General features: G+C 57.6%; 83 protein-coding genes, 5 tRNA genes and 1 pseudogene (1 of these 89 running past the window's edge). 41 read left to right on the top strand and 48 right to left on the bottom strand.

Annotation, left to right across the window (positions count from 1 at the left end; genetic code table 11):
* The 7 genes from XX99_RS18660 to XX99_RS18630 all read left to right on the top strand — a co-directional run.
* Positions 1-646, top strand: the 3' portion of a protein-coding gene (locus tag XX99_RS18660) for an HlyD family secretion protein (protein WP_184085071.1). It extends 629 nt beyond the left edge of the window; only the last 646 of its 1,275 coding nucleotides appear in the window; its start codon lies beyond the left edge, outside the window; the stop codon is at positions 644-646.
* Positions 643-2,244, top strand: coding sequence for a DHA2 family efflux MFS transporter permease subunit (locus XX99_RS18655; protein ID WP_050060882.1), 1,602 nt, complete (start codon positions 643-645; stop codon positions 2,242-2,244). Before XX99_RS18660 ends, XX99_RS18655 begins: the two co-directional genes overlap by 4 nt.
* 11 nt (positions 2,245-2,255) lie before the next feature.
* On the top strand, positions 2,256-2,885 hold the full coding sequence (locus XX99_RS18650; protein WP_050060881.1) for a cytidylate kinase-like family protein: 630 nt from the start codon (positions 2,256-2,258) through the stop codon (positions 2,883-2,885).
* Between the two features lie 236 nt (positions 2,886-3,121).
* Positions 3,122-3,496 carry a response regulator transcription factor gene (locus XX99_RS18645; protein ID WP_050060880.1) on the top strand — a complete coding sequence of 125 codons (375 nt, stop codon included), beginning with the start codon at positions 3,122-3,124 and terminating at the stop codon, positions 3,494-3,496.
* Positions 3,497-3,534: 38 nt separating this feature from the next.
* Positions 3,535-4,224 carry a response regulator transcription factor gene (locus XX99_RS18640; RefSeq protein ID WP_082125701.1) on the top strand — a complete coding sequence of 230 codons (690 nt, stop codon included), beginning with the start codon at positions 3,535-3,537 and terminating at the stop codon, positions 4,222-4,224.
* A gap of 209 nt (positions 4,225-4,433) precedes the next feature.
* Positions 4,434-7,553 carry a TonB-dependent receptor gene (locus XX99_RS18635; protein WP_050060878.1) on the top strand — a complete coding sequence of 1,040 codons (3,120 nt, stop codon included), beginning with the start codon at positions 4,434-4,436 and terminating at the stop codon, positions 7,551-7,553.
* 141 nt (positions 7,554-7,694) lie between these two features.
* A complete protein-coding gene (locus tag XX99_RS18630) occupies positions 7,695-8,276 on the top strand; it encodes a carboxymuconolactone decarboxylase family protein (RefSeq protein WP_050060877.1) in 582 nt (193 codons plus the stop codon).
* Positions 8,277-8,301: 25 nt separating this feature from the next.
* On the opposite strand, the gene XX99_RS18625 is transcribed toward XX99_RS18630, so the two are convergent.
* Positions 8,302-9,360 carry a cobalamin-independent methionine synthase II family protein gene (locus tag XX99_RS18625; protein ID WP_050060876.1) on the bottom strand — a complete coding sequence of 353 codons (1,059 nt, stop codon included), beginning with the start codon at positions 9,358-9,360 and terminating at the stop codon, positions 8,302-8,304.
* 173 nt (positions 9,361-9,533) lie between these two features.
* Between XX99_RS18625 and XX99_RS18620 the strand changes: the two genes are divergently transcribed.
* Positions 9,534-10,148, top strand: a complete 615-nt coding sequence (locus XX99_RS18620) for a carboxymuconolactone decarboxylase family protein (protein WP_050060875.1) — start codon at positions 9,534-9,536, stop codon at positions 10,146-10,148.
* A 36-nt stretch (positions 10,149-10,184) separates the two neighbouring features.
* Here the strand turns inward: XX99_RS18620 and XX99_RS18615 are convergent, their stop codons facing one another.
* On the bottom strand, positions 10,185-12,089 hold the full coding sequence (locus XX99_RS18615; protein ID WP_050060874.1) for a CRTAC1 family protein: 1,905 nt from the start codon (positions 12,087-12,089) through the stop codon (positions 10,185-10,187).
* Positions 12,090-12,578: 489 nt separating this feature from the next.
* On the opposite strand from XX99_RS18615, the gene XX99_RS27365 reads away from it, so the two are divergent.
* The 6 genes from XX99_RS27365 to XX99_RS18585 all read left to right on the top strand — a co-directional run bounded on the left by XX99_RS27365 (position 12,579) and on the right by XX99_RS18585 (position 20,368).
* Positions 12,579-12,992 carry a hypothetical protein gene (locus XX99_RS27365; protein WP_156186070.1) on the top strand — a complete coding sequence of 138 codons (414 nt, stop codon included), beginning with the start codon at positions 12,579-12,581 and terminating at the stop codon, positions 12,990-12,992.
* A gap of 249 nt (positions 12,993-13,241) precedes the next feature.
* Positions 13,242-15,080: a CRTAC1 family protein gene (locus XX99_RS18605; protein WP_231581484.1), complete on the top strand. Its 1,839-nt coding sequence runs from the start codon at positions 13,242-13,244 to the stop codon at positions 15,078-15,080.
* Positions 15,081-15,103: 23 nt separating this feature from the next.
* Positions 15,104-17,347 carry a tetratricopeptide repeat protein gene (locus XX99_RS18600; RefSeq protein ID WP_231581483.1) on the top strand — a complete coding sequence of 748 codons (2,244 nt, stop codon included), beginning with the start codon at positions 15,104-15,106 and terminating at the stop codon, positions 17,345-17,347.
* Positions 17,348-17,445: 98 nt separating this feature from the next.
* Complete coding sequence (locus XX99_RS27785) at positions 17,446-17,853, top strand: hypothetical protein (protein ID WP_050060870.1); 408 nt, start codon at positions 17,446-17,448, stop codon at positions 17,851-17,853.
* A 20-nt stretch (positions 17,854-17,873) separates the two neighbouring features.
* A complete protein-coding gene (locus tag XX99_RS18590) occupies positions 17,874-18,263 on the top strand; it encodes a cupredoxin domain-containing protein (protein WP_050060869.1) in 390 nt (129 codons plus the stop codon).
* 14 nt (positions 18,264-18,277) lie between these two features.
* The gene (locus tag XX99_RS18585) at positions 18,278-20,368 is read left to right on the top strand and encodes a tetratricopeptide repeat protein (protein ID WP_156186069.1); all 2,091 of its coding nucleotides are present in this window, start codon (positions 18,278-18,280) and stop codon (positions 20,366-20,368) included.
* 48 nt (positions 20,369-20,416) lie between these two features.
* Here XX99_RS18585 and XX99_RS18580 read toward each other — a convergent pair whose 3' ends face one another.
* Positions 20,417-21,562, bottom strand: coding sequence for an acyltransferase family protein (locus XX99_RS18580; protein WP_082125698.1), 1,146 nt, complete (start codon positions 21,560-21,562; stop codon positions 20,417-20,419).
* 366 nt (positions 21,563-21,928) lie between these two features.
* Between XX99_RS18580 and XX99_RS18575 the strand changes: the two genes are divergently transcribed.
* Together XX99_RS18575 and XX99_RS18570 are read left to right on the top strand one after the other, a co-directional pair.
* Entirely contained in the window at positions 21,929-22,372 is a 444-nt protein-coding gene (locus tag XX99_RS18575; RefSeq protein WP_050060867.1) for a hypothetical protein, read from the top strand.
* Positions 22,373-22,528: 156 nt separating this feature from the next.
* Complete coding sequence (locus XX99_RS18570) at positions 22,529-24,205, top strand: hypothetical protein (RefSeq protein ID WP_050060866.1); 1,677 nt, start codon at positions 22,529-22,531, stop codon at positions 24,203-24,205.
* A 438-nt stretch (positions 24,206-24,643) separates the two neighbouring features.
* Here the strand turns inward: XX99_RS18570 and XX99_RS18565 are convergent, their stop codons facing one another.
* A complete protein-coding gene (locus XX99_RS18565) occupies positions 24,644-25,618 on the bottom strand; it encodes an aldo/keto reductase (protein WP_156186068.1) in 975 nt (324 codons plus the stop codon).
* 220 nt (positions 25,619-25,838) lie between these two features.
* On the opposite strand from XX99_RS18565, the gene XX99_RS18560 reads away from it, so the two are divergent.
* A complete protein-coding gene (locus tag XX99_RS18560; protein WP_050060865.1) occupies positions 25,839-26,849 on the top strand; it encodes a zinc-binding alcohol dehydrogenase family protein in 1,011 nt (336 codons plus the stop codon).
* Between the two features lie 116 nt (positions 26,850-26,965).
* On the opposite strand, the pseudogene XX99_RS28150 reads toward XX99_RS18560, so the two are convergent.
* The 7 genes and pseudogenes from XX99_RS28150 to XX99_RS18530 all read right to left on the bottom strand — a co-directional run.
* Positions 26,966-27,094 (bottom strand): annotated as a pseudogene (locus XX99_RS28150) (IS3 family transposase); the annotation flags it as partial.
* 147 nt (positions 27,095-27,241) lie between these two features.
* Positions 27,242-28,291: a LacI family DNA-binding transcriptional regulator gene (locus XX99_RS18555; protein WP_082125696.1), complete on the bottom strand. Its 1,050-nt coding sequence runs from the start codon at positions 28,289-28,291 to the stop codon at positions 27,242-27,244.
* Between the two features lie 298 nt (positions 28,292-28,589).
* Positions 28,590-32,027 carry a TonB-dependent receptor gene (locus tag XX99_RS18550; protein ID WP_260315418.1) on the bottom strand — a complete coding sequence of 1,146 codons (3,438 nt, stop codon included), beginning with the start codon at positions 32,025-32,027 and terminating at the stop codon, positions 28,590-28,592.
* An 835-nt stretch (positions 32,028-32,862) separates the two neighbouring features.
* Entirely contained in the window at positions 32,863-34,437 is a 1,575-nt protein-coding gene (locus tag XX99_RS18545; protein WP_082125694.1) for a TolB family protein, read from the bottom strand.
* Positions 34,395-34,610, bottom strand: a complete 216-nt coding sequence (locus tag XX99_RS27360) for a hypothetical protein (protein ID WP_050060862.1) — start codon at positions 34,608-34,610, stop codon at positions 34,395-34,397. The genes XX99_RS18545 and XX99_RS27360 overlap by 43 nt, the downstream gene beginning before the upstream one ends.
* Positions 34,611-34,674: 64 nt before the next feature.
* Positions 34,675-36,411, bottom strand: coding sequence for a glycosyl hydrolase (locus tag XX99_RS18535; protein ID WP_050060861.1), 1,737 nt, complete (start codon positions 36,409-36,411; stop codon positions 34,675-34,677).
* Between the two features lie 9 nt (positions 36,412-36,420).
* Positions 36,421-39,519, bottom strand: coding sequence for a beta-galactosidase (locus XX99_RS18530; RefSeq protein ID WP_050060860.1), 3,099 nt, complete (start codon positions 39,517-39,519; stop codon positions 36,421-36,423).
* A 338-nt stretch (positions 39,520-39,857) separates the two neighbouring features.
* Between XX99_RS18530 and XX99_RS18525 the strand changes: the two genes are divergently transcribed.
* Both XX99_RS18525 and XX99_RS18520 read left to right on the top strand, forming a co-directional pair.
* Positions 39,858-43,487: a glycosyl hydrolase 2 galactose-binding domain-containing protein gene (locus tag XX99_RS18525; RefSeq protein WP_231581481.1), complete on the top strand. Its 3,630-nt coding sequence runs from the start codon at positions 39,858-39,860 to the stop codon at positions 43,485-43,487.
* A gap of 387 nt (positions 43,488-43,874) precedes the next feature.
* On the top strand, positions 43,875-47,087 hold the full coding sequence (locus XX99_RS18520; RefSeq protein ID WP_050060859.1) for a TonB-dependent receptor: 3,213 nt from the start codon (positions 43,875-43,877) through the stop codon (positions 47,085-47,087).
* 208 nt (positions 47,088-47,295) lie between these two features.
* Here XX99_RS18520 and XX99_RS18515 read toward each other — a convergent pair whose 3' ends face one another.
* Positions 47,296-50,664, bottom strand: coding sequence for a vitamin B12-dependent ribonucleotide reductase (locus XX99_RS18515; protein WP_050060858.1), 3,369 nt, complete (start codon positions 50,662-50,664; stop codon positions 47,296-47,298).
* A gap of 633 nt (positions 50,665-51,297) precedes the next feature.
* Here XX99_RS18515 and XX99_RS18510 point away from each other — a divergent pair.
* Both XX99_RS18510 and XX99_RS18505 read left to right on the top strand, forming a co-directional pair.
* On the top strand, positions 51,298-51,915 hold the full coding sequence (locus XX99_RS18510; protein WP_050061152.1) for a nitroreductase family protein: 618 nt from the start codon (positions 51,298-51,300) through the stop codon (positions 51,913-51,915).
* A 163-nt stretch (positions 51,916-52,078) separates the two neighbouring features.
* Positions 52,079-53,035, top strand: a complete 957-nt coding sequence (locus XX99_RS18505) for a diacylglycerol/lipid kinase family protein (RefSeq protein WP_050060857.1) — start codon at positions 52,079-52,081, stop codon at positions 53,033-53,035.
* A gap of 131 nt (positions 53,036-53,166) precedes the next feature.
* Here XX99_RS18505 and XX99_RS18500 read toward each other — a convergent pair whose 3' ends face one another.
* Together XX99_RS18500 and XX99_RS18495 are read right to left on the bottom strand one after the other, a co-directional pair.
* On the bottom strand, positions 53,167-54,672 hold the full coding sequence (locus tag XX99_RS18500; RefSeq protein WP_231581479.1) for a hypothetical protein: 1,506 nt from the start codon (positions 54,670-54,672) through the stop codon (positions 53,167-53,169).
* 167 nt (positions 54,673-54,839) lie between these two features.
* Positions 54,840-56,012 (bottom strand): hypothetical protein, encoded by a 1,173-nt coding sequence (locus XX99_RS18495; protein ID WP_050060856.1) that lies wholly within the window; start codon positions 56,010-56,012, stop codon positions 54,840-54,842.
* Positions 56,013-56,214: 202 nt separating this feature from the next.
* Here XX99_RS18495 and XX99_RS18490 point away from each other — a divergent pair, with 202 nt between their 5' ends.
* Positions 56,215-57,087 (top strand): creatininase family protein, encoded by an 873-nt coding sequence (locus XX99_RS18490; protein WP_231581478.1) that lies wholly within the window; start codon positions 56,215-56,217, stop codon positions 57,085-57,087.
* Positions 57,088-57,156: 69 nt separating this feature from the next.
* Here XX99_RS18490 and XX99_RS27780 read toward each other — a convergent pair whose 3' ends face one another.
* The gene (locus tag XX99_RS27780) at positions 57,157-57,804 is read right to left on the bottom strand and encodes a sunset domain-containing protein (RefSeq protein ID WP_197081906.1); all 648 of its coding nucleotides are present in this window, start codon (positions 57,802-57,804) and stop codon (positions 57,157-57,159) included.
* Between the two features lie 319 nt (positions 57,805-58,123).
* A complete protein-coding gene (locus XX99_RS18475) occupies positions 58,124-59,431 on the bottom strand; it encodes a glycosyltransferase (RefSeq protein ID WP_050060852.1) in 1,308 nt (435 codons plus the stop codon).
* Between the two features lie 297 nt (positions 59,432-59,728).
* Here XX99_RS18475 and XX99_RS18470 point away from each other — a divergent pair, with 297 nt between their 5' ends.
* Positions 59,729-60,586, top strand: a complete 858-nt coding sequence (locus XX99_RS18470; protein ID WP_197081905.1) for an alpha/beta fold hydrolase — start codon at positions 59,729-59,731, stop codon at positions 60,584-60,586.
* A gap of 133 nt (positions 60,587-60,719) precedes the next feature.
* Here the strand turns inward: XX99_RS18470 and rpoC are convergent, their stop codons facing one another.
* The 18 genes from rpoC to XX99_RS18380 form a co-directional block, all read right to left on the bottom strand.
* Positions 60,720-64,913 carry a DNA-directed RNA polymerase subunit beta' gene (gene rpoC, locus XX99_RS18465; RefSeq protein ID WP_050060851.1) on the bottom strand — a complete coding sequence of 1,398 codons (4,194 nt, stop codon included), beginning with the start codon at positions 64,911-64,913 and terminating at the stop codon, positions 60,720-60,722.
* A gap of 165 nt (positions 64,914-65,078) precedes the next feature.
* Positions 65,079-69,563, bottom strand: a complete 4,485-nt coding sequence (gene rpoB / locus XX99_RS18460) for a DNA-directed RNA polymerase subunit beta (RefSeq protein WP_050060850.1) — start codon at positions 69,561-69,563, stop codon at positions 65,079-65,081.
* A gap of 834 nt (positions 69,564-70,397) precedes the next feature.
* Positions 70,398-70,775 (bottom strand): 50S ribosomal protein L7/L12, encoded by a 378-nt coding sequence (gene rplL, locus XX99_RS18455; protein WP_050060849.1) that lies wholly within the window; start codon positions 70,773-70,775, stop codon positions 70,398-70,400.
* 148 nt (positions 70,776-70,923) lie between these two features.
* Positions 70,924-71,460, bottom strand: coding sequence for a 50S ribosomal protein L10 (gene rplJ / locus XX99_RS18450; RefSeq protein ID WP_050060848.1), 537 nt, complete (start codon positions 71,458-71,460; stop codon positions 70,924-70,926).
* A 134-nt stretch (positions 71,461-71,594) separates the two neighbouring features.
* Complete coding sequence (gene rplA / locus XX99_RS18445) at positions 71,595-72,305, bottom strand: 50S ribosomal protein L1 (RefSeq protein ID WP_050060847.1); 711 nt, start codon at positions 72,303-72,305, stop codon at positions 71,595-71,597.
* Positions 72,306-72,498: 193 nt separating this feature from the next.
* Positions 72,499-73,194 carry a Uma2 family endonuclease gene (locus tag XX99_RS18440; protein WP_050060846.1) on the bottom strand — a complete coding sequence of 232 codons (696 nt, stop codon included), beginning with the start codon at positions 73,192-73,194 and terminating at the stop codon, positions 72,499-72,501.
* Positions 73,195-73,215: 21 nt separating this feature from the next.
* Positions 73,216-73,656: a 50S ribosomal protein L11 gene (rplK, locus tag XX99_RS18435; protein WP_050060845.1), complete on the bottom strand. Its 441-nt coding sequence runs from the start codon at positions 73,654-73,656 to the stop codon at positions 73,216-73,218.
* A gap of 216 nt (positions 73,657-73,872) precedes the next feature.
* Positions 73,873-74,469 (bottom strand): transcription termination/antitermination protein NusG, encoded by a 597-nt coding sequence (nusG, locus tag XX99_RS18430; RefSeq protein WP_050060844.1) that lies wholly within the window; start codon positions 74,467-74,469, stop codon positions 73,873-73,875.
* A gap of 18 nt (positions 74,470-74,487) precedes the next feature.
* Positions 74,488-74,766: a preprotein translocase subunit SecE gene (gene secE / locus XX99_RS18425; protein WP_050060843.1), complete on the bottom strand. Its 279-nt coding sequence runs from the start codon at positions 74,764-74,766 to the stop codon at positions 74,488-74,490.
* A 109-nt stretch (positions 74,767-74,875) separates the two neighbouring features.
* Positions 74,876-74,951: transfer RNA gene (locus tag XX99_RS18420), tRNA-Trp, on the bottom strand.
* A 78-nt stretch (positions 74,952-75,029) separates the two neighbouring features.
* Positions 75,030-75,179 carry a 50S ribosomal protein L33 gene (rpmG, locus tag XX99_RS18415; protein WP_050060842.1) on the bottom strand — a complete coding sequence of 50 codons (150 nt, stop codon included), beginning with the start codon at positions 75,177-75,179 and terminating at the stop codon, positions 75,030-75,032.
* A gap of 300 nt (positions 75,180-75,479) precedes the next feature.
* The gene (gene tuf, locus XX99_RS18410) at positions 75,480-76,667 is read right to left on the bottom strand and encodes an elongation factor Tu (RefSeq protein ID WP_050059839.1); all 1,188 of its coding nucleotides are present in this window, start codon (positions 76,665-76,667) and stop codon (positions 75,480-75,482) included.
* Positions 76,668-76,714: 47 nt separating this feature from the next.
* Positions 76,715-77,023: a hypothetical protein gene (locus tag XX99_RS18405; RefSeq protein ID WP_050060841.1), complete on the bottom strand. Its 309-nt coding sequence runs from the start codon at positions 77,021-77,023 to the stop codon at positions 76,715-76,717.
* Positions 77,024-77,091: 68 nt separating this feature from the next.
* Positions 77,092-77,166 (bottom strand) — tRNA-Gly (locus XX99_RS18400).
* 98 nt (positions 77,167-77,264) lie between these two features.
* Positions 77,265-77,340 (bottom strand) — tRNA-Thr (locus XX99_RS18395).
* 279 nt (positions 77,341-77,619) lie between these two features.
* Positions 77,620-77,913 (bottom strand): hypothetical protein, encoded by a 294-nt coding sequence (locus XX99_RS18390; protein WP_231581476.1) that lies wholly within the window; start codon positions 77,911-77,913, stop codon positions 77,620-77,622.
* A 67-nt stretch (positions 77,914-77,980) separates the two neighbouring features.
* Positions 77,981-78,068: transfer RNA gene (locus XX99_RS18385), tRNA-Tyr, on the bottom strand.
* A 240-nt stretch (positions 78,069-78,308) separates the two neighbouring features.
* Positions 78,309-78,384: transfer RNA gene (locus XX99_RS18380), tRNA-Thr, on the bottom strand.
* Positions 78,385-78,778: 394 nt separating this feature from the next.
* Here XX99_RS18380 and XX99_RS18375 point away from each other — a divergent pair.
* Complete coding sequence (locus tag XX99_RS18375; RefSeq protein ID WP_050060840.1) at positions 78,779-79,654, top strand: c-type heme family protein; 876 nt, start codon at positions 78,779-78,781, stop codon at positions 79,652-79,654.
* A gap of 123 nt (positions 79,655-79,777) precedes the next feature.
* Here XX99_RS18375 and XX99_RS18370 read toward each other — a convergent pair whose 3' ends face one another.
* The 3 genes from XX99_RS18370 to XX99_RS18360 all read right to left on the bottom strand — a co-directional run bounded on the left by XX99_RS18370 (position 79,778) and on the right by XX99_RS18360 (position 82,410).
* Positions 79,778-80,899, bottom strand: a complete 1,122-nt coding sequence (locus tag XX99_RS18370) for a serine/threonine-protein kinase (protein ID WP_050060839.1) — start codon at positions 80,897-80,899, stop codon at positions 79,778-79,780.
* 357 nt (positions 80,900-81,256) lie between these two features.
* On the bottom strand, positions 81,257-82,006 hold the full coding sequence (locus XX99_RS18365; protein ID WP_050060838.1) for an SDR family NAD(P)-dependent oxidoreductase: 750 nt from the start codon (positions 82,004-82,006) through the stop codon (positions 81,257-81,259).
* A 104-nt stretch (positions 82,007-82,110) separates the two neighbouring features.
* Positions 82,111-82,410: an ArsR/SmtB family transcription factor gene (locus tag XX99_RS18360; protein WP_050061148.1), complete on the bottom strand. Its 300-nt coding sequence runs from the start codon at positions 82,408-82,410 to the stop codon at positions 82,111-82,113.
* A gap of 216 nt (positions 82,411-82,626) precedes the next feature.
* On the opposite strand from XX99_RS18360, the gene XX99_RS18355 reads away from it, so the two are divergent.
* From XX99_RS18355 to XX99_RS18340, 4 genes are all read left to right on the top strand, one after another.
* Entirely contained in the window at positions 82,627-83,082 is a 456-nt protein-coding gene (locus XX99_RS18355) for a helix-turn-helix domain-containing protein (protein ID WP_050060837.1), read from the top strand.
* Positions 83,079-83,576, top strand: a complete 498-nt coding sequence (locus tag XX99_RS18350) for a PIN domain-containing protein (RefSeq protein WP_050060836.1) — start codon at positions 83,079-83,081, stop codon at positions 83,574-83,576. The genes XX99_RS18355 and XX99_RS18350 overlap by 4 nt, the downstream gene beginning before the upstream one ends.
* Before the next feature lie 183 nt (positions 83,577-83,759).
* Positions 83,760-84,776, top strand: coding sequence for a hypothetical protein (locus XX99_RS18345; RefSeq protein ID WP_050060835.1), 1,017 nt, complete (start codon positions 83,760-83,762; stop codon positions 84,774-84,776).
* A 147-nt stretch (positions 84,777-84,923) separates the two neighbouring features.
* Positions 84,924-86,252 (top strand): PQQ-dependent sugar dehydrogenase, encoded by a 1,329-nt coding sequence (locus XX99_RS18340; protein WP_050060834.1) that lies wholly within the window; start codon positions 84,924-84,926, stop codon positions 86,250-86,252.
* 194 nt (positions 86,253-86,446) lie between these two features.
* On the opposite strand, the gene XX99_RS18335 is transcribed toward XX99_RS18340, so the two are convergent.
* The gene (locus XX99_RS18335) at positions 86,447-87,403 is read right to left on the bottom strand and encodes a M23 family metallopeptidase (RefSeq protein WP_050060833.1); all 957 of its coding nucleotides are present in this window, start codon (positions 87,401-87,403) and stop codon (positions 86,447-86,449) included.
* Between the two features lie 315 nt (positions 87,404-87,718).
* On the opposite strand from XX99_RS18335, the gene thiL reads away from it, so the two are divergent.
* Positions 87,719-88,822, top strand: coding sequence for a thiamine-phosphate kinase (gene thiL / locus XX99_RS18330; RefSeq protein WP_050060832.1), 1,104 nt, complete (start codon positions 87,719-87,721; stop codon positions 88,820-88,822).
* Complete coding sequence (locus XX99_RS18325; RefSeq protein ID WP_050060831.1) at positions 88,819-89,391, top strand: hypothetical protein; 573 nt, start codon at positions 88,819-88,821, stop codon at positions 89,389-89,391. Before thiL ends, XX99_RS18325 begins: the two co-directional genes overlap by 4 nt.
* 81 nt (positions 89,392-89,472) lie before the next feature.
* On the opposite strand, the gene XX99_RS18320 is transcribed toward XX99_RS18325, so the two are convergent.
* Genes XX99_RS18320 through rsmD form a run of 3 tightly spaced genes read right to left on the bottom strand, consistent with a single transcriptional unit; the run spans position 89,473 to position 90,660 of the window.
* The gene (locus XX99_RS18320) at positions 89,473-89,793 is read right to left on the bottom strand and encodes a BrnA antitoxin family protein (RefSeq protein ID WP_050060830.1); all 321 of its coding nucleotides are present in this window, start codon (positions 89,791-89,793) and stop codon (positions 89,473-89,475) included.
* On the bottom strand, positions 89,768-90,046 hold the full coding sequence (locus tag XX99_RS18315; RefSeq protein WP_050060829.1) for a BrnT family toxin: 279 nt from the start codon (positions 90,044-90,046) through the stop codon (positions 89,768-89,770). The genes XX99_RS18320 and XX99_RS18315 overlap by 26 nt, the downstream gene beginning before the upstream one ends.
* 23 nt (positions 90,047-90,069) lie before the next feature.
* A complete protein-coding gene (gene rsmD / locus XX99_RS18310; protein ID WP_050060828.1) occupies positions 90,070-90,660 on the bottom strand; it encodes a 16S rRNA (guanine(966)-N(2))-methyltransferase RsmD in 591 nt (196 codons plus the stop codon).
* A 203-nt stretch (positions 90,661-90,863) separates the two neighbouring features.
* On the opposite strand from rsmD, the gene XX99_RS18305 reads away from it, so the two are divergent.
* Positions 90,864-92,000: a site-2 protease family protein gene (locus tag XX99_RS18305; RefSeq protein ID WP_050060827.1), complete on the top strand. Its 1,137-nt coding sequence runs from the start codon at positions 90,864-90,866 to the stop codon at positions 91,998-92,000.
* Between the two features lie 130 nt (positions 92,001-92,130).
* Positions 92,131-93,051: a 16S rRNA (cytidine(1402)-2'-O)-methyltransferase gene (rsmI, locus tag XX99_RS18300; protein ID WP_050061147.1), complete on the top strand. Its 921-nt coding sequence runs from the start codon at positions 92,131-92,133 to the stop codon at positions 93,049-93,051.
* An 84-nt stretch (positions 93,052-93,135) separates the two neighbouring features.
* Here the strand turns inward: rsmI and prmC are convergent, their stop codons facing one another.
* Positions 93,136-93,975: a peptide chain release factor N(5)-glutamine methyltransferase gene (gene prmC, locus XX99_RS18295; protein ID WP_156186066.1), complete on the bottom strand. Its 840-nt coding sequence runs from the start codon at positions 93,973-93,975 to the stop codon at positions 93,136-93,138.
* Positions 93,976-94,212: 237 nt separating this feature from the next.
* On the bottom strand, positions 94,213-95,289 hold the full coding sequence (gene prfA, locus XX99_RS18290) for a peptide chain release factor 1 (protein ID WP_050060826.1): 1,077 nt from the start codon (positions 95,287-95,289) through the stop codon (positions 94,213-94,215).
* Positions 95,290-95,591: 302 nt separating this feature from the next.
* On the opposite strand from prfA, the gene XX99_RS18285 reads away from it, so the two are divergent.
* Complete coding sequence (locus tag XX99_RS18285; RefSeq protein ID WP_050060825.1) at positions 95,592-97,454, top strand: ATP-dependent DNA ligase; 1,863 nt, start codon at positions 95,592-95,594, stop codon at positions 97,452-97,454.
* 399 nt (positions 97,455-97,853) lie between these two features.
* Here XX99_RS18285 and XX99_RS18280 read toward each other — a convergent pair whose 3' ends face one another.
* The gene (locus XX99_RS18280; RefSeq protein ID WP_050060824.1) at positions 97,854-98,798 is read right to left on the bottom strand and encodes a cation diffusion facilitator family transporter; all 945 of its coding nucleotides are present in this window, start codon (positions 98,796-98,798) and stop codon (positions 97,854-97,856) included.
* Between the two features lie 89 nt (positions 98,799-98,887).
* Entirely contained in the window at positions 98,888-99,367 is a 480-nt protein-coding gene (locus tag XX99_RS18275) for a DUF3592 domain-containing protein (protein WP_050060823.1), read from the bottom strand.
* Between the two features lie 237 nt (positions 99,368-99,604).
* Here XX99_RS18275 and hslV point away from each other — a divergent pair, with 237 nt between their 5' ends.
* Both hslV and hslU read left to right on the top strand, forming a co-directional pair.
* Entirely contained in the window at positions 99,605-100,219 is a 615-nt protein-coding gene (hslV, locus tag XX99_RS18270; protein WP_082125692.1) for an ATP-dependent protease subunit HslV, read from the top strand.
* Between the two features lie 182 nt (positions 100,220-100,401).
* Positions 100,402-101,976 (top strand): ATP-dependent protease ATPase subunit HslU, encoded by a 1,575-nt coding sequence (gene hslU, locus XX99_RS18265; protein WP_050060822.1) that lies wholly within the window; start codon positions 100,402-100,404, stop codon positions 101,974-101,976.
* A gap of 313 nt (positions 101,977-102,289) precedes the next feature.
* On the opposite strand, the gene XX99_RS18260 is transcribed toward hslU, so the two are convergent.
* The gene (locus tag XX99_RS18260) at positions 102,290-102,817 is read right to left on the bottom strand and encodes a hypothetical protein (protein WP_050060821.1); all 528 of its coding nucleotides are present in this window, start codon (positions 102,815-102,817) and stop codon (positions 102,290-102,292) included.
* A gap of 259 nt (positions 102,818-103,076) precedes the next feature.
* Between XX99_RS18260 and XX99_RS18255 the strand changes: the two genes are divergently transcribed.
* Positions 103,077-104,324, top strand: coding sequence for a metallophosphoesterase family protein (locus tag XX99_RS18255; protein ID WP_156186065.1), 1,248 nt, complete (start codon positions 103,077-103,079; stop codon positions 104,322-104,324).
* A gap of 577 nt (positions 104,325-104,901) precedes the next feature.
* Positions 104,902-106,164: a flagellin lysine-N-methylase gene (fliB, locus tag XX99_RS18250; protein WP_050060819.1), complete on the top strand. Its 1,263-nt coding sequence runs from the start codon at positions 104,902-104,904 to the stop codon at positions 106,162-106,164.
* A gap of 126 nt (positions 106,165-106,290) precedes the next feature.
* Here the strand turns inward: fliB and XX99_RS18245 are convergent, their stop codons facing one another.
* Positions 106,291-108,084 (bottom strand): glycoside hydrolase family 13 protein, encoded by a 1,794-nt coding sequence (locus tag XX99_RS18245; protein WP_050060818.1) that lies wholly within the window; start codon positions 108,082-108,084, stop codon positions 106,291-106,293.
* Positions 108,085-108,337: 253 nt separating this feature from the next.
* On the bottom strand, positions 108,338-109,981 hold the full coding sequence (locus XX99_RS18240; protein WP_050060817.1) for an AsmA family protein: 1,644 nt from the start codon (positions 109,979-109,981) through the stop codon (positions 108,338-108,340).
* 204 nt (positions 109,982-110,185) lie between these two features.
* Between XX99_RS18240 and XX99_RS18235 the strand changes: the two genes are divergently transcribed.
* The 4 genes from XX99_RS18235 to abc-f all read left to right on the top strand — a co-directional run bounded on the left by XX99_RS18235 (position 110,186) and on the right by abc-f (position 115,130).
* Positions 110,186-111,109, top strand: coding sequence for a PfkB family carbohydrate kinase (locus XX99_RS18235; protein WP_050060816.1), 924 nt, complete (start codon positions 110,186-110,188; stop codon positions 111,107-111,109).
* A gap of 205 nt (positions 111,110-111,314) precedes the next feature.
* The gene (locus XX99_RS18230; RefSeq protein ID WP_231581474.1) at positions 111,315-112,481 is read left to right on the top strand and encodes a DUF2252 domain-containing protein; all 1,167 of its coding nucleotides are present in this window, start codon (positions 111,315-111,317) and stop codon (positions 112,479-112,481) included.
* A 210-nt stretch (positions 112,482-112,691) separates the two neighbouring features.
* A complete protein-coding gene (locus XX99_RS18225; RefSeq protein WP_082125751.1) occupies positions 112,692-112,997 on the top strand; it encodes an RcnB family protein in 306 nt (101 codons plus the stop codon).
* A 183-nt stretch (positions 112,998-113,180) separates the two neighbouring features.
* Positions 113,181-115,130, top strand: coding sequence for a ribosomal protection-like ABC-F family protein (gene abc-f / locus XX99_RS18220; protein ID WP_050060813.1), 1,950 nt, complete (start codon positions 113,181-113,183; stop codon positions 115,128-115,130).
* Positions 115,131-115,343 lie beyond the last annotated feature (213 nt).

Here is a 115,343-nt window from a genome sequence, read left to right as displayed (position 1 = left end):
AGTCTACGATCACGCTTATGCTACCGCGGCAGCCGATGTCGCCGCCGTAGCCGCGGCAGAAGCGGACGAGGCCGCGGCCGAACAAGCGGTTCTCGAAGCGCACAGCCGCCTTACTGAAGCTGAGGCACACTACGAAGATGCCCAGGCCGGCCCGCAGCGCGTTGCTTCAACGCGCGCCAAGGCACTTTCAGCCATCGCAGACGCGCACCAGAAAAGAGCAGCTGTCGAACAGGCGCAGTTGAATCTGGGATACACCAAGATATTTGCGCCCGTAGCCGGAGAGGTCACCAAAAAAGTCGTCGTTGGATTGAACGTCGACCCCGGGGAGCAGATGCTCACGGTGGTTCCCTTGGATCAGGTGTGGGTCACCGCGAACTTCAAAGAGACTCAGCTTAAGCACATGCGTGTTGGCCAGAAGGCCAGGATCGAACTCGACTCGAATGGCCGCACATATGACGGCCATGTCGACAGCATTGCCGGAGGAACGGGCCCAATCTTCAGTTTGCTGCCGCCCGAAAATGCAACCGGCAATTACGTGAAGATTGTCCAGAGAGTTCCGGTCAAGATTGTTCTCGAGCCAGGCGAAAATAGTGACCGCCAGCTTCGACCGGGTATGAATATCGAAGCAAAAGTGTATCTGCGATGAGCGCCGCAACATTGGCTCTTCCGTCGAGGCAAGTCGTCTGGCGCCCCAAGGTCAATCCCTGGGCGATTGCCGCTGTCGTCTCGATGGCGGCGTTTATCGAAGTCCTTGACACGAGCGTTGCCAACGTTGCATTGCCCTACATTGCCGGAGGCTTGGGGGCCAGCTACGACGACAGCACCTGGGTGCTCACCTCGTACCTTGCTGCGAACGCTATCGTCTTACCCATCAGCGGATGGCTCGCGGAGTTGATCGGCCGCAAGCGATACTTCATGATGTCGCTTGCCATTTTTACATTGAGTTCTCTGCTTTGCGGCTTAGCGCCCAGTCTGCCGCTATTGCTGTTGTTTCGAGCGGTGCAGGGCATCGGTGGAGGCGGACTGCAGCCCATGGCACAGGCCATTCTCAACGATACCTTCCCCCCAGAGCAGCGCGGTTCCGCGTTTGCCGTCTACGGCATTACTGCCGTTCTCGCTCCTACAGTCGGTCCCATGCTGGGAGGATGGATTACTGACAACTACTCGTGGCGCTGGATATTTTTCATCACGCTGCCCATAGTCCTCCTGGCTCTTTATTTGACGCACACCCTGATCGAGGATCCGCCGTTCCTCCGTCGCTTAAAGAGAGGTGGTATCCGGGTCGACTACATCGGCATATCCTTGTTGGCGCTGGGAGTGGGGTCTCTGCAGGTGCTTCTGGACAAGGGTCAGGAAGACGATTGGTTCGGCTCGCATTTCATCACGACGCTGGTGATAACCGCAACCGTTTGTCTTGTCTCGCTGGTCATCTGGGAATGGTTCCGCAAAGAGCCGATCATCGATGTCCGCATGTTCAAGAGCTTCAACTTCGCGGCAGCGAACTTGATGATGTTCATGATGGGCTTCATGCTCTTCAGTACGCTCGTCTTGATCCCGGAATTTCTGCAGACACTCATGGGCTACACAGCAGAGCTTGCAGGCCTCGTCTTGTCCGGCGGGGGAGTTATCTTGCTGGTGATGATGCCCATCGTCGGCCGGCTTACATCCAAGGTTCAAGCCAGATGGCTGATCGCAACCGGATGGCTATGCCTTGCCATCGGACTGTTCTACTGCGCGAACCAGATTGACTTGTCCGTCAGCTTCAAATTCGCCATGTGGCTGCGTGCCGCTCAGGTGATTGGAATCGGATTCCTATTTGTCCCCATCACGGCGGCTGGCTACATTGGAGTTCCCCCGGAGAAAGGCAATAGCGTCTCCGGCATGATCAATTTCATGCGGAATATTGGCGGCAGTATTGGAACTTCCGTCGTGACCACGATGATTGCCCGGCGCGCTCAATATCATCAGCAGATTCTTGTCGGCCACATCACTCCCGATTCTCCTGCCTATCGTTCGGCATTCCACGCATTGAGTTCGAAGATCGCGCACTCGGGGCTAAGAGCCACGGACGCCCAGGACCAGGCAATTGCGAGGCTGTACGAACAGGTGCATCAACAAGGTGGCGCACTGTCCTATATGGACATCTTTTGGGTCTTGGGCGCGCTCTGCTCCATCATGTTTGTTCTTGCATTTTTTCTGAAGAAGAATGATCCAGGAGCAGGCGGCGATGTCGCGGTGGGCTGAGGATAAACGCAATGATTCAGGCTATAACCATTGAGCGCGAATTCGGCTGCGGGGCATCGGAAATTGCAGGCTTGGTTGCCAGTCTCCTTGGGTGGAGTCTGTGGGACGAGCGGTTGACGCAGGAAATTGCACAATTGACCGAGAGTACTCCAGAGGCGGTCGAGCGCAGAGAATGGCGAACCGATCCCGTTGTGTACAGGGTTTTTCAGGACTTCCTACGGGGTGCGTTCGAGGGAGGCTTGCCGCCCACCAACCGGCTGCATTCACTCGATGCGCGCCGGATCGCGGCTGTTTCAGAGATAGCGGTCCGGACAGCGCTTTCCAGCGGTCCCTCAGTGATTGTCGGGCGAGGATCGCAATTTTTTCTGCATGATCGCAAGGATGTGTTCCATGTGTTTCTCTACGCGTCTCGCGATCATAAGATCCGCAGACTGATCTCTGGCGGCGAAAGCCAGGATAAGGCAATCAAGCTGATCGACACAACGGATGATGCGCGAGCGGCGTTCGTCCGGCAGCATCTCGGACTAAAATGGCCAGAACGACACATGTATCACGCAATGTTTAATACCGAGATGGGGGAGTCCTGTACTGCCACAATGCTCGTTGAGTGTCTCCGGCAGCTTGAGCGCAATCGTAAATAGCCTCAATAGGCCACCTAACCTCGAACTAATACCTAAGTACAATAGAGATTTTCGCTCTGATGGCGCATGATGATCGCTAGACTTTCGCCACAAACGGAGCTCCACAAGAAACTCGGCCGCGCGGTCGATCTGCTTCCGAGATCAGTTTCTGCCGCATTCTTGGGACGCACTGGCCTCTTAGATATGCCGATGGATAACACGTTCTGAGTTTTGATCAGGCAGGGTATGGGACCCCTATGACGGATACACGTTTGCTGGTATCGGTGGTTGACGATGATGAATCCGTACGCGAGTCTCTACCTGATTTGCTGAAGGAATTCGGGTTTACGGCGCTTACCTTTTCTTCGGCAGAGGAGTTTCTGGAATCCGATATCGTCTTACGGACCGGATGTCTGATCCTCGACATTGCAATGCCAGGCATGAGTGGCCCGGAACTCCATCGCGAGTTGAAGCGTCGCGGAGTACAGACGCCGATCATCTTCATTACTGCGCATCAGGATGAGGCTGTGCGGAGAGACACCATCGAACAAGGAGCAGTGGACTGCCTACTTAAGCCGTTTACCGATACGGCTCTGCTCAATGCGCTGAATGCCGCGCTTCGAGCCAATTGACATACAACTGGCCATTCGACTGGTTACGCAGAGGTACAATGGTTTCCGCAAGTGTATATGGTCCTCCAATGACTGCGTGCCTCAGTTCACAAAATGCAGCGACGGTGTTCGTCGTCGATGACGATATTTCCGTTCGAGAATCGCTTGAGGCACTGATTCGTCTCGAAGGCCTGGAGGTCCAGACGTTCAGCTCCGCACAGGAGTTCCTTGCGCATCCTCGAACATCTACGCCAAGCTGTATGATCCTGGACATTTCTCTCCCCGGCCTGAATGGTCTAGAACTGCAAAAGCGCATTGCGGTTGAACAGCGAGATATGCCGATCATCTTTGTCACCGGCCACGGCGACATACCGATGACCGTGCAGGCAATGAAGGCGGGCGCAGTCGAATTTCTGACGAAGCCTTTTGCAGACCATGTTCTGTTGAATGCCATCCGGAATGCTATTGATCGCAGCACGGCTTTCCTTGCTCGCGACGCAGAACTTCGCTCGTTAAAAGATCGGCATGCCCGGCTCACTCCTCGCGAGCGCGAAGTATTGGCCCTGGTGGTCGTCGGCATGTTGAACAAGCAAATTGCAGGCGAGCTGCAAATCAGCGAGATTACAGTAAAGGCTCATCGCGGCTCCATGATGCGGAAAATGAACGCCGCATCTCTAGCGGAACTGGTGAATATGGCCGCGCTCCTTCGACTTCCGCAGTCTGCTCCAAGAACCTTCGCGTCCAAGTAGGACCAACGTTACCGTCTTTTCGCCGAGTAATCTGACGAGCTTCATCAATTGAAGATTGAAAGAGCCAGCCACCTCCATCCACCGAACGATGGAGATACTAACCCTCCTCTAGTTGGTTTCGCGCTTCCTGGTAATCCGGCAGAATCCGGGCTGCACCTCAATGTCCCCTATTGTTGTCGCGAATCCAGATCGATCCGAGGATTTTCAGGATGACACACCTACATCGCACATCCGCATGCGAGCGGCTGCTCTATTCATGCCGGCGTCTACCGGTTTTCCTGCTGCTGTTTTTTGTGGCGGTGATTCCGAGTTTTTGCCAGCAATTCGCGAGCCTCAGCCTCAACATCAACGCGCCCGACGGCACCGCCATCACCCAGGCCAACGTGTCGATCCGCAACGTTGACACCGGAATTGTGAGAGCAGCCCTTTCAGACAAACTTGGCGTGGCAGTTCTTCCCGGACTTGCCGCGGGCTCTTACAAACTGACGGTGAATGCCAGCGGCTTTAGCGCATATGAAACGCCGCTTACGCTGACGCTCGGACAAGATGTTGTTCTCAACATCGCGATGCGTGTTCATGGTGCGACTGAGAGTGTTGAAGTCCACGATACCGTGCGAGGCGCGGACAGCGAGCGAACCGAAGCCAGCCAGGTGATTGAACCTTCGCAAATTTCCAATCTACCCATACCGGAACGAGACTTCATCGACTTTGTTCTCCTCACTCCGACGGCCACGATTGGCCGTAGCACCACGACCGCGGCCCAATCGGCCTTCCAGGAAACTGTGCTCATGATCAGCCTGGGCGGACTGCGTGAAACACACAGTGTCTTCTATGGCCTCGATGGTGTCGACTACAACACCAGCGTCTCCGGCGTGCAGCGAGTGAGCCCATCGCTTGACTGGGTGCAGGAATTTCGCGTGACCAATACGCCTGATCCCGCTGATGCCGGCATGAATCTCGGCGGAGCCGTGAATACCATCACCAAATCCGGAACCAACGATCTGCATGGTTCCGCCTATGAATACTTCCGCAACAATCAGCTCGACGCGAACAATCTGCTCTCTGCGCCCGGCTTCGACACGTTACGCTTCAATCAGTATGGAGCCACTGTGGGTGGCCCGGTGCGGCGCGACAAGGCGTTTTATTTTCTGGGCTACCAGGGACAGCGCCGCGCGGAGTCTCCCATCTATTCCCACTTCATTCTCACGTGCATCGATACTCCCGGCTGTCTCGGGCCCGGAACGCCGAGCATTAATCAGGTCAAAAGCAGCCTGGGGCTGTCTCCCGAAAATCTTGGATCGATCCTTCTGATTCAGAACTACGACAACGCCTTTGGCAAATTTACTGACGCGCTGAGCGATCGCAGCTCTCTTACGGTTGGCTATCTTTTCGCCGATGTAGGGAATCACAACACTCCGGCGGCGTCTCCCGGACAAGGATTGCCATCGAGCTACCGCGATAACCGCGTCCATGACCAGACAGTTTATGGAAATCTATTCCATCTCTTAAACGACCGATGGGCTTCGGAAAGTGCAGTCAATTTTGGCCGCCGCATCTTCTATATGAACCCCGTCGGCGCCGGATATGAGCCCACCATCCAGGTGGCGGATGAGCTCTACAGCGGCGGCTTCCTTGGCGGAGTGGATTACTATAGCGAGCATCATTTTCAGTCGAAGGAAGCGCTCACTTATACCCATGACAAGAACACAATCAAAATAGGTGGCGAGTTTCAACCGATATGGTTTTCCGCTCAAACGCCATACTTCACTCCGGGTGTCGGTATTTTCAGTCCACAGAGCTTCTTTGGAGCCGGCCCCTTCGGCGGACCTCCATTCGGCCCCGGGACCGCGGTTGAATTCATCTTCCAGCAGCCGAGGACCGCATTCGGGCAGCAGATTCCGGCGCGTACTTTGCCATTCGAGACCGGCTTCTACGCTGGACCGGGTGGACCGGCGCGCCAAGCCGCTGACGCGGTGCAGTTCTGGCACAAGATCGTGGGCCTTTATGCCCAGGACCAGTGGCGCGCCAGCAAAAACCTTCTGCTGTCGTTCGGCGTGCGCTATGACTTCGACGTGCTTCCGTCGGCAGTGGATCTCGGCATCATCGGCAAAATGAATCCGACAGATTTTTCCAGAGTCCAGCCGCGATTGGGTTTTGCCTATGCGCTGCGAAACGGAAAGACCGTCGTGCGTTCGAACTTCAGCATCTTTAGCGGAAGCTTCGAATACAGCAGCTTCGTTAACGACTGGCACGGCGCGTCGGCATTCACCCACATGGACCAGCCGCTGCTGCCGGACTTTTCCGATCCTACGAATGACCTGGTTGGTTTTGGGCCGGCCGGAATGGTAGGAGCCCAGGGGCCAGTTCTGGCTGGAGCGGCCTTCTCCAACTTCACGCATACTGGCGCCTATCCGAGCCCGACGACTCTGCAACAGTTTCCCCTGGGGTTCGCAAAGCGGGACTTCCCCAGGAGCTACTCCGAACAGGCCAACGTCGAAATTGCAAATGACTTCGGCAAAGACTGGCATCTGACCCTTGGCTACCATTACTTGCACGCCATCCACTTGAACAGCTCAAACACCGTCAACGGCCTTCCTGACGGATTTCTTTCCGATGGCAGGCAGAAGTTCGCTCCGGCAGATAAAAACTTCGGCTTCGTCCTGTTCGCTACGCCCACCGCATGGGCTATCTACAACGCTGGAACGATCGGGCTCCGCAGGGATCTGGCGAATCACTTCAGCCTGATGGCGAATTATACTTACTCGAAATCCATTGATGTCGCGACAGAAAACCAGCTGCAGGACGAGCCGCAGGACTATCTTCAACCTCAATTAGATAAAGCAGTCGGCGACAACGATGTTCGCCATCGTCTGACGCTCACTGCTTTGGGAACTTCCCCAGAGACATGGGTGGCTCCCCTACGGAACTTCGAGTTATCCATGGTCAACACTCTGCAGAGTCCACAGTTCTACAGCATTCTCGCGGGCTCCGATATCAACGGAGATGGCTTTCCCTTCAACGATCGCGTGGGAGATATCGGCCGCAACTCGTACCGCGGCGATTCGTATTACGATACCGACGTGCGGCTGCAGCGCACCTTCGCTGTGACCGAGCGGGTTAAGGCGAATGCAAGAGTTGAGGCGCTTAATCTGCTGAACCGCGTCAACGTACAGGATGTCGATCAGGTTTACGGTTCGGGAGAATTCGGCGGTCCTGTTCCCAAGAAGTTCGGGGATGGCGTTACCAGCCCTTTCAACCCCACGTTTGGATCGCCAACATTTGCCGGGGCGGCGCGGCAATTCCAGTTTTCACTCAAACTGGAGTTCTAACCGCCGACATGATTCGCTTCGCATCGAGAGCGCGTATCGAAGCGCTCTCACTGCCGCGATTTTTATTCCGGCGCTGCAGAAACTTAAGCAATAGCCGCGAAGCAGCAACCGAGATCACATTCACAAAGGAGTTCTCATTCAATGGCCCATATCAATCTACCGATCTCCGACGAACTTGGCCGCGAGTTTCCAGGCATTGTCGGTCCCATGACCTTTCGTCCGGAGACAGCGGCGCCCATCAATGAACTTGTCAATATTCTCCTGCGCGGAGAAAGCACTCTCTCTCGCGGAGAGCGCGAGCTGATTGCGACTCATGTCTCGGCGCAAAACGATTGTTTTTTCTGCCAAACCATCCACGGCGCTGTGGCCGCCGTTCACCTCGACGACGAGGCACTGGTCCACTCCATAAAGACAGATTGGGTGAACGCGAGAGTGCCGGCGAAACTGAAGGCGCTTTTGAATATTGCCGGCAAGGTTCAGCTTGGAGGCAAGAACGTGCTCGCGCAGGACGTAGAAGATGCTCGGGCGCATGGCGCGACGGACCGCGAGATTCACGACACAGTTCTGATTGCCGCAGTCTTCTGCATGTGCAACCGTTACGTCGATGGCCTGGGCACATGGGCTCCAGAAAATCCAGATATCTATCGCAGCAATGCGCGTGAGATTGTCGCGCGCGGATATGAATCGGTGACCGAGACAGCAATTGCTCACGTCACGCGGTAGCTGCGGACGATGTTCAGCGCCGGTATCAGAGCCCGAGTTCCCGAGCAGCCAGGGCGGTGCCCTCAACCCGGGCTCGAATCTTGGCGAAGGCCACGTCGCGTGCGGTCGAGGTGTCGTCGGCAAACGGAGCGAAGCCGCAATCGTCCGTTGTTCCTAATTGATCGAGCGGAATGAAAGACGCGGCTTCGAGCACCCGATCTTTTACCTGAGTAGCCGTCTCTATTGCCGGATTGATGGGATCGATCACGCCTAGGAAGATGAGGTGATTTGGCGCGACAAGCTCCTGAAGTATGCGTAAAACCCGCGCGCGATCCGGTTCGCTGGACATCTGTAAATAGAACCGGCCGGCTTTCATCTGGAAGAGGTCCGGAAGAAGGCCCGCATAGTCGATGTCCGCGCTGTGCGTGGAATCCCTATCGCCGCCTGGGCAGACATGCACGCCTATGCGCTGACGCTCTGCCGGAGTGAAGCGATCGAGCACCTGATTGTTCAACGCGATAAAGCTGCGGAGCAAACCACCGGAGGGATCCAGCTTGAGAGACAGCCGCGCTTCCGTGAAATCGATCTGCACGGAATCTGCACCTGCCTTAAGTGCACCGCGAATATCTGCTTCAGCTTCATCAATAAGGTCCGAGAGAAAAGCCTCGCGCGGATAATTCGGAATCTCTTGAGAAGGGTAAATCAGGCTTAGTGCAGACGCGGCAATCACGGCCTGCTTGAGAGGACGTTGTGTGTAAGAACGGGCGGCTCGTATGAACTCCGCCGCGTGCACCGCATAGCGAAAAGGACCGGCGGTCAACCGAGGTAACTGACGGGTGTGCCCGTCTGCGAAGGGAATGACCACTCCGTCCGCAGCAAGATTTCCGAGCCTGGAAAGAGGATAAGTCGCGAAACTCGGCTTGGTTTGCTCACCGTCCGTGAGGACCGGAGATCCAGTTTGCTCGAGCCGCCGAATGGTATCGCCAAGGGCAGACGCATACGCCTCGTCGAGTTGGACACGGCTCTTCGTTCCCGACTCGAACTCCGCGATGGTTTCTATCAACGACAATGGACGGGGGATACTGCCGATAGGCTCAGTCCTCATCGCGTCATTCTATTCCGGCGCCGCAATTGACTCATCCATCTTTTGATGGATGCGTGCGTTCGAGCTGCATCCTACGATTTCGTCAAGGTTAATTCCGAAAAATTGATAAGACGTACACTTCGTCAATCGCCGGCGAACTCTATAATCTGCCATCCTCCGATAAGGATCTCATCATGAGCGGCTCCAAATCTGACATCCTCGCGCCGCAGAGCGCGGCAAAGACAAATACCAGGATTCGCATCATCGAAGAAGACGAGGCCGAGGGCGCAACCGCAGAGGCCTATCAATACTGTCGCAGCATCTTGGCACGCCAGAATGTGCCCGGCATCCTCAAGTGCTTTGGAACAAATCCCGCCGCCGCTCGCATGCTGGTCGATATGGGGTCGTCTCTTCTCTTTGCAGAAGGCTCAATCACCCGCCGCCAGAAAGAGATGATCGCAACCTATGTCTCCGGGCTCAATGCCTGCCCCTATTGCCTCGACAGCCACGGATTTTTCCTGACTACGCAGGGCGCAACCTTCGAGACTATGCGAGCTATCGCGACGGATAAGCTCGACGACGCCGAAATTTCCGAGCCCGAGAGGGAGCTCCTTCGCTTCACGAGAAAGGTGGATTCGGAATCGTTCAAAATTAGCGATGACGACGTGCAGCGCTTACGCGACCTTCACTGGCAGGAGGAGCAGATAGCGGAGGCCATTCACGTCGCTGCGGCAATGGGACTATGCAATCGCGTCGCAAACGCCTTCGGGCTGGCCTCTCAAGAGCTATTGGGCTTGAGAGGCAGTTGATCGGGATTGGCTTCGGGCACGACTGACTTCGCTGGATCAGTGCTTTGCAGCCGCTGCGCTGTGCGTGGTAGCACTGGCGGCCATATCGTCATACAAGCTGGGTACAAGTCCCTTACCCTCTTCGATGACAAAGTAGCGATCGACAGCGGGCAAATTCACATGCTGCGAAACACCGCTTGGCCAGTGAATGTCGACGCCTTCTATGGTCGTGGCATCTCCGAGGCCAAAATGAAGCCTCTGATCGTTTGACGACTCGAAGCTGCCTCCGCTCATTACGTCTTCGCGGTGGCGCATTCCTCCGGCAGAAAGATACACGGTAGCTCCTACAGCATCGCGTGGACTTTTGGGGCCGCCGATAAGCTTGATGCCGACCCAATGGTTGGTGTCGGCGTTGACGTTGCGAAGTAATACCGGCGTGTGGTCGATGCAGTTGATGACAACATCGATCTTGCCATCGTTGAAGAGATCGCCGAAGGCCGCTCCGCGTGCGGGAATAACGTCAGCGAGGCCAGTTCCAATAACGGGCGGCATGAGAGTAAATTTCTTGCCCTTGTTTATGTTGTGGAACAGCAATGGTCGTTCGGCAAAGCTCGTTCCCCAATTGTATTTATCCACCTGGGGATAGACATGGCCGCCTACAGCCAGAAGATCTTTCCATCCGTCATTGTCGTAATCAATGAATTCGGTTCCCCAGTCCAGGAACGGATAGGTGACTTCGGCGATGCCTGCAGAATCCGTCATCTCTACAAAATTGCCATCGCCTTCATTGCGAAAGAGCGTGTTGTAGTCATCCGAAAAGGTAGTCGTGTAGAGATCGACCGTTCCGCTATTGCGGTAATCGCCTACCGCCAGCCCCATGGAAGCCGTTTCTCGAGCGTCCTGATTCAAAGCAAAGCCCGAGTAAAAACTCATATCCTTGAAGGTTCCGTCGCCCTTGTTGATATAGAGATAGTTATAGGTAGAGTCGTCCGTAACGAGAAGGTCGACCTTTCCATCGTTATTTATATCCACAAATGTCGAAGAAAACCCGTAGTTATGCGCTTCATCGCTGACGCCGGCATGTACGCTCACGTCAGTGAATGTTCCATCGCCATTGTTATGAAACAAATGATCAGGCTCTCCCGGCAAGCCACGTGGACCGCACATTACATGGACTCCGCGGAACTGGCAGAAGCCGTTCGCACCCATCTCTGAGCCGGGTGGATGTTCGATATCCCAGTGAATGTAGCCGGGAACAAAGATATCCAGGTTGCCGTCTCCATCGTAGTCGCCGAAGCTCGGACCTGTGGACCAGTTTCCAAGCGTCACTCCAGCGGATTCCGCAATGTCAGTAAATGTGCCGTCGTGGTTATTGCGGTAGAGGCGATTCTTTCCATAGTTTCCGACGTATAGATCTGGCCAGCCGTCATTGTTGAAGTCGCCGACGGCGACCCCAAAACCCCAGCGATCGTTGGTGACCCCGGCCTGCGCCGCCACGTTGGTAAATGTTCCATCGTGATTGTTGTGAAAGAGAGCGGCGTGCGGCGATTCGGCTTTTCCGGAGAGAGCGTCGTAGGTCGAACCGTTCACCAGATAAATATCGAGCCAGCCATCGTTGTCGTAATCCAGAAGAGCGACACCGGAGCCAATGGTCTCAAGGATGTAAGGCTTTTCCGGAGTGCCCATCTTGTGCGTCCATCTGGTCAAGCCTGCCGCTTCGGAATCATCTTTAAAAATGACAGGTCCGGTTTTTACAAAGCCACCCGCAGTAATGGGCCGCTTTTCCGAATCCAGGACCGGAGCAAATTCACCCGCAGTGGCCGAGCCGTGGGCAGATCCCGCACTTTGACTATAGGGTGCATTCGTTGGTTTCGGTGTCTGCGCTTCCATGAGGAGAGAAAGAGAAAGAGTCGACGCGACGGCGTAGACATAGAAAGCGCTTCGAAAAATGCCACGAACCATATCAGAGTTCCTTCGGCGAATCATTTGCCAGTAGCAGTAGGTAGTTGAGAGGCAAAGCAGGACACCGGATCGACCGCGGGCAGCGGATAAGTTCAAAGCCTTCTGCACATAGTGTCCGATCACAGCACTTCCGGCTTTACCCTCTCCGCCACATGGTGGTGTAATGAGCGCTCTATCAGCCGGTCGACACATTATTCAGAATTTCCATGAAGGGCGTCTTCGTCCGAAAGGTTGATATATGCCGATATCATCGAGCACCGGCACGGCATGTGAGATAGGCAATCAGGAGAGATAACAACCTTGAGTCTTCATTTATATATTGGGGATCTCTTTCGATCCGTATAACGCCTCGTGCGGGTCAAACTTTAGGACCATGCGGACGTCAGGCTTAACCCGTATATTCCCGATTGTGATCGCAATTCTTGAAAGCGAAAATGATGACGAGAGTGACCTAAGCACGGCGTCATTTTGCGACTTGTGGACGAGGTCATGCCAACAAAAGCCATACGTAAAAGCGGACTCGATGATCCCAGCCTTCGGTCGCCACTCCCCATCCATGGCTGGCTGGAAGATCATGCAGAACCTGATCATCGGCTCCCCGCAGACAGGGATGCGGACCTCGCATTCAGCATCCATCTGTTTCGACTCACCGTGCCTCAGCAACGGAGGCCGATCCGTATTCTAATCGTTGCCGCCATCGACATCTATGGAATCTATGAAGGCCTGGGATCCCGGTCGCAATGCAGCAAGTGGCTGAACAGGTTATCCGGAGGAACCATTTCCAAGCGGCACCGGGAGAACCTGTTGAGAATCCTGGACATGCATAGTTACGCCGCACTTCCAGAATTGTGGATCCCGCCGGACCGTCTTGACTTCCTCGGATTCCAGCGCGTCGACGGATAGTCGGATGAAAATCGATTTATGCGGCCTTATACGGCTGCAATCCATAAGATATCAATCTATCGGACGAGAAAAGGTTCACCACCTTGGGCGAAGACATTCCTCCCCCAGCACTGCGATACTCATCCTCGTTCCGCGATCAGCTGAATAAGGTTTGGAACTCCTATATATATGACGATGTGTCGGGATTTCGGTTGTGCGTGCGCCTTTGCAATCCTGGCGATCATAGTTTCCCCAGTAAGCCTGGCCCAAATGAGCGAGCAAGCGCTACAAAGCGCAGCGCAAAGCAGCGCAACCGGGCATGCACCGCACGGCGGCTCATCAACGGCAGGTGAGTTTGCCCCGGTACTCGATTCGGACAAGCGTCCGATTACCCGTGGCGGCTTCGTCAAGACAGGGCCCGTCATCTTTCAGGACGTCTCTGCGAAGTCCGGTTTGACATCCTGGCACCATACGATGGGAACCCTCCAGAAGAACTACATCATCGAGACCACCGGGTCGGGTGTTGCTCTTTTGGACTATGATAACGACGGCTGGTTGGACATCTACCTCGTAAATGGTTCGACCTACGAAGCCCTAGAAGGAAAGACGGAGGCCCCTCACGCGGCGCTCTTTCACAACAATCACGATGGAACCTTCACCGATGTGGCTGCGCAGGCCGGCGTGACCAACGATCGTTGGGGGTACGGAGTTGCAGTCGCAGACTACGACAACGACGGCTGGCCTGACATATTCGTGTCCAACTTCGGCAAGAACCGGCTCTACCGCAACAACCACGACGGCACATTCACCGATACCGCGGAAAAGGCCGGAGTAACGCTCGGCAACTGGTCGAACGGCCCCACCTTCGGCGACTATGACGGCGACGGACGACTCGACCTGTTCGTTCCTGGGTATGTCCACTACGACGTTGCGCATCCTCCGAGATCGGGGTCAGATGCTGTCGCGTTTCAGTTTTGCGAATATCGGGGAGCGGCTGTGAGCTGCGGGCCGCGCGGCCTCGAGGGCGAGCCGGACCACCTCTTCCACAACAACGGTGACGGTACATTCACCGATGTCAGCGAAAAAGCCGGCGTCAGCGATCCGCACCACTACTACGGCTTCAGCTCTACCTTCGTCGATGTCAATAATGACGGCAAGGTCGATCTGGTTGTCGCGAACGATTCCTCATCGAATTTTCTTTACCTGAACAATGGTGATGGAACCTTCGAGGATGCGAGTTATTATTCAGGGTTCGCTCTTAATCAGACCGGACGCGAGACCGCTTCGATGGGCCTGGCCGTCGGGGACTACAAGAACACCGGCATGGTGGACATGTACACCACCACCTTCTCGGATGACTACAAGACCCTCTACGAGAACAAGGGAAACGGCAACTTCTCCGAGATCACATCGCGTGCCGGCATCGCCGAAGTCACCTATCCGTTCCTGAGCTGGGGCGCGGAGTTCATCGACTACGACAATGACGGCTGGAAAGACATCATGGTAGTGAGCGGCCATATCTTTCCGCAGGTGGAGCAGCACAACTGGGGCACAAGTTATGCGGAGCGTCCTTTGCTGTTTCACAATGTCGATCACGGAAGTAAATTCGAGACGATGCCGGCTGTCGAAGGCACGGGGTTGGCAGTCGTGATGCCCGCGCGCGGAGCCGCGTTCGGGGACCTCTTCAATGACGGCAAGATCGACGCCGTAGTCAACTGCATGGATCACACACCCGTGCTCTTGCGCAACGTCAATGCCGATACAAACCACTGGGTTGGCATCAAGCTGATAGGCGGAACAAAAAGCCCGCGCGATGCGGTAGGAACGGCTGTATACCTCACTGCCGATGGAATGAGGCAGCGCAATGACGTGATGAGCGGCGGCAGCTATGAGTCTTCGAACGATCAGCGTTTACACTTCGGGCTCGGGCAGTCCACTAAGGTCGATTCCGTCGAAGTTCATTGGCCGAGTGGCACAGTTGAAACTGTAAATCTTCCCTCGGTCGATCGTTTTTTTGTGATTGAAGAAGGGAAAGGGCTCGTGCCGAGCGTCTATGACGCGATCGCGAAGCACAAGTCCGCTAATGTTACCTCGCAGGCTGGTCATTAATGCTGCATCTCGGAGGAAGTGCCGTGAAATTTAGAACGAGGCGAATTATCCTTTGTAGTCTTGCATCGCTGGCTGGAGCGTGGCTTTTTGGAGGCGTGACTTATGCCGGAGCTGGTCAGGAAAGTACATCGTACGGCCCTGCTCCGCAAAGCACACTGACAGAAACGCGCAAAGACTACTCCGACAAAGTCGCGGCCGAATACAACTATCGATTTGGTAAGGACAAGCCGTTCATCCCTGGCAACGCCAAGATTGAAGGAGAGGGCTTCGTTCAGCCAGGTGCTTTCCCCAATGCGACGTATTGCGCCCACTGTCACCAGGAGGCTTACCACCAATGGAGGCAGGCGCTGCACTCGAATTCCTTCCGCACCCCGTTTTACCGGACCAGCGTGAATATCCTCATCAAGACCCGGGGAATCGAATTCTCGCGCCACTGCGATAGCTGCCACAATCCCATCGCCGTGCTGTCGGGTGGCCTGACACAAAAGTCTCTGGTTGATCGCAAGTTCGATCAGGATGGCCTGACCTGTGCCACCTGCCACTCGATTCAGAGCCTGCAATCCACCAACGGCAACGGTGGATTTGTGATGGGTATTCCCTCCGTCATGGTGGATGAAAAAGGGAATCGGATTCCCGGCGAGGTTCCTTACGACGAGATCATGAAGCATACCGACCGGCATTCGAAAGCGGTAATGAAGGATTTCTATCGCACGCCGGAGTTCTGCTCAGCCTGCCACAAAGCTAACCTTCCCGCGCCGCTGAATGACTACAAGTTCCTGCGCGCGTTCACGGCGTATGACGAGTGGCAGAACTCGAAGTTCTCACAGCGCAATCCGCTCACATTTTACCAGGGCGACTTCACCACGTGTCAGGGCTGCCACATGACCCGCTCTCCGAACGCGCTTCCTGACTACGGCGCAAAGAACGGTACTTTTGCTTCGCATCGTTGGTTGGCGGGCAATACCGCGGTGCCGTTCTATTACGGATTCGATGAGCAATTGCAGAAGACAATCGACTTCCTGCGGTCGGGCAAGTATCTGAATGTCGATATCTTCGCCATCAAGAAGAGCGGCGACGACAAGATGATCGCGCCGCTGGGCTCGGTGCCATTCCAGCTCGAGCCGAACAATGTAATCGAAGCGTTTGTGGTCATCCAGAACAAAAATATCGGCCACTCTTTGATTCCTGAAGTGCGCGATTTGTACGAAGGCTGGGTCGAATTCGAAGTTAAGGATTCGAATGGAAGGAAGCTTTACCACAGCGGCTTCATCAAACCGGATGGAATGCTGGATGAGCGGGCTCACAGCTTCACCAATCGCCCCGTAGATGCGGACGGCGAGTTCGTGGATAACCACAGGGTCTTCGCAATCCACTCCGTGGCTTACGACAACACAGTCCAGGCTGGCCGGTCTACGCTGGTGCGTTACCAGTTCCGCCTGCCCGCTGACGTCAAGGGACCGATCGAGATCACGGCGCGCGTCAACTATCGGCACCTGCGGCAGAGCTATCTGAATAATGTATTCGGCAAGGATCATCCGCTCTATCCGCTGGTGGAGCTTGCATCGCGCACCCGCGTACTGAATATCGGGGACAATCAGCCGGTCCAGGCAGACTCGCATGATAATCCCGACTGGATGCGCTGGAACAATCTCGGCATCGGATTCCTCGACCAATTGCAGTACGTCGACGCGGTGGACGCCTTCAACGAGGTTGTGAAGCTGCGCCCGGATTACGCCGACGGCTACACGAATATCGCCTTGACCGAGATTCAATGGGAGAAATACGACTCGGCCCGTCTCAGCATTCAGAAGGCTCTGGCATTGAGTCCGACCAGTGCCCGCACGCTTTATTATTCTGCGCTGCTGGAGCGCAGAGCCGGTCACTCCGATGCTGAATTGGCCGACCTTCTTGAGGTCGTGAGGCAATATCCGCAGTCGCGAGATGCGCGGCGCGAGCTGGGCATCACCTACTATCAGCGAGATGAGAATCAACATGCGATGGAGCAGTTTGAAGCACTTCAGGCAATCGATCCCGATGACGTGGCAGCTCATTACAACCTGGCCATCCTCTATCGCCGTGCCGGCATGAAAGATAAGGCTGCTGAACAGCAGGCTATGTTTACGACCAAGAAGTTTGATCCGGGATCTCCGACATATTCGCTGAGCTTCCTGCGCCGTCATCCGGAGATTTCCATCGAAAGTATCCCCTGGCACATGCATACAGACGCATCCGACCAGGCAAAAGAATCTCATTTGGGTGCACAGTAAAAGGTCGAACTATGCGAAAAATATCCCTGCCGTGGATCGCTCTTCTCGGAATACTTTTTGCCTCCCACCTGTCCATGGCTGAGAACGTGTGTCCCTGGATGAATAAGGCGACTGCCTCCGGCGCATTAGGCGGCTCCGCGACCCTGGAGCTGAATCCTACTGCGGATGGCGGTCAGCTTTGTACCTTCCAATATCAAAAGGACTCGGTAACGCACAGTCTTCAGATCTTTGTTCGTCCCCTGAAGGATCAAAACCAGGAAATGCATTCCTATCAATCGAGATGCACTTCCCCTCCGGTTGATTTGAAGGGGATCGGAAATGAAGCCGTGCAATGCGGCGCGGATACAACCAAAGATCGCGGCGAACAGGTGATAGGCCGCGTTCGCGATCAAGCATTTATTGTGACGATCAGCTCCAGCCTCGTCGGCGATCCCTCCATGACGAGAGAGCAGCTTCAAGGCAAGGCGAGAGACATCGCCGAGCAGGTCGCGGGCTCTCTCTTTTAATTGAAGCTCCAAGGTTCAGAGTGAAAAAAAAGAAACTAAGTATTCGAGTTGCGCGGTGGACTGCCGCGATTGCGATTTCCTTCTATACCGTTCTTGCCGGCGCCGGAGTTCATTCCAGCGACAGCGCTAAGGCCGCCAGAGTAATCAAAATACACGCAAAACGCTATGCGTTCAGCCCCTCGGAAATCTCGATCAGGCGCGGGCAGACGGTAAAGCTGGTGTTTGTCTCGGACGACGTGGCGCATGCGGTAGCGGTCGATGGCCTGGGGTTGGAAGTAGAGATTCCCGCCAAGAGCTCGGCGACGGCCATCGTGACTCCCGACAGCATAGGAGACTTCAAAGGCCGCTGCTCGCGCTACTGCGGCGCCGGCCACAGCGCCATGGTTTTCGTCGTGCACGTGGAGCCTTGATTCAGGTGTCGAGCATGCTAAAAAAAGTTGGCACCCCGGGCGCGTCTGTTATACCTCTGGCAATCGGTCTTTCACTCGCGTGCAGTCAGGCTACTCATCGCCGCTCCGCGCCTCCATCTACTCTGCAGCAACACTATGAGGCCGCGGAAGCATTTCAGGGGCAAGGAAATCTGGGGCAGGCGGAGTTTCAGTACAAGCTCTTTCTCGCGGCGGCATTGCAGGAGATCGCCGATGACCGCTCTCACATCGGCGATTATCTGCGTGCGGTTCCACTCTTCGACGAAGCTCTGAAGCTCACACCGAATCATTCAGGTCTACGGATGGACTACGCAGAAGCTGCGCTCGCGGACAAAGACTTCGCGAAGGCCAAGTCGCTTGCGGAAGAGCTTCTAGCTAATTATTCCAATGACATGGCGGACGGCGACAAGGCAAAGCTTCATCGCATCTTAGGCCAGGCCTTGCTGGGGATGAAACAAAACGCCGAAGCCAAGGAGCAGTTCGCGGCTGCGGTGAATCTCGATCCCGGATTCGAAAGCCAATATGCCCTGGCACAACTGGATCTTGCACTGTCAGACATGAAAGGCGCCGCGCAGGTATTCGCAAATCTGCAAAGCAAATTCGGTGACACCGCATCGGCCCACATGGAATTTGGCCGAGCATATGCGGAGGCCGACTTTCCGGAAGAAGCGATCCAGGAGTACAAGAAGGTTCTCGCGAAGGACGACAGGTTTCCCGGCGCGCATTATTCGCTGGGTGCGTCTTATCTGTTGCGATCCGGAGATACTGCATTTCCCCAAGCCGAGGCTGAGTTCAAGAAAGAGCTGGCAGTTCATCCCAACGACTATTTCAGTTATTCACAGCTCGGCTACATTGCGATGAGCCGACGACAGCTGCAGGAAGCTATAAAAGATCTCAGTCGGGCAGCCGAACTGGACCCTCGGAATCCGGACAATTTCCTTCTTCTCGGCGGCATCTATGGAGACCTCGGAAAGACGGCTGAAGCAGAAAACGCACTGCGCAAGGCCATCGCGGTGACCATCGATTCCTCGCGCAACCACTATCAGATTCGCGGAGCACATTATCAACTCGGCTTGATCTTGATGCAGCGCGGAGACAGCTTCGAGGGCAAGAAGGAAATGCAGATTGCGCAGCAGCTGTTGCTGCAGAACAGACTTCTGGACCAGGTGAATCTAACCGGCAAAGCGCCTACAGATAGTGATGCGATGGCGCAGACACCCGACACTTCGCCTTTTCCTGTGGCTTCAACCACGAATCCCTCCGGTGAGGGAGCTGCGGTAGCCAGAGAAGATGAAACACGAATCGGGCCGGCAATCGCGGACAGCTTCAACAATCTCGGAGCGATTGCGGCGCAGAACAAGGTCTACGAGGCCGCAACCGAATACTTCGCGAAAGCAGCCGAGTGGAATCCAGCGATGGATGGCCTGGATTACAACTGGGGCCGGGCCGCATATGCAGCCCAACAATACAAACAGGCGGTGATCTGCCTGGAAAGATATACCCAGTCACATGCTGCCGCCGATATCAACGTTCAGCTCCCCCTCGGCATGAGTAAATTTATGCTCCAGGATTACAAGGGAGCTCTCGCTGTATTTTCTCCCATTGCAGTACAGATGAGTCGCGTTCCCTTGTTAGCGTACGCATACGCGGAGTCGCTCATAAAAACGGGGGATCATGAAGCGGGCCTCGATCGCCTGCAGGCAATCGAGCGGGAACATCCCAATCTGGCGGTTGTACACAAAGCAATCGGCGAAGAGCTTGCAGCACAGGGAAAATATCCCGAAGCAGAAATGGAGCTGCGCACCGCAATCCACATCGAACCTTCCGACAGTAGCGCGAAGTATGACCTGGCACTTGCTCTCATCCCTCTCGGGAAAAAGGATGAAGCGGAACAATTGCTGAATGAGTTGGTCAGCGAGGACCTGAAGAACGCCGGCGTCTATTACGAGTTAGGCAGTCTGCAATTGGCGCACGGCAACACGAAAGTAGCTGTCACGAATCTGCAAAAAGCCCTACAACTGAATCCGAATAACAGCGCCGCACGCGAAAAATTGGCAGAGGCATCCGGTCTCGATAGCAAGCCTTAGCGCGCAATTTAAAAAATGATCGGCTTTCTTATTAGTGAGACTTCCCTGCTAGGCAGGCCGCCCGAGAACCTTTTTGCTGAGCCACTTTCGGACAGGCTCGTCATAGAGCTTGAGGCAAGCGTAAGCCATCGCGATTGCACTGAGGAATAGGACGGCGCCAACCTCCGTCGACTGAAGCAAAGATGGCTTGTCCCGCACGATCCATGCCGTATAGATGTAAACCAGCGGGTAATGCGTGATGTAAAGCGGGAAGGAAAGATCACCAAAGAACCGGGCGATGCGGATCGAAGGCCCATCCACGCGCTGTTCCCCTGCACCTATAGCCACGATGAGGGGAAACAGGATGATGATGCAAAGGGCCTCATAAAGGCCGTTCATCCATAGATGCTCGGTCCCTCCGAAGCGCGGAAGTACCAGGGACACAATCAGCAGAAGGCTGCAAATCGCGAATGCGCCCTTCATCTCTATACGCTTGCCAAGCCGCATCAGCAGGATGCCGGCGAAGAAAGGAAAGAGCAGGCGCGCGAAGCCGATGTGCAACTGCGTCGGATCGATCGACCAGCCTCCGATCACGTCTCCCCGGCCTCCGAAAACCGAATATTGCAGCAGAAACAGCGCGGCAACGAACACGAAGATGCCGAGTACCCGATTCGAAAGCTTGCGTAGGCCCACGGCATACAGGATGTTTGCGCAGTATTCAAAGAACAACGACCAGGCCGGCCCGTCAAGCGGATGCATCTCGTTCCAACCACGAATATCCATCCCCGTTGTCACAGGAATGAGCGTGCAGCCGATCAGCATCACCAACAGCATCTTGGACACCGGCGTCGATGCAACCAGAGGAAAGGCTGGTCCCTTCTGAAAGTAGAAGAGCGCAGCGCCGATCAGACTTCCCATGACCACCATGGGCTGAAGGCGGACGAGCCGGCGTTTGTAGAAATCCCACTGGGACATCCGCGTCCAGCGATCATCGTAAGCGTATGCGATTACGAAACCCGAAAGGATGAAGAAGAAGTCGACGGCCAGATAGCCGTGGTTGATGTACTGTTTGAAGCGGTTCTCGTTGCCGTTCGCTTCAAAGAGGTGATAGATGATCACCATGAGAGAAGCGACCCCACGCAATCCGTCAAGGATCACGTAGTGCGTCTTCGTGGGGAGCTTGGGAGTCGTGGAAGAGCTTATTTCGGTGTCCAAAAAAGATCAGCGCCTCGGCGAGGCAATTCTATCAGTTGATGGAAAACCCAAAGCTGGCGGAGACCTGTCGACGAACGAATCGCCGGCGGCGTGGTAAGAGCTCGGCTAGACCGCTCTGCCGTTCTTCTTTTCGAAGACTTTCATCACGCGTAGATCACTGCGGACGGTCCGCGCTCCTTGGGACTCGCTTGTCCTGAGACCCGACAGCAGCGCGAGATCGCAAAATTCTCCTTCGCCCCTATATAAAAAGATGCCATTTTCCTCAAACCCATGTAACTCGCATGTTAGTCAAACTTTTTGGTGCATATATTTCTGTCTTGTGTATAGTTATCGGCATCGGCGTTTGAGTTAGAGAAAGAGGGTAACATGCCCGACAATACCCAGGTTCAAAGCCCACTCAATTTGATGTTGACCATTGCTGAAGGTCAGAATCAAGCCATCCTTGCCTATGTGTTTTCCCAGTCCCAGACGATCAATGCCGGGCTGGACGCAGTAGGAACAGTTCATTTTGCCCGCTTTCTTCCAGAACCCGGATTCGCATCGAACCCACCAACCTCACAAATTCTGTGGGTGCTGACTGAGTACGACGGCAGCTTCGACCAATACATTAAAGACTTCGTCCAGCAGATGGGACCGATTTTCGATAAGCTGCTCTCCTATGTGGTGAACCCGCCGCCCTTGCCAGTAGAGACGAACCTCGTAGCCTTTGGGCAGTGGGTCAACTCGAACAATCAACCCAGCAACCTGTACTCGGCCTATCCCGCTTGCACCGTACAGATGATCCTGAACGGCGGCTGTCCGCCAGCTTGATTCATCGCAATAAATAAAGACACGCAGGGCCGCGCGCAAACCGGGGCCCTGTGTTCATTAGGCAGCTAATTTATCTTCGCGAGAAGGTGAACGCAAAGGACTCAGGCTGCCTCCAGATGCGAAATGTTTTTTCTGCCTTGAAACGGGAGGCCGAGCATGAAGTATCTATCCCTCATCATTCTGATGCTTGCTGGATCCGCACTATCGGGACAAACCATTCCCCAGGACGCGTATCCCAAATGCCCAGTGGATCAGAAGACCTTCGACAAATGGTTCCTGTCAGGAAATCCCAGCGTGAACGGGTTCGTGAAGCCTGCGGATAGCGTCGGATTTTCCGAATCGAGTGTCTGCGATTTCTACGCGTGGTCGAAACAGATGTTTCTCTGGCTGACATCGCAGTCTGCCGGTACCCGCGTCTTCGACTCATCCACCTTCTATGACGTTTCTCCCGCGGATTCGAGTCATCAGAGAAAGTTTCTTCCCCATGGCAGAGGCCCGATCACTCACTTGATGGCGCCGCGCTTTGCGAAAGAAGGCCCTCACGGCTTGCCGATCATCGAGGACAAATCGGGAGACCTGTTCGAAGTCGTGCAACCGTCTATCGATGATTCAGGAAAGCAAATCGTCGTCGATAATACGGGCAGCATAGTGGAAGTGAGCAAGGCGTCGATAACAGGCAACCACAAGCTCGCGTTTCAGGATAGGTCTGGCAAAAATATCGAGCTGCCTTCTCCCACAGCTCACAAGAGCGATTCTGAGGCCGCAAACGCCATCCAGACGGCACGGGAGTTTATCGTCAATGGAAGACCAGTGTTTGTCGACTCGAGCGACAACATCATCGACGTGGACCAAGGTCAGGCAGGAAGCTTCGGTGTATTGGAATCGCAGACGGATGGCCTCGTCTACTATCTGTCCATGACGAACGACGTCTACGCCTATTTCCTCACCGGCGTTAAAAACGATGCCATTCCCGCGACACAATTTCCGACGACCAAAACAGATCTCGACGCGATCGAGAGGTATGCTGCGGCACATGGAAAACCGGGCTTTACGGATGCTCAGGCACTCACCCTGGAGCTGAAGAGTTCTTGGATTGAAGTGGACGAACGGACCAAAAAAAGCTACATCACGACGACAGCCACGATTCCGACATATAACAAGTCTGATCCAAAGAAGTGGATTCCGAATGGTGAGAAGCAGGTCACGTTAGGGCTGCTCGGCTTGCATATCGTCGGCAGCGTCGCCGGCCATCCGGAGATGATCTGGGCGACATTCGAACACTTCGGAGACACACCGAATGCCCTGTACTCGTATATCAACGCGCAACAACTCCCGGTATCCGTCCCTCAGAGCACAGCCGGTACCTGGGGATTCTCAGCATCGAATTCGACCGGCCCGTTTAACGTTGCGCACATGAAAGTAGACGGGGCGAACATCGTGGCTGAAAGCGGATTTTCGATTACCCCCAGCGACTCCTTAAGGGTCTATCCATGGGGCGCAGCAGGCGGCAATGCGTCAGCGAATACCTTCCTCATTTCGATTCAAAACAGTATAAGCGCGCTCATGCCGAAGGGCGACATTCGCTCTAATTACTTCCTGGTCGGGGCGACCTGGACGACCAGCGGCAATGCGCCTCCAGCCGGACAGGCCGGCGCGACGAATGTCGCCAATTCAACGCTGGAGACATACACCCAGAAGCCCGGAGGTTGCTTTCTCTGCCACGTATCGCGGCCGACTCCCTCGCTGGCTCCGAACGCGCTAAGCCACATTTTTGGCGGGGAAAGCACCGGGCTTCAGCCACTGTTCCCCTCAGCAGCTCTCGGCTCGAAGTAAGATGTGCACTTCACCACTCGTCCGCCCTGCGATTTTCTCCGGGCCATTCTGGCGTGTGAGCAACTTGCTCACCATCACAACATGCTTTTCTTCGGAGTGAAACGTGCGTACCAGCCGCACCGAAATCCTCATCGCGTGGAAGTGACTCGCGATTATGATCTCCTACCATTCCGATAAACTTCGCTTTCGTTACTCGGCCATCGCGATTTCGTTATTTACGGATTGGTTCGTCAATTTTTAGATATCTATCTCCTTGCCTTGACTCTTTGGTCATTTTTGAGTTGCCACAGTTGTCCTCTACTGGAGCGAATTGGAGAGGAGCCGCCATCCGCATGGGTTTCTATCAAGTAGTTTGATGTAGGAGGAAGCGGCGGCACCTCTAAAGCAAGGAGGGATGGCGACAGGCAGACAGGCGAATCAAGGACGAGCAACAGGGGGTTATGTCCGCGCGTTGCCTGATGGCCATACATGGTTGGACACAGGGGAGAACAACTCTTGGATTCGCTGCAACAAGTCCCTATCCGGCGGCGACATCGCCGCCCGCAGACTGCGACGAACATCCTCTGTGCTGGACATCCCGACCAGCGTGCTGGCAACTTTTGGATAGGAGAACGAGAATTGCAATGCCAACTCCGGCAAGTCTGCGCCCCGCTCACGGCAAAGTGTTGCCGCTTTTTTTGCCGCCTCGTGAACTTCGGCTGGGGCCGGATGCCAATCGGGAGCACCGCCGTCGGTTAGGACGCCCATGTGAAGAGGAGACGCGTTGATGACACCGATCGATCGCTCTTCAGCAAAAGAGATCAATATCGAATTCAAATCATCGATCATCAGATTGTAGTGGCAATACGACAGGATACTGTCCACCGGTACCGCTTTGGCGATCGCGATAAGAGAAAGGAGTGGATAACCGGTGATGCCAATGTAACGGGCTTTCCCCTCCTCCTGCAGCCGGCGCATCGCCGGAACGGTCTCTTCAACGATCTGGCTTACATCTCCGAACTCGACATCGTGAGCCTGCAGAAGGTCGACGTGATCGGTGCGCAGGCGTTTCAGTGAGGCCTCGATGCCGTTTCGAATTCCCTTGCTTGAAAAGTCAAAGCTATCTGTTCCATAGCGCCCGCACTTGGTAGCCAGGATAATCTTTTCGCGCCGTCCCTCGAGAGCCCAGCCCAGCCTCTCTTCGGCTAGGGTTCTGCCGTAGTAAGGAGAGACGTCAAAGAAATTTATACCTTCATCGATCGCCAGATTAACTGCCCGTAGGGCTTCCTGCGGCTCGACGGCGCCAAACACATCTCCTAATGGAGAAGCGCCAAACCCAACCATCGAGAGCATAAGCTCGGTCGCACCAAGCTGGCGGTAAGTCATAGTCCCCGGGGCAATGTCCTGGTTGCCAATCGTCTTGGATATCGCCACGCGCGCGCTCCGGCAGTTTAGTTCTGAACAACACCTCTGAGATCAAACCGTGCGGATCGCAAACTGAGCCACGGCTGTATAAGTAGCGATACTGTCGCCGACGTTCATCTGCATAATTCTTGATTCGCTCAAAAGCATGGTTCCGTTTACGTTCATAAAGACAAGGTTACAGTAAACGTATAATAATTACTGAGCAAGATACAACTTGGGAGCTGTTTCCATGAAGGCATTCCAGATTCAAGGAAAATATTCGGGATCGGTAATCGATATCCCCGATCTCCATGGGGCAGCAGCCGGCGAGGTGCTGCTTCAGGTGAAGCTTGTCGGCATGTGCGGGACCGACCTCACCACGTTTCGCGGCGGCAACCCAATGGTCGCATTTCCGCGAATTCCCGGCCACGAAGTTGCTGCAACCGTGATTGCAGGCGCGAAAGACCTGGCGCCGGGCACCCAGGCGACCATCTCTCCGTACACGGAATGCCGTGAATGCGCGAGTTGCAAAAGGGGCCGCCCAAACGCGTGCCAGTTCAACCAGACGATGGGAGTACAGAGGGATGGCGCTATGGCCGAATACATTTCGATTCCGCGCGCCCGCATTTACACAGCGAATCTCTCTCTTGAGGAGCTCTGCCTGGTGGAACCTCTTACCGTAGGAGCCCACGCTGCGTCGCGCGGCCGCATAGTGAGTGAGGACACAGTAGCCGTTTTTGGCTGCGGCGGGATTGGACTTGGAGCTATCGCCAGCGCGGCGTTCCGCGGAACAACTGTCATCGCAATCGATGTGAGCGACGCCAAGCTGGAGATAGCGCGAAAGGCTGGAGCACAGCATCTCGTCAACACCGCTCGCGAGGATCTGCACTCCCGGCTGCAGGAAATCACGAATGGAGTGGGCCCTGATGTGATGATCGAGGCCATTGGCCTTCCCTCGACGTTCCGTGCGGCGGTAGAGGAAGTGGCCTTTACGGGCAGAGTCGTGTACATCGGCTATACGAAGGAACCCGTATCGTATGAAACACGATTATTCGTTCAGAAAGAGCTCGATATCATGGGCAGCCGGAACGCCATGCCCGATGATTTTCGCGAAGTGATCCGCATGCTGGAGGCGGGGCGGTTTCCCGTGTCGGATGCAGTGAGCGCCATCATACCTCCCGAACAGGCAGCAAGAACGCTCGCCGAATGGAGCGCGAATCCCGGCCGGTATACCAAGGTCCAAGTGCGTTTCAATTCGTAGGCGGCAATTCGCCGAGGAGCCTGTCGCCCATGCAATCCGATCTATCCACGCTGCCGAGACCGGATCAGCGCTCCCATACCGGTAGGCCATCCCTCTTTCCCACACATGCGATGCTTCCGTTCTCCTCTCAGGCTTTGCCCGGCTTCGATGGCCACGCTCTCCCGCGTGTAAATATCCACGACTGTCCGGGCACGGAACCGTCTTCCATCGCGGCATTGATCGGAAACGAAATCCATGGCCCATGCCTGGTTCGATCCGGCTGTGAAGGGCCTGGCGAAACCGGTCCGACTAGTTACCCTCCAAACCGTGCCTATTTCATCGGCCTCCATCGGAAGAGGGTCACTTCTGCTCAGTTGCTCAAAAGTCGGCCTTTTGCGCGACCTTACTTTTCGTTAAATTGATTTACACCCGCAGGATCGGCGCAATATCAATTCGACATTTAAGGTGGTTCTGCTGCTATCTTTGGGCCATTCATCGACATTTGTCTTTAATCTGGCGAAGAGCACTTTCGCTGCAGTCCTCCCTAAAGTCTCCACGGGCTGGCGTATCACTGTTAATGCGGGAGATAGCATGTCAGCCATGTCAAAGTCATCGAAGCCGACGATGGCCACATCATCGGGTATCTTCAACCCAAGATGAAACAGTGCTCGATAAAGATATCGGCTGATCCGATTATTTCCGCAAAAGAATGCAGTAGGCGCGTTCTTACCATTCAGTACCTCTTTGGCATAGTTAAATACCAATTCTTCGGAATTGCATTCCAGACATCCCTGCGCTTTGAGTCCCACGTTCGAGAGCGCGCGACGATAGCCATCAAACCTCCTCTGAATAGTAAAGAGATTTGGAGAGTCCCCGAGGAAGTGAATACGCTTGTGCCCGTGTTCAATCAAGTGCTGAGTGCCGCGCTTCGATCCCCCGCCGTTCTCTACCAAGACACTGGCGACTTGAGGTATCTGCAGCGGACGGTCAAATGCCACGATCGGGATACGGTGAAAAATAGGATCGGAGAGATGGGAAACTTTCGCCGGCGTCGGGCATAGGATGATGCCTTCCACATGCTTCTGGAGCATCCACTCGGCTTCCGAAAACTCCTTGGCGACACTATCATTGGACGCCGTCAGGATCATCGAATAACCATGCGTTTGGGCAACCATGTTGACACTATGTGCGCAAGTTGCAAAGAACGCATCAGCCAGCGAAGGTACGATAAGGCCGATCGATTTGGACTTTGCGCCCCGAAGAGCACGGGCCATCTCGTTGGGGCGATATTTTAGGCGCTCGATCGCTGCGTGAACTCTGCTTGCAGTCTCCGGGCTGACACGAGCGGATCCGTTCAAGACACGGGAGACAGTCATTGCGCCGACATCGGCCAACCTGGCGACTTCAATCATCGTCGCTCGTTTCGTCATCGCGGCTGTTGTCTCAGCTGTCTTTTCTGACATCGGTTTTGCATCGCGTCCGTCCTGCGAAAACTGATCGGTACAAATGGGAGTAGTCGGGAGAACGGCACGATTTCCGTTGCCGCAAGACTCTATCCTGTGCGGACGTTATCATGAAGCCCGGTCTAACGCCAATACTGACGTACGCCGGGCGTTTGCAGGCCATGGGTTGCCCATCTTCTAGCTCGGATACACGTATATAGACGTGGGGGACGACGGCCAGACAGAAAGCACAACGGAGATCCATGCTCTCAAATTTGCGCCGGCGGATCTTGGAAGATCCGCCGGCGATTGGCAGGGGTTAGTAGACGAATTTGACTGCAAGTTGGAGCTGTCTTGGACTATTGGACTGGGAGTTAATCAATCCAAAATTGGCGTCATTCACGCCCGCATCGGGACCATTGAATACCGGGTGATTGAGCGCATTGAATGCTTCCACCCGGAGCTGAACGTTATAACGCTCGTCGGGGCCGATAAAGTTATTCTTGAACAGTGACATGTCTGCATCCACGTAGCCCGGTACCCGCACGTTCGGCAGCGCACGAGGAGCATTTCCGATCGTGAATGGAGTGGGTTGACTGAAGATTGCGGTGTTGAACCACTTTGCGAGCGTGGGATGGCTGAGATTTGGATCGCCGGCCGCTTCCGTTGGCCGCTGTCCAAGGCCGAGCAGCCCGGTTTGATTATTGGCTGCGCTCAATACGACCGGGGTGCCGGTATCCCATTGAACGATGCCGTTGGTCTGCCATCCGCTCACGAACTCATTCACAATGCCGTTTGTATGACCCAGGAACTGCTTTCCACGGCCAAACGGCAACGCGTAAATGTAACCGGAACTGAATAGACGCGAAATATCCTGCGAAGAAATTCCGAACTCAGCTTTGGGGTTGTATTGATTGGCGTAGGTCTGGCTGGTCGGTCCAAGATAGGATACGACGCTCGCGGCATTGTCCATTAATTTCGATCCCGTGAATGACACCAGAACGGACAGGCCATGCGACATGCGTTTATCTACTTTTACGGTAATGGCATTGTAGTGCGAGCCGGAGTCGGGCTTGCGATAGCTTTGGACCCCATTGTATTGGGGAAAGGGCCTGAGCAGATAATCGTAAGGCACTGTAGATGCGGCTAGGGGCGAACCCGGCGTAGTAATGACGCCGTAGAAAGGGTTAGGAACGCTATTCAATAACTGTTGTCCCAGCGACAGATAACTCGGATTAACCTGCGAGTACGGAACACCGGGGTCGCCGTTGATGAGAAAGTTTCCGCGATTATAGATGTAACCAACTTCAACTACAGTCTGCAAAGGCAGGGAGCGTTGTATGTTCAAGTTTCCCTGGATCGTATATGGGTTTCTCACGTTGTCGAAGTACGTATCGGAGATTCCTTCACCAAGAAAAGTTCCCGCTCCTCCATTAACGCCTTGTGGAAGATTGAAGCCAGTAGGAGTTGGGTTGTCAAACGCTGTGTAGACCGACTGCTGATTGTTCAATGTGAAGTTGAGGCCGGTTGTGCTCGTGAATCCGTCTGTGCCTGCGCCTCCGGTTGTTCCCGCGGCTTGCAGTGCAGATGCCTGATAGACGATACCGTAGCCGCCACGCACAACGGTTTTGTCATCGGCGCTCCACGCAAATCCAAGACGCGGGGCAAAATCCTTCCACTGGGTAGCCGCCTGATGACGCCCATATTTACTTGCAGCCGTTCCTACAAAGACCATCTGCCCCTTAAGATCGCCGCAGTACAAGCAAGCACTGGAAGAGACCGCTGCCGCGATCGGAGAGGGAAGCGTGGGATCCCAGTAGTCGAGCTTGTTGTGGCGCTCTGTGCGGGGCACTTCAACATCCCATCGCAGTCCGACATTAAAAGTCAGGTTCTTCCTGGCTTGGTAGTCATCCTGGATGAACAGCGCGTCGTAAGTGCTCGCGGTTGCAAGCGAAGTGTCGCTTGTAACCTGACCGCCGTCCGCAAGCCCGAGCAACATGGTTGCGATTGCGTTCCCACTGCCATCAGAGTTATTGACCACTTTCTGTGTCCAGGTATTGTCGATCGTGCTGAATTGGCCGGAGGGATATCCAAATTGATGGAAGTTCAGAAAGAGCTTGCGATATTCCCCGCCCATGGTGACGGAGTGTCCCCCAAGAACCTTCACAACGCTGGGATCGAAATCCACGGCGGACGGATTTTCCAGTAGCGGGACATAACCTGCGGATCCCAAGCTTGCATAGCCATTCCCCAGGCCGAAGTTTGGAAATATCGCGTTTTCTGCCGACACCGTAGAGACATAGGGGGATGGAAGTCCGAGCGATGTGAGGTCAAACGTACCACCGAAGGCGGTACGAACAACTGCTGAGCGGCTGAACCCCGCGCGGAGATCCATAACCAGGCTGGGAGAAAGCGTGATTGCGTTATCAAAGGAAGCGCTATATGCCGTGCTAGTACTGGGGCCTCCATATCCCTGAGAGGCAGGGAGGGATTTTCCTGTGTAATCCGCAAAAGGGACATTCGGGTTATTGATGTGTGAGAAGCGAACGAAGCTATGCCACTTAGGCCCGAAGTCATGATCGAGCCGCAAATCGAAATGATAGTAGTTGTTCGTGACTGGCCCGGTCACGACGTAGTTATTTACCTGTGCATTCGATCCACCGGTGTTCGGAAGCGGATAATACTGGATCGCCGCCTGCGCCACTTTGCTTTGCCGATACACCGGGATTACGTTGCCGGGAAAGGGGTTTCTCACATAGTTTCCATCCGGTCCGACTGTTGCCGTGTTCGGATCGTAGATGATCGTATTCAACGCGGAAAAGTCGCCAGTCCGTTCGGCCGCGGTCGGAACTGTATCGGTTTCCGTTGAGTTCGACGATTGCTTCGAATCTTCAAATGCGAAGAAAAAGAAGCTCCTGCCGCGACCGCTGTATACGTGCGGAATGGTGATCGGACCGCCCACTGTGCCGCCGAATTGATACAAATGCGAATCGGGAACCGGCCCCGAAGAAAAGTAATTCTTGGCGTACAGCGCGTTCGTTTGCGTGAAGTCGAACAAGGTGCCGTGAAACTGGTTCGTGCCCGAGCGGGTTACCAGACTTATGACACCGCCGGAGAATCTTCCATATTGGGCCGGAAGGGTGCTTGTTTGAACATTGAACTCTTCCACCGAATCTACGATCGGCGTATACGCTGTTGAGTTGTTGCCGACATTGTTTTCCGGAAGGATATTAGTCATGCCATCGATCTGCTCTTCATTGTTCGCATTGCGAGATCCGGCAATGTGAGGTGTCGATGCACCTCCAACCGTGCTCACACCTGGAACAAGTACTTCGAGCGATGTCGGATTACGTCCATTCAGCGGGAGGTCAGTGATCTGCTGGGAAGTGACCACGGTATCCACTGCAGAGGTGCTGGTTTCGAGAGGCGGGGTCGTCGAGGTTACCTCTATCTTTTGCGACAGCTGCGCGACTCCAAGCGTGAAGTCAACAGGTCGCCCTACAGAAACCTCCACTACGACGTTATCCTGCTTCTCGGTTCCAAATCCTGAGGCTGTCGCCGTCACTGTGTATACAGCGGGCTGAACGAAATTCAGGATGTAGCGTCCTTCGTTGTCGGATTGAGTTGTCTTGGTTTCGTTGGTCTGCACATTCGTGATGGTGATGGTCGCTTTAGCAATAACGGCACCGGACCGATCGAGCACCGTCCCGCGTATTGTGCCTGTCGGACTCTGAGCGAATCCCAGGCACGCCGACATCGCGATGAATGAAATGAGACAAGCCCACGATAGGAATTTCCTCGTAACCTCTTGAGAAGGCTGGTGACGCTGAAACAGGCGGAGAGCCCTTTGCATAGCCGATAGTTGGTGAATGATTCGCATGTTGCCTCCACAAATTATGAAAAGACACTCGTTATCTTGAGCTGCACGGCTTCTCTCACTGGGTGTTCTGGAAAAGCGCGATAACGATATCATTTGTTGCAGATGAAGCTATACGTAAACGTGAGCGGAGCTGTCAAGGGGATTTTCAGAGCTGTTTACGTTGGAAATATGTCGCTAAATTCCTGGCTGCTTTCGACTAACTGTCATTTGGTAGCGTTAACGCCGGGCAGCCTCCTAAATGGCAACAGGAAGTGACAGCGTTTCATTCGATTGGTCATACCGACCAGCCTGAAGAATGAACTCTTTGCGCGCGGCCCTGCTGTTTAGGTTGTAGTTGGGCGTCTAACTATAGATGGACACGTGCATAGATAAATTGGTCGATGGAGTAGGGGCTTTTGCAACGTCGGCCTGCGCATCTTTGTTTCTTGCCCGCGAGGATGTCAAAGCATTTCTCCTTCTAGACGCACCTTCGGTCACGCGCGCGATCTGCATCACGTTCTCGCAGGAAGGGATTATCGATTGCTATACCAAGCATCGATTGCAACTAACTCAGCAGCATGGATCGTCGAGGCCTTGAGCTAGTGGCTGTATCCAGGTATCGCACCGCAGCGGCCTTCGCACGCTTTCCTCAGGATGGAAGAGCGCACTCAGAGCATCGTCCAACATTGCCATAGCGACGCTTCAGTGAATCTCGGTCCGGATCTCGTGTGCGCTATTGCACGAGGGCGTAGCTGATGAAGGCCACGCGTGCGCTATCAGGAGACCATGAGGGCGCAGGGATAGTTCCCGAACTCGCCAACAGCGTGGCTAAGAGATGCGGTTTCCGATCACTCAGCGAGAGCAAACGCAACTCGGCCATCTGTTCCCCTGGCGCAGTCCTGCCCGCTGGAAATGCGATGTAGACCAGCCATTTGCCGTCCGGTGAGGGATGCGGTGAAAGATCGTCGCCGGCTTCGGTCAGGACTTGCTCCTGCGCACTGCCGTCCGGATGCATGCGCCAAAGCTGCTCGGTACCGGTGCGGTCGGAGCTGAAGTAAATCCACTCCCCATCGGCGGAGAAGTCAGCATCCTTATTGCGGCCCTGCTGGTGCGGGAGATGTGTCTCTGCTCCTCCCGGTGCGGGCACGGTATAGATGTTCGCCTGATCTCCTTGCTGCCCTGTAAAAAGCAGAGTGCGACCATCGGGGGACCAGCTGGTCCACACAGCGGATGTGTCGGTCGGGACCTCGCGTGGCGTGCCGCCATAGGCAGAGAGGACGTAGATGTGCGAGGCACCGCCATTCATGGCGCTGACGGCAAGCTGAGTGCCATCAGGCGAGAAGCCGTGTGCATCGCTTAGTGGAGCAGCCACTTCGATGCGAATGGGCACTGTGTGGGCATTCGCCGCAGCTTGTACGCCAAGGCTCGGATAGGGAGCGGGGTCGAGGCCGAAGCGCTGCAGCGTACCGCCTTGGGCGAACACGATGGATGTTCCGTCATGCGACCAGTTGGGAGCGGCAAATCGTTCCGGCGCGGTATATGCGACTCGTCTGTCTGTGGAGGCGACCTTCACTGTCTCCAGCGTGCTCCATCGCCGGCCTGCGCGGGTGGTAGCAGACAGGGGCTGAATTTCCAGATGACGGAAGATGGCTGTTTCCGTAACGTCCTTGTCGTGAGAGCAGACGGCGATGCCCACGTAGAAATCCCCGGAAAGGCGTAGGTGCATCGAAGCCCCGGCGAAACGCAACTCCTCTCGGCTGTCGCCCACGGAGACATAGGCGAACTCGCCGCGTTTCTCGATGCGCACCCAGTGCGGTGCGGTCGCGGCGGTTTCGATCTCGCGCGTGACATCTCCAGGGGAAAGCCGAAACTGCAACGAGGTGAGGCCGTCACCGTGCCGTGCCACGTCGACATAGGGTGAACTTGGATCCAGCGATTGCCGCACCATCAGCGCCGCCTTCCGATGGTTATTGCCTTTCTCGCCCACCAACTCGATTTCCGCAGTGAGAGCCACATCGCCGTGCATGCGCTTCCATGCGAACTGCATCTCGTCCGCGGTGAACCAAAGATTGCTGCCGCTGCCCGTGACTGCATAGGCGTCGTTCGCCGGATCGTAGACGGCGTTGCCCGCATGAAGTACGTTACCAACGTCGGCATGCCCTTCCAGCAGGCCGAGGTTCTGCGCTTCTGTGCACGTGCTCGTGAATAGCGTAAGGATCGCCAAGAGACCGATTGCATGAGTGAGACGCGCTGCTGAGCCTGTGGTCAATGGAATCCGGGCAGATTGATGCTGTTCAGTACGGAGCATGGGGCGCCTCCAAGGTGGTTGGCTGCTTCGGTAGTAGCGGAGTCAGCGGCGAAGTGGAGATAGTCGCCAGCGAGCTCGACCATCGCGTTAGGGCTGGGATCGTAATGCACTTGTGCATGAAGCGACGTGAGGGTCGGCAGCGCAAGGGGAACATAAAAAGAGAACCGGTGCATTGCGCGAAGAGATCTCCAGGTGAACTTCCAAAAAAGGTTTTATGGAAACGCCGGCAGCGTATGTTTATGAACCTGGGGCCAAGAGCAGAAGAGGTTTGGGACCGGCGATTTCGAGGAGAGTACGTCCACTGAAGCCACGAAAATTTTGAGCCTCACCCTCAGTCAACAAAAGGTCGAAGAAACCTGGACCTGGAGAAAAGCTTGCAAGAGGCATGGGGCGTGCTTGACCAGCGGTTGGAACCGTCAGCGCCGGTTCCCAGGCCAGAAGAACCGTATGCACTTCGGCCTTTTGAAGAGCGGCGTACACGTCTTCAATAAGCTTCTGCGTGCCTTGCGGGCCGGAGCGCTGACTCCACCAAAACGTCGTCAAGTTCGGCTGCGGCAACGGGTCCAGAACAAGCGCGGAGTTTTTTTCATGGAGATCCGCGAGCTGTGCTGTAAGCCGGCCGATCTCCTGCATCCATGCGGCGTGCAGCGGAGTTCCAGTCTTCAGCAGCTCGCTCCATTCGAAATCGTCCAGAGGTCGCTGGCCGCCCCCGGCAGGAGAGGGCGGAGTCCACCGCAGCAGCGGAATTTTGCCAGTGTCACGGAGCTGCTTCAGCTCACTTCGAACTTCCTCCGCGTTGCGTCCGTCGAGCAGAAGCTCGCCAAACATGGGATTGGCTGGTGTACTCGCGAGCGACCCCGGATCAAAGCGCGCAGCCGAGAGCTTGTTCAGCAGATCGCGAGCACCTGGTGCCGCCTGCGGGTCTACCGGCGAAAGATGTACCTCCGCGATTGGAGCGGGCGCTGGCAGGCGTGCGTCGCCGCGGTTGATAACGTTCGGCGCATGAAACATCGTCTGCAGCTGCTCGGGCGTATTGGAGCCCTCCGCCATGCCGCTCCACATCATGAAATAGGCCCATCGCGGCTGCCGGGCGAGGGTATCCAGCGTGGGCATGGTTCCGACCTCGGCGAGCGCGATGGTTTTTTGCGGCCCCGCGAGCGCCACCATGCTGTCGTAATGCGCCTGCTCGAAGGGGCCGTAGATGTCCATGGTTAGGACATCTGCGAAGGCCGGTCCTGGGAAGTACTGATCGACCGGTCCGGCGTTTGGAGAAGGAGCATTCACATTCCATACCCAGACCAAATTATGCAATTGATGGACATGCACGAAGCGGTTGTACAGTTGGCGGTACAGTTCCTGAGAACCTTGCGGTCCGGGCCGGCCGCCCCACCAAAACCAATTGCCGTTCATCTCGTGGTAGGGCCTGAAGAGCACTGGAACGCCAGCATCCTGCAACTCGCGTAGATAACCCGCGATGCGATCGACTTGTTTCTCCCAGCGGTCATGAAGGTCTGTGCCGGGAGTCAGGAGCTGTTGCCACTCCCAATCGGTCAGGTGGCCCTGCACGCTGTCATGAAAAGTGACGGGTTCGTCTTCCGTGGGGCGCACGGTATGCCAGGTGAGCGCAATGATGGCGCCACGGTGATACTGGCGGATCACCTCGGCGATCATCGCGGGCCGGCCCAAAGTAGAGTCCTTATCCTCTCCACCGGAGAAGCCGAAATCTTGCCCAAAGACAGCAGGGTAGCTGCCTGTGAGTTCGCGAACACGATCGCTGTAACGCGATACGGTGTTAGGAAAGTTGTGCTGGCCGCTGAGTATGCCGTGACCAGAAACGGTATCGATTTCATGCAGCAGGGAACGGGCCTCAGGTGTTGCATCCGGGTCTACCGGAGAGGCATACGTCGACTGAGCCCGCAAAACGGGAACGGCCAGCGCAATGAGGACCACGGCGGCGGAACGCAAATGCGACATCAGCTTCTCCTATTCCTGCGAGTGCCAGTGATAGTTCGCGATTAGATCTCCGTGCTCGCCGACAAGCAGGAGTGCGGCGTTTCCAGCTTTGAGGCTGCCACTGAAGGTCTTGCCACTGCGTGTGTCCGTGAAGTTGATGTCTTGCGTGGGCGCCTCTGAAGTGAGCGCGTAGAGTGTGGCATGCGGAAGCCTGGTGGGGCAGATCAGGATGCCGGGCTCCTTGAGCGTTGTAGTGTACGTGTGCTGAATGCCGGCGGCCTGAATTGCAAGTTCATAGGCGGCAGCGATCGTTCCTTCATCGCTGTTGAGTTCGAGCGGAAATGCCGAAAACAGAATCTTGCCGCTGCCCAGCGGCAGTCCGGTCCAGGTCTTGCCATCCGGGAACGTGGCCCGGTCTAGCACTGTGGTGCGAAGGCCCTCATAGAGTAAAGGTGCCTTGCCTGTGGGGAGATCCAGTGTGCTCCCGCGCAGCAGCAGCTCGGTGAGTCCAGTGGGGAGACCGAGGGTCTTCGCACGGTCTGTGTAGTGCAGATGTTCGTCGCCCGCGAACGGACCGGAAAGTAGCAGGACCGCACCGGCGCGCACGCGTGTTTCGATATCGGCCCAGGCCTTCGTCGTAAGTCCATACGCGGATGGCACGATGATCAGCTTGGGCGTGCCGAGTGTGTCAGTTTGATATTCGCCAACGGCATAAGCCTCGACCCGATTTCGCTGGTACAGCACGCGAACAGCAGTCTGCTGCGCGGAAAGCGCCTGAGCGTTGTATACGGAAAGCTGAAAGCTTTGCGGAAGAACAATCGCGATCTCAGGAAGCGTAAGGCCGGTGGCCTGCGGTGCGGCCGCCTTGGCGAAACTGCCCAGATCCCGCATCATTGCTTCCCACACCTTGGCCGATCCATCGGAGCGCTGCATGCCGAAGTCGACCTCGCGGTCCCAGTCCCACTGCATCGCTCCCGAACTGCCTGCGGCAAAGCCGAGCACCCATTTGCGCTCTTCGAGTGCCGTGCCGGTCAGCTCGTCATAGCGCCAAGAACCATCGGGATTCCACGCCGGCTGATAGCCTGTCTCGCCGGTAATGTTGGGAAGCCCCGGACGCTTGGCCGCCACCGAATCCCAGAGCAGAGCGTCATCCGACCAATAGGTATGGTTGGTTGTGAAACTGATGCCGGCCGTGGCGTAGAACTGGTTGAGCAGACGGTTGGTGACGCCTCCTTCGTCCTGGCCGACATCGATCAGCTGCATGCTGCCGGTGCGCCGTATCGCGCCGGCCATGCTTCGCACCCATGCGGAGAACATATCCTGCGCAAACAGGTTGTAGTCGAAGGCGCGCACCTCCTGCTGATTGCCGTAGCGGTCATAAGCGATATCGGCGGCGCGCGGGAGTGGCACGGCGTCGAAGGAATCGAGGTCCTCCGGAGTGACGCGCCATGCATCGGCAAGCGCCGGCAGCGTGCTATACCGCTGCTTCAACCACTTATGCCAGGCGTTCACTTCAGCGGGATCCCCGTTAGGAATATTGCCGTGAAAGATGTTGCGGGGGTTGGAAAACGACGGCTCGTTGATCAAATCGTAGGAGAGAAATGGTAGATTGCGGAAGCGGCGCACGACCGACGTGACATACTCCTGCTCCTGGCGCAATGTGGTCTCGTCAAGGTATGGATTCGGCAGAGGCTGTTCCGAGGATGTGTCGCTGGACCGGCGAGGACGATCCTGGCCATGGGGAGTGAAGGCGAAGCAAGTAAAGTTGACCGCGATGTTGTGGCGATGCGCCGCGGAAAGAAAGGCTTCCAGGTTACGCAAAAAGCGCTCGTTGGCCTCGCCTGTCAGTCCATCGACAAACTTTGAGAAGCTCGGCATCCACACGCCGGTGCGCACAAAGCTGACGCCATGACGCTCCATATCTGCGAAGTCGCGCTCCCAGGTCGCGCCATTGCGCGGACCGGAGAAATCCCAGCCATTGGCGTCGGTACTGAAGTAGTTCGTCCCAACCGGAAAGAACGGCTTGCCACCCAGAGTGAGGAAGTCGCCGTGCGTTCCCAACGCAGGCCCTGTCTCCAGCGCGCTGAGATCTTCCACAACAAAGCCGTTTTCTGCGAACTCCTGCGGTGTCGAGGGTTGCGAGGCGTCGGCAGTCCAGATCGCGCGCGTGGTGTAAGCGCCCGCACGCAAGGGGCCGGCAAAACTCACGGCTACTGAGGTCTCAATTCCGCCGAGGGCGACCTGCTTCGTCTCCAGGATGTGCATGCCTTCCATCAGGTCGATGCGGACCTTGCCCGGAGCGGTGGCCACACTCGCCTGATGGAGGTGCAGGGTTACAGCCGGAGTTTCGCCGGGCCGGAGAGCATTGTACTGCAGCTCGATGCTGAAGCTGGTTGCGCCGACGGCAGCATAATGCGCTGCAGCGCTCAGGAGGATACGGCCATTCTCCGACGCCCAGAAGCCTGGAGGTGCACTGAAGGGAAGAGCGACAACACGTGAACCGTTCATGTGCTCACCGCCTAAGTGATCGGAGACGATCACCGGCGACGCGACATGAGTTCCGTCTTGTGAGTCAAGATAGGCGAGACCGTTCAGGCGGCCTTCTTCTACGAACACCTTTGTAGGTTGGACTGAAAGGCTGGGGAGAAAGTTGTACCCGTTACGCCACACGAAATGCAGAGGCTCCGAGGCAAAAGGAGCCACATAAGTGTGAAGAAACCCTATCTCTCGGCTGTAGCTGTCCTGCGGGGCCTGGGCTTGAAAAGTGCCATCCTGCTCCCCGCTGACCGGAACGTGGAGAGGTTGACCGCCGATGACGAGAAGATTGCCGCCTCCGAAAAGATACTTCTGTATGGTCGGCCACGCCGCCGTGGGTATTGCCGAGCCATAGGGCAGTATCAATAGTGGCGCCCCACTAAGCACTTTGCCTGCGCGTAGTTGCGCGAGATCGGCGAAGCGCGCGGTGGGCAAGCTTCGAGTCAACTCCGCCTGCGACGGCGCCTCTGTGTCGATGGCAGGGAAACCGCTCTGAAGAAAGACAACCGGGGCGTTCGTATTGGCTGTACCTTGCGCAGCGGCCGCAGAACCGCCGAGCGCGAGAAGAAAGCACAAGCAGAGCGGATACTTCAAATTGGGACCTCCGTACAACGCAGATGTGTGAACAATGGTGGAAGGATTTTGAATAGCCCGGCATGCAAACGATTCCCATCGCGCCTCTAGCGGAAGTCCGATGATATCGATATCGCAAAAGGCCTAGGCGGGATTTATATGGAGGCCCAAGCCACCCTGTCAAACACTTTATTACGGCCTAATGCTATTTTTCTGGCAGCGCACTTTGAGTTGTATTCAAGATCCGTCAAAGGGCGATGGGAGCTGGAACTTGGATGAGTGGCCGATCCTTAGAGCGCACTGTTACTCGATCATGATATCGTTATCGCGCCGCACAAATACGGGAGATTAGCGCACGAATGATGCTCATGGGATTAGGTTCGTCTGCATTGATTGCGCAGCGTTTTTTGTCGCGTGTAACGACCGGATTACTCGTGGTAGTTTTTGCTTCGCTTGGAGCCCTAGCGCAGGCGCCTCCATCGAACGACCCGCCTGAGTATGGACCTTACAACGCGGTCCTGCTGCCTGACGGCTTAGGTCTGCGGTACCGGATGGCAAAGCCGCAGGAGACGCCATCTCCCGTCGATTTTCGTCGTGGGGAGGCGCCCTACGAAGACTCAGTGCTCGAGGCTTCTTCTGCATGGACTCTCTCCGCGTGGTACAACCCAGCCGAAGCTGTCGAGCAACGCGAGCTGATAGCGGGCATGGGCGACATTACGGGCGATTATCCCCGCTATCTTGGCCTGGAACCGGGCAAGGTGACGTTGTGGATGGGCTCGCAGAATGAGCTGTCCGCGCCGCAGACGCAAGGGAGCTCAGACACATGGCATCTGCTCACAGCCACCTTCGACGGAGAGCAGATGCGACTGTACAGCGACGGCGCACTCGTGGCGCATGGCTTGCTCGTTACAGGTGCGACTCAGGGCGTCTTGCAGATAGGCCCTGGGCCTGTCGAGCCGGAGAACGGAAGACACTTCGGCGGAAAGGTCGCGAATTTCACCGTCCAGCGGCGCGCGCTCAGTGACGCTGAGGTGAAGCATCTCTTCGCAGATCGGCCGCAGTTCGCGGCATTGAACTATGACGAAGGCTCGAAGCCTTGGCCGCTGCAAACGCGGGGGCAGGCAGGTTATCGCGCTCCGCAGGATCCGCAGACACTGCCGAAAAGCAGAGCGCCATTTTCGATGCCGGCTGTACGCGACGAGAAGATTGCGAAAGCTAGCGAGGTCCTGCAGGCTTCCGGACAGAACGAGTGGACTCTGGCGCAGGGATGGACGCTGCAGGAGGCGCCCAAGGTGAAGCTTAGCCCGGCGCAGCTTTCTGACGCAGGGTTCGATGCCCGCGGTTGGATGCGCGCTACCGTTCCGGGCACCGTGCTCCAAAGCATGATTGAGGACGGTGTGTATCCCGATCCCGATTACGGCCTGAACAACCTTCAGATACCCGAGTCACTGAATAAACAGGATTACTGGTACCGCAACGAGTTCTCCTCGCCACGGCTGAACACCGATGCAGGGGATCATCTCGAGCTCACCTTTCAGGGAATCAACTACAAGGCTGAGGTGTGGCTCAACGGCGTTCACCTGGGCGAGATGCAGGGCGCCTTTCAGCGTGGCGTTTATGACGTTACCAAGCTGGCGAAGCCGCGCAATGTGCTGCTGGTGCGCGTGTCGCCCCCGCCGCATCCGGGGATTCCAGAAGAGGAGTCTGTGATCGCGGGGCCGGGAGAAAACGGCGGCAGCATGGAGATAGACGGTCCTTCGTTCCTAGCCACCGAGGGCTGGGACTGGATTCCAGCGATCCGCGATCGCAACACCGGCCTATGGCAGCCCGTGACGCTGAAGGTACGGCGCAGCCTGAAGATCGGCGACGCAAAAGTAGTGTCGACCTTTCCCGGGCACGACTACAGCCGCGCAACTCTCGCCATCGATGTTCCTGTAAGTAATTTCACCGGCGCGCCGGTAAACACTGTGCTGCATGCCACGGCGGAGGGCATCGCGGTGGAGAAAACCTTCGCCGCGCCTCCGGGTGAAAGCACCTTGTCGCTCACGGCTGCGGAGTTCCCGCAACTTGCGATTGCGAACCCGCGCCTATGGTGGCCGAACGGTTATGGCAAGCCTGAGCTGTATCATCTGAAGCTGCAGCTTGCACCACAGAACAGCGCAACGGTTTTCGATGAGCAGAGCGTCAGGTTCGGCATCCGGGAGATCAGCTATGAGCTGAGTCTTCTGGATAGTACGGGCCACCTGCGGCGGGTTGCATATACGCCTGCCGACGCACATGGCGATGAACCTGTTGTCGACGTGAGTCACGAAGGCATGCGCGAGATTCCCTCGGCCGATGCTGCAGCCCTGAACATACCGGAAGAGGAGCGCTCCTCTTATAACGGAGGCTCGCATGTGTCTTCCATCGAGCCTGGGATGGAGAACTCTCCGGCATTGCGTCCTTTGACGGAGACGGGAACGTCGTCCTACCTGGTGATTCGTGTCAACGGGATTCGCATTGCCGCGCGTGGTGGAAACTGGGGCATGGACGACTCGCGCAAGCGTGTTTCCCGCGAGCATCTCGAGCCCTACTTCCGGCTTCACCGCGATGCGAACGTCGACATCATCCGCAACTGGGTGGGGCAGAACACCGAAGAGACCTTCTTCGATCTGGCCGACGAGTACGGCCTGATGGTCTGGAATGATTTTTGGGAGTCAACCCAGAACTACAATATCGAGGCGGACGATCCAGCGCTGTTTCTGAATAATGCCGCGGATACGATCAAGCGCTTCCGGAACCATCCATCCATCATCGTGTGGTGCGGCCGTAACGAAGGTGTTCCTCAGCCGGTGCTGAACATGGGCTTGGATCGTTTGACGCGCACGCTGGATGGAACCCGCTTTTACTCGCCGAGTTCCAATCAGGTGAATCTTCAGAACAGCGGCCCCTATAGATATCAGGATCCAAAGCTGTATTACACGGTGAATAATCGCGGCTTCTCGGTCGAAACCGGCACGCCTTCCATGTCGACGCTCGAAAGCTTCGAGAGCACCACGCCGCAGGCGGACTGGTGGCCGATCGATGATGTGTGGGCTTATCACGATTGGCACCAGTCAGGAAACGGCGCCGTGAAGCCTTTCATGCAGGAGATCGAAAGGGAATTCGGCGCACCCACAAGCCTGCCGGACTTCGAACGTAAAGCGCAGCTGCTGAATTATGTAGACCATCGTGCCATTTTCGAGGGCATGAACGCCAACCTGTGGGCTCCCAACAGCGGGCGCATGCTATGGATGACGCAGCCTGCATGGCCAAGTACCATGTGGCAGATCCTGAGCTCCGACTACGATACTCAGGCATCGTTTTACGGGACCAAGATCGCATGCGAACCCTTGCACGTTCAATTGAACCTTGCGACTGGCGCGGTCGACGTCGTCAATACGACGCCGCAAGCGCGTTCGGGATTAAAGGTCCGCGCACGGGTTCTTTCGCTGAAGAATGCGTCCTTGCTGGATCAGGCACAAGCGCTCGACCTGAGCGCTGACGACGTCGCGCATACTCTGCGTCTGGATCTGCCGTCATTGGAAAACAATGGCGTTGTGTTGGTGGTGCTCGATCTCACAGGGAGCGATGGCGCTGTTCTTTCGCATAATGTGTACTGGCTGGCGCAGCGCTCAGAGAGCCTGCGCGCGCTGAATACGCTTCCCACAGTGACACTGACGGCGTCCGCCGTCGTTCACCCCACCGTAGAGGGGCACAGGGCGGAGGTGCGGCTCACGAATCCATCGGACAGCGTCAGTCTCGCCACTAAGCTTACATTTCTGAACGAATCAACGAAGCAGCGCATCCTGCCTGTCTATTACTCCGACAATTACGTGACGTTGCTGCCCGGCGAGAGCAGAACCATCGAGATCGACGTGCCTGATGCCAAGGCAGAGGTGAAGTACGCGATCGCCCTCAGAGGATGGAACAACACAAACGCTTCCGTTCACGTGAAACCCGGCTCCTAGTCGATCTCCGTCGTGCAGGCGCGTTCATGAGAAAGCTAGCAGCCGCCTGAGATTGACGATCGTTTTCTCAGGCCGCTAAAGTCGTTCATCACCGGAAATTTCATCTCATTCAAAACAGGCAGGAAGGCCATTCCAGCGGCACCACAATTTGACAGCCGTCAATGCAGAATGGCTTAATTGGTGATCGTTGTAAAACGTTTTAGCAGGGCATAAAACGTTCCCATATGGGTCTTTTGTCGAGATCCATATCATCTATCACTCATTCATCCGAAAGACCTATTTAACCAATTCGATTTTGTTGAGGTTGCTGTGATAACGATACCAAATAGAATCTTCTTAAAGCTATTCGCTTTCCTTCTCCCCGTCCTTCTATTGATACCCGGCACAATGCGGGCGCAATCTATCACCGCCGATGTTCTCGGCACAGTTACAGACAATACCGGAGCGATTGTTCCCAATGCTTCGGTGAGCATTGAAAATGTGGGCACCCACGAGACGCGCAACGCGACGACCGGCGCGTCGGGCGAGTATACCTTTTCTCTCCTACCCATCGGCGTCTATACGTTGCGGATAAATACTCCCGGATTTTCTCTCTTCCAACAGAGCAATATCGCTCTCTCCGCGGGGCAAAGAGAGCGCATCGATGCCAAGATGCAGGTCGGTTCCGTGGCCCAGCAAGTGGTAGTCACAGGCGCGCCGCCAGCATTGCAGACCGATGATTCAACGATAGGCACCACGATCAATGATCGCGCAGTCCAGGATTTGCCGACGAATGGCCGCAACTTCATCAACCTCGCACAGCTGGTGCCAGGAGCTAATGCGGGTACGGCCAATTCAATCGCGAGCGGATCGCGGCCGGATGACCGCCGTGAAACCTCTGCAGTTTCTGTAAACGGCCAGAGCACGATGGTCAACACGGAAGAGATCGACGGCCTCGACAACAACGAACGTATTATCGGCACCATCGGCGTACGCCCCTCAATCGATGCTATCCAGGAGTTTCGCGTCGAAACTAATTTGTATACGGCCGAGGTTGGTCGCACGTCGGCAGGAGTCATCAACATCCTGACCAAGTCAGGCACCAATACTTTCCATGGATCGGCATACGAATTCCTGCGCAATGACAAAATGGATGCGCGTGATTTTTTTGCTACCACGGGAGCGAAGCCGGAGTTCCGCCAGAACCAATTTGGTGGATCGATTGGCGGACCAATCATCCGCGACAAGAGCTTCTTCTTTGCTGATTTCGAAGGACTGCGCAAAGTGCAGGGCACGACTAGCACTGTCACAGTCCCCACGCTCTTTGAGGAACAGAATCCCGGCAACTTCTCTGACGCCGGCGGGCCAGTGGTAGCCAGCAGCCAGATCAGCCCGATCGCGCTCAATTACTATAAGCTCTATCCGGCGCCGAACCTTCCGGGCTTTGCGAACAACTTCGTTGATTCACCGAACGTAGTTCAGAATGCAGAGTTGGCGGATATCCGCTTCGACGAGCACTTCAATCAAAATAATCTCTTTTTCGCCCGTTACTCCATCAACCGCACGAATACAGATACGCCTGGTCCCTTTCCGGAGGTGAATGGAATTTTTCCCGGCGGCAACGTATACGGTGAGGATGGTACTTCAGATCAGCAGGAGCAGAACGTCGCCCTCAATTACATTCACATCTTCACTCCCTCGGTGCTTCTGGAGTTGAAGGCCGGATACACCCGTATCAACAATGCATCCTTGCCGCTGAACTACGGCAATGCGGTCTCTTCTCAATTCGGGCTTACAGGCGCAAATTACGCCAACGCGACCTCGCATTTTCTGACGCCATTTGTGCCAAGCGGCTATGGGTCAGTTGGGGATGGCGAATATCTGCCACTGCAGGATCTCGACAACACTTTCCAATACAACGGCTCACTCTCCATCAATAAGGGAAATCACAACTTCAAGATGGGCGGTACGCTTATCCGGCGTCAGGCGACGAACATACAGAGCGCATTTGCAGCCGGGGCATTCAATTTTAACGATACGTTTGCACAGAGCCAGGTGGCCGCAGACACGCTTGGGGCTTGCAATACAGCGCAGGCCGATACTTGCACGCTCGTCTCCATGCTGGAAGGAATTGCCTTCACGGCACAGCGCAGCAATCAGCTTTTCCCGATTTCTTACCGCACATGGGAACCGAGCGGCTACTTCCAGGACAACTGGCGCGCTATGCCATGGCTAACCCTGAACATGGGCATTCGCTACGACGTGTTTACGCCCTATACGGAAAAACACAACCGCCTCTCCAACCTCGATCCGGCAACAGGTACGTTGATCCTCGCAGGGGTAAACGGCGTGAACGACGCCGCTGGCGTGAAGATTGACTATCGCAATCTTGCTCCTCGCTTCGGTTTTGCGGCTTCGCTCCCGCACCGGTCCGTACTTCGCGGTGGTTTCGGAATCAGCTTCTTTCCTGATAACTATGGCACCTCGGGCGACCGGCAGAATCAGCCGTTCGTATACAATTTTCAGCCTGCTCCTGAGTACAACATCGCCAACGGACTTCCTGTGCCTGTCCTCGATAACGGCCAGATCACGAATCCGCAGGGCGCGATCGCCAATGCCATGGACACGAGCTTCGGCAACGCATATATGTACCAGACCAGTCTCACGTATGAGCAGCAGATCGGCGCTAGCGTGGTCACGGTGAGTTACGTGAGCGATATTGGACGTCACCTGGCCCAGTTCATTCCTAATATCGATGTGCCTCTGCCCTCGGCGCAACCTTATCAGGACTACTGCTCTCCGGCGGGAAGCGCGGCCTGCCTTGCGCTGCCAACCATACAGTCAGTCAGACCCTACAATGGAACGCTGCCAGGCATTACCAGCATTACCCAAACCTATAGCCATGGTGTCTCCTACTACAACGCCGCTCAGCTTGCCTTTAGGCGCAATCTTAGCCGTGGCCTTACCTTCAACGCGAACTATACGTTTGCTCACATGCTCGATAATGCTGCCGATCTGAATCAGGACAATCAAGCCGGCTATGGCTTGATTCCGTCGAAAATTTCCACCTATGATTACGGCAATAGCGACGCGGACGTGCGCAACCGGGTGGCTGGATCGTTCAATTACGATCTACCCTTCGGGCAGAGACTGACAGGTTATAAAAAAGCGATCGCAGGCGGATGGCAAACCAACGGTATCCTGGTATGGCAGTCTGGTCTGCCTTTCACGGTGCAAAACAATGTGCCGCAGATCAATACTGGTGCCGGAGATGACCGTCCGAATCTGGTGGCCAAGCCAACCATCAGCAATCCGAACAATACCCAGTACTTCAATATCGCGGCATTCCAGCCCCAGGCATTTGGGACTGCCGGCGATTCGCCACGCAATCCGCTGCACGGACCGCATTTCCGCCATTTCGATTTCTCTGCATTCAAGGAGTTTCCGATTCACGAAAATGTACACCTTGAGTTCCGCACGGAACTCTTCAATCTAACCAACACGCCCAGCTTTGGCGTACCGAATGCCGCTTTGGGTACAAATGGTTTTGGTTCCGTCAGCGGCGATGCCCCTTATTACACACCTCGCGAGATTCAATTCGCCCTCAAACTGTTGTTCTAAATGATTGACACCATGTTAAAGCGCGAGCTGTTTTGATTGGTTTCGCAGAAAAAAGAGCCGCAATCTAAAAAATTGCGGCTCCTAAACCACCTAGAGTGAGAAGGTTACAAAACTTGCAATTTGCCGTTCAAAACTTGCAACAAAGTGACCCCAACTTTCATTTTGAGCGGTAACGCACACACACCCTTGAATGAGTAAGTAAAAGCTATCAGCTGCATCCACTGGTTGAGCCGCAGCTCATGCATCTGTAACAGCTACCGTTACGAACCATGATGGCCCCGCAGGTGTGGCAGCTGGGTGCGTCTCCCATGTCGTACATGCTGCGCATGGCGTCGGCAGCGTGGTAGAGGCCGCGGTCTTCGATGGATCCTGCATTCGAGGTTTCGGAGGCGCTGCTCGATGCGGCGATCTCCGGCAGGATTCCGCCTTGCGGCGCTGACGTCGCTCCCATGCCTCGGGTTGAGCTGTGCTGTTCGGGAGTGTAAGCGCCCGGCGCCGCGTAGGGATTCTTCCCTTCGTCTGCGGGGTCGCTCAGAACGACCGCCTGAGTAGAAGCCGCAGTCGCTGGCGCGAGGCCCGCGAAGAGGCTTAGCTGCTGGCCGGAGAGGAAGCGCAGCTGGAGCCAGCGGAAGATGTAATCCATGATCGACTTGGCGTAGCCGATCTGTTCGTTTCCGGTCCATCCTGAAGGCTCGAAGCGGCTGTGCGCAAACTTCTCGCACAGGACCTTGAGCGGCACGCCGTGTTGCAGCGCGAGTGAGATGGCGGTTGCGAAGCTGTCCATCAAGCCGGAGACGGTCGAACCCTCCTTGGCCATCTTGATGAAAATTTCGCCAGGCTGTCCGTTCGGATAGAGGCCTACTGTAATGTAGCCCTCATGTCCAGCGAGGCCGAATTTGTGAGTGAGCGAGGCGCGTTCTTCGGGCAAGCGGTGACGAACCGCGCGTGGCGGCGCGGTCTGATCCTGGTCCTTCGCGGATGGCGAATCGCTTCGCGTGGCCGCACTGAGCGCTGCGATTGACTTCACACTAGTCGTGAAAGCAGTAGTGGCATCGACGATAGACTTCGCGGTGACCTCGATCTTGTCAGAGATCTTGGCCTCGAGCGTCTTCACGTCGGACTCCGCGGCCGCTTTGCCGGTGGAGAGCGCGGCCAGAACGCGGTCGGCCGCTGCGGTTACGGTTTCATCTGACGACGCGCCCTTGATGGCCTTCGCTCCCTTGCCGTCGGAGACGTTAAGCGGCTGCGCTCCCTTGCTGCCATCGCGATAGACTGCCACAGCCTTGAGGCCGAGGCGCCAGGACTCCATGTAAGCATCGGCAACATCATCGATGGAGCAGTCGTGAGGCAGGTTCACCGTCTTGGAGATGGCTCCAGAGAGGAACGGCTGCGTGGCAGCCATCATCTTGACGTGCCCCATGTAATGGATCGAGCGGGTGCCCTTCGACGGCTTGAAGGAGCAATCGAAGACAGCGAGGTGCTCGGGCTTAATGCCGGGCGCGCCTTCGATGGTGCCAGTCGCATCGATGAAGCTGACGATGGCATCGACCTCGTCGTTGTTGTAGCCGAGCTTGAAGAGCGCGGCCGGCACGGTATTGTTGACGATCTTGATCATGCCGCCGCCGACCAGCTTCTTGTACTTCACAAGTGCGAGATCGGGCTCGATACCGGTGGTGTCGCAATCCATCATGAAGCCGATGGTGCCGGTCGGCGCAAGCACCGTTACCTGCGAGTTGCGATAGCCATACTTCTCGCCATGCGCGAGGGCCTTGTCCCAGCAGTCTTTGCTGGCCGCGATGAGAGCTTCGAGCTGCGGAACGGCAAAGGTCTTATCGTCGGCGGTTTTCGACTTACCGATGTTGTTGACCTCGGCGCGGTGCATGCGAATGACGTCAAGGAAAGGCTCGCGGTTCACATAGAAGCCGGGGCAGGCTCCGCCATCGTGGTGTGCAGATGCAGCAAGCGTCGTCGCCGCAGCGAGTGCAGGAGCTTTCTCGGAGATGCGCGCCGATTGCAGATAGGCTTCGCCGCACATGATGGCAGTGAGCGTCGCTGCGAAGTCGCGGCCGGCATCACTGTCATAAGGCAGACCGAACGCCATCAGCAGTGCACCGAGGTTGGCATAGCCAAGGCCGAGCGGGCGATAGTCATGCGAATTCCTGGCGATGGATTCCGTCGGATATCCGGAGTTATCGATGAGGATATCCATAGCCGTAATCATGATGTCGATCGCGGCGCGGTAGGCCTCGATATTAAATGTGCCGGCGGCAGTTACGAACTTGAGCAGATTGAAGCTGGCCAGGTTGCAGGCGGAGTTATCGAGGAACATGTACTCCGAGCAGGGATTCGACGCGTTGATGCGCGCAGTGTTCTTCGACGTATGCCACCGGTTGATGGTGGTGTCGTACTGCATGCCCGGGTCGCCGCACTGCCAGGTGGCTTCGGCGATCTTGTACATGATGTCGCGCGCGCGGTGCTTCTTCACTAATGTGTGATCTTTGACTGTGTATGTCGCGAACTCACCGTCCTTTTCAACTGCGGACATGAACTCGTCGGTCACGCGGACGGAGTTGTTGGCGTTCTGGAAGAAGATGCTGCTATACGCTTCGCTGTCCGGCCCCGAGGAGCCGTCGTAGCCCTCGCGCATCAGCGCCCAGGCCTTGGCCTCTTCCTTCATCTTGCACTCGACGAAGTCGAGAATGTCGGGATGGTCGACGTTGAGGATGACCATCTTCGCAGCGCGGCGGGTCTTGCCACCGGACTTGATGACGCCGGCGAAGGCATCGAAGCCTCGCATGAAGCTGAGCGGGCCGGAGGCAGTTCCGCCGCCGGAGAGCAATTCCATCGATCCGCGGATAGAAGACAAGTTCGTTCCGGTCCCAGATCCCCACTTGAAGAGCATGCCCTCGGTCTTGGCCAGGGTCAGGATGGAGTCCAGCGAGTCGTCGACGGCGTTGATGAAGCAGGCCGAGCACTGCGGCGTGCGGTAGCCGGTGACGGAGAACTCGACGGCGCAGGTGTGCGGGTTCCAGTGCCAGTTCTGCGCATCGGAATTGGGCTCCAGGCGGTCGCAGCCCACATTGAACCAGACAGGCGAGTTGAAGGCGACCTTCTGGGTCACGAGCAGGTGCACCAGCTCGTCATGAAAGACGGCTGCATCTTCGGCAGTCGAGAAATATCCACCGGTAAGGCCCCAGTCGCGGATGGTCTCGGCGACCCGGCCAATAAGGGCGCGGACACCGGACTCACGCTCGGGCGTATTCATCAGGCCGTGGAGATATTTGCTGGCTACGATGTTGGTCGCGGTCATGGACCAGTCGACGGGAACTTCGACATCCTTCTGCTCGAAGATGGACTTGCCGGATGCATCCGTGATCGACGCCGTCCGGCGCTCCCACTGGACTTCGTCATAAGGCGAGACATTGGACTTCGAGAAAAATCGATCGAACTGAAGAGCGGGGCGCAACGCCGGCTTTTCGTCGCGCGGCTGAGCGCTGGAGACGGAAGAGGTATGGCCATTCGTGCTGGCAGCATTCGAGGAGGCAGTAATGACGGATTTTTTTGTGGCCTCGGCCATGGGTGGTGCTCCTTCCTAAAGGGGGAGGTTCAAATTGGATTACCCCGCCTCTGCGCGGGCGCAGTGCTTTCAGCGACGAAACGACGCGGAGCGGGAAGGTACAACAGAAGTCTCGGAATCTGCCGGCCGCTCATACCCTGAGTCGTTCGGGGGCGGAAGTCACGGTCTTTTATTCCGGAACCCTGCGGAAAATATAAGGGCCGCAGTTGGCAAAGTACCTCTGTTAATAGTGCATGTCAAGCTCGAACCACTACATCTAGTGTGTTAGATGCGGAAATGAAACAATATGCCTCAATTCCCTGCAATCAGCTGTGGAGAAGTCCGGAGATGCCCGTCCGTAGCGGATAAGAGCCCACATAAATTTCCGGAGATGGCCAGAGTCGAAAAGGAAGTTAAGCAGAGATGAATTTCAACCACTTTGAGGAGGCTACGCCGTCGCCCCAGGCAGGGCAAGGCGCAGAAACTGTGCATTCTCCGTGGAGGCTTGTGGAAGGTGTGGAGAACGCGACCAGCTCCGGTATGCCATCAAAATTTACGCCGTTAAATTTTCCGACATTTGTTGCTTTTCTCCGATTCGTTCCAAACGATGCTGAATCCAATACCTACCAGGGAGACTTCCCGAGGAGCAATCTCTTGTCGCAGAACAAAGAAGCGTTCGAAAAGTTGAAGCACGCGCCGGCCATCCCGGGCGTAATCGAGGACATTTTGAAGCGCTGGAGCCCGCGCGCGTATTCAGACCAGGTAGTAACGCCGGAGAGTCTGAAAGAGGCTTTCGAGGCGGCGCGCTGGGCGGCCTCTTCTTATAACGAGCAGCCTTGGCGCTTCCTGGTAGGACACCGCGGCGATGAGACCTACAAGAAGATCCTCGAGAGCCTGATCGAGTTCAACCAGAGCTGGGCGAAGACCGCGCCGGTGCTGATTCTTTCCGTGGGCAAGAAGACCTTCACTGCGAATGGCTCGCCGAATCACTATCAACTGCACGACACAGGCGCAGCGACAGCTTACCTCGCACTGCAGGCAACGGCGCTGGGTTTCCACACCCACTCCATGGGCGGGTTCGATCTGGACAAGGTACGCAAGTCCTTCAACATTCCTGAGGATTTCGAAATCGGTTCGGTGACTGCGCTGGGCTATCTCGGCGATCCCGACACTCTGCCTGAGCAGGTGAAGCAGATGGAGCTCGCGCCACGTGAGCGCAAGCCGCTGAGCGAGATTGTATTCAGCGAGTGGGAAAAGCCGTTGAAGTTCTAACGTCCGGCCGCCCAGGCGCAATCACTCCGCGCCTTTGTTTATCCCACGTCCTACCGCGGGACGTGGGATTCTCTTCTGTTCACTCTGCGGATTCTCCGTAAGACTTCTCATTATTAATTTAACGGGCGCCTGTTGCAGAGACGCTTAATCTTGAAGTTTGTACATGCGCCGTGTTCTTTTCTTTCTCAATCCGCTGCTGATGGAACGCCGCAACCGGCGCGCTGCTGTTGATCGCGTCGCCGGCATGTTGCGTGAGACGGGCTGCACCGTCGAATTGCAGGACACACTCTCGGCGCACTCGGCCGGCGAGCAGGCGCAGGAGGCGGTCACCAACGGCTTCGACACCATCTTTGTCTGCGGCGGCGATGGAACCATCTTCCAGGTGATTCAGGGAGTGGCCGGCTCGTCGACCGCGCTGGGCGTGATCCCTTTCGGCACCGGCAACGTTCTCGCCCAGAATCTTCGCTTGCCTCTGAACCCAATTGAGGCCATGCGCGCGCAGATGAATGCTCCGGCGGTGCCGATTCCCCTGGGCAAGATCACCTGCAAGACCGCAGGGCACACGAAAGACCGGAATTGGTATTTCGTGATTGCGGCGGGAATGGGAGTGCATGCCGCGCTGATGAACCTCGCGCCCACGGGCAGCGGAAAACGCGTGGGAGGACGAGCCGCTTATTACGCGGGCGGGATACGCCTCCTCTTTCAGCACCCCGTAGAGCCGTTCGATCTGCAGATGACGCTGGCCGACGGCAGCGTGCGCAAGTGCCGGGCGAGCGAAGTGATTGCGGTGCGCGTGGGAGAGATCAATCGCTGGCGGCCGGGAGGCGAGATGCGTAAACCCGTGCTGCGGGTGGCGAGCATCCCGGAGACGACGCGACTGGGGCTAGCCCATGCCAGCTTTCACGCACTGATCACGCGAAAGAGCAGCGGAAGCTCGCAGCTTCCCTATCCGCAGTATGAAGATGTGAGCATGCTCACGTGTAATCCCATCCCCGACTATTCGTATCAGTCGCCGTTGCTCATTGAAGCGGACGGCGAGGTGATCGGCATGAAACGGGCGACGATTTCGATTGCGCAGCGGCAGCTTCGCCTGCTCTGGCCAAATTCGGCAGAAGCCTAAGCTGCAGTTGTTCCTGCCACTTCCTTCTCGATTGCGATGAAACGGCTAATTAAAAGCCAATCGGCGAAGCAGCTTTTCTAGCCGCTTCGCCGAAGGATTATTTTTCGATCTATTTGTAACTGCTGCGGCCGCTAATTTGAAACATCGGCGTCGAATGTTCCGGTTTCGACGGTTTCTCCGTGCTTCATCTGGATAAAAATGCGATAGCTCCCAGCGGTCGGAAAGCCATAGGGAAAGCTGACGACGTTCGGCAACGATGGCTGCGACATATTCATGCCCGGCATACTGGACATGCTCATAGCGGGAGCTTGTGAAGCCGAGGCTTCGGCCTGGTTCTGCGACTGCGCCATCATCATGGCAGACATGGCGGCGCTTCCAGCTGGATGAATATGCGCGAAGACGCTGCCGTCTGTCTTCACGAAGGCGGCGTGGCCCGTCATGCCCATGTAGAGAGCCATGTCCTGCGCCGGTTGCCCCTTGGCATCGAGCAGCGTGAAGCTGAACTCCTCGGGAGTTTTGGCGGTCAGATTCGCAGGCTTCTTCCAGACCATGGTATAGCCGTCCGGCAATTTGTAACTGTTGCTGGTCTGTGTTCCATCGCCATTCCACTTGAGCGGTCCTGCTGTGCCTTCGGCGTCGTCCCCTTGCAGAGAACGGCCCGCGACGTAAGGCAGCTTGATGGATGAAACCAGCGTTTCGGGGAAGCCTGTCGCATGCACCACGTCAGCATAGAGATGGTAATCGCCGGCGGGAACAGTGGGCAGAGTGAGACGGAAGTCCCCCGTCCCAACCTGGTCAGGATGAAGATGGAAGACCACACCCATACCCGGCCAGCGAATCAGGTAGAGATGCATGAGGTGATCGTGGTCAGGGATGAAGTCATCAAGCTTACGCTGCTTGAGCCAGCCGGGATCGGTGAGCTTGAGATCGAGGACGTTGCCCGCCTGCAGTGAGGCATCCATTCGCAAAGGCTTATAGATGTAGTTGGAGTAATTTGCGGCCTCGGCTCCCCACCATTTGTTTCCGTAATAGACAGCGCCGATGAGAATCACCAGCGTAATCGCCATCACCACATAGGAACGCTGGATGCGGGCCGGCGGCGGATTGGTTCCAGGAGCGAGCTGCGCCTCGCGCGAGGCCGCGCCGACGATGCCAACCAGGCCGACGACGAGCAGGACACCCAGCAGCCCCAGCATGATTCCCATGCCCGGCTGCATACGCCGCGTCATCATGGCAGTGGCGGGCAGAGGAATGGAGAGGACGCCCGGTCCTTGACTGCCGGAAACGGTAAAGCGCACCTGCCATGAGCCGGTGGCCATGATCCAGAGATGGCCGGTGAAGAATTGCGGATCAGACGACGGCCGCTTCATGCTGTCAGCAACGGGAGGATGCTTCGACGCTTCGCCAGTCAGCGGTATGGGCGTGATGTCGATGCGATCGACGCCAGGAGTTTGCGAGCGAACTTCGATTTCGGCAACGCCGGGAATGACGGCGGGCGGGCGCAGGACGACGAAGAGCTTATACGGGCCGGCGTTGCCCTGCTCGTAGACATCGGGACTGCCGACGTGCGCATGAAGCGGGTGCACGATCATCGCAATCAGGAGCAGCGGCAGAATTCGTAACAGGTTTCGTTGCAATTGCGGGCGCCTGATTAGAAGTACGGGAAAGCCCAGTGCTAGAGCGCCTCGATTGCCGAGGTCTTTCGCAGGTGCGGAATGGAAAGAAGACGCGGATCCTTCGATCCGCGTCACTTGCACAGGATGACAATCCGTCTTACTTTTCATTGCTGGATTCTGTGGGTGGTTCATCGTTGAATTCTCTTCATCCAGCGGCCTAAGGCTAGTCCAATCCACGTGCTGATTGCGGCATAGACCATGGCCATGGCCAGCCCCTTCCACAACGCCAGACCGGATTGGGGAGCGATGAAATGGCGCAGCACATCGGCCGACCACGGAGGCGTACCGTAATCGTGATAGGCGGTGCCAAAGAATCGATTGGCCGCAGCCGGCGACATGAGAAAGCTGGCAAAAGGCCACTCGGCCGCTACCAGCGAGAGAACGAATACCGGCCCAGCAACAAGCGATAGGAGCAGCGGCTTCAATTTTTCGGCCCTGGCCATCAACAGGTCGCAGAGGATCGCGGGAACGATAAGCAGCACCGGAAACCGGGGCGGAATGAATTGCGTTACGTGCTGGAAGACAGGCCCCAGCTTAGGCTCGGCGGGAAACAAGGGCAGGATGAGGATCAGCCCAATAATGAAGACACTGTAGATCAGGGTCATCCAGGTTGCGGCCCAGCGGTTGCGCGAGCAGATGTGGGCGGCTGCAAAATAAAGGGGCGTGCCGATGGCTACGGCGATATAGGCGCTCGCCGAATGCAGGTTGACGTCCCATGTGTACTCCATGCGGAAGAACATGGAGAGCACCAGCATGAGCCCGGCGATGTAGAGAAAGAGCAATTGGAGTTGCCGAAACTGGGTGGCTCGCGCCGGAATGTCGGCGGATCGATTCATGGCCGCGGCAATGAGAAACAGCGCCCCGATGCAAACTCCCCAGATGCCGATCATGAGCAGCGTATGTGGCGGCGAGATGATCTTTACGTCAAGACCGTAGGCGTTGTGCCACCAGTTATCGAACGGCGCCGAGGTAAGCATGGCGATGCCGCCCCAGGCCGCAATAAACGCGCCGATCGGGCCGCGAAAGCCGAGCACGCGAACGGAAGTGTCGGCCATCTGCGGCCGGGGCGCGAAGGTGGTAAAGAGGATCAGATAGCCGCAGCAGATGCCGGCAAGAACTCCGCAGGCGTAGATGGCCATGTGAGCCGGTGTCCAGAAACTGTCCCGGCCGATGGAGCGGTGCCAGGAAACATCCCAGTGAGCACCGATGGTGACGGAGGTGACTGCAAGCGCCGCACACCATAAATACCAGGGGATGCGAGGGAGCTTTGCTGACGGATGAGCGGTGGATAGGGTGGCCATTGTGCGGTTTCCTCGCTACGGTGACAGATCTAGAATACAGGCTCGTGATTGAAGACAACGGAAGTCCACCTTTATTCCCGATATGCGTTTTCAGTGTTACGAGAATCAGCCTGATCTCGTTTGTTTGAACCAGAAGATGTCACTTAACCAGGAAACTTCTGGTGACAAATCTTGTGTTCGAGATTTCGAGGAGGAACGGTCTGTGAAGCATTTCGCTGGGTGGGTAATGGCGCTGTGTGCCGCGACAGCGTGGGGACAATCAACAACCGGTTTGTCGACACAATGGGAAGAACTGACAGGGCCGGACTTTATTACTGCGATTCACCAGGCACAGGGTGTCTGCCTGCTGCCGTTCGGAATCATTGAGAAGCATGGGCCGCATCTGCCACTGGGCACGGACCTGATCAATGTGCGCTATGCCTCGCAGCACGCGGCGCAACAGGAATATACGGTGGTATTTCCTCCCTACTACTTCGGGCAGATCGCTGAGGCGAGACAGCAGCCGGGCACGGTCTCCTACAGCATGAAGCTGCAGCTGGAGCTGCTGCAGGAGACCACCGATGAGATGTCTCGGAACGGCTGCAAGAAGATCGTGATCGTGAACGGCCATGGCGGCAACGAAAGCCTGTTGCCGTTCTTCGCCCAGGCGCAGCTTGAAAGCCAGCACGATTATGTCGTCTACGTTTACTGGTGGCACGCGGGCAATGCGCCGGACCGTCCGAAGGAACACTCGAAAAACGATATGCATGCCGGCGAATCGGAGACCGCGCATACCTTGATCTCGCGGCCGGATTTAGTACATCTTGATCGCGCTGGGCAGGAGTCGGGCGCCGACGAGAACCGGCTTCATCTGCCCGATGGGTTGTATACCGGGATATGGTGGTACGCGAAGTTTCCCAATCACTACTCGGGCGATGGCAGCGTGGCCGCCAAAGAGCTTGGCGAATACGACATGAAGGCCTGGGAAGCCGGCATCGCGGATGTGGTCCGCGCCGTGAAAGCGGATGAAACCAGCCTCAAACTGCAGAACGAGTTCTTCGAGGCGGCGAAGCATCCGCTCGAGACAAAACAATAAGCGCAGATCAATAATCAATTCGAGCAATTGAAGACGGCCGCGAAGAAGAAAGCGAATCCTTCTTCGCGGCTATTGCTTCGCAGCGTGATAGCCAGCTTTGATAGCTTCCTGCTCGGTCATCCATTGACCGTCTTTGGTCTTGCCATACCAGCGCGAGGCCGGCTGATGGTAGACCTTCGAATTCGGATTGGCCCAGACCATTCCAGGCTGAGGCGGCGTCTGCGAAACCGTCGCCGAAGTAGTGCTGTGAACAGACGGCTGCGCTCCAGATTGATCGACAGCCGACACTAACGTTGCGTGAGCGCCGCGAGCTCTCGCCAGCGGATCGGGAATCTGCTCCTGGGGCTTGGTCGGCGGCAGCGGAGGTCCGGCAGCGGTCGCCGTGCAGTTTGTCTTTGTTCCCGCTGCACTCGTCGCCGCTGCACTCGTCGCCGTTGTGTTCGTCGCCGTTGTGTTCGTCGACGTTGTGCTCGTCGACGTACGCGCGCCCGGATCAGACTTCGCCGTGACTGCAGTGGCGCTGGTCCCCGAAGAGGCCGCGCTCGCTCGCGAAGTCGAGGCGGAGTTGATGGTCGCCGTCGTTCCCGGCTTCGTGGCAGGTGCGGTCGCTTGGTCCTGCGAAGACGCCGTCGTTTGCGAGTACAGCGCGGGCGATACGAGTGAGAACAAAGAGACTCCCACGGCAACAAATCCCAGAAAACTTTTGCGCGTCATCATGTGAACCTCCTTACCTCGAGCCACAACCAACGATGGATGCGAATCGTCGCTCATACCGTTGCCGCTCCTGCTTATCTTCACTCTTGTTGAGACGCTCCAATATGCATTGGAGTCTTGACCTTGGGATGGGGAGTTGTCAAGAACGGAGAGTCATCGCAGCAAAGCATTCTCGCCCGCTCGATCGGGCTTCCATCGACAAACTGAATGAGGTGAGCAGCCTGAAAGTTGCGGCTTCGCGCCGACTCCCGCTCGCCGAATCCCAGGCCTCGGAAACGAGGCCTGGGATATCAGTCGAAGGGCAGGTTCTCCGCTATATCTCTCAGGAACGAGAAAGTCCGGCGAATTCTCCGGCCGCTTCCGATGACTCGACGCAGGCAAATGCCTTCTCGATGATCTTGGAAGCCAGGTCCAATCCGTGAGTATTCATAATGACCTCCTGAAAGTAACGTGCCTTCGCACGATAGCTAGGAATGGTCTGCACCTTATGAACAGCTTCGGCGAGCACCGCTACGCTCAGGCTTTCGAGTTCTATGAGTTCGCCTGCGCCGTGATAGGCGATTCGCGCCGCCGCTCCAGGCTGGTCATAACCGATAGGAATGGCAACCATGGGAACGCCCTGCGCCAGCGATTCGAGAGTGGTGTTCATCCCAGCGTGAGTGATGCAAAGCGTTGCGCGCCTTAGCAATTCAATCTGCGGAGCAGAGGGCACGAGGATGGTGTCCAGGGGAATCGGGCCGAGGCTCTCAGGCTTAACGTTCCGTCCGATGGAAAGCACAAGCTGGAATTCCGGACGTGATCTAAAGACTGCGAGGATGGTTTTATATACATCATCGAGGCCATTCACCAGCGTTCCCATGGACGCGTAGACCAACGGCTTGCCGTTCAGTCTCTCCCACGGGAAGGCTACCGGCTCGCGTCCCTTGTTGTCGTGAAATGGACCGGTGTGGTGGAACTGCGGAGGCCACGGAATACCGGGGAAGTCTAACTCCTTGGGAGTCTGCGAGACCACGGCAAGCTTGGAAGTGGTTGCGCTCGGATCGCTCCAATCGATCTGCAGCCCGGCCTTCTCGGCAAAGGGGACGGCGAGTTGTGCAATTGGAGCAAGCAGGCTGCCCATCCACTCCAGTCCTTCAATATTTCTGGCGAGTCCTTCGGGCGTGATATCTGGCATGCCAGGCAAGAGGCATGACGGCGTCGTACCAGAGAAATCGATGTTAAGCACATTCCAGACGTGAACATAAGGAATGCCAAGGCTCATAGGAACAAGCTCGATGAAAAAATGGGCAGTATCCAGAACGAGAGCGTCGACTCCGGCGTCTGCAATGGTCTTCGCAAGATGTTTCAGCGCGGCTTCGGTGAGACCGGGCGACAGGTGCTGGAAGGTGTAGTTCAAGACCTCTTGGCCGTGAAGCTTAGACACGTTCGCCCATTCATCGGTGATAGTGCCGAGGGGATATTCCTTCTCGCAATAGGGCACAAAAAACAGCCCAGCAGCTCGAGCGAAAGGCTCGACATCAGGAACACCTATGAAGACAACGTCATTTCCGCGTGATTGCAGCCGCCGCGCCAACGTTGTCATAGGATTCAGATGGCCGTACAAGGGAAGGCTTACAAAACCGATTTTCATTTTTACCTCTCTCGTTTGCACGAAGCATCCCTCGATATGTCACTCAGCGGTCGAGGTGCAAGCACAAAGACTTCTTGCTAGAAAGGACACGAGAGAGAGGCCGTTTATTCCGAGAAAGGAAGCCGGTGATGCCCTGTATTGTGGCCGACTTTCGACACGTATGGCGTTATCGCAAGCACACGATGACGTGTAACTCCGTGATACCGCTCGTCCAGGGTGCAGTGTGCGGATAATCCGGCAATATCGCCCCACGCGAGAGCCAGTGCGGATATAAGTAGATTGGAAAGGATATTCAGAATGCTTCTCGCCGCTTCGGTTCTGCTCTCCGCCGCAATGATCTTCCCGCAACCGGCAAAGGATGTTTCTCCAACCCCCACTTGGGAAACGCTGCCGGCGCAGCAGGCGCTCCCTCCAATGGCGACGCAAGGCTACGTCGATCATGACGGAGCCCGCATCTGGTACGGCATCGTGGGTAAAGGCGAGCCGGTCATCCTATTGCATGGAGGAATGGCGAGCAGTTTGAGTTGGGGAAATCAGCTTCCGGCCTTGATCGAATCTCACCACGAGGTGATTTTGATCGACAGCCGCGGGCACGGGCGCAGCAGCCTCGGACCTCACCCACTGTCCTATGAGCTCATGCAGAGCGATGTTGTAACCGTGATGGATACAATACATCTGAAAAAAGCATCCTTCGTTGGCTGGAGCGACGGAGCCAACATCAGCCTCATCATGGCGATGAAGAATCCAGAGCGGATCAACCGGCTTTACGCCTTCGGCGCAAACATGAATACTGACGCTGTCGCGCCCGGCGCTTTTACTTCGCCCATTCTTTCGGCACTGGCAGCACGGCTCGCGAAAGATTACGCTCGCATCTCGCCCACGCCCAATGGATTCGGCACGCTTCACGAAGCCGTGGAAGCAATGCAGAAGAAAGAGCCGAATTACACAACGAAAGAGCTCGCAGGAATCTCAGTATCGAAGATTGCCATCGCCGATGGAGAGCATGAGGAGTTCATCACCCGCGCTCACACCGAGTATCTGGCAGCCACCATCCCCGGCGCCACGCTCATCATTCTTCCCAGCGTGAGCCACTTCGCACCATGGCAGGATCCAACGTCATTCAACAACTCACTTCTTCAATTTCTCGATAAGTGAATCCGACGGCCAGTCCGCTGCCGGAGGAGTTGAGAACACAAACACAAAAGCCCAGCTTGCGCTGGGCTTTGTCTGTTTACGATGATGCGGGTCAGCTCATGCGGCGTAAGCCGCGGTTCGCCGACCGCGCAGGTCATTCGGAGGCGGCCATTTCTTCGGCTTCGCCTTCCTGGCGCATCATTTCGAGCTCGCGCTCGGCTTCCTCGTAGGCTGTCTGCACTTCCTGCTGAACCTTCTGGGCCGCTTCTTCCAGCTCTGGGGAGAGCTGAATGTTGCGGTAGTACTCCATACCGGTTCCGGCGGGAATGAGACGGCCGACGATGACGTTTTCCTTGAGGCCGCGCAGGTTGTCGATGGCTCCGTTGATGGAGGCTTCGGTCAGCACGCGCGTGGTCTCCTGGAAGGATGCCGCGGAGATGAAGCTGTCGGTCGAGAGCGAGGCCTTGGTGATGCCCAGCAGCAGCGGACGGCCGATTGCGGGGCGTCCTCCTTCTGCGATGGCGCGCTCGTTCTCGTTGCGGAAGCGGAACTTATCGACCTGCTGCTCGAGCAGGAAGTTAGTGTCGCCGACTTCCTCGATCTTCACCCAGCGGAGCATCTGCCGGACGATGGTTTCGATGTGCTTGTCGGAGATGGCCACGCCCTGGAGACGATAGACTTCCTGGATTTCGTTCACCAGGTAAGCCTGCAGCTCCTTCTCGCCAAGCACGGCAAGAATGTCGTGCGGGTTGAGCGGGCCGTCCATCAGCGGTTCGCCAGCTTTCAGGCGCTCGCCTTCCTGCACGTTGACGTGGATACCGCGCGGTACGGAGTATTCCTTCTCTTCTCCGTTGTCGGCGGTGACGTAGATCTTGCGCTGACCCTTGGCCACTTCACCGAACTTCACCACACCATCGATTTCCGAGATGATGGCAGTTTCGCGGGGCTTGCGGGCTTCGAAGAGTTCGACGACGCGGGGCAGACCGCCGGTGATGTCCTTGGTGCGCGTGGTTTCGCGCGGGATCTTGGCAAGGATGTCGCCAGGCGAGACCTCGTCTCCGTCCTGAATCATAAGGTGCGCGCGCGAGGGCATCAGGTAACGCTTGTTGCCCTTGGCTCCCTTGATGATGATGGCCGGCTGGCGCTTCTCATCGGCTGCGTCGGCGACGACGAGACGGGAGAGGCCAGTGACTTCGTCCACTTCTTCGTTAAGGGTGATGCCTTCCTGCAGATCCTTGAACTGGATCGTTCCGCCAATTTCCGTCAGGATGGCAAAGGTGTAGGGATCCCATTCGGCCAGTACCTGACCAAGCTGGACAGCCGCGTTCTCTTCGACCTTGAGCTTGGCGCCGTAGACGATCTGGTAGCGTTCTTTCTCGCGACCGCGGTCGTCGACGACAGCGATGGAGCCGGACCGGGTCATCGCTACCAGATCACCCTGCTTGGAGCGCACAGTGACCAGGTTGATGAAGCGGACGGAGCCATTGTTCTTCGCGTCGAGGCGTGACTGCTCCGACACTCGCGATGCGGTACCACCTATGTGGAAGGTACGCATGGTGAGCTGGGTTCCGGGCTCGCCGATGGACTGCGCAGCGATGACGCCGACTGCTTCACCGAGCTCTACCATGCGCCCCGAGCCGAGGTTACGGCCGTAGCACAGGATGCAAACGCCGCGCTTGGACTCGCAGGTGAGCACGGAGCGAATCTTGACGCGCTCGATGCCAGCTGCCTGAATGGCGGAGGCCAGATCCTCGTCGATCTCCTGATTGACGTCGACGATGACGCTGCCTTCGAAGTCCTTCAGCTTCTCAAGCGACACGCGGCCGATGATGCGGTCGCGCAGCGGCTCGATGATCTCGCCCGACTCAACGATCGGAGTGACGTAGATGCCTTCGACGGTTCCGCAATCCTTCTCGCTGACGATGACGTCCTGCGCCACGTCGACGAGACGACGGGTCAGGTAGCCGGAGTCAGCGGTCTTGAGTGCGGTGTCAGCCAGACCCTTACGCGCGCCGTGCGTCGAGATGAAGTACTCGAGCACGGTGAGGCCTTCACGGAAGTTCGCCGTGATCGGCGTTTCGATGATTTCGCCCGAAGGCTTGGCCATCAATCCACGCATACCGGAGAGCTGGCGGATCTGCTGCTTCGAACCGCGGGCGCCGGAGTCGGCCATGACATAAATCGGGTTCATGGCTCCTTCCGCGTCCGCCTTCTTCATGTTGTTGAACATTTCGTCGGCAACCCGTTCGGTAACCGTCGACCAGAGCTGAATGACCTTGTTGTTGCGCTCACCGTTGGTGATCGCGCCATCAAGATACTGTTGCTGCACGGCGAAGCGCTGCTTCTCCGCGTCGCGGACGACGGTGTACTTCGTCTCCGGGATAACCATGTCGTCGAGGCCGACGGAGAGGCCGGAACGCGTCGCAAACTGGAAGCCCAGCTCCTTGATGCGATCAAGCATCTTCACTGTGACTTCGAGGCCAAGGTTCAGGTAGCAGTAGTTGACCAGCTGGCCGATGCCCTTCTTCTTAAGCAGGCCGTTGACGTAAGGCATGCCCTCGGGAAGCGCATCGTTCAGGATGGCGCGGCCGACGGTGGTCGAGATGTACTGCTTCTCGTACTGAACGGGTTCAGTATGGGTCAGATCCTGATCGTCGTACGCAGTGGTCATGTCCAGGACAGGACCGCTGTAGCGCAGACGGATCGGCGACAGGGTTTCGAGCTCCTTGGCATCCAGCGCCATGAGCACTTCTTCGATATTCGCGAAGACGCGGCCCTCACCCTTGGTGCCCTTCTTGGCTTTAGTCAGGTAATAGAGACCGAGCACCATGTCCTGGGTAGGAACGGTGATCGGCTGACCGGAGGCCGGCGACAGGATGTTGTGCGACGCGAGCATAAGCACGGACGCTTCCACCTGCGCTTCGGGCGACAGCGGGATGTGCACGGCCATCTGGTCACCGTCGAAGTCCGCGTTGAATGCAGTGCAGACCAGCGGGTGAATCTTGATGGCTTTGCCTTCGACGAGGACAGGCTCAAAAGCCTGAATGCCGAGACGGTGCAGAGTTGGCGCGCGGTTGAGCAGCACCGGGTGATCCTTGATGACTTCTTCGAGGATGTCCCAGACCACGGGCTCCTGCAGTTCCACCATTTCCTTGGCCTGCTTGATGGTGGTGCAGTGGCCGGTCTGCTCGAGGCGGTGATAGATGAACGGCTTGAAGAGCTCGAGCGCCATCTTCTTGGGAAGACCGCACTGGTGCAGCTTCAATTCCGGCCCTACGACGATGACCGAACGGCCCGAGTAGTCGACGCGCTTGCCGAGCAGGTTCTGGCGGAAGCGACCCTGCTTGCCCTTGAGGGTATCGGAGAGCGACTTGAGCGGACGGTTGTTGGCGCCACGCAGCACGCGACCGCGGCGGCCGTTGTCGAACAGAGCGTCGACAGCTTCCTGCAGCATGCGCTTTTCGTTGCGGACGATCACCTCAGGCGCATGGAGGTCCATGAGCTTCTTGAGGCGGTTGTTGCGGTTGATCACGCGGCGATACAGATCATTGAGATCCGACGTGGCGAAGCGGCCGCCGTCGAGTGGCACCAGCGGGCGCAGCTCCGGCGGAATGACCGGGATCACATCGAGGATCATCCAGTAAGGCTTGTTGCCGGACTTGCGGAAAGCTTCGACAACCTTCAGGCGCTTGGCGTACTTGAGGCGCTTCTGCAGCGAGGTCTCGGCCTTCATGCGCTCGCGGAGCTCGATGCCCAGCTCGTCGATGGTGACGCGCTTGAGCAGCTCTTTGATCGCCTCGGCGCCCATCATGCCCTTGAAGCCGGTGGGGCGATACTGTGCGTCGAGCTCGCGGAAGCGGGTCTCGTCCTTGATGATCTCGCGCTCGCGGGTGGGCGAGTCACCTGGATCGACAACGACGTAAGACTCGAAGTAGAGAACGCTCTCGAGGTCACGCAGCGAGATGTCCAGCAGGTGGCCGATGCGCGAGGGCAGTCCCTTGAAGAACCACACGTGCGAGCAGGGCGAGGCCAGCTCGATGTGTCCGAGGCGCTCACGGCGAACCTTGGAGACGGTGACTTCGACGCCGCACTTGTCGCAGATGACGCCGCGGTGCTTCATGCGCTTGTACTTGCCGCAGAGGCACTCCCAGTCGGTGACGGGGCCAAAGATGCGGGCGCAGAAGAGTCCATCGCGCTCCGGCTTGAAGGTGCGGTAGTTGATGGTTTCCGGTTTGGTGACCTCGCCATGCGACCAGCTGCGAATCTTCTCAGGGGAAGCGAGCTGGATGCGGATCGCGTCGAAGTCGGTGATCGGGCTTGTCAGTTCAAATGGGCTGGAACGGTACAAGGTGTTCCTCCTTGCAGATAGCGCTTAGGGATGAGCCATTAGCGATTAGCTGCGGTTGCTCTTGTTCTTTGCTGGCGGCGTAAATTTCGGCGCCGTCTTGAATCAATCTTCGGTCGGCGATAGCCATCAGAGATTTGCTAATCCCTGATGGCTAATCGCTAATCCCTAATCGGCGGCGGCCAGTGTCGGAAGCGGAAGCTTCTTAGGCTCGCCTGCGGGGGTCATCTTGATCAGCTCGACATCCAGGCAGAGCGACTGCAGCTCGCGAATGAGCACGTTGAACGACTCCGGCACGCCGGGTTCGATCGCCGCCTCGCCCTTGACGATGGCCTCGTAGATCTTGGTGCGGCCGTAAACGTCGTCGGACTTCGCGGTGAGCAGCTCTTGAAGAATGTAAGCTGCGCCGTATGCTTCCAGGGCCCAGACTTCCATTTCTCCGAAGCGCTGTCCGCCGAACTGCGCCTTGCCGCCCAGCGGCTGCTGGGTGATAAGCGAGTACGGTCCGATAGACCGGGCATGGATCTTGTCGTCGACCAGGTGCGACAGCTTGAGCATGTAGATGTAACCAACCGTTACCGGCTGCTCGAACTGATCGCCGGTCATGCCGTCGAAGAGGTGCGTCTTGCCTGAGCTGGGAAGTCCGGCCGCTGCAAGCAGCGCCTTGATCTCCGTCTCCCGCGCGCCGTCGAAGACCGCGGTGCCGAACCAGATGCCACGCTCCATGCCGAGGCCGACGCGCACCACCTGCGTGTCGTCGAGCTCGAGCAATTGGCGCAGGGCAGCAGTTCCCACGAACTTCTCCTTGAAGATCTCGCGGATGGTGTTGGCATCCTGGTTGGTCTTCACGATTCCGGCAATGGTCTTGCCGAGTTCGTGCGCCGCCCATCCGAGATGCGTTTCGAGGATCTGACCGACGTTCATACGCGAAGGCACGCCGAGCGGGTTGAGGACGATTTCAACCGGCGTTCCATCGGGCAGATACGGCATGTCTTCCTCGGGCAGGATGCGCGCGATGACGCCCTTGTTACCGTGGCGTCCGGCCATCTTGTCGCCGACCGACAGCTTGCGCTTCATGGCGATGTAGACCTTGACCAGCTTGATAACGCCGGGAGCAAGTTCGTCGCCCTTCTGCAGCTTCGCGATCTTCTCGTTGGTGATCTTGCGGAGAACGTCGATCTGGCGCGAGGTCATCTCTTCGATCTCGTCGATCTGCTCGTTCACGCGCGGATCCTTGTCGTTGTAGCGGATGCGCTTGAGGTTCTTGGTCGAGATGCGCTCGATGGCATCGCGGTCCAGGATGGCGTCCTTCACGAGCAGGCGCTTGTTGGTGCGCTCGTCGTGGAGATCGGCCAGGACCGTCTTGCCGCCCAGAATGCCTTCGAGGCGCTTGAGGCGCTCGTCGGTGAGAATCCGAATCTCGTCGGCGAGGTTCTTCTCGAGCTGCGCAACCTGCTCGGCTTCGATCAGCTTGGCGCGCTCGTCCTTCTCCTGTCCCTTGCGGGAGAAGATGCGGACGTCGACGACCGTGCCTTCGATTCCGGGAGGGCAGGTGAGCGAGGCATCGCGAACATCGCCGGCCTTCTCGCCGAAGATGGCGCGAAGCAGCTTTTCTTCAGGCGTCAACTGCGTCTCGCCCTTCGGAGTTACCTTACCGACGAGGATGTCGTTGTGCTTGATCTTGGCGCCGATGCGGATGACTCCGCTCTCGTCGAGATCGCGCAGCGCATGCTCGCTGACGTTGGGGATGTCGCGGGTGATTTCTTCCGGCCCCAGCTTGGTGTCGCGAGCTTCAATCTCGAACTCCTCGATGTGCACGGACGTGTAATAGTCCTCGCGCACGAGCTTTTCGGAGATGAGGATCGCGTCCTCGAAGTTGTAACCGCGCCAGGGCATGAAGGCGACCAGGACGTTGCGTCCCAGGCCAAGCTCGCCCTGCTCGGTGCAAGGACCGTCCGCGATCACCTGCCCCTTGACCACACGATCGCCGTGGCGAACGATAGGCTTCTGGTTGATGCAGGTGTTCTGGTTCGACCGCTTGAACTTGATGAGCTGGTAGATGTCGGAACCGACCTCACGCGACAGCTGCGTGGGGTGATGCTCGCCTTCTACGCGGATGATGATGCGCTCGGAGTCGACCGAATCGACGACACCGTTGCGGCGGGCCAGAATGACAGCGCCCGAGTCGCGTGCGGTGACGCCTTCCATGCCGGTGCCAACCAGTGGCGCTTCGGAAACAAGAAGCGGAACCGACTGGCGTTGCATGTTGGCGCCCATCAGTGCGCGGTTCGCATCGTCATGCTCGAGGAAAGGAACGAGCGAAGCGGCGACAGACACAAGCTGCTTGGGGCTGACGTCGACGTAATCGACTTCACCACGATCGACGAGGACGAAGTTTCCCTGACGGCGGGCATTCACCAGCTCTTCGGTGATGTTGCCCTCGCCATCGAGCTCGATGTTGGCCTGCGCGATGGTGTGACGATCCTCTTCCCACGCGGAAAGATAGAAGGAGAACGGATCGACCTCGATGAGACGCTTCTTGTCCTTGCTCAATTGCTCGTTGAGCTTCCGCGACTCGGACTTCTCGAGGTGATCGCCCACACGCAGACCGCTTTCGCCGGCGTTGGTGACCTGTACGTAGTCGAGCACGCGAGCACCCGCGACGCGGCGGTAAGGCGACTCGATGAAGCCATACTCGTTGATGCGCGCGAAGCACGAGAGCGAGCTGATGAGGCCGATGTTCGGACCTTCCGGCGTCTCAATCGGGCAGATGCGGCCGTAGTGCGTAGGGTGCACGTCGCGGACTTCGAATCCAGCGCGTTCGCGAGACAGACCGCCCGGCCCAAGTGCGGAGAGACGGCGCTTGTGCGTGATCTCCGAAAGGGGGTTGGTCTGATCCATGAACTGCGAGAGCTGCGAAGAACCGAAGAACTCCCTGATCGCGGCCATAACCGGCTTGGCGTTGATGAGGTCGTGCGGCATGGCCGTCGACATCTCCTGGTACACGCTCATCTTTTCCTTGATGGCGCGCTCCATGCGGACGAGACCGATGCGGAACTGGTTCTCCATCAGCTCGCCGACCGCGCGAACGCGGCGGTTGCCAAGGTGATCGATGTCGTCGACGACGCCGATGTTCTTGCGCAGCTTGAGCAGGTAGCGGATGGTGTCGTAGAAGTCCTCAGGCGTCAGCGTGCGGCGATCGAGGGGCGAGTTGTCCTGGTTCTCGTAAAGCTTGATGTTGAACTTGAGACGGCCCACGCGCGAGAAGTCGTACTTACGCGGATCGAAGAACATGCCCTCGAAGAGCGCAGTCGCGGTGTCCAGGGTCGGTGGATCGCCCGGACGCAGCTTGCGGTAGATCTCGATCAGCGCCTCTTCCGGCTTGCGCACGGAGTCGCGGCGAAGGGTGTTGGTGATGATGTTGCCCACATCGTCGCGCTCGGGGAAGAAGACCTCGATGGAGGTGACGCCGCTCTCGATGATCTTGTGCAGCTTGTCGGCGGTGAGCTCCTGGTTGGCTTCCATGAAGACTTCGCCGGTCGTGGTGTCGATGACGTCGGAAGCAGTGACCGCTCCATCCAGCTCGGTGGTTTCGATCTCGACCTCGGAGATCTTCGCGTTGCGAAGCGCCTTGAGGATCGAAGGGGAAACCTTGCGGCCGGAGTGAGCAATCTCCTCACCCTTGTGAACAACGGCGTGCGCGGGCTTCGCACCCAGCAGGTGCGTCGTCTTCTCGGCCTTCTCGTCGATGGTCCAGTGAAGCTTGCCTTCCTTCACGTTGATCTTGTCGACGGTATAGAAGGTCTTGAGGATCTCGTCGTCGGCCTTCAGACCGAGGGCGCGCAGGAAGATGGTGCCGAGGAACTTGCGCTTGCGATCGATGCGGACATAGAGAGTGTTCTTCTGGTCGTACTCGAACTCCACCCACGATCCGCGGTAGGGAATGATCTTGCCCAGGAAGTAAGTGCGGTTGTTCGCGGTTTCGAAGAAGACGCCGGGGGAACGGTGGAGCTGCGAAACGATCACGCGCTCGGTGCCGTTCACGATGAAGGTGCCGTTCTGCGTCATCAGCGGAATGTCGCCGAAGAAGACTTCCTGCTCCTTGATGTCGCGAATCGACTTGGCGCCGGTCTCGGGGTCCTTGTCGTAAATGGTGAGGCGCACCGTCACCTTGAGCGGAGCGGAATAGGTCATGCCGCGCTCTTCGCACTCAGCCTGGTCGTACTTGAGCTGCAGACCTACAGGGTCGCCGCACTTGTTGCAGAAGTCGGGCGTGTTCTTGTTGTAGGTGCCGCACTTCGAGCAGAGAACATCGCCGGGATGGAACGGATCGGTGATGACCATGTTGCCGCAATTAACGCAGGCGGTACGAAGGTGGTGAAGACCCTTGAGGTGTCCGCACTTGCACTCCCAGTTGCCGATGGAGTAATCAACGAAATCAAGCTGCGAGATGTTACGAAAATCGGTGATGGGAAAGACAGAGGTGAAGACGGACTGGAGGCCGTTGTCTTCACGCTCCGAGGGCAGCTTGTCCATCTGCAGAAAGCGTTCGTAGGAGCGGCGCTGAACTTCAATGAGGTTAGGGATCTGAATCGATGTAGGGATTTTGGAAAAGTCGAGACGGCTACGAAGGGCGCGGTTCTCGTTGGACATTCTTCACTCCTCAGACTCGGCGACACGAGGTTCCGATATTCCGGCAAAACGAAGACCGCTCGAGTCATGCGGCATCCGCTGTCTTTGCACGCGATTCATGCCTTCTCCGCCCCGTCCGGAGGAGACATCGCGTTTAATTCTTTATGGCCGTCGCCGGCTTTGCTCGAACAGAGCAAAGAATGGGACTGCCAGTACTACTTGCGCGAAAGGCGACGTTGGGCGTAGTCTTCCGCTTTACTCAAGACAACCTCGCGGGACAAAACGTCGTCCCACGGAGGGTTTGGCTAAAGAGCCGGTGGATCTGGTTGTCTGGCGGGAACTGAAAGAAGGAGGCGCGACGCACTCACGGAAGAGAAGACATCTGCCGACAAAACGGAAAGACGCTCGCAGAGACAGCAAGTCCCACGAGCGCAACAACCGAATTGTGCACTAAAGCTTGACAGAATGTTTGCTTCCCGCCGATTCCCGTACTGCGTGTTCGCCGCCTAACTTCCGATCTCACATCATATCCACAGGGCCGCCGATTATCCTGTCGATACGCCGGTAGACGATTCCACCGGATGATTCAAAGCACCTTACCGCCAACGCGCGGACAACCGAGCCCTCGACTTGCGGGACTCGCGAATTCCTCTAGCCGGGTTGCTGGTGTAAGGGATAAAGACCGCGTTCGAAATCCGACATACAAAGACAGCCGGGCGGAACGCACCTCTATGAGAATAGCGCGTTCCGCTTTGGCATGCAACTTGCTGGCAGAAGTCAACGGTCTAAGTACAGGGCTCAGGGCAAAGAAATCGCCTTTACTGAGCCCTACACTCTCCACCCTGACAACTGGAACTACTTGACTTCGACGGTGGCGACGCCTTCGAACTTCTTCTTGATGGCCTCGGCGTCTTCCTTGCTGATGTTCTCCTTCAACGGCTTGGGAGCTCCATCGACCAGATCCTTGGCTTCCTTCAGACCGAGCGCGGTTACTTCGCGTACGGCCTTGATGGTGTTGATCTTGTTCGCGCCGGCATCCTTCAGGATGACGGTGAACTCGGTCTGCTCAACGGCTGCCGGAGCTGCCGCTGCACCCGCGCCGCCGGCAACCATCACCGGAGCCGCTGCTGCTGCCGAAACGCCAAGACGCTCTTCGAGCTTCTTCACCAGGGCTGCCGCATCGAGCAGGCTGAGCCCAACGATCTGATCTTCCAATTGCTGTAAATCCGCCATGATTGTCTCCACGTAAAACTAAATTTGTATTGCCGCCAAAGCGCCTTGACGCTTCGGTTGCCGCTCGCTCCACCCCAAGGTTTCCGATGTGCCCAGACTGGCACCCCCCAAAGCTTCCCGGCGACGAATCCGGTAAACCAGCCAGCAGTTAGCTTGCTGCTACGAACTTTTCCTTCTCGACGCCCTGGCCGAGAACCACTGCCAGATCGCGGCCGGTGGCATTGATGACCGAGGCCAGACGCTGCGCCGGCGAGTTGATGAGGAAGAGGAGCTTCGCGAAGATCTCTTCCTTGCCGGGCATGGTTGCGAGGGCCTTGACCTCTTCAACATTGATAACCTTGCCGTCGACGATGCCGAGCTTGAAAGTGAACTGCGAGTTGTCCTCGACCCAGGTCGAGAGCGCCTTGGCCAGCGCGACCGGGTCGCCGCTGGTGTAGGCCACGGAGGAAACACCCTTCAGCCCCTGCAGCGCGCTTTCGATCCGCGTTCCCTGCGATGCGCGTGCCGCGAGCTTGTTCTTGAGAACGCGATAACGGCCGCCAGCGGCGCGAACGGTCTTGCGCAGCTCGAAATCCTGCGCAACGGTGAGCTTGGCGAAGGTGCCGACGATGGCGCTGGTCGAGCCCTGAAGCTCCTGCGCGAGCTGGGCGACCTTCTCGTGCTTCTTTGCTTTGGTGATTGCCATAATTAGCCTCTAGCTTTTAGCTTCTAGCTCTTAGCTAAAACATTTGTCTTTTTTTGACCCGCTTGGGTCGCATTTCATATTGCCCCGCCAAAAACCTGCTAACGGCTAGAAGCTAGCAAGCCAAGGGCTGAACTTTACGCCTTGGCTGCGGCGTCGGCGACTGCGCTGTCGAGCGGAATTCCGGGGCCCATCGTCGAGCTCAAGGTGATGCCCTTAATGTACTTACCCTTGGCAGCCGACGGCTTGGCGCGAACCACGCTGTTGATCACAGTCATCGCATTCTCGACCAGCTTCTCCGGCGTAAACGAGAGTTTGCCCACAGGAACGTGCACCAGGGCGGTCTTATCGGTACGGAACTCGATCTTACCGGCCTTGATTTCCTTGACGGCTGCGGCCACATCGCTGGTGACAGTGCCAGTCTTGGGGTTAGGCATCAGACCGCGGGGTCCGAGAACCTTACCGAGACGGCCGACGGACTTCATCATGTCCGGAGTGGCGATCAGAGCGTCAAAGTCGGTCCAGCTTTCCTTCTGAATCTTCTCGACCAGGTCTTCGCCGCCGACGAACTCGGCTCCGGCAGCTTCGGCTTCCTTGAGGCGGTCACCGGAGGTGATGACGGCTACACGCTTGGTCTTACCCAGGCCATGCGGCAAAACAACCGTTCCGCGCACCATCTGGTCGGCGTGCTTAGGATCGACACCGAGACGCATGGTGAGATCGACAGTCTCGTCAAACTTGGCGTACTTGACTTTTTGCAGGAGCGGAACCGCATCCTGAAGGGCGTAAGGGCGGGGCTCAACGGCCGCGCGCGCCTTCGCGACATTCTTGCTGATTTTTCTCGACATACTTCCTCAGTCTTCCACCGCTCAGTCGCTGTTGCTTGCTGGCCGTGGTTGCACACGCCCGTGGTTTGAGCGCGTCTTTTGATTATCACCTAGTTCGGCGCTGGAGGCAAGGATCAAAAATCTATGGTAGCCGTCGCAGCTTGAAATCCGACCCATCGCGCCACTGCTTCCGCGTCGCGCCGGATACTAAATACTATGCCGGGACGCCAATATTCCTGAGAGTGGACGAAATCCCATACTCCCAGAAGTGATGCATTTCCAGACGGAAGCCGGTAATCGGCCCTTCGCCTTCAAGTATCTCTGGTTGCAGAAGCGTTGCGGGCTCCTGACCGGGGCGGTAGATCATGGCGAGCTTGCGCCGGGGATCGATGAGCCAGCCGAGTTCGGCGCCACGACTGAGCCAAAATTCCATCTTTGCCTCAACCGTCGAGGCACGATCACTCTCGGAGCGAAGCTCAAGGATGAATTCCGGACAGAAGCTCAGGAATACTTTCCGCTGCCCGGGACTAAGAGCATTCCAGCGGGGAGCTGAAAGCCAAGCCACATCGGGTCCGCGCATGGTCTTGTCAGGAAAGCGGATTCCGAGATCAGGACCAAAAACAATTCCCCCAGCCTGCCTGGACCAGAGAGTCAGCTCTGCTGCAAGGTACTGGTTGAGGCGGCTGCTATCAGGACCGGCGGGAGTCATGATCGTAATGCTTCCATCCGCGTCGCTCTCGATCTCCATACCTCGATTGGCAGCGCAAAAGGCTAGCAAGTCCTCGTCGCTCAGCGGTTGAGCTGGCCGAAGGATGATGGGAAGCGGGATATCACGCAAAGACAGTTCAAACGAAGACGATTCAGATGAGGATTGATCCGTCTCGCGCTGAAGAACTGGAGTGGCTGACATTCCACGCCTCCTTCACGAAGTCTATGCTACGACGTCAATGCCCATGGAGCGCGCGGTACCCTTGATGCTCTTGACCGCGGACTCGACGGAGGCGGCGTTCAGATCGGGCATCTTCTGCTTGGCGATGTCCAGCACCTGCGCCTCGGTCACGGTTCCGACCTTGGTCTTGTTCGGAACACCCGATCCCTTGGCCAGATTCGCAGCCTTCTTCAGCAGGATGGCCGCGGGCGGCGTCTTGGTGACGAAGGTGAAGGTGCGATCGACGTAAACGGTGATGACGACGGGGATGATGAGTCCGGCCATCTCCTTATTCTGGGTGCGGGCGTTGAACTGCTTACAGAACTCCATGATGTTGACCTGAGCCTGGCCGAGGGCGGGGCCTACGGGCGGCGCCGGGGTCGCCTTGCCGGCTTCGATCTGGAGCTTTACGGAAGTCTGAACTTTCTTTGTTGGTGCAGCCATTGCGTTTTCCTTTTTACGGCAGCTTCTAGCTTCTCGCTATCAGCCCCTAGCTGAATTCTTTCGGCAGAGAGCCTTCAGGGCCAATTCCACCAGCGGCTAAAACCGCTTTCCTTCTCTATACTTCCGGCGCGGCTGAAGCCATGCCCTGATACAAGATCTCTACGAGAGAGATGAGAGTCTACGGTAAACGCTAAGCTCTCAACTCCAATCCCTGCGCTACTCGACCTTCTCTACCTTGCCGAATTCGAGCTCTACCGGAGTGGAGCGGCCAAAGATCGTTACCATCACCTTCAGCGTCTCGCGATCCTCGTTGATATCGTCGACGATGCCGTTGAAGTTGGCGAAGGGGCCCTCGGTGATGCGTACCGATTCGTTCTTCTCGAACTTGATCTTGAGGCGCGGCTTCTCTTTCGACGTCTCGCTGCGGAAGAGGATCGAGCCGACCTCCGCTTCGCTCAGAGCCACCGGCTTGTCGCCGGTGCCGAGAAAGCCCGTGACCCGGGGCGTGTTCTTGATCACGTGCCAGAGATCGTTGTCCAGATCCATCTCGACCAGAACGTAGCCGGGCAGAAAGACCCGCTCGACGGTACGCTTCTTGCCGTTGACCAGCTCAGTGACCGGCTCGGTCGGAATCATCACCCGGCCGATGCGGTTCTGCAGACCAAAAGCCTGCACCCGGCTCTCGATGGATTCACGAACCTTCCGCTCAAAGCCCGAGTAGGCGTGGATGATATACCACTTGAATTGCTCGTTGGCCGGAGGCCCCAGCTGTTCGGGCGGCTGCTCGCCACTGTTTTCGATTTCGTCTGCCATCAAACCCTCTTCTAGCACCTACTGCGTGCTCCCCAGCGAGTGCAGGAGCGCGCGAAGCGCGTGATCGAGCACCGAATCCACCACATAGAAGAAGCCGGCGAAGGCAAAAACAGTAAGGATGACAACGGTGGTCGTAGTACGCACCTCGTCGCGCGAGGGCGTCACTACCTTGCGCATCTCGCCACGCACGTCTTTCAGGAACTCGCGCGTACGGGTGACCAAGCCGGTCACATGCTGCATACCCTGCTGCGCGCCGGAACGTTCCTGCTGATCGGATGCTACGATTGCCTTTGCCATAAACCCTTCTTTGCCCAGCTTTTTCCTGGTCAGAGCGGCGGGGAACCACTCTCTACTTCTTCGATTCTGATCCTACCTACGATACCGCATGTTGCCTGGTTCAAAAATCTGGCAGGGGCGCTCGGATTCGAACCGAGAAGTTCGGTTTTGGAGACCGACAGTTTAACCGTTGAGCTTACGCCCCTGTAACAGCAGGGGGTAGGGTACAGGGCGTAGAAAACCTGAATTCTCTGTGCCCTACAACCTAATCCCTGAACCCTGCCTTATTTCGTTTCTTTGTGGTCCGTGTGCTTGCGGCAGCGGTTGCAGAACTTCGAGAACTCCAGACGGCCGGTGGTCGTCTTCTTGTTCTTCGTCGTCGAGTAATTCCGCTCCTTGCATACGGGGCACTGTAATGTCACAATTTCGCGCATCTTTTTATCCTAACCGATCGGCCGAAATCGCGTCCGGGACGATCAAATCCGCTTATTCACTTCCGGGGCTAAAGCCCCTTTCTACTTTGAAGGGATTTCCGGGGGCTAAAGCCCCCGGCTCCCTCCGAAACTGCAAACCACTTTCGAGCCAACCAGGCTTAAGCTGGCCAACCGCGAGAGCTACCGGCCTTGAACTGCCCAGACCCAAGCTACCCGAATTTCAACTATCCAGCCTTAAGCTAACCGCTTTGAAGCTGGCCGCCTTTAAGCAAACCGCTTCAGCCACCCGGACTTGAGCTGCTACTTGATAATTTCCGAGATGGTGCCGGCGCCTACTGTGCGTCCGCCTTCGCGGATTGCAAAGCGCAGGCCCTTCTCCATCGCCACCGGAGTGTGCAGCTCGATCTCGAGCGAAATGTTGTCGCCCGGCATCACCATCTCCGTGCCCGCAGGCAGGGTCGCCGAACCAGTCACGTCCGTGGTGCGGAAGTAAAACTGCGGACGATAGCCGTTGAAGAACGGCGTGTGACGGCCGCCCTCTTCTTTCGACAACACGTAGATCTCGCCCTTGAACTTGGTGTGCGGCGTGATCGAGCCGGTCTTGGCCAGAACCATTCCGCGCTCCACGTCTTCCTTGGCAATGCCGCGCAGCAGAAGCCCCGCGTTGTCGCCGGCCAGACCTTCGTCCAGCTGCTTCTTGAACATCTCGACGCCGGTAACGACCGTCTTGCGCGTGTCGCGGAAGCCTACGATCTCTGCTTCCTCGCCCACCTTCACCTTGCCGCGCTCGATACGGCCCGTAACCACAGTGCCGCGACCCGAGATCGAGAAGATGTCTTCGATCGGCATCAGGAAAGGCTGATCGATCGCGCGTGCAGGCAACGGAACATTCGCGTCGACAGCGGCCATCAGCTCGTCCACCGACTTCTCCCACTGCGCCTCACCGTTAAGCGCTCCCAATGCAGAGCCGCGAATCACCGGCACATCGTCGCCGGGGAAGTTGTACTTCGACAGCAGCTCGCGAACTTCCATCTCGACCAGGTCGGTCAGCTCGGAATCTTCCACCGCATCGCACTTGTTCAGGAACACCACGATGTACGGCACGCCTACCTGGCGAGCCAACAGAACGTGCTCCTTGGTCTGCGGCATCGGTCCGTCGGTCGCAGCGACGACCAGGATTGCTCCATCCATCTGCGCCGCGCCGGTGATCATGTTCTTGATGTAGTCGGCGTGGCCCGGGCAATCGACGTGCGCGTAGTGACGGTTCGCCGTCTCATACTCCACGTGCGCCGTCGCGATCGTGATACCGCGCTCGCGCTCCTCGGGTGCGTTGTCAATCGTGTCGAACGAGCGGAACTTGTTGTTCGGGTTGTGCTTCGACAACACCTTCGTGATCGCCGCAGTCAACGTCGTCTTCCCGTGATCAATGTGTCCAATCGTTCCCACATTCACGTGCGGCTTCGACCGGTCAAATTTCTCCTTCGCCATTTCCTTCTCCTCGAATTCTGTAAAAAAACTCTTAAATGCGCGCTAACTCAGTAGTACGCATAGACTTTCAAATACTTTGCCCGGATGGCTGGCTCTACGTGCTCCACCATACTCAGGTACTGCTCGCGAATGTGGCCGCGGTCCGAGTCGCCCAGTGCAGCATACTTTGCCGCCGCTTCAGGACCAAGAAGACCGCTGGCCAGGATGGCCTCGAACTGGCGCGCGCGGAGCTTATTGCGCTGCACTCCATTCAGAAATCGCTCGACCTGTTTCGCCGCAAAAGCCGACTTCAGGGCGCCATGCACATCGCTGAAGGTCTTTTCGTCCCGAATGGGAAGCACTGCCTGTTCGTACATCCTGACCCTTGCCTTCTTTCCTCAGCGGCCCAAGCCGCGCCTATCTCGAAAATCCGACCTTCAACTTCTGGAGCGGGAGACGGGAATCGAACCCGCGACCAACAGCTTGGAAGGCTGTGACTCTACCACTGAGTTACTCCCGCACGTACTGCAGCAAGCCAGCCCGCCTTCGGCAGAAGCGAGTCAGCAAGCCAGCCCACTCCTCGGCTCGCCTGCTGACTCGCTGACTTGCTCTAAATTCTGGAGCTGATGACCGGGATTGAACCGGTGACCTCTCCCTTACCAAGGGAGTGCTCTACCAACTGAGCTACATCAGCGTCCGTTTACGAGGGCTTCGCAGTAAAACCGCTCTCGCCCTCTCGCTTTGTTCGCGCCTTTCCAGCGCTCACGCCGCGATTCACCCGTTTACGAGGGCTTTGCAGTAAAACCGCTCTCGCCCTCTCGCTTTGTTCGCGCCTTTCCAGCGCTCACGCCGCGATTCACCCGTTTACGAGGGCTTCGCAGTAAAACCGCTCCCGCCCTCTCGCTTTGTTCGCGCCTTTCCAGCGCTCACGCCGCGATTCACCCAAACCTTACGACACAATCCCGATTCGAATTCAATCGGGACTCCCTTCTCCATCGTAACGCGAACGCCCCGGCGTCAACGTTACGCGAAGAGCAAATCCACCCAGCAAAACAAACACCAGGGTGCGAACCCTGCCCGCATCCATCGTTCGCCAAGCTACCGCCGCCAGAACCCCGAGCATCGCCAAGGCCACCACCTTGCGCCTTACGCCCTCGAACACCATTCCGACGCTGCCTTCCCAATCTCTGGTGCACAGGGGAGGATTCGAACCTCCGTAGCCACCACATTCGAGGGTTTTGGCTTCGCGCTTTCGGCTCTCGCCCAAACCCTCTCGCCTTGCTCGCGCCTTACTAGCGCTCCCGCCGCGATTCACCCCGCTACTACTCAATCTCTGGTGCACAGGGGAGGATTCGAACCTCCGTAGCTCCAAGGAGCGGCAGATTTACAGTCTGCTGCCATTAACCGCTCGGCCACCTGTGCATACCACTCGAGAGCTTCGAATAAAACCGCTCTCGCTCTCTGGCTTCGCCCGCGCATCTCAGCGCCGGTTCGACCATTCCAACTATCTTCCCGCAGGCAAATTCACCGCTCATTCTTCCTGAGGACACCCAGCGGCCATCCGGAGTCGAACTCCGGCAAAAAACCTTTGCGCTGGTGGAAGGATTCCGCCCCGAAGAGCGATCGGCTACCCTGCTCACGCCTGTCTTGACCTGGGTCGTTTGGAGCTGGCGAAGGGACTTGAACCCCCGACCGCCTGATTACAAATCAGGAGCTCTACCAGCTGAGCTACGCCAGCCCAAAACAGTTCGCACCCAAGCTTACTTCGAACGCACGGATGCGTCTGCAATCAGAGGGTACAGAACAGGATTTTAGCACGATGATTCTCGCCCCGCAACGCGCACACCACGTCAGCGCCGCCAGGACATTTCACAGGGGAGACTTTCGTTGTCTTTTCGTGGAAAAGCCGTTCGAAATGCACGAGAAGTGCGGCCCTCAACACCTCATTTATCGATCCACGGGACTGTCGCCAAGGAACAGGCCGCGGCACCAACCAAACCTCGTTGATCCGGCCGCGCCGCCCATAATCCAGCAGACCGCATACGAAAACTGGAAGCAATCCCCTTCATACAGTGTCTCTATAACGCGCAGATTCGATCATTTCTGTGCTGTAATGCGCTCAGGCTCTGCTTATGAAACTACTGGCTAAATTGAATCTCCTGCTGTTTATTGTCTTCGGACTGGGACTCGTCCTGATTGCCGTCAATGCGCGCAATTTTCTTCTGGAAGGCGCAAAGAAAACAGTTGTCAACCAGGCGGAGCTGATGGCTGCCGGCGCTCTGGCCACTCGCGACTACACCGACGAAGAGATCAGCCCCATCCTCGAAAAAACGCCGGAATATCAAAATACCTTCCTACCCCAGACCATCCCATTTTATGCGGCTACGGTCACCTTCAACCGGCTCAGGAAGGCCTTCCCGGAATACGCATACAAAGAGGCCACTCTCAACCCGACAAATCTGGCCGACCGGGCTGACGATTGGCAGGCCGACATCATCGAGTACTTCCGCAACCATCCCGGAGCCAAGGAGTACACGGGCGAGCGCTCTGGAGCGACCGGGCAGACGCTCTACCTGGCGCACCCCATCGCGGCAGCGCCTGGATGCCTGACCTGCCATAGCCTGCCGAGCGTGGCTCCGGCAGCGCTGGTCAAGCGTTATGGGAATCAAAACGGCTTCGGCTGGCAGCCCAACGAAATCGTCGCCGCACAGATCATCTCTGTCCCTATGTCGGTGCCAATCGCCCTGGCCAATCAGGGCTTCCGGGACCTGCTGATCAGCTTGAGCGTTATCTTTTTCGCGGCGATAGCCGTGATCGATGTCGGCATGTACCTCATCGTCATCCGGCCGCTGCGCGCGGTCAGCGCATCGGCGGACCGCATCAGCACCGGCGATATCGACCAGGCCGCACTTCCCGTACGAGGCAAGGATGAGATCGCCGAAGTCACAACCTCGTTCAATCGCATGCATACCAGCTTGAGGAAAGCGATGGAGATGCTGAACGGCTAGAGCATTTTTCTATAGGTGTAGACCGAAGAGAGGCGCTTTACGCAGCTTTTCCGTCAAGAAAAGGTGCACTTAGCGAATTTCCAAGAGGATACAGTAATAGAAAAAATGTTCTAAATCTCTAAACTACGGTCGGCTTGTGCCTTTCGACCGCAGGAAGCGCTGGCGGTCGACTTCGGCAGGGATATGCATCGCCGCTTCCTTATACAGATCGTCGAGATTCGCGCACTTGGGGGCCAGCTTACGGACCAGCACGCTGGCGATAGGCCCAATAAACACGGCCAGCTTCTTGGTCACGTCGTCCAGCGGAAAAGCCGCAACCTGCGAGGAGCGCGGCTGGCTGGGTGATCCGGAAATCCCAAGGTTGAAAGAACCGCTGCTCGGCACGGCCATGGTGCGGGTAGGCGAAGAAAGCAGCTCGTCGATAAACGTTTGCGGAATGGCTTCGAGCGCAGCGAGAAAATCCCGCGCCGTGGCAAAGCGGTCGGCGGGATCCTTTTCGAGAGCCTTCAGGATGGCCACGGAAAGGCTCTGCGGCAGGCGAGGATCGACCTCCTGCGGAGGAACGGGCCGCTCGCTCAAGTGCGAGCGCATGATCTCGAAATTGCTCTCGCCTTTAGCGGGCAGACGGCCGGTCAGGATTTCGTACAACATCACGCCGACCGCGTAAATGTCCGATTTGCTGGTGGCCTTGTCACCGGCGATCTGCTCCGGCGACATGTAGCTCACTGAGCCGACCATGAAACCGGGCGCAGTGAGTTCGGCGGAGCGCTCGCTGATGGCGATGCCGAAATCGAGCAGCTTGGCCTGGTCATTCTCGGTAATCATGATGTTGGTCGGCTTCACATCGCGATGAACGACGCCGCGCTGATGCGCGTAGTCGAGGGCAGAAAGAACCTGGCACGTATATTGCAAAACCTGGGGCACGGGAATGCGCGTTCTTACGCTCTTGTCGCGCAGGGTTTTCCCCTTCACTAGCTCCATGACCATGACTAGCTGTCCGTCGTGATAAAAGGCGTTGTGGAGAGAGGCGATATTCGGGTGGCTGAGAGCGCCGAGCAGTTGAATCTCACGGCGGAATCGCTCGCCTACCTCCTCACCGGAGCGCTCTTGCGTCAGCAAAGCCTTGAGCGCTTCGCGGCGCTGGGAGATGACATGGGAAGCCTCGTACACCTGGCCAAGACCGCCCTTGCCCAGGATGCCTACGATTTCGTAGTCCCCGACGCGTTGTCCGATTTCAAAGGCCATAACGATTCGCAGGCGAAATCAAAAGCCCGCGCCACTCCCTTTACTAATACGAGCAGGTCCGTACAGCTCTTCTCAACGAAGAAGCTGTGTCAGGTTCGATTCCCCTCTTGTGCACCTGCAGGAGAACCACTCTAACTCTTCGGGGTTGGGTGAACCGAGGTTCGCATCACTGCTCTGCAACGAGGATAGCGCAGGCGCGCCCGGAGTGGGAGTTTCCGTGTGCGGGTGCTCAGCTCCGATTCATCAAGAAGCCGATACGGACCCTCCGAGATGTAACTGCCCATAGTTACTATCCGACTTACAACAACTGCAGCCCGCAAGACGCGGGCTGCAGTCACGAGGCGAACGGTATTTCGATTACCGGTGGCCGCCGGATACGGCGATCAGCTCGCCGGTAAGCCATGCCGAGTCGTCAGAGGCAAGGAAGACTGCAACCGGAGTTACGTCCTTCACCTGACCGATGCGGCCAAGCGGCGCAGTGGCTTCGATGTTCTTCTGAAAGTCGCTGCCGATGAAGCCCGCGGTGTGCGTGCCTTCGGTCTCGATCATGCCAGGGTTGATGGAGTTGACGCGGATCTTCTTCGGGCCAAGCTCCTTCGAGAGCACGCGCGTGATCGCATCGACCGCGCCCTTGGTTGCGGTGTAGACAGCGGAGGTGGGCGGGGTAAGCGTGCTCACCACCGAGCCAATGTTGATAATGCTTCCGCCCTCTGCGGGGAAGAGCGTCTCCGCTTCTTTGGTGGCCAGCAGCAGGCCGAGGACGTTGGTGTTGAAGATGTGATGGAAGTGCTCCTCAGTAATCTGATCGAGCGGCGAGAAAGCATAGACACCTGCGTTGTTCACCAGGATGTCGAGCTTGCCGAATGCCTTTTTGGTTTCGGCGAAGATCTTCTTCACATCGGCACCGTTGGCCACGCTGCCCTGAACTGCTACAGCTTTACCGCCCTTACCGGTGATCTCGGAGACCACGCGATCGGCGCCTTCTTTGCTGGACGAGTAGTTCACCACTACCGACGCACCCTCTGCAGCCAATCCCTTGGCGATGTCGGCTCCGATACCCTTCGACGCGCCGGTTACGACGGCGACCTTACCTGTCAGCTTGCTCATAAGAATTCTCCTGGCTATCGAATCAATTCGACATTTCGATAACTATCGAATTGATGAGCCGGGAAGACATAAGATTCACGGCGCCGGGGAAAATTCTGTGAATGCTAGCCCAGATCGGCTTGGAGACGGCGGAGGTAGGCGTCTAGCATCTCGCGGCGCACGAGGTAGCTGACGAACTTTCCCTTTCGCACCGACTGGACAAGTCCGGCGACCTCCAGCTCTTTCATGTGGTGGGAAAGCGTGGCCGGACTGATGTCGAAACAGTCGCGTACCGAGCTGCACTCCATCCCGCGCTCGTGATCGCTCAATCGCTTGAGGATCTCGTAGCGGCGAGGATCGGCGAGAGCCTTGCCAATAAGCAGAACCTGCTCTTCGGTGAGCGCGAGTTGTTTTGCAACCGGCATGGGATCGATCTTAGCGTGATGCACGGAGAGGCGGCTCGGATTCGTCCGGGCCAGATCTGGTTTTATCCAGCCAGATGTGAGTCGCCCCCTTCCCGTCCGCACACCCCGCCATGGCCGGCTGCTTGTGCTGGTGGCCCTTGTTTCGCGCGTTTCGAATAAATCGGTTGTTGCGATTATTTCGAATAACAATTACTATGTCTCGTGGAGGTAAAAACGATGCTTGGCTCTACGATCACGATGCCTCCATCCGAAGAAGAACAAATACAGGAACTCCACCGCGTTCTGCAGCTAGGAGCCCCTGCTTTATTTGGATCTGATGGAGAACGGCTCGACCTACCGGAAAGCGTGTATCAAATTCTGAAAGATGTGGTCCGGAATATGCGCGCCGGCCGTGCAATCACGATCATTCCCGAAAAACAGCAACTCACAACACAGTCTGCCGCAAACCTTCTTGGGTTTTCGCGACCGCACCTTATCAAGCTGTTGGAAGCCGGCGTTATCCCATTTCAGAGAGTCGGACAACACCGTCGGATTTTATTAAAAGATTTGGTCGCTTTTCAGAAAAAGAGAGATGCTGAACGCCGGACTGCATTAAATAAGCTCGCCCAAAAAGAATTTGAGGCTGGCGCCTACGAAGGGACCGGAATACCCGAAGGAGAAAGCGACGAGTGAAAGCCGATTACCCTGCTGTTCTGGATGCGTGTGTTCTCCCGCCTATGCCTTTGGCGGACACGCTTCTGCGAATGGCAGAGACACCTCGGCTTTATCTTCCAAAATGGTCGAATGAAATCATGGCTGAAGTCACCCGCAATCTCACTGGCGAGCCATGGAAGAAAACACCCGCTCAGGCAAAACATCGGGTAGATACGCTCCGCGCGCATTTCCCTGAGGCCTGGATAGAAGGTTTCGAGCCACTCATCGACCTGATGAAAAATGATCCTAAAGATCGCCACGTTCTAGCAGCTGCGGTTAGTTCGGGAACCAAGTTAATCGTGACCTACAACGCGAAAGATTTTCCGGCGAGTTTTCTGCAGCCGTGGGGAATTGAACGCAAAGGTCCATCTACATTCCCCATTCACCTGTATGAGCTGGCCCCTGGGATCGTCGCTCGGAAATTAAGGCGAACAGGCTCAAAACATAGGTATTCCGCTGGAAGATTTGCTTAGAAAACTCCAAGTGAATGTTCCCAGCTTCGTGGCGTTTTTCTGTGAGGAGCAGAGGATCGAGCTCTGAGTAGCCAGTATCTTTTCTTCTTTTCACTCGAAAACTCGCTCTGGACTCGAAGCAGGGTCGGGATGAGATGATGGAAGCACGGACCGAAGCGGGGCCGTTGCGCCATTACCGACCGAATGCATCGCCGCACCAGGCTCACGATCACTATCGTTGCTGTTTTCTTGCTGCTGTTGTGCGGCGCCATTTACCTCCGCAAAAAAGCGCCTCCGGAGGCTGCCCGCCTGCTTCCCGAATCCGATGGCATTGTTTACCTCAATCTGCGGCCGCTGCGCGCGGCAACCCATCTGGAGAAGCATCCGGTACAGCAAGCCCCCGACTACCAGCAGTTCATCGACGCCACCGGCATCCAGCCGGAGCGCGACCTGGATGAAGCGGCCTTCGCACTGCATCGCATGCCGAATCCCAAAGGCCCGAATGGCCCGGTAGCGTTCTCCGAGGTCTTCGTGGGCCATTTCGACGGCAGGCGGCTGGCCCACTATCTGCAGGGAGTGGCGGCGTCGACCGATACCTACGCCGATCACGAGATTTACAACATCCCCAACGAGGGACGCACCGTGCGCGTAGCGCTGCTCGGATACGACATGGTCGCAGTGAGCAATACGCCGTCCGAAGAGCAGATTCATTCAATTCTGGATCGCTACAAGACCGCAGCGTTGCCGTTTACCGGATCGTCCGTGCTGGCCAGCCATTATGCAGACGTGCCGCTGCTATCACTCGCCTGGGGCATCGGGCAGATCGGGCTTCCGCTGGGCGATGAAAGCGGCAATCTCCAGGTGATGGGCATGTCATTGCCGCTCACGTTGGACGCGACCTTCGTGGCCTCGCTAAGCTGGACCGGCAAAACCCGGCTGCGCGTCGAGGAGATTGCACCGAACGAAGCCGCCGCGAAAACTTCTGCGGATTCCATCGGCACGCTGCTCAATTTCGTGCGCAGCGCCGAAGACGGAGCGCAGGCAGGCGCAGTTGATCCCGACACCAAGGCGTTGCTGGACAGCGCTCAGATCGAGCATCACCGCAACCGGGCGGTGTTGACGGCAAGTATCCCGTCCGGGCTGCTGCAGAAGCTGGTGAGTGCGCCGGTAGAGCTGCAGAACGAAGGGGAATCCCGAAACCGACCGCCGGGGCAAAATTAAAGGCGTCCATTGATCGGCGTGGCTCGTCCAAAAAGTGACAGCTGGCGCTGCGTGCGTTTAGGCTTCTCTCCAGAAAACGTTCTTCATCCAAGCTGCCATCTGCTCTTTTAACCTCTCAAATGTCTGACTAGCTTCACGGAGGAATGCATGCCGAGGAATCACTCGACCCGATATCTGCAGATCGCCCCCATCGCTCTGGGGTTGTTGCTCTGTACCATCCAGCCGCTCATAGCCCAGGATTCAACCGCCAAACCACTCACCGGGCAAGACGCGTTCACTGACTACACCAAGGAAAAGCCGGGAACCGCCCGCAAGCTTACCGTTGCCGACCTGCCCGCTCCCTACGCCACCAAGGGCGTAGATAACGGCGCTCCGATGGTCAAGCGGCCGGACGGCGCCATGCCGCAAGCTCCCAATGGGTTCAAGGTGAGCCTGTACTACACCGGGCTCGATCAGCCGCGGCTGATCCGTAAAGCTCCCAACGGCGACCTGTTTGTCGCCATCAGCTACTCCAACAAGATCATGGTCTTTCGCGGTGTCGACGCCGACGGCAAGCCCAAAGAGGTTTCCACCTTTGCCGAGAACCTGAGCCAGCCGTTCGGTATCGCGTTTTATCCGGCGGGACCGAATCCAAAGTGGGTGTATGTCGGAAACACCGATGCCGTCGTTCGCTTTCCCTATAAGAATGGCGATCTGAAGGCGTCAGCAGCGCCGGAGAAGCTGGCCGACCTGCCCGGCGGCGGCAAGCTGCGCGGCGGAGGCCACTGGACGCGCGACGTCGTTTTCTCGAAGGACGGCAAAAGAATGTTCGTCTCGGTGGGTTCGCACTCCAACGTGGATGACTCCGACACACATCCAGAGGAATTCCACCGCGCCGACGTGCTCGAGTTCACTCCGGAAGGCAAGTTCACCAAGGTCTACGCCTCTGGAATCCGCAACTGCGTAGGTGAGGCGATCAATCCGACGACCGGACAGCTGTGGTGCTCGACCAACGAGCGCGACATGCTCGGCGACAACCTGGTTCCGGACTACATCACGCATGTCCAGGAGGGCGGCTTCTACGGCTGGCCCTGGTACTACATGGGCAGCAATCAGGACCCGCGGCACGAAGGAAAGCATCCGGAGCTGAAGGGCAAGATTCTGGTGCCGGACGTCCTGCTGCAGCCGCACTTTGCCTCCCTCGAAATGACCTTCTACGAGGGATCAGAATTCCCTGCCTCCTACAAAGGCGACGCCTTCGCGGCGGAGCATGGATCGTGGAACAAGGCAGCTCGGGCCGGCTATGAGGTGATCCGCGTTCCCTTGCACGACGGCAAGGCAACCGGCGCGTATGAGGACTTCCTCACCGGCTTCACCACGGACGATGGACACGTATGGGGACGCCCGGTAGGCGTGACCGTAGGTGAAGACGGCTCCCTGTTCGTGACTGATGACGGGTCGGGGTCGATCTGGCACGTGACCTACGCCGGGCAGTAAGCTTCGTTAGTCAAGAAAGACAGAGGCCGCCTTTTGGGGCGGCCTTTGTCTTTCTTGAAATTGTGTTTAGCTAATTCCCACATCTCAAAAGCGAGATGCGGGGCACCCGGTGTACTGTGACGGTCTAAATTCCTCACAGAGATGCCATGCCTAGAGTAAGTTCGTCATGGCGCGAAGCGCGTGTGCCCGAACGGCTAGTTCCCGATACCGCTTTGGCCGCCGTTGGCGCTGGCCAGTTGGTCCATGGTCTCGCGCAGGTACTTGTGCGGATTCACCGGAGTGTTCCGGATGCGGACTTCGTAGTGCAGGTGCGGACCGGTGCTGCGTCCGCTGGTTCCGACGTAGCCGATGATCTGGCCGCGCTTGACCTGCTCGCCGGAGGTGATGGCAAACCCGGAGAGATGGCCGTAGAGAGTCTGAATTCCGTTGCCGTGATCGACCAGGATTTCGCGCCCGTAGCCGCTGGCCAAGCCTGCCGTAATCACTATGCCGTCGGCAGTGGCGCGTACCGGCTGGCCAAAGCTCGAGGAGATATCGATGCCGGAGTGAAAGGCGCCTTCCCCATTGAACGGATCCTGACGCTCGCCGAAAGAGCTGGTGATGGGACCGACTACCGGCCAGAGAGAGGGCGCGTCGGCGAGATTCAGCCAGCTGTCTCCGCCATTGCTGTTGGGCGAGAGGCCGATCTCGAAGGCCCGCGACAGCCGCCCGGATAGCGCAGTGGTGCGCAGCGAGGCTAACTGGTCGAGACTCGCGGTATAGGCAGCGTCGGTGAAGTTTCCATTGGTATCGACAGAAACCGTCGGGGCTGTGGCCGCGCTCTTGGCGAGCTTGCTCTGCTTCAAGCCATAGAGAGCGGTCACTTCGCTGGCCAGCGAGCCAAGCGATGCGGCCTGCACCTCTTTCTGGTGCGCGACCTGCTCCAACTGCTGATAATCCTTGCGCAGCGCCTCGTGCTGGGAGCGAATCTGGTTGAAGCTGGCGGTCTTCAAAAGCATTCGGCTATAGGAGCCGGCCATGCCGGTGATGGTGAATACGCCGACGATGGCGGCTGCCGCGAATACGTATGCGTAATGCAAAGGGACCGGGATCTTGCGGAGTTTGCCGTTCTCTTCCGACGCGACAAAGATGATGTAATAACGTCTGCGCAAGTGCTACCTACGGGTAAATCAGATTTTTTCGTCACATTCAGGAAACTCTCTCGCCCGAGAAATACTCAAAGGTTCGAGGAGAGCCCTGCTCGATCGGGTGTTAGCTTCGATAATTTTCCTGATCTTTTATTGAAGCTAGCAGTTGGCCTCAGGCGGGTCAACCGAATGGCGGACATTTGCAGGTAAGATTTTTGTCTCCAGGTTGTTGCTCTGCCGGCCTCCGGATTCCGCTAAACAATTCATTTCACTATTATTAACCCTCCACGCTGGTAGAAATGCCAGACGGGTGTTGGCCGCGCTATGCTAGCGAGTGCCATGGCAAAAACGTCTTCCAATAACCAAAGGAACGTGAAGCAGCACATTTCTCACGAGAGCGGCGAGCGGGCTCTGATCGCGGCCATCCGCTCCCGTGCCGGCCGGTCAGGTGGCGGCGGCCTGCGGCTGGGAATCGGCGATGACTGCGCGATTTTGCGGCCTCCGGCTGGTCACGAAATCGTTGTAACTACCGATCTTTCCCTGGAGCAGGTTCATTTCCGGCGCGACTGGCATCCGCCGGAATCGGTAGGACACCGCTGTCTGGCTCGCGGGTTGAGCGACTTAGCAGCCATGGGATCGAAGCCTCTGGGAGCCTTCCTCTCTATCGCGCTCCCTCCCGAGCTGACGATCCGAGAGAAAGGAAAGAGCTGGCTGGATCGCTTTCTGGATGGCCTGCTGGCGCTAGCGGACCAAGCCGGTGTTCCACTGGCCGGCGGCGATACAGCGCAATCCCCCTCTCTCGCTGCGCGCGGAGGAATGCAATCCGGGCTGGCAGCCGCGGACATCGTGCTGGTGGGCTCAGTGAAGCAGGGCCGGGCACTGCTGCGATCAGGCGCGCGAGCAGGAGACAAGATTTACGTCACCGGAAATCTGGGCGGCGCAGCTGCCGAGCTGCTGGCTATCGGCCGGCATCCGGAAAAATTCGCCGGGGCGCACAAGATGCAAGCGGGACATCCGCATCTCTTCCCTGCTCCCAGGATTCTAATTGCCAGCCGGCTGGCGTCCGCGCGGAGGATTCACTCCGCAATCGACGTAAGCGACGGCCTGTCGACCGACCTGGCGCACATCTGTGAGGAGTCGGGCGTGGCAGCGGAGATCGATGCCGAGGCCATCCCCATCCACCCGCTGGCACTGCAAGCCGAGCTCGACGGATGGGTGGCATCGGCGCTGGGCTTGGCCCTGCACGGCGGCGAGGACTACGAGCTGCTGTTTACCGCGGCGAAAGGGGTGCAGATTCCAAGGCGTGTAGCCAGCGTTGAGGTGCACGCCATTGGCCAGATTGTGGCACGAAGGGGACGGCGGCCAAGTATCGTGCTGCGGCAGCGCGACGGCAAAACGACAGCACTGGAATCGGGCGGGTGGGAGCATTTTTCGGCGCAATGATGGCTTCCTCATTCATCCATCCGGACTTTCCGCACCATTGGACCGCAGAGATCCTGCCCCAGCGCCCCCTGATTCTGCCCAAGCGGCAATTCGTCTACCCCCGGCAGGCGGAAGAGGTGGAACGCGGAGCTCTCGAGGTGCTGGTGCGGCCCGCGGAAGGGGAACCATTTCTGGCGACCTGCGCGCTTGGCTTCGCCGATCCGGCCGCCCCGAGCGGCATCTGGAGCTGCCCAAATCCGGAGTGGGTTTGCGCCGTCTCCGGCGGCTATGCGTACCTGATCGACACCACTCTCCCAGAGCACTTCGCGCAGATCGAGTACCGCCCGGTGCTGGAAGTGCGAGGGTTACCGGAACAGAGATTGCTGCTGTTTGTGGGGCATCACTCGCTGCTCGCCTGGGGCGAACACGGCAAGGCATGGCAGACGACGCGGCTTTCCTCGGAGGGCGTGACCGTCACAGACATTGAGGGCGATGTGCTGCGGGGGATGGGCTGGGACTTGATGAGCGATGCGGATGTTCCGTTTGCGATTGATTTGCGAACCGGCGAGCGAGTTGATCCCTCACCTTGAGCATCGCGGCGCCCTGTCTTTTCAGAGGAGGAAATGACGGGAGTGAAATCCCACATCTCAGAATCGAGATGTGGGGCACCCCTAGCTCGCTTTTTTGCCGCGCTTGGGAGCGATGGCCTTCTTGAGAGCCTCGTCGATGCGGGCCTGCCAGCCGGGGCCAAGCGACTTATAGTGATCGACCACCTCCTGCGACAGGCGAAGCGAAATCAGCTGCTTGGTGGGCGCTTTCTGCGGTCCTCTCCGGTTGGGACGGGTGATGATGGCGCTGTCAAAATATGCTTCCGTCGCGGCTTCATCATTCGGATCGTAAGGGCCGTCTTCGGGGTCGTAAGGGATCGGCGCGTCTTCGGCGATATTCCGCCGTACCCGCTCCCAGTCAGTCTGACTTTTTATGCCACTCATACTCCCGCCTTTCTATGCGCGAAGATGCGCGGAATGAGATAAGCCGGACGTTATCCCCGCGGACAACGTAAACCAGAGTCAGGAAACGCCCTTCGGCTTCGACGATGGCTATGTCCAGCTTGCGATCCTCGCCGAACCGTGGCGATGAAAACGTCACTTTATCTGGATTGTCGTAGACCAAGTAAGCGTCAGCGAAATCCAAACCGTGCTTGGCCAGATTCGTTTGGCGTTTGCGTTCATCCCAAACGATCATGGCTGATTGTAGCTACGATCTGTCTAGCCGGCAAAGCTATTTTCCTGAGACTCTTGCCCGACGCTGTAAAAGCTCAACGCTGCGTCTCCCTGTTTGAGCAGCCGATAGCGATGCAGCGATCCATATTGCTCGGCGAGCTCGTGCTTCTTGATGTGTTCGGCGATGACAATGGCTTCGGGCGCAAGAATAGACACACATTCGCCGCCAAGAAGCGTGAGCGCGTTCTCGTATTCCTTGCCATCGGCATAAGGTGGATCGAGAAAGACGATGTCGGCCTTCTTTCCTGCTGTCGCGAGACGCTTGAGCACAGCCGCGGCGCTGCGCGGTTCGAGCGCGTAGCCACCTTTGATCCCGAGCGAGGTGAGGTTCTGGCGGATGGCTTTCAACGCCGGCTCCGCATTCTCGACGAAGACAACCTCGCGGGCTCCGCGGCTGATGGCTTCGACGCCAACCGCTCCCGAACCGGCGTAGAGATCGAGGAAGATCGCGCCTTCAATACGGGGCGCAAGCACGTTGAAGAGGGTCTCCCGCAGGCGGTCGCTGGTGGGCCTGGTGTCCAGGCCTTTGGGGGCGATGAGAGGACGGGATCGGTAGATTCCAGCAATGACACGCATCGATTTCCGATGGTATGCCATTCGGAGGTGTGGAATCCCGCGCCCTCAATCCAGACGCGAGACGCCCCATGCTGATCTTCGGCAACCTATCGGACAAGGTTACCGCCGCTGGATGCGGAACTAGAATTCCATCTCCGGATCCGGGAGTTGAAATCGCGACCCTCTACAATAGAACAACAGCAGAAAGGTGAAGGCCGAGAGCGATGCGAGGGTGGTCATTTCCATTAGGTAAGTGGTTCGGCGTAGACCTGCGCATCCATACGTTCTTTCTTTTGCTGCTCGCCTTTTGCCTGCTCTCGACCAGCGTTGCCGGAGTCGCCGCGTGGCGCGGATTCATGCTGTGGATGCTGCTGCTGATGGTGGTCTTCGTACGCGAGATAGCACGCCTGATCCTTGCCGCGTATCACGGCTTGCAACTGCGCAGCGTTCTGCTGCTGCCCATAGGCGGCCTCTTCTCCTACGCCAACCCGGAGAGCGCGGAGCGGGCCACGGGAGCGCGCCTCCAGCTGCTGCTCGCCGTAACCGGGCCGATCGCCAATCTCCTTTTCGCGGGCACCATCGCTGGACTGATCGCCGGATCCGCGCCGGGTGTTCCTCTGCTCGCCAGGCCTTGGATTACGCCGACCCACCTGATGCGGTCGACGATCTGGCTCAGCGCCATGCTGGGACTTTTGAATCTGCTGCCGGCCTATCCGCTCGATGCAGGACGCGTGCTGCGCGGCTATCTCGCCCGCACCCGCGGCCAGGCCCAGGCCACAAGAGCGGCTTCGGGACTCGGCCAGGGCTTTGGCATGCTGACCATGATCGCGGGGCTCGCGCTGTTGGCGCTGCCGAATACCGGGCTGGCGGCGGGATTGAGTCCGTGGCTGATCATGGGCGGCTTCTTCGTCTTCATCGGCGCGCAGCTCGAAGATCAGGGCGTAATGTTCCAATCTGTGGTGGAGACGGTGCGCATGAAGGACGTAATGCTCACCGAGTTTTCGACCATGTCTCCTTCGGACACCCTGGCCGACGCACTCTACAAAGCGATTCACAGCCTGCAGGATGAGTTCCCGGTGGTGCGCGGAGCCAACCTGGTAGGCGTGGTGTCGAAGCAGGGAATTCTGCAGGCGCTGCGCAGCGACGGCAACGGCTACGTGCAGTCGATCATGTCACGCACCTTTCAGGTGGCCGAGCCGGAAGACTCGCTGGGACTGATGATCCGGCGCATTGCCGGCGGACGCATGTCACTGGTGCCGATCGCTGATGCCGGCCGCATTGTGGGCATCGTGACCTGGCAAAACCTCAGCAACAGCATGGGACTGCTGGCCGAGCATCGACGGTTTGAACGGGAGAGCTGAGTTTTCACATCTCAAATGCGAGATGTGGGGCTCCCGAAATCTCGGCAAGGCCGGGAACATCACTCGCTACGCTCGCCAAAGATGACATTTTTCTTCTCTGAACATGAGTGATTCCCTAGACAAAATGCAGATGAGCGGTTCCGACAAAGACGCGCGTGAAGCTGCATCGCGGCCTTTGGCGCCGGGGCTCTATCTCGTCGCAACTCCGATTGGCAATCTGGAAGACATCACGCTGCGCGCGCTGCGCGTGCTCAAATCCGCCGACCGCATTGCCTGCGAAGACACGCGGCAGACACAAAAGCTGCTGAACTACTACGGCATCACGACTTCGACCGTCAGCCTGCACGAGCATAACGAAACGGAGCGGACGGTTGAGCTAGTCGAACTGCTGAAGTCGGGCGGGCGCATCGCCGTCGTCTCCGATGCGGGCATGCCGGGGATCTCCGATCCGGGAACGCATCTGACGCAGGCGGCCATTGACGCAGGCGTGGCCGTGTATCCGGTGCCAGGCGCGAATGCAGCGCTCAATGCGCTGGTGGCGTCGGGCCTGGATACGCAGCGATTTCTCTTCGAGGGGTTTCTACCGGCAAAGATGAACGCACGCCAGCAGCGGCTACAGGCGCTGCGCGCTAGCTTGACGGAGCCGCTGACGCTGGTGCTCTATGAGGCTCCGCACCGGGTGCTGGAGACGCTGGCCGACGTAGCGGCGGTGTGGGGAGGGGCCTGCCGCGTGGTGCTGGCGCGCGAGTTGACGAAGCTGCACGAAGAGTTTCTGCGCGGATCGGTAGACGAGGTGCTCACGCAGCTCAAAGAACGCGACCGCGTGCGCGGCGAGATGGTTTTGCTGGTCGAGGCACAACCCGCCGATAAAGATGCGGCCACGGCCGAGATACCGCTGATGGAGCGAATCGCTGCGCTGGAAAAATCCGAGGGCCTGAGCGAGATGGATGCACTAAAGAAGATAGCCAAGGAACGCGGGGTTTCGAAGAGCGAGCTTTATCGAGAGCTGCAGCGAGTACGGCAATCTACGCCGCGACACGCGCGAACCTAGTCTTTCGCGCGGGTCTTTCTTACTCCCGCATCTCAGGTGCGAGATGTGGGGCACCCTCTCGGAGTGAGCATCCGGCCTTTCGCCTCATGCGTTCTGGGCAATCGCCACTCGGGGTATCCCCTGCAGGTCGGCGATGAACTCGACACCGCTCCAGCCCTGAAGCAGATCGGCGATCGCATCGCGCTGGCCTTGTCCGATCTCCATCATGAGCCATCCGCCCGGCTTGAGTAACGCCTTCGCTTGCGGAATGAGGCGGCGGTAGATATCGAGCCCCGACTCGCCGGCGTAGAGCGCTGTCGATGGCTCGTAGTCGCGCACCTGCGGCTCCAGCTCTTCGGTCGTAGCAACGTAGGGAGGATTGGAGACGATGGCGTCGAAGCGCTCATCCTGCGCGGCCGCCAGCAGATCCGATTCGCGAAAATCGATGCGAGCGGCAACGTTGTGGCGAACGGCATTTCCCTGTGCGACCGCCAGGGCTGCGGGCGAGATATCGAGCGCAACGATGGTTGCCTGTGGCAGCGAGTGAGCGAGCGCAATGGCGATGGCTCCCGAACCGGTGCCGATGTCGGCGATGCGTATTGCCCTGTCATGCGGGAGGCGGGCTAAAGCCGCTTCGATAAGGTGCTCGGTTTCAGGGCGTGGAATGAGGACTGTCGGGCTTACCTGCAGAGCCAGCCCGAAAAATTCCTGTTCTCCGATGATGTACTGGATGGGTTCGTGTTGCGCGCGGCGAGCGATTTTTTCTTCGTACGCAGCGAGTTGTTCTGGCGCGATCACATCCCTGGGATGGGTGAGGAGCCAGGCTCGATCTTTGTCGAGCGTGCGCATGAGGAGAAGCTCGGCGTCTCGGCTTGCAGTCGGCGAAGGATCGAGCCGGTTCGTCCCCATTTTGATTGCTTCACGGAGTGTGATGGAATCGTTCATTCGCTTGGTTTGCCGGGCGAAAGCGGACCCTGTCGGGAGCGCGTTCTCCCAAATTTCGCTCAGGACGGAACCTTTCACGACTTGTTGCGGCAGAATCCCACATCTCAAGTGCGAGATGTGGGGCACCCGGTTGAGTGACAACCCCAGCGATACAGCCCAAACCTCGAGTCGTCACGCCACCGCTGCAAGCATCGGCAGGAATCGGCGCGAAGCGCGTACCGCCGTGCGCGGAGCACCCTAGGCTACGGCTTCGGCTTCGGCCTTCAATCTCTCTGCGTTGAAGTGGCCGGTGAGCGCGTCGACGACTGGCTGCAGCCGGCCTTCCATTACTTCAGAGAGCTGGTGAATGGTCAGGCCGATGCGGTGGTCGGTGAGGCGGTTCTGAGGAAAGTTGTAGGTGCGGATCTTCTCGCTGCGATCGCCAGAGCCCACCTGCTGCTTGCGCTCCTTGGCTTGCAGCTCGTGCTGGCGCTCCATCTCTACTTCATAGAGGCGCGCGCGGAGAACACGCATGGCCTTTTCGCGATTCTTGATCTGTGATTTCTCATCCTGGCAGCTGACCACGGTATTGGTGGGCAGGTGCGTGATGCGGATCGCGGAGTAGGTGGTGTTCACCGACTGGCCGCCGGGTCCGGAGGAGCAAAAGGTGTCGATGCGAAGATCCTTGGCTTCAATCTTGACATCGACCTCTTCTGCTTCAGGAAGAACGGCGACGGTGATTGCCGAAGTATGGACACGGCCCTGCGTTTCGGTTGCAGGCACACGCTGCACGCGATGCACTCCGCTCTCGTACTTGAGCTGCGAGTAGACGCGGTCGCCTTCGAAGATGGCGGTGACTTCCTTCAGACCTCCAACCGACGAGTCGGAGCTGGAGAGAACTTCGACCTTCCACCTGTGCTGCTCGGCGAAGCGGGTGTACATGCGGAACATCTCCGCAGCAAAGAGCGATGCCTCATCGCCGCCAGTGCCGGCGCGGATTTCGACCACGACGTTCTTCTCGTCGTTCGGATCTTTGGGCAGCAGCAGAAACTTCAGCTCTTCTTCGAGCTTGGGCTCGCGCTCTTCGAGCTGGGCCAGCTCTTCCTCGGCCATGGCGCGAATCTCAGGATCGCTCTCTTCGAGCATGGCTTTGGCGTCGGCGATGCCGGTGGTCACCTGTCGATATTGGCGGAACTTGTCGACCAGGTCTTCCAGGTCGCGGTGCTGCTTGGCGATCTTCTGGTATTTCGGCTGGTCGGAGATGATCGTGGGGTCAGCAAGCTGGCTGCCCAGGTCTTCATAACGGGTTTCGATCTGTTCGAGGCGTTCAAACATGGTTTTTTCTCGGGGTGCTGTTCAGAAATTGAAATCGGAAATGGGCAGACGTCGGCACTGGCAGCGGGAGCCGCTAGAGAAGTGCGCCGAGGGTGAGACTGTGCCGCATCATTAGCTATTTTACCGCTCTTTTGGATGCCGGACGCGGAGAAAAGACGCAGCCGGCGCATCTATAGTCATCTGCGGTAGCTGGGAGCCGGGTCGCGGAGAAGCGGTTAGCTAAGGTCCGGACAGCTAAAACACGGGCAGCTAAAAGGCAGTGAGCGGCTTGTGCCCAAATTACAGATCGGTTAGGAGTGGAGTTGGGTGAGTTCCTAAATTTTGCTGAGCTGAATGACGCGCTGGCGGCTACCAGCAAGAAGCTCGAAAAGCGGTCGCTGATGTCCACCTACCTGCGCGGGTTGGCAGTGGAAGACGCGGCGCTGGCAGCGCTCTATCTTTCGGGGAGCGCGTTTGCCGAAACCGACCGGCGCGGCCTGAACGCCGGCGGATCGCTGCTGTCGAAAGCTCTAGCCCAGCGTTCGGGAGCGAGCCAGGCGGCGATGAGTGCAGCCTATCGACGGCATGGCGACATGGGCGCGGCGGCGCAGGATCTGCTGGAAGCAAATGGACGAACGGGGCCGATTCCAGAAGCAGGCGGCGGCCTGACGCTCCCGATCGTCGAGGAGATCTTTGCGAGGATCGCGGCGGCGCGAGGTCCTGGGGCCAAATTGCCGCTGGTAGTCGGGCTGTTGGAAGCAGCGCGGCCGGTGGAGGCGAAGTATCTGCTGAAGCTGATGCTGGGCGACATGCGGACGGGAGTGAAGCAGAGTCTGGTCGAAGAAGCGGTCGCCGCGGCCTTCGAAACCGACGCGGCCACTGTCCGGCGTGCGTCGATGCTGATCGGCAATCTGCCCGAAGTCGTGAGGTTGGCGGCGGAACATCGTCTGGACGAGGCGCGGATGAAGCTCTTTCATCCACTGGGGTTCATGCTGGCCAGCCCGGTCGATTCGGTCGAAGAAGCAGTGGAGCGGTTTACGGAAGAGGTGCTGCTGGAAGAGCTGGCTCCGGAGGCTGCAGCTGGAGAGGAAGCTGCGCCCGGAGAGATCCCCGCGAAACGCGCAGGCCTGCCTCCGCCATCGACGCGCATTTATGGCGTCCTGGAAGATAAGTACGACGGCATCCGCGCGCAGCTGCATTGCGGAGATGCCTCCGAGCCGGGGCGCGTAGAGCTGTTTTCGCGCAGCCGGGATGACCTGAGCGCCAGCTTTCCGGAGCTGGTCGAGGCCTTTGCCGCGATTCCAGAAAAGGCAATCTTGGATGGCGAGATTCTCGCGTGGAGCCCTGTTTCCGCCGGCGGCACGCAGGGCCGGGCTCTTCCCTTCTCCGTGCTGCAGCAGCGAATCGGACGCAAGCGGGTGACGGCCGAGATGCGGGAGCAGACGCCGGTGATCTTCATGGCCTTCGACGCGATGTTCCTGGGCGATTCGCTTGTGCTGGAGGAGCCGTTGCATGAGCGAAGACTGCGTCTGGAGCGATTCGTAGCCCGCAATGCTTCTCTGACGGCGAATGCAGAAGCACGAGGGCAGGTAGAGCTCTTCGCCGAAACAGCGCCTCAGTTTGCGCGACTCATGCTGGCTCCCGCGGTGGCTCTCGAAAGCGCGGAGCAGCTAGATGCGGCCTACACCGAGGCGCGGGCGCGCGGCAACGAAGGCGTCATGCTCAAGTCGCTGAATAGCAAGTACCAGCCGGGGCGGCGCGGACTCGCGTGGCTAAAGCTGAAGCGCGAACTGGCCACGCTGGATGTCGTGGTAACGGGCGCGGAGTTCGGGCACGGGCGCCGCGCCGGCGTACTCAGCGATTACACGTTTGCAGTGCGGGATGGAGATGCGCTGAAGAATGTCGGCAAGGCCTATTCGGGACTGACGGACGCGGAGATCGACGAGCTGACGAGTTATTTCAAAGAGCACACGCTGGAAGATTACGGACACTTTCGCACCGTCCAGCCGCTGAAGGTGCTGGAGGTGGCCTTCAACAACGTGATGCGGTCGGAACGGCATGAGAGCGGCTTTGCGCTGCGCTTTCCGCGCATTCTTAGAATTCGCGATGACAAGCCGGTGGAGGAGATCGATACGCTGGCGCGGGTGGAAGAGATTTATGAGTCGCAGCCTGATAAGGGCAGCTAAGCTGCGGGTCGCTTAAAAGCGGGTCGCTCAAGACCGGGCAGCTAAGAAGCGGTTGGCTTGAGAGCGTTAGCGGTTGGCTCTTTCTGTGCGTTGCTATTGCTAGCTGAAATCAAGTCCCTCGGCTTCGCTCGGGATGACAGCTTTCTAAACTGAACTGTGTGGAATCCCACGTCTCAGAATCGAGACGTGGGGCACCCGGGGTCGTCGTTTTATTCTTACTTTTTCATGTTCTTTCGCGGATGGCGCGGTGCAGGAAATTCCTGAGCCCTGGACCATGAGCCCTAAACTCGGAACTGGTTGTAGCTGGCCGCTTAATCCCCAGCCGCCTTATCCCTGGCAAGCTTTTCGCCAACCGCTTCTTAGCTACCCGGCCTTGAGCGACCCGCTCCCTAGCTGCCTTTAGTGATGATGATGAGCGTGGGAGGTTACTGCTTCCACTGGCATCACGCAGCCGTGCGCCACCGGGCAGTTCGTATGTTCGAACTGGATGGTGGTGTGGTGGATGTGGAAGCTGGCGCGAAGGGTTCCGTTGATCTGCTCCAGGATGCGAGCGCTTTCGGAGGGCGGGATATCGGCGATGGTCACGTGGCTGGCCAGGGCATTGGTCTGCGAGCCGAGGCACCAGACGTGAAGATCGTGAACATCCTCCACGCCCTCGATCTGCTCAAGCTGAGTGCGGATCTCGGTCAACGAGAGGCCGCGCGGCGTTCCTTCGAGAAGGATATTCAGCGTCTCTTTGACGATGCCGAAGGACGACCACAGAATGAGCGCGGCGATGGCGAGCGAGAGAGCCGGATCGAGCCAGAGCCAGGGATGACCGCTGCGGCCCGTGATGAAGATCGCTGCGCCGCCGACGATCACCGCAGCCGTCGAAAGCGTATCGCCCAGCATGTGAACGAAGACGCTGCGCATGTTCACATCGTGGCTCACACGCCAGAGGAGCAGAGCGATGACCCCGTTCATAAGCACGCCGGCGGCGGCGACCAGCATCATGATGCGAGGCTGCACGACGGCCGGAGCGGCGAAGCGATGAACAGCCTCCATGCCGATCCACAGGCTGATGAGGATCAGGGTCAGTGCGTTCAGGAACGCGGCGAGCACGCCGGCTCTCTGGTAGCCAAAGGTCTTCCGGTCGGTGGCCGGGCGGCTCTGGAAGTGGACGGCGACGAACGATAGCACAAGCGCCAGCGCGTCCGAGGCATTGTGGCCGGCCTCGGAAATAAGCGCCAGAGAGTGGGCGCGCAGTCCTGCAAGCAGGGTCAGCACGACATACGCCAGAGTCGCTACGAGCGAAAGGCGGAGCACGCGCTGCATCTTGGCCGTCGAAGGGGCGTGTACGTGCATCTGCTTTAGTCTATCGGCGCAATGGCAGACGTTTCAATTTGATTGCGGCGGATTTCATATTTTGAAGTGACTATCGGGCTTGGCGAAAGCTACAGATAGCGCGCCGGCACCCGCGGCTTACGCGGAGGGCGGCGAATCGGGATGGAATTGGCGGTATTGCGCAGCCCGCTCCAGTTTTCGGCAACGATGATGCTGTTCACCGGACGATGCGGGTTATAGCGGACAGAGCATGGGAAGCCGAGCCGGCAATCGTAGATATTGACGTGCTCCTGCAGCAGGGTGACATCCTGCGAGCATTCATAGACCACACCGGCGACCTGGTACTTGTACAAAATGAGGCGCATACCGTCGGGACGGCCGCTTTCCTGAGGACCAAGATCGGAGATGTCGATGACCGTCCCATCGATGATGCGGCCGGACTGCACCAGCTCTTCGCGTCGAAGCTTTTCCAGCTCTTCTTCGCTGGGCCGCTTGCGGAGGGCGTAATAGGCGACAACGCCTCCGAGGCACAAACTGGCGGCGGCGAGGGCTCCTAGGACTTGGGGATCGCGCAGGGATAGGCCGTTCATCGGTTCACCAGATTGGTTACTTCCAAGGATAGCGCAGGATGCGTGTGAACCGGGAGACCAATCCTGCCACTTTGGCGGGACAGAAGAGATGCGGCGCGAAATAAAACAGAAACGGGAGATTGAGCTGGGCCAGAGACCGTATGCTCTTGACAAATCACCTGCGACCTTCTGCCTCCTCCCGCGTCTTGGGCACAGGCGCAGAGCAGGGAAATCCCCTGCGTTATACTTACGAGAAGAATGTCGAAACAAAGATCTTCCTTAGCCGCCGGGTCTGGCGGCAATTTCGTCTCCGCACAGAATGAAGCAGCCGGTTCCCGGCGCATCCGGTCAACGACCGTTATCTGCGTACGTCGCAACGGCAGCGTGGTCATGGCCGCCGACGGCCAGGTAACTCTGGGCGAATCCGTCATCAAGCACTCGGCGCGCAAGATCCGGCGGCTGTATCAGGACAAAATCCTGGCTGGCTTTGCGGGATCGACGGCAGATGCCTTCTCGCTCTTCAGCCGCTTCGAGGGAAAGCTCGAACAGTACGCGGGCAATCTGGGCCGCTCCGCTGTCGAACTGGCCAAGGACTGGCGCACCGACAAGATGCTGCGCAGCCTGGAAGCGCTGCTCATCGTCGCCGATCCCACACAGACCTTTCTGCTGAGCGGATCGGGGGACGTGATCGAGCCGGACGAGGGCATCGCAGCTATCGGCAGCGGCGGTTCGTACGCTCTGGCCTCGGCGCGGGCTCTGATGGAAAACACCGAGCTATCGGCGCGGGAGATTGCCGAGAAATCGATGAAGATCGCAGGACAGATCTGCATTTACACCAACGACCAGATCACGATTGAAGAGCTGAAAGGCTAGCGCAGTCAGCGATAAGACGGTTAGCAACATGCGGTTAGCGAAACCGCTGTTGGCAAAGAAGTGTTGGAGCATATTAAAACTCCCCAAGAGCAGGTCATTCAGCTCGCTGCGCTCAGGATGACAGCATTGAAGCACCTCTGCATTTCGTAGCTTCGCAGATTAAGTAGTTGAGAGTAGACACTATGGCGATTTATTTACCGGGAACCGCGGACGATCAGGGGCTGGCGCTTGACGATCTGACTCCGCGTGAAATTGTAGCGGAGCTCGACAAATATGTAGTGGGACAGAAGGCGGCCAAGCGGGCTGTGGCCATCGCGCTACGCAACCGTATGCGCCGGCAGAAGCTGCCGCCGGATATCGCCGACGAGATCATGCCCAAGAACATCATCATGATCGGGCCGACCGGCGTGGGCAAAACCGAGATCGCCCGCCGCCTGGCCAAGCTGACGAATTCTCCCTTTCTCAAGGTCGAGGCCTCGAAGTTCACCGAGGTGGGCTATGTCGGCCGCGATGTGGAGTCGATCGTTCGCGACCTGGTCGAGATCGCCATCGACATGGTGCGCGAGGAGAAGCTCGAGGAAATCGAAGATAAAGCGGAGTTGAATGCCGAGGAGCGGCTGCTGGACCTGCTGCTTCCGCCTCCGGCCGCCGCTCCGGCGAGCACTTCGACTGGGAGCACGGGGCCGCAGGTCGTTGAGGGCAACAACACGCTGACCTTCCCTTCTCCTGCCGACGATGCTCATCAACAGCCGCATGAGCAATCGCATCAGCGGACGCGGGAAAAACTTCGCCAGCAGTTCCGCGAAGGCAAGCTGGACGACCGGACGGTCGAGATCGATGTGCGCGAGCGCAATGCTCCCTCCTTCGAGATCATTTCGAACCAGGGCGTCGAGGAAATGGACATCAACCTCAAGGACGTGCTGCCGAACATCTTCGGGCAGCGCACCAAGAAGAGGAAGATGAAGGTCTCCGACGCGTTTGAGTATCTGGTCACGGAAGAAGAAGGCCGGCTCATCGATATGGAACAGGTCACGCGCACGGCGGTGGACCGCGTCGAAACCTCGGGCATCGTTTTTCTCGACGAGATCGACAAAATCGCCGGACGCGAAGGTGGCCACGGTCCCGATATCTCGCGCGAAGGCGTGCAGCGCGACATCCTGCCTATCGTCGAAGGCACCACCGTCAACACCCGCTATGGCATGGTGCGGACCGACTACATCTTGTTTATCGCCGCGGGCGCGTTCCACGTCTCCAAGCCCAGCGATCTGATTCCGGAGCTGCAGGGACGCTTTCCTATCCGCGTAGAGCTGCAGTCGCTGACGGTCGAAGACTTCATTCGCATTCTGACCGAGCCTAAGTCGTCGCTCACCAAGCAATACATCGCCCTGCTGGAAACCGAGGGATTGAAGCTCGAGTTCACTCGCGAGTCGCTGGAAGAGATGGCGCAGTTCGCCTTCCGCGTGAATGAGACGACCGAGAACATTGGAGCTCGACGCTTGCACACCATCATGGAACGGGTCCTGGACGAGATCAGCTTCGTTGCCCCGGACCTGACCAAGTCGCAGCCGCAGAACGAGAAGGATGGACTGCAGCTGAGCGCGGCGACCGACTTCGGCGCGACGGTGCCGCTGCCGGTCAGCGAGCGCGATAACGCTACCGGAGGCAAGGACAAAGTCGTCGTGATCGATCCCGAGTACGTGCGGCAGATGGTAGCAACGATCGTGAAGGACCAGGATCTGTCGAGGTACATTCTTTAGGCAGCTAAAGAGCGGGTCGCTGAAAAGCGGGTCGCTCAAGTCCGGTTGGCTAAGAAGCGGTTTGCGAAACCTGTAAGGGATAGAGCGGTTGGGGATGAGGCGGTCAGCTAAAACCAGCCTCACCACGCGCGAAAACGAAGAAGAAGAGTAAAAAGAAAACACTGAAATCAGGGTGCCCCACGTCTCGCGTCTGAGACGTGGGATTCCACAAGTTTCAATCGATAAGGCAGTCATCCCAAGCGAAGCCAGGGTTCGTTTTGAACCGACCCGGACTTGAGCGGCCCGGTTTTTAGCGATCCGCTTCTCAGCCGCCTCACATCAAATGCACCGGTGCTCCCATGCGGTCGAGCTCGCCTCTTACTTTCGTCAATCCGTACATGTAGCTTTCGAATTCCTCGGCAAGTTTCCCGAAGAACGCGGCTTCATTCTGATATTCGAAGAGATTGAACTGGGAGACGATGTAGTAGCTCTCCTTGCCGGTGCGCACCATCTCCAGGAAGGTCGCGTCGCCAGCGAACTTCGCGCGCTGCACGGCTTCCGGATACATGCCGGTCGAGAAGAGCGCGTAGTCGCCGATATGCTTGCGCACCTTGCGTTCCGCGTCGAAAGAGGGCGCGGTCCCGTGAATGGGGTCGGAGGCGGCGAGCATCTGGCCTACTTCTCTCACTGGATTGCCCTCCGCGTCGCGGATGAGGTAGAGGTTTTCGACCACACAGAATTCCGTGAGCAGGTCAGCGATGTACGAGGTGACTTCCGAATCATGGAGACCGAGATGCTCGGAGTAGCATTCGGAGACCGTCTGATGAAAGAGCTGGCGAAGCGCGTGTTCTTCAGGAATCATGCAACCCCCAATGAGGACCTCAGGTTGGCTTGCTTTCCTCGACCTTGCCGGTCTGTATAGCTTTCGGCAGAGCCGAAGAATTTCTTTAACCTCGTTGTCACAAATGTAAGGATTTCGATTCATCTGGCAAGTTACTAGATGAATTCATTTGCAAAATTGTTAGCACTCGCCGGGGAACAGTGCGAGTTCGCCCCGTCTTAACTTCCCCGACATCCCGCGAAACTATGCTCTCAGTACGTTCGTACCCAGGTTGACCCCCATGCCGAAAAACACGCCTCCTCCCTCCGATCCTTCTGCAGCGCAGCTCAAGCCGCAGGATGCATCCACTCCCCAGCCCGTTTTCGCGCAGCCCGAGCCATCGCCCGATCCCACCGGATTTAAAACGCCGGTGACCGATCAGAAGGATAAAGAAATTGCGAATCTCGAGCCGGTGCCGCAACCTGTCGGCAACGCCGTGGAACCGGTCCTCACGCTGGCGCAGGTTTACGGCGACCAGGGCGCGGCGAAGACTGCAGCCATTCAGAGCGCGGGGCAGATTGTGTTCCACTCGGTCGGCGATACGGGAAGTGTCGACGGGCCCTCCACGCAATCGCTGGTTGCGGACAAGATGGTGTCAGATTTCACGGAGGACGATGACGCCGATGTTCCGTCGTTCCTCTTCCATCTCGGCGACGTAGTCTATTACTTCGGCGAAGCGACGTATTACTACGATCAGTTTTACGAGCCTTATCGCTCCTATCCGGCGCCGATCGTGGCCATGGCCGGCAACCACGACGGCGTAGTCTATTCGAGCGATTCGGCTCCGACGCTGGAAGCATTCTTGAATAACTTCTGCGCACCGAGCCCGGTGGTCACGCCCGATGCCGGCGGCCTTTCGCGCACTGCGATGATTCAGCCCGGCGTCTATTTCACCTTCGACGCGCCCTTCGTGCGGGTTCTCGGACTCTACAGCAACGTGCTCGAAGACCCCGGCGTCATCTCGGATGAGAACGGCTCGAACACGGTTCTCGATCAGCGGCAGGTGGCATTCCTCACGGCGGCATTGCAGCGCATCGTCTCCGAAAAATATGTGGGCGCGGTGATCATCGCCGTGCATCACCCTCCCTTCACCGGCGGCACCGATCACGGCGGCAGCCCGCAGATGCTGGCGGATATCGACAGCGCCTGCACCGCCGCTGGCTTCTGGCCGCACGCTGTGCTCTCGGGCCACTCGCATAACTACCAGCGCTACACGCGGACGGTAAACAATACCGAGACACCCTACATTGTTGCCGGATGCGGCGGACATTCGCCGCTCTCCACCATACGCGGCACGTATCGCACGCCGTACACGATCGACGACACGCTCACGCTCAACAGCTACGACGATACGGATTATGGTTATCTTCGCCTGGTGGTGAACGCGGAAACTCTGACCATCGAGTTCCATCCCGAGGCCGATGGCGGCGTAACCAAGACACCCGATGACACGGTCACGGTGAATCTGTCGACACGCGCACTCAGCTAAGCAAAGCTTCCTCTATTAAACGGGGCACTCTCCACGGGTGCCCTGTTCTTTTTCGCGATCACACGAAAGTGGGAGGCGGCAATAGCGCGCTCGTTCGCGCTTTTCACTGAAGTGTTATGGATCGATGATGCCGCGCGGGTGATCCTGATGGCGTTACAGGCAAGGTTCTCAGCTTTCGACGCAGCCCTTTGACGAACAGGCTCACGCGGGGTGACAACCTCATTGGATCCGGAAACGGTCCGCCAACCCTGGCAGTCTCCAGGTGATACAAGGCATTTGAACTACTGACGTCCCGGGCTTCGGCCCGGGTTTTTTTCTTTGCAATGAGAACAACTCTGTGACCACACGACCGACCTTGTGAACGATCACAGGTTCATCAGGTTTTATCTTTGGTGTACTCACACAAAAGGGGCAGTCCTGGCTGCTCGTGATCAAGGTGCTCCCGCGGTTACAATTTCCTCAAGGTGAAGGATGGCTTGACTCCGCGGCATCGCGGCAAGACTACTTCAACCGATAAGGCATCCAGCAAGTTGCAGGTACATCTACGTGCTTCTGTCTGGCTTCGCTGGAGAGCTTCATGACGGGAACTACCGCACCAATTCGGCCATCTTACGGAAAAACCTTTCGCTGCATCGGCACAGCTTGCGAGGACACATGCTGTCACGGCTGGACCATTCCGATGGACAAGGCCACTTACGAGAAATATCAGCTCTTTCCGGAAGAAGATCTTCGCGCGCACGCCAAGCAGCACATCTCGCGCAATTCCGGCGACGTCAGCGACACGCTATATGCTCGAATCGATCTGAATGAAGCGAAGAATTGTCCGTTTCTCACCACGGATCGCCTCTGCGGCGTGCAGCAGAAACATGGCCCGGAATATCTCTCGACAACCTGCTCCATCTATCCGCGCGTCCTGAATAACGTAAACGACGAGATCGAGGTATCGCTCTACCTCTCGTGTCCGGAAGCGGCGAGGCAGGTCCTGCTCGATCCGCAATCGATGCAGATGGGGGATGGGGATTCTTCTTCGTATTTCCGGATGGATCAGTTTTCCAAGCTGGCGGGCAATGGCGACGGCTTGATCCATAAGCCATATGAATATTTCGCCGAGATCCGATCCTGCATCGTGGCATTGCTTCAGGACCAGGGCAGGCCGCTATGGCAGCGCGTTTTCCTGCTGGGGATGCTGTGCAAGCGCCTGGATGGGCTCGCGACCACCGCAGACGACGCAACCGTGCCTCAGATTCTTAACGACTATCGCAACATCCTTGCCACTGGCGCGCTGCGCGATCAGCTTGAAGGGATGCAGGCGCAGCCGGCCGTGCAGCTCGATGTCGTGCTGCGGCTCGCCGATCTGCGCATACGGGAGGGGGCCAGTGGCCAGCGCTTCTATGAATGCTTTCGGGAGTTTGCCCAGGGCGCGGGCTACACGCCGAATGCCACGCCTAACGAGTATGCGGGGCATTACGTCGAGGCCGAGGCAAAGTATCTGCGGCCCTTCTTCGAGAAGCATCCGTTCATCATGGAGAACTATCTCCTGAACTATGTCTTCCGAACCTTATTCCCATTTGGCCGCGAGGCGAGCGCCCACTTCACGCCCCAGAGCATCTTCGGCGAATACATTCTGATGGCGGCACAGTACGCTGTGATTAACGGCCTGCTCATCGGCATGGCTGGGCATTATCGCGAGGCGTTTGGAACCGATCATCTGATCAAGCTGGTGCAATCGTTCTCGAAGGCGGTCGAACACAATCCTTCGTATCTCAAAGAAGTTGGCGACTTCATTCGTGGTCGAAGCCTGGATAACATTCAGGGCTTGGCCATTCTTCTCAAGAACTAGCCTTCAGAGCAGCCCGCGGATTTGCTTTCTTCGGAATAGGAATGAGCAGGCGTTTGGCTCCGCAAAGAGCAACGGCCCACGAATTCGTGGGCCGTTGTTTGTCGCGCAGATTGGTCTAACGATTGCTTACTGCACCTGCCCGATGTACACACCGAAGGGCGGCAGTTGCACCGCGTCGAGCGATGCCGGATCGCTGCTGCCCGGAGTTTTCATCAGCGTCTTGGCGTTCTTGCTGGTGATGCCCTGTGCGGATAAATCGAAGCTCACCTTCTGCGGCTGTGCGGTGAAGTTACAGGCTACGACTACAGCCGGCTGTCCCTGCGCCTGGCGCAGCCACATCAGGACATTGTTGTTGTCGGTGTTGACCATCACATGCTGGCCGTCGCGGATGGCAGGGTTCGTCCGGCGAAGCTCGATGAGCTGCTTGTACCAATTCAGCATCGAGTCGTAGTCGGAGACCTCGGTCTGCACATTCGCAGTCTTATAGCTGGACGGAATAGGCAGCCACGGCGTGACGCCATCTTTAGCGAAGCCGGCGTTCGAGTCGGAATTCCACTGCATGGGAGTGCGCTCGCCGTCGCGGCCCTTCTCCTTGGGCCAGCCGGTGATGCCGATAGGATCCTTGACCTGATCCTTGCTGGTGGGCGGCGTGGTGACCATGGCGATCTCGTCGCCGTAGTACATCATGGCCGTGTCGCGCGAGGCGAAGAGGACGGTGGCCAGCATGCGGCCGATGTCCTGGTTATGTGTGCCGTCGCCATAGCGGTCCCAGCGAGGATTGTCGTGGTTGTCGAAGACGAAGAGCGGCTCATTGCCGTTCAGCCCTGTTTCGGCATCGCCGATGTTCTTGCGGAATTCCGAAACGTCGAGCTTGTTGATGAAGCCCACCTGCATGTCCATCGGAAGGTCGAGCGCGTCGTTATGCTCGCCATAGAGACGGCGAAGGTCGGCAATGGAACTCACATAAGTCTCACCGATGAGTACGACCTTGCGGCCTTTAGTCTGGTCGGCGGTCTTGCGCAGCTCAGCCAGCACGTCGTTTACCTTGGGCAAGTTGTCGGTCTTATCGGTTTTTACTTCCTTGTCTCCGTAGGCATTGATCTTGATATTGCCATTCGCATCCTTCACATAGTCTTCGTCGGAGAAGGTTGGATCTTCGAAGAGCGACGTGATCGCGTCGAGGCGAAAGCCGACAACTCCGCGGTTGATCCAGAAGCGCTCCACGTCATACATGGCTTTGCGAACCTGAGGATTATCCCAGTTGAGGTCGGGCTGCTGAATGTAGAAGCGGTGGTAGTAATACTGATGAGTACCGGGATCCCATTGCCAGGCGGAGTGACCAAAGACCGACTCCCAATTGTTCGGAGGATTATTCGGCGGCTCGCCACCAGCCTTGCCGTCCTTCCATACATACCAGTCGCGCTTGGGATTGCTCTTCGAGCTCTTGGATTGTATGAACCAGGGATGCTTGTCCGAAGTGTGGTTGAGAACCAGATCCATGATGATGCCGATATTGCGCTTCTTCGCTTCGGCAATCAGATGATCGAAGTCCGCGAGAGTGCCGTACTGCGGATCGATGTCCTCATAGTTGGAGATGTCGTATCCAAAATCGACCTGCGGTGAGGGATAAATCGGAGTCAGCCAGATCGCGTCTACGCCGAGGGTCTTGAGATAGTCGAGGCGCGAGGTGATGCCATTCAGATCGCCAATGCCGTCGCCGTTCGAATCCTGGAAGCTGCGCGGATAAATTTCATAGATGAGCGCTGACTTATACCAGGCTGGATTGGTGGTGAAGGCCGGAGCTTTTCCGCTTGCACCTTCCGCCTTGGAGGTGGCCTGACCGGGCATGGCGGGCGTGAAGGTGGAAGCGAGAGCGAACGCAATCGCAGCGCCCGCGATCCTGGTGCGGATCGTATTCATCGAGGTATCCTCCCAAATCAAATTGATCGTACGTCGCCGCTCTTACCGGACAGCGTCTGCAGCAAGGTAACACATTGGTGCGGGGATGGTCAGGATGACCAATGGCTAAGATTCTCGAGAATACGATGGCGCGTTTCGACGCACGACGTAATCTCATGCGTTGATAAAACGCGCACTCGCGCAGATGGCAATTGTTATTCAGGCGCGCTCGACAGGCATGTAAGCCGACGACGGTAGCTTGACCTTCTGAGCGCTATTGCGGTGGACGAGGCTGCGATGGCGGCGACTGGGGTTGCGGCTTTCCTTGTGTGTTCTGGTCCTTAGTCTGGCCCTTATCCTTGTGGCCGAAGTCGAGACCGAAATGCGGATCGGAGTTGGTTCCGGTTACGGAGATAGGAACCTCGGTGCCCGCTCCATTCTTCGAAAAGTACGGATCGGCAAGTTTGAGGAGCACGGACTTCCATCCCGTGACCATCTGCGACACCTTGGCATCCATGCGCGCCGTTCCATGGAAATCGAACTGCTTGCCGTCGAGTGTATAAATGCCAGTCATGGAGATATGCGCACCGGGCACAGCGTAGCGGAGATCGCTGAATGAGAGCTTGCTCGCGTCGAGATCGAAGTTGCCCTGCATCTGGGAGATGGCGTTGGCCGCAGGTCCGCCCTTGGATTCCTGCGCCGCTTCCTGAGCGCGTCCCTGACCGCGCAAGCTGAGTTGGTCCACCTTGCTCTGCACTTTGTCGTTGGTGAAGTGGACGCCGTCGATCTCAAAACTTCCTTTGAGACGCAGCTTGTCGGCGACGCGAACTTTTCCGGGAGGAAGATAGAACTTGGTGTGCATCACCAGCGAGCCGGTCATGATCGGCGGCTGCGTCTTCACGGCAAGCTGCAGCATATCCTCGATGCGGGCGTGATCGACCGTGACGTCGAGCGTGATGTTATGGCCCTGACCACCGGGAGCGCGAACGACATCTCCCACGGCAAGGATGTGCGAGTGACCGAGCGTTGCGTCGACCGGCTGAAGATAGGTGTCGCCGTTGGTGCCGTCCACGATGGCGTGGAACCTGGTATGCAGCGGAACATCGTGCTTGGCGGTGTCGAGCTGGAAGTTTGGCGTATCGGTTTCGCCATCGACGACGATGCGACTGAGCGCTCCCACATACTTACCTGTCGAGGAGAGCATGCCTCCGATGCCCTTGATGGTGCTGAGGTCGGCATGGCTGAAGGTATACGTGCCACTGATGGGAGTGTCGCCGGGGCTGGCCGTGTCATAGGGACCGAAGCTGCCCGTCGAGTCGATGTTGCCGACCGGCTTGGGATTGGTGAGGATGGCGTGAAAGCGCATCGGCTGACCGGTTCCGACCGAAGACATGCGCAGGCTGGCGATATCGAACTCCAGCGGAACCTTGCCCGGCTTGTCGGTGCCGAGGATGAGCGTGGCATTATTCACCACCAGCTCGTCGACGACGATTTCTATCTTGTGCTTGTGCGCCTCTTCGCCACGCTGATTCAACCTGGGCATGTCGTGGCGCTGGTTTTTAGGAGGCATGTTGATGCCGAGACCGGAAACCTGCACCTGCCCGATATGCATGGGGGTCCGGAAGAGATCGCGCCAGCCAGTGCGGAAAGAAAATTTGTCGGCGGAAAAGAGCGGCTGCTGCATGTCGAGCTTGTTGGGATAGAGTTTGAGTCCTCCGCCCGTCACTTCGAAACCGCGGAAGACGGAGACATCGAAACTTCCGAGTTCAACCCGGCTGTCGAAACGAGTGGACAGCGTATTGATGACGCGGCCGCGCAAAATTGGCAGGGCGCGGTGGAAATAGATATCCGCCGTGATAAAAAGCCCCGCCGCAATGAGCACGGCGATGAAGGCTATCCACACGAAAACACGACCCACGCGACGCTTCCGGCGAGGACTGGAAGGGATGTTTTCAATTGCGGGATCGCCGCTTACGGATTCCGGTCTATCAGCCAATCAGCTTTCTCTTTCTTTCTTCTGCCAAGGCTACTTCTATATCAACAGGCGAGCAATATTGCTTAGAAGCACAAAATGCCTATTGCGTTGGTTTACCATGCTTCGGAAGAGAGCGGGAGGTCAGCCGTGGCAAAGAAAACTGTAGTCGGGCTGGGCGAGCTGCTCTGGGATCTACTGCCATCTGGCTCCCAATTAGGCGGAGCGCCGGCAAACTTCGCCGTGATGGCCTCACGGCTGGGAAACCGCGGGGTGATCGCCAGCCGGCTGGGCGTGGACGAGTGGGGCGCCCGAGCGCACGGGATTTTAAGCGAGCTGCCGGCGGATATTTCCTTTCTCCAGACGGATACCGCCCAGCCTACCGGCACCGTCGGCGTGAAGATTGTCGAAAACGAGCCGCATTACGTCATCCACGAGCCGGCAGCATGGGATTACCTGGAATGGTCGGCGGAGTGGCGCCAGCTGGCGGCTCAGGCTGATGCCGTATGCTTCGGCTCGCTCGCCCAACGCGCCGAGACATCGCGGGAGACGATCCGTCAATTCGTGGCAGCGACGCGACCGGACTGCGTGCGCGTGTTCGACGTGAACTTGCGCGAGCCCTTCTTTTCTGTGGATGTAGTTGCGGAATCGTTGGCCGCTGCGACCGTTTTCAAGCTGAATGAGTTGGAAGTGCCGCTGGTGCTGGGCATGCTTGGCTCCGATCTGCTCCCTGGCAAAAACGAAGACGATCTGCGCATTGCAGCCGAGTGGTTGCTAACGCAATATCCCCTGAAATTGGTAGCCGTCACAATGGGCGCGGCGGGTAGCCTGCTGGTTACGCCCGAGGCCGCGCATCGGCGGCAAGGGATTCACGGATCCGTGGTCGATACGGTCGGCGCCGGCGACGCCTTCACCGCGGCCCTCGCCACCTCCTATCTTGCGGGTGCAAGTTTGGCGCAGATGAACGAAGCAGGCAATCGCTGGGGTGCGTGGGTGGCATCGCAGTCCGGTGGGATGCCCGAGTTGAGTGCGGAGACGCTGGCAGAGATTCAGAGGAGGATCGCCGAGGTTTAACGCACAACCTCTGCATTCCCCTCCGGCAAGATTGTCATCGTTGCGCGAAAGTTGTATCGTCTCGTGATCGATGGCTCATTTTCTTTCTCCTCAAGAACGGCGCGAGCTAGGACGTGCTCGGCGCAAGCAGATAGCACGACAGGATCATGCGCAGTGGCGGCCGGAAGCCCGCAGGCATAAGCCCGTAGTGCTGATGGAAGAATCCATGCGCGGACGGGTTCCGCAGCTGGTGACACTCAAGTATGAGCGCATGCTGGAGTCGCCCTTCGGATACTTTCGCGGCGCAGTGCCGGTGATGGCCGCGGATCTGGCGACGCTCGCGAACACTGGCATCGTGAACCAGATTTGCGGAGACGCGCATGTGCGCAACTTGGGCGCATTTGCAGGCCCTGATGGCCGGCTGGTCTTCGACATCAACGACTTCGACGAGACGACGCGTGCCCCCTTCGAGTGGGATCTGAAGCGGCTGGCTACCAGCCTGGTGCTGGCTGGGCGAGCGATGAGCGCCAAGCGCGGCGCATGCGATGCGGCAGTGACGGCACTTGTGATCCGCTATCGCAAATTTGTAGATATGTTCGCGCGCATGCCTGTGACCGAGGTAGCGAAGTACCAGGTGCATCGGCTGCAACGGATTACGCCCGTGAGCAAGGCGCTGCTGAAGGCGGAGCGCAGCACGCCCATGCACACGCTCGAGCAGCTCACGGAAGCGCCCAAGGAGCCAAATGGCAAGCGGCTGTTCAAAGAAGAAAGACCTCTACTTACGCATGTGAGCTCTCAAGTGAGACGAGCGGTGCTGGGATCGGTGGTGGAATATGGACAGACTCTGCAGCCGGAGCGGCGGCATTTTCTTGCGCAGTACCATCCCGTCGACGTGGCCTTTAAAGTCGTGGGAACGGGATCGGTGGGGCTGCGCGATTACGTGGTCTATCTTGAAGGCAATGGCTCGACGGATCCGCTCTTTCTGCAGGTGAAGGAGCAGCCGGGATCGGCCTACGCCGGCTACGTGAACCAGGAATTCCTGGCCGCCCATCAAGGCCAGCGCGTAGTCAACGGCCAGCGGGCGATGCAGTTCCAGTCAGACCCATTCCTCGGCTGGACAACGATCGCCGATCGTCACTACGAAGTTCGCCAGCTCAACGACCACAAGGCAAGCATCGAAATCGAAGACCTCGAAGGCGCCGGTCTGCTCGAGTATGCCGAGATGTGCGGCGAGCTCCTGGCTCGCGGCCATGCCCGGTCGGGCGACGCCTGCGTGCTGGCCGGATACCTGGGCACTGGGGAGAAGTTCGGTGAGGCTCTGGCGTCGTTTGCGAATGCCTATGCCGACCAGACGATCAAGGATTGGGAAGAGCTGAAGGCGGCGCGAAAATAAAAGAACGGCGGTTATGCGACGCGAGCGCAGCGACTCCGCGCTCGCAGCAAATGCGAACCGGCTGCGTTCACCCCAATCGAAGAAACGGTGAAGAGGGATTTTTATTCTCTGCACCGCCAAGCAGCCATGTATGGCGATTCACCATCCGAATACGAGGCCAACACAACCCACGAGGCTGGTTTCATCCGCATCGAACTTACGAGGAGCCTTATGAATCGGATTCGCAAAGCTATCGCACTCTCCACGCTGGCTATGACCTTGGCTGGCGGATATGCAGTCGCGCAGGACCATCCAGACCACCACGATCACCCCTATGTCCGCCACGATGAGTGGAAGAAGGGCGCTCGCATCAACCGCGAGGATTGGAACCGCGGCGCAGCCCTGGACTATCGCCGCTATCACCTGAATGCTCCGCCGCGCGGTTACGAGTGGCGCGAGGTCGACGGCAATTATGTATTGGCTGCCGTCGCAACCGGAGTGATCGCCTCAGCTATCGTGGCTTCCACCATTCACTAACATCGATTCGCAGCGAGCACGGCCGCCGGAACGTAATGTCCGGCGGCCTTCGTTGCGATTGGACTCCTGCACCTCTATCGAACATTCCAACAACGACAGAGATTGGGAAGCGATCTCGCCGCGCGTTTTCATCGGAATCGCTCTGTCCGTGGTTGCTCGCCCCTCGCCCGCTAAAATAGCTATATGTTGCAACTTTCTGGGGCTGGGAAGCGGTTTGGTCACAAGCTGCTGTTTGAGGGCGCGGATTGGCTGATCACAGCCGGCGAAAAAACTGCTTTGGTCGGAGCCAATGGCACCGGCAAATCCACGTTGATGAAGGTGCTGGCCGGCGTCGACGGGCTCGATTACGGATCTATCCAACGCACCCGCGGCATGACCATCGGCTACCTGCCACAGGACGGCCTGGCGCTCTCCGGGCGCACGGTCTTCGACGAATGCCTGTCCGTCTTTGCCGAGCTCATCGCCATGGAAAAAGAGCTGGAGGCGCTGTACACAGCTCTCGCCGAGCTCGATCCGGAGAGCCCGGAATATGCGACGGCGGCGGACCGCTTCTCGCACATCGACTCGCAGTTTCACGCCCACGATGCCTATGCACTCGACGCGCAGGTGGGCACGGTGCTGACGGGCCTGGGATTCTCGAAGAATGATTGGACGCGGCGGACAGAGGAGTTCTCCGGCGGCTGGCAGATGCGCATCGCGCTGGCAAAATTGCTTCTGCAGAAGCCCAGCCTTCTGCTGCTGGACGAGCCGACCAACCATCTCGATCTTGAAACGCGCAACTGGCTCGAGACTTACCTCAAGACCTATCCAAACGGATACATCCTCATCTCGCACGACCGCTATTTCCTCGATGTGACCGTCGACAAGATCGTCGAAATCTGGAACAAGCGGCTGCATGTTTATCACGGCAACTACGAGAAGTATCTTTCGCAGAAGGCCGACCGGATGGCCCAGCTGCAATCGGCGTACAAGAATCAGCGCGACCAGATCGAGCATCTGGAGGCCTTCATCACGCGCTTCCGATACCAGGCCACGAAGGCCAAGCAGGTGCAGAGCCGGATCAAGGAGCTCGACAAGATCGAGCGCATCGAGATTCCCGAGGAAGAGCCGGCCATTCACTTCAGCTTTCCGCAGCCTCCGCCTTCGGGACGCACCGTGGTGGAGTGCTCAAACCTGTCGAAGAGCTATGGGCCGAAGAACGTGCTCGAGAACGCGAACTTCACCATCGAGCGCGGCGATCGCATCGCCCTGGTCGGAGTGAACGGCGCGGGCAAATCGACTCTGGTGCGGCTGCTCTCGGGCGAGGACACGCCGACCAGCGGAGTGTTGAAGCTGGGGCATAACGTGATTGCCGACTACTTCGCGCAGGATCAGTACAAGGTGCTGGACCCCGAGGCGCGCATGCTGGATGACATCAGCCGCACGGCCCCGAAAGTTTCGGAGACCGAGCTGCGCAGTCTGCTGGGATGCTTTCTCTTCTCCGGCGACGATGCGTTCAAGCGGCTGGGCGTGCTCTCCGGCGGCGAACGCAACCGCTACGCGCTGGCGCGAATCCTGGTGAGCCCCGCGAATTTTCTGCTGCTGGACGAACCGACCAACCACCTCGATCTCCGCGCCAAGGACGTGCTGCTCAACGCCATTAACAAGTTCACCGGCACCGTGATCTTCGTCTCGCACGACCGCTACTTCATCGACCGGCTGGCCACGCGGGTCTTCGAGGTCGCCGACGGCAAGGTGCATGTCTTCCCCGGCAATTATGAAGATTTCCTGTGGCGCAAGGAGGGCGGCGCCGAAACACTGCAGGCGGCAACAATGGCTGCCGCCGCTCCCGTAGCGGTACCGGTCGTGCCCGTAGCGACGAATGGAGCTTCTTCCAACGGCAGCGCGGAGAAGGACAAGGCGCGCAAGGTAAATCCGATCAAGCTGAAGCAGATGCAGGAGCGGCTGTCCGTGGTGGAAGTAGAAATGCCGCAGATCGAGACCGCGATCGCAGAGACAGAGACTGCTCTGGGCAACTTTGTGAGTGTGGAGGAGACAGCGCGCCTCTCGAAGGTGCTTGAGGGACTGCGCGAGATGCATACCTCGCTGACCGGCGAGTGGGAAGAGCTCATGGTGCAGCTGGAGGAAGCTTGAATGGCGGATCGCTAAGGTCCGGTTCGCTAAGAGGCGGCTGGCGAAGAACCGGTTAGCGTCGATTCATGCCTTCCGCCGTCACGAAAGCGGGACATGGGGCACCCGGCGGTGGCTTCATGACAAAGGTCTGGTGAAAAACTTGTTCTCACTCATTCTTGACGCTGTACTCGTTGGCGGAGTTCAGGCCATCTTCGCAACGTGCGTGACCACAGG

This window comes from Silvibacterium bohemicum (assembly GCF_001006305.1).
GTDB classification, from domain to species: domain Bacteria; phylum Acidobacteriota; class Terriglobia; order Terriglobales; family Acidobacteriaceae; genus Silvibacterium; species Silvibacterium bohemicum.
This window is presented reverse-complemented; position numbering and strand designations above follow the sequence as displayed.

Excerpts from the sequence above, each read along its gene's own strand:
- prfA (WP_050060826.1), bottom strand. The coding sequence starts at position 95,289 with ATGTTTGAACGCCTCGAACAGATCGAAACCCGTTATGAAGACCTGGGC.
- XX99_RS27360 (WP_050060862.1), bottom strand. The coding sequence starts at position 34,610 with ATGCACCGGTTCTCTTTTTATGTTCCCCTTGCGCTGCCGACCCTCACG.
- XX99_RS18440 (WP_050060846.1), bottom strand. The coding sequence starts at position 73,194 with ATGTCAGCCACTCCAGTTCTTCAGCGCGAGACGGATCAATCCTCATCT.
- abc-f (WP_050060813.1), top strand. The coding sequence starts at position 113,181 with ATGTTGCAACTTTCTGGGGCTGGGAAGCGGTTTGGTCACAAGCTGCTG.
- rpmG (WP_050060842.1), bottom strand. The coding sequence starts at position 75,179 with ATGCGCGAAATTGTGACATTACAGTGCCCCGTATGCAAGGAGCGGAAT.
- XX99_RS18525 (WP_231581481.1), top strand. The coding sequence starts at position 39,858 with ATGATGCTCATGGGATTAGGTTCGTCTGCATTGATTGCGCAGCGTTTT.
- fliB (WP_050060819.1), top strand. The coding sequence starts at position 104,902 with ATGACGGGAACTACCGCACCAATTCGGCCATCTTACGGAAAAACCTTT.
- XX99_RS18260 (WP_050060821.1), bottom strand. The coding sequence starts at position 102,817 with ATGATTCCTGAAGAACACGCGCTTCGCCAGCTCTTTCATCAGACGGTC.
- XX99_RS18570 (WP_050060866.1), top strand. The coding sequence starts at position 22,529 with ATGAAGTATCTATCCCTCATCATTCTGATGCTTGCTGGATCCGCACTA.
- rpoB (WP_050060850.1), bottom strand. The coding sequence starts at position 69,563 with ATGTCCAACGAGAACCGCGCCCTTCGTAGCCGTCTCGACTTTTCCAAA.
- XX99_RS18360 (WP_050061148.1), bottom strand. The coding sequence starts at position 82,410 with ATGCCGGTTGCAAAACAACTCGCGCTCACCGAAGAGCAGGTTCTGCTT.
- XX99_RS18325 (WP_050060831.1), top strand. The coding sequence starts at position 88,819 with ATGATGGCTTCCTCATTCATCCATCCGGACTTTCCGCACCATTGGACC.
- XX99_RS18605 (WP_231581484.1), top strand. The coding sequence starts at position 13,242 with ATGAGCGAGCAAGCGCTACAAAGCGCAGCGCAAAGCAGCGCAACCGGG.
- XX99_RS18305 (WP_050060827.1), top strand. The coding sequence starts at position 90,864 with ATGCGAGGGTGGTCATTTCCATTAGGTAAGTGGTTCGGCGTAGACCTG.
- hslV (WP_082125692.1), top strand. The coding sequence starts at position 99,605 with ATGTCGAAACAAAGATCTTCCTTAGCCGCCGGGTCTGGCGGCAATTTC.
- XX99_RS18275 (WP_050060823.1), bottom strand. The coding sequence starts at position 99,367 with ATGAACGGCCTATCCCTGCGCGATCCCCAAGTCCTAGGAGCCCTCGCC.
- XX99_RS27780 (WP_197081906.1), bottom strand. The coding sequence starts at position 57,804 with ATGATGACGCGCAAAAGTTTTCTGGGATTTGTTGCCGTGGGAGTCTCT.
- XX99_RS18505 (WP_050060857.1), top strand. The coding sequence starts at position 52,079 with ATGCGCCGTGTTCTTTTCTTTCTCAATCCGCTGCTGATGGAACGCCGC.
- XX99_RS18345 (WP_050060835.1), top strand. The coding sequence starts at position 83,760 with ATGCATCGCCGCACCAGGCTCACGATCACTATCGTTGCTGTTTTCTTG.
- hslU (WP_050060822.1), top strand. The coding sequence starts at position 100,402 with ATGGCGATTTATTTACCGGGAACCGCGGACGATCAGGGGCTGGCGCTT.
- XX99_RS18230 (WP_231581474.1), top strand. The coding sequence starts at position 111,315 with ATGCGCGGACGGGTTCCGCAGCTGGTGACACTCAAGTATGAGCGCATG.
- XX99_RS18575 (WP_050060867.1), top strand. The coding sequence starts at position 21,929 with ATGCCCGACAATACCCAGGTTCAAAGCCCACTCAATTTGATGTTGACC.
- XX99_RS18625 (WP_050060876.1), bottom strand. The coding sequence starts at position 9,360 with ATGAGGACTGAGCCTATCGGCAGTATCCCCCGTCCATTGTCGTTGATA.
- XX99_RS18560 (WP_050060865.1), top strand. The coding sequence starts at position 25,839 with ATGAAGGCATTCCAGATTCAAGGAAAATATTCGGGATCGGTAATCGAT.
- nusG (WP_050060844.1), bottom strand. The coding sequence starts at position 74,469 with ATGGCAGACGAAATCGAAAACAGTGGCGAGCAGCCGCCCGAACAGCTG.
- XX99_RS18555 (WP_082125696.1), bottom strand. The coding sequence starts at position 28,291 with ATGTCAGAAAAGACAGCTGAGACAACAGCCGCGATGACGAAACGAGCG.
- XX99_RS18585 (WP_156186069.1), top strand. The coding sequence starts at position 18,278 with ATGCTAAAAAAAGTTGGCACCCCGGGCGCGTCTGTTATACCTCTGGCA.
- XX99_RS18635 (WP_050060878.1), top strand. The coding sequence starts at position 4,434 with ATGACACACCTACATCGCACATCCGCATGCGAGCGGCTGCTCTATTCA.
- XX99_RS18475 (WP_050060852.1), bottom strand. The coding sequence starts at position 59,431 with ATGAAAATCGGTTTTGTAAGCCTTCCCTTGTACGGCCATCTGAATCCT.
- XX99_RS18470 (WP_197081905.1), top strand. The coding sequence starts at position 59,729 with ATGCTTCTCGCCGCTTCGGTTCTGCTCTCCGCCGCAATGATCTTCCCG.
- XX99_RS18655 (WP_050060882.1), top strand. The coding sequence starts at position 643 with ATGAGCGCCGCAACATTGGCTCTTCCGTCGAGGCAAGTCGTCTGGCGC.
- XX99_RS18615 (WP_050060874.1), bottom strand. The coding sequence starts at position 12,089 with ATGGTTCGTGGCATTTTTCGAAGCGCTTTCTATGTCTACGCCGTCGCG.
- XX99_RS18370 (WP_050060839.1), bottom strand. The coding sequence starts at position 80,899 with ATGGCCTTTGAAATCGGACAACGCGTCGGGGACTACGAAATCGTAGGC.
- XX99_RS18255 (WP_156186065.1), top strand. The coding sequence starts at position 103,077 with ATGCCGAAAAACACGCCTCCTCCCTCCGATCCTTCTGCAGCGCAGCTC.
- secE (WP_050060843.1), bottom strand. The coding sequence starts at position 74,766 with ATGGCAAAGGCAATCGTAGCATCCGATCAGCAGGAACGTTCCGGCGCG.
- rsmD (WP_050060828.1), bottom strand. The coding sequence starts at position 90,660 with ATGCGTGTCATTGCTGGAATCTACCGATCCCGTCCTCTCATCGCCCCC.
- XX99_RS18375 (WP_050060840.1), top strand. The coding sequence starts at position 78,779 with ATGAAACTACTGGCTAAATTGAATCTCCTGCTGTTTATTGTCTTCGGA.
- rplJ (WP_050060848.1), bottom strand. The coding sequence starts at position 71,460 with ATGGCAATCACCAAAGCAAAGAAGCACGAGAAGGTCGCCCAGCTCGCG.
- XX99_RS18520 (WP_050060859.1), top strand. The coding sequence starts at position 43,875 with ATGCGGGCGCAATCTATCACCGCCGATGTTCTCGGCACAGTTACAGAC.
- XX99_RS18320 (WP_050060830.1), bottom strand. The coding sequence starts at position 89,793 with ATGAGTGGCATAAAAAGTCAGACTGACTGGGAGCGGGTACGGCGGAAT.
- XX99_RS18640 (WP_082125701.1), top strand. The coding sequence starts at position 3,535 with ATGGTTTCCGCAAGTGTATATGGTCCTCCAATGACTGCGTGCCTCAGT.
- XX99_RS18535 (WP_050060861.1), bottom strand. The coding sequence starts at position 36,411 with ATGTCGCATTTGCGTTCCGCCGCCGTGGTCCTCATTGCGCTGGCCGTT.
- XX99_RS18545 (WP_082125694.1), bottom strand. The coding sequence starts at position 34,437 with ATGCTCCGTACTGAACAGCATCAATCTGCCCGGATTCCATTGACCACA.
- XX99_RS27365 (WP_156186070.1), top strand. The coding sequence starts at position 12,579 with ATGCCAACAAAAGCCATACGTAAAAGCGGACTCGATGATCCCAGCCTT.
- XX99_RS18620 (WP_050060875.1), top strand. The coding sequence starts at position 9,534 with ATGAGCGGCTCCAAATCTGACATCCTCGCGCCGCAGAGCGCGGCAAAG.
- XX99_RS18355 (WP_050060837.1), top strand. The coding sequence starts at position 82,627 with ATGCTTGGCTCTACGATCACGATGCCTCCATCCGAAGAAGAACAAATA.
- prmC (WP_156186066.1), bottom strand. The coding sequence starts at position 93,975 with ATGAACGATTCCATCACACTCCGTGAAGCAATCAAAATGGGGACGAAC.
- thiL (WP_050060832.1), top strand. The coding sequence starts at position 87,719 with ATGGCAAAAACGTCTTCCAATAACCAAAGGAACGTGAAGCAGCACATT.
- rplA (WP_050060847.1), bottom strand. The coding sequence starts at position 72,305 with ATGTCGAGAAAAATCAGCAAGAATGTCGCGAAGGCGCGCGCGGCCGTT.
- XX99_RS18365 (WP_050060838.1), bottom strand. The coding sequence starts at position 82,006 with ATGAGCAAGCTGACAGGTAAGGTCGCCGTCGTAACCGGCGCGTCGAAG.
- XX99_RS18630 (WP_050060877.1), top strand. The coding sequence starts at position 7,695 with ATGGCCCATATCAATCTACCGATCTCCGACGAACTTGGCCGCGAGTTT.
- rsmI (WP_050061147.1), top strand. The coding sequence starts at position 92,131 with ATGAGCGGTTCCGACAAAGACGCGCGTGAAGCTGCATCGCGGCCTTTG.
- XX99_RS18340 (WP_050060834.1), top strand. The coding sequence starts at position 84,924 with ATGCCGAGGAATCACTCGACCCGATATCTGCAGATCGCCCCCATCGCT.
- XX99_RS18515 (WP_050060858.1), bottom strand. The coding sequence starts at position 50,664 with ATGGCCGAGGCCACAAAAAAATCCGTCATTACTGCCTCCTCGAATGCT.
- rplL (WP_050060849.1), bottom strand. The coding sequence starts at position 70,775 with ATGGCGGATTTACAGCAATTGGAAGATCAGATCGTTGGGCTCAGCCTG.
- XX99_RS18405 (WP_050060841.1), bottom strand. The coding sequence starts at position 77,023 with ATGTACGAACAGGCAGTGCTTCCCATTCGGGACGAAAAGACCTTCAGC.
- rplK (WP_050060845.1), bottom strand. The coding sequence starts at position 73,656 with ATGGCTGCACCAACAAAGAAAGTTCAGACTTCCGTAAAGCTCCAGATC.
- XX99_RS18225 (WP_082125751.1), top strand. The coding sequence starts at position 112,692 with ATGAATCGGATTCGCAAAGCTATCGCACTCTCCACGCTGGCTATGACC.
- XX99_RS18280 (WP_050060824.1), bottom strand. The coding sequence starts at position 98,798 with ATGCACGTACACGCCCCTTCGACGGCCAAGATGCAGCGCGTGCTCCGC.
- XX99_RS27785 (WP_050060870.1), top strand. The coding sequence starts at position 17,446 with ATGAATAAGGCGACTGCCTCCGGCGCATTAGGCGGCTCCGCGACCCTG.
- XX99_RS18650 (WP_050060881.1), top strand. The coding sequence starts at position 2,256 with ATGATTCAGGCTATAACCATTGAGCGCGAATTCGGCTGCGGGGCATCG.
- tuf (WP_050059839.1), bottom strand. The coding sequence starts at position 76,667 with ATGGCGAAGGAGAAATTTGACCGGTCGAAGCCGCACGTGAATGTGGGA.
- XX99_RS18315 (WP_050060829.1), bottom strand. The coding sequence starts at position 90,046 with ATGATCGTTTGGGATGAACGCAAACGCCAAACGAATCTGGCCAAGCAC.
- XX99_RS18495 (WP_050060856.1), bottom strand. The coding sequence starts at position 56,012 with ATGGCCACCCTATCCACCGCTCATCCGTCAGCAAAGCTCCCTCGCATC.
- XX99_RS18645 (WP_050060880.1), top strand. The coding sequence starts at position 3,122 with ATGACGGATACACGTTTGCTGGTATCGGTGGTTGACGATGATGAATCC.
- XX99_RS18245 (WP_050060818.1), bottom strand. The coding sequence starts at position 108,084 with ATGAATACGATCCGCACCAGGATCGCGGGCGCTGCGATTGCGTTCGCT.
- XX99_RS18550 (WP_260315418.1), bottom strand. The coding sequence starts at position 32,027 with ATGTCGGCGTGCCTGGGATTCGCTCAGAGTCCGACAGGCACAATACGC.